Below are 115,343 nucleotides of genomic sequence, written 5' to 3' on the forward strand. Positions count from 1 at the left end.
TTAAAATAGCTCTTAGGAAAGTCTTCTAACACGGTAGGCGGGTTTGAGCCGCCATAGATTACTGTGTAATATCCATTAATGTCAGCGGCTTTTAATAATGAAATCATATAGTTCGACAACGCTTTACAGTCGCCATAACTTAACTTGTCTACCGTTAAGGCCTCAAAGGGTTGCCAACCACCAATGCCAAGTTGAATACTAACATACCTGGTTTTATTCTGAAGATATTTGTAAAGGATTTTAACTTTTTCTCTATCATCATTTACATCTTTTGTCAGGCTCTTAACTTTCTCTATGGTTTCGGGCAAAATTTCATCTCTGCCTTTGTTGAGGGATAGCTGCCATTTACCGAAGTTCTCCCAACTATTCATGGTTCCAGCATATCCATCATATTCAAAATCTACAGGCGCAACAAGAATTCTGGGAATGTACTTTTCAATAGTTGGAGACATTGCCTCAAATTTCTTTGGTACAAAATTGTTAAAAGTCCAGAGCAAGGATTCCTTGCCTGAAAGGATTTGCTTTTCGGGGTCGTCTACAAATGTGCCTCTGTATCTTGGTTTAAGAGAGGTAGGATAAACTAATTGATAAGATTTTTTCTGAATGCTTACTTCATCGTCATCATATAAATAGAAGGAAGGGATGAACAACAAATAATTCAAATCAAGCTCATATTCGAATTCAATTGTATATGGGTAACTGGCTTGTCGCAAATCAATATACTTTTGGCGATTATCTTCATAGATGCTAAAGCCTGAGATGGAGCTTTGATCAATAAAATCTGAAGTCTTAACTTTTTTGACAACATTACCTAGAGCATCGTAAACTGTTGCTTTTACAGATTTAATTTTTGTAAGCTTATCATAACCAACAGAAAGAATAGCATTCGATCTACCCGTAGCTTTTAAAATAGTAATAACATAATGATACTGAATATTAGAATGCGATTTGTCCAGAATTGTAAAAACATTACTTTCTTCACGAATAACGGCATACATTCCATTCTTTAAGCTGTCAGGTATATCACTGACAGGATATTTGTTTTCAGCTGCAAACAACCCAATTGATAAAAAAAGGATACTGATTGTTAATGAAGATTTCATTTCTTACTTCTTTTTTAATACAACCTGTTCAGCTTGCTTGGCAACAACCTGATTGTAGAATTCCCTTAATGAAGCATATTCTACTTGATTAAAGACACTTTTATTAATTTGAAGATTATTTATAAGACTAATAGTGTTGCCCATTTGAGTAAAACTATAAGTAAATCTTCCCGCACCGTCAGGCAATCCTATAACTTTAGGTTGAGGAGCCTCATCGACAACATAACCATCAGGGATGGTAAGTTTTAGTATATACATTTGATCGAAGGAAAGACCAAAATCTACAGGATACTTCCGGTCTTCTGATTTAAAAGGATTTTCCTTAACCTTATTGAAGAAAACAGGATTAAAATAAATGGTGTTAGTGGCAACATTAGCCCTATCCGTAGCAACTACATCATGAACCTCTTTGAAAGACTTGGCTAGTTCATTTGCATTACTAAACTCACTTTTAAGGACCTCTATTTGGTGAACATCTGTGAGATTTTTTACATATTCTGTTTCTTCTTTGGCGAGGTATTGTTTTCTGTCCCGTGCCGCAAAATATCCAGTTCTTTCAAGCGTTAGTTTGCCCTCAAGTGAAGCCTCTTCGGTAAGTTTACCCTCAACACTATAAATTAGTCTTGAACGTTCTGGAGCTGATAAACCAACCCAACTATGACCTGCCTTACTTACAACAAAGCCTTTTCCATTCAAACAACGCTCGGGGAGCATTCCAAAGGGGAGTAATTTTTCAGTGACATCTAACAAGTATTGTTTATCACCAATCTTAGCAAGAATAACGGAGTAATTAAATTGAGAGGACACAGGAGTCATTTCTCGAATGAATCCATTATTTCTTGTACTGATTAGTACAGGATAAACTTCCAAGCCAATTTTCTCCAGCATAGAGCCCATTAATAAATTTAACTCTGCAGAACTCCCCTTTTTATCATCAAAAATTTTCCGAAGAGGATTTTCTGTAAATTTTCGATAAGAGCCACTCCATGTAAAATTGTTACGAACAAAAGCATGAATAGCTAAGGCTTTTTCTTCGGGCGAATTAATAGTTGCAGTTACCTCATCTGCTGTTTTCTTTAAAAAACCATTGCCTTTGATCTCTCCACCAAAATCTGAACTCTCCACATAACTTTTATTGATATCCTCCCAGGAGCCCATGATTTTGTTGATAGGTCTATTAGGGAATTTAGTAAACGAAAGCTCAAAATTTATTTTAGAAATGAAATCTTGATATGAGGTTATATATGCCTCTTCCTTAAAGGCAGGTGCATTCTCAACTACCCAACGATTAGTATTTAACATATAATCAATTTTGTCTGAACTAAAGCCAGTACCCCCATTATCAGTGCGATTGTTTGTTGTAATGACAATACTTTTTAGCGAGGTTGACTGTTCATTTACCGTGACTGGTAAATAACCTTGCATATATTTTTCATAATTGTAGTACTCCGGAACATTTGCGCGATATTCGCTCCAGACTACTGGAATAGTTGATTGAAATTCCCAATCTTGAAAATTAAAAATGAAATCGGAGACAACTCTATAGCTAATCTCAATAACAGAACCTTCCTTTACGTTAGGCATTGTAAATTTAACAAGATTAAGATTTGATGAGTATTTCTCTTTAAACTGAGCGTCATTTTTCAATTTAGACTCAACTACTTTTCCATTCTCCAAATTATAAGTTATGCCTTTAAGATTGATTAGTTTTTCATCACTGTCACCATCGTGGTAAAGTTGAATGGAGAAATCACCCTGATCTAATCCATCTTTAGTTAAAATTTTTACCCGCTTTATTCTTTGAAAGATCAGCTGAAATCCTTCTGATTGGCTGTACGCAATAGTCGATTCACCGAAATCGGTTAAGACCACAGCCGCTGCTGAAGAGTCCTTTTCATAAACCTTCATCTGGATTTCCTCGATTGGCACATCACCAAACTTAATAGGTGGCTTTTGAGCAAAAGTGGCAGCTTTTGCAATAATGATAATTGCTACAACGAGTAGTAGTCGCATGGGGACAATTTAGTTTATTGGGTTTAGATTTGTCAAATATAGTATTCTCAACTAATTACCTTATATACCACTAATGGCAAAAGTCAAAACCCTTTTTTTCTGTCAAAATTGCGGGCATGAATCACCAAAATGGTTGGGGAAATGCCCATCCTGTAATCAATGGAACACTTTTGTTGAGGAGGTGGTTAAAAAAGAGGAAAGTAAGAATGAATGGAGACAAGAGGGATCTCGTGAGCGAATTGCCAAACCTAAAACACTTCATGAAATAACTTCTGCCAGTGAGGTTCGAATAATTAGCCCTGATGCTGAATTGAACCGCGTTTTAGGAGGTGGTATTGTTCCAGGCTCTCTGATGCTTATTGGCGGAGAACCAGGCATTGGTAAATCTACATTAATGCTTCAGGTGGCACTCTCATTAAAAAGAATAAAGGTTTTGTATGTTACAGGCGAAGAGAGTGATCAGCAGGTAAAAATGCGCGCAGAACGAATTCTTCCTAAAGAAAAAGTCAGTGATAACTTTTATATTCTTACCGAGACAAATACAAAAAATATTTTTCTTGCCATTGAGCAGGTAGAACCTCAGTTGGTAATTGTAGACTCAATCCAGACACTCCATTCTACTATGCTTGATTCAGCCGCTGGCAGTATTGCTCAGGTAAGGCAATGCGCAGGAGAGTTGATGAAGTTTGCGAAAGAAACAAACACACCTGTTTTTTTAGTAGGCCATATTACTAAAGACGGTATGCTGGCTGGACCTAAAGTGCTCGAACACATGGTAGATACTGTACTTCAGTTTGAAGGAGACAGACATCTGGCTTATCGTATCCTGCGCACAACTAAAAACCGTTTTGGATCAACTTCAGAAATTGGAATTTATGAAATGTTGGGTTCAGGTTTACGTGAAGTAAGCAATCCATCTGAAATTCTGATCTCTCAAAAGGATGGTCAGCATACAGGAGCTACTATTGGTGCTACTATTGAGGGCAACCGACCATTGCTTATTGAAATACAATCGCTGGTTAGTCCGGCTTCTTACGGTACGCCTCAACGCACGCCTAATGGTTTTGATCATAAACGCTTAAACATGCTGTTGGCGGTGTTGGAGAAAAGGTGTGGATTTCGGGTAGGCACGCAAGATGTATTTGTTAATATGGCAGGAGGTATTACTGTAGAAGATCCAGCCATCGATTTGGCTTTATGCGTTTCCTTAATTTCTTCTATGGAAGAGATATCCGTGTCGGATAAGGTATGCTTTGCTGCAGAAATTGGTTTAGGGGGAGAATTGCGCGCAGTGAATAGAGTAGACCAACGAATATCTGAAGCAGAAAAACTTGGCTTTGAGGAAATTTACATTTCGAAGTATAGCAAGAAATCACTCGACTTGAGCAAGACAAAAATTACAGTTAAATCTTTTGGCAAACTTACAGAGGTGTTTCAGGAATTATTTGGGTAGTAAAAAAACATAGTAAAATGATTGAATTACTGGGCATCTCCGAAGAAATTTTTGCTTACGTTATACTGCCACTATTGATTTTTCTAGCGCGCATCATTGATGTATCCATTAATACTATCCGTATCATTTATGTATTGGGAGGAAGAAGAATGACAGCAACACTCTTAGGTTTTGTAGAATCCTTTGTGTGGTTGATGGCCATTCGCCAGATATTTCAACACCTTGATAACTGGGCATCATATATAGCCTACCCCGCAGGTTTTGCGATGGGTATTTTTGTAGGTATGATGATAGAAGAACGAATAGCTTATGGAAAAGTGATCATTAGGATTATTACAAGAAAAGAAATAGATGAGCTGAAAGAATACCTTACTAAAGAAAACCACAGATTTACAATACTTAAAGCGCTCGGTCCAGATGGCGATGAAAGTGTAATATTTACCGTGTTGGAAAGAGAGCGCCTTGAAGAACTAACAACTAAACTTAAAGAAATTCTTCCTACAGCCTTCTACACTGTTGAAAAAGTTAACAGGGCATCAGAAAGTGGAGCAGTGGTTCAAGAGAGTACACGCTGGAGCATCGCCAGTTGGTTAAAAGGTGTAAGACGTCAATAGATTACACCTCTTCCAGAAGTGTTCTGAACGCCACTTGCTTTCCTTCAAATCTTTTACTGACTTCTTCTCGCAAAGCTGGTGCAAACTTTTCCAGGTACTGCTCTACATGGCTTAAAGTCTCAGCAAAGTATTGAATTGAATAGGACACCGTTTCCTCCTCTCCTTGGTGCAATATTTTGTAGATTTTGGCCTCTATAAACATACCGGTATTCAACACATCTAAGATGTGTTCGGTTTTCATCCAATGCAGCCATTCATGCTCTGCACTCTTATCAACACCGACTGTTACATTGTATAATAGCATGATGGGTTTAGTTAGATTTACAATTGACCTAATCCTTTTCAACAGTTAGTATTCTCTTAGTCTCAATAAGACCAGTGGAATCATAGTTACTCTGTTTTATAATAATGGGTAGGTCAGGGCTAATAAAAATATCGCTAGTTTTCTCTTGCGCATCATTATAGTAGGTTCTTTTAAAATGGTACAATAAGGGCAACGTCAAATCAGGTGTTAGGCTGTAATTAGTAAGAATGCTGTCTACACAAACTTTGTATTTACCTAAGTTATCTTCACCATCCCAGCAAAACCCTTGCTTGCTAAACATATACATCTGATCGCTTACAAAAAAAACGTTATCCCTATAAGAGATGTTTTGAATTTTGTTAGGGGTATTAGCAGCAGAGTCAGCATCACCTGCAAACTCAATCCACTGACCGTTTCGTGTGTTACTGTTAATACGTGCAACCATTTTATTGCTTTGGGGCACACCATTTTTATCCACGACTTCGTAAACTGCTGTCGTGTTTTCAATGCTATTTTTATTAAGGTAAATAAGAGAGAATGGAATAAAGAAAAAAGCAGACAAGAGATACACAAAACCTACCAATCTATATTTTAAGGTCAGCTTTCCTAAGAAAGATGCTAAATCCAGAGGGATTTTCCGAAGTATAGGTATAGGAAGAAAAATGATTACACCAATGAAGTTGAATAAAAAGTGGGCAATAGCTATAGTGACTGCACTTGAATTATTAGCATACAATATGGCAGCGATAAAAGCTGTAATGGTGGTACCTATATTGGCACCAAGAATATAGGGTGCAGCTGCTTTTAATTTAATAACTTGTTTTGCTACTAATGGCACAACAAGAGAAGTTGTGATAGTGCTGGACCGAATAGCTGCAGTTGAGGTTAGTCCCCAGGCAAATGACTTCAACGGACTACCGAAAAAGAAGGAACCAAGCTTTTCGGGCGATTGCACAAGCAGAAGATTGGAAATCAATTTTCTAAAAAGAAGGATTGAACCAAAAAGTAATGCAAAGGCAAGAATTACCAAGGCAAAGCCACTAGGAACAATAGTCACCAACCAATTGATAACTCCACCAAAGCCCCAACCATAATGATGGTCGCTTATTAAATCAACGCCTGATGCAGGATTTACAAGCAGAGTGCTTATGCTTGTCGCTAATGAGGACAAAAAGCCATAGTAATACTCTAAGGGGAATAGAATGATAACTGTAAGAATGTTGAAAAAATCGTGGTAGGTACCCGCAGCCACAGCCCGCTTAAACTCCTTTTTCTTATTGATGAAACCAAGCGAAATGATTGTGCTTGTAATGGTAGTTCCAATATTTGCTCCCATAATAAGCGGTACAGCACTTTCAAGGGTAATAGAGCCAGATGCGACAAAGGCCACAATAAGAGAGGTGGTGGTGGAACTGCTTTGAATCATGGCTGTGATCAGCAGACCGATAAACAAACCGGTAAATGGATTTGATGTGGCCAGAAGAATTGTTTCAGCAACACCTCCTCCAAGTTCCTGTAATGAAGAAACCATTAAATCTATTGCAAAAAAGAAAAGCAATAGGGCACCAATAATGGACAGCGTGGTTCTAATTGTTAACCACACTTGGTTTTGGGTGTCCTTTGTCGAAGCGTCCGTCAATGGCAGATAGAATTAAGAAGTCAAGTAACTAAGGTATACCTGATTATAAAAGGGAAAGGAAAAAGAAATTATGATTTAGGGGCATTCTTTGAATGTGCTGTAGAAACAAACCCCTCCCTGTTTAATAGGAATTATTAACTTTGCCCGCTGAATTAACAATTTAATAACTATGCCATACCTCTTCACCTCTGAATCGGTTTCTGAAGGTCACCCGGATAAAGTAGCTGACCAAATCTCCGATGCGCTTATTGACTCATTTCTAGCATATGACCCTAACTCTAAAGTAGCCTGCGAAACACTGGTAACAACTGGTCAGGTTGTATTAGCCGGAGAGGTTAAATCACAAGCCTATTTGGATGTGCAGGACATTGCACGTGACGTTATCAAGAAAATAGGGTATACAAAAAGCGAATACATGTTTGAGGCAAACTCATGTGGTGTATTTTCTGCAATCCATGAACAATCTCCTGATATTAATCAAGGTGTAGAGCGTAAAAAGAAAGAAGATCAAGGTGCTGGTGATCAGGGTATGATGTTCGGTTATGCAACTACCGAAACGGATAACTTTATGCCACTTCCCTTAGAATTGGCTCATTTACTTTTACGCGAATTGGCTGCCATTCGTAAGGAAGGCAAGACTATGACTTATTTACGTCCAGATGCAAAGTCGCAGGTAACTATTGAGTATAGCGATGATAACAAGCCGCAGCGCATCGACACCATTGTTATTTCAACACAACATGATGATTTCGCAAAAGACAATGTAATGTTGGCCAAGATTAAGGACGATGTAATAAACATACTTGTGCCCCGCATTATGAAGAAGTTGCCAAAGCGCATTCAAAAACTATTCGCTGGCGATATTACATACCACGTTAACCCTACAGGTAAATTCGTAATTGGTGGCCCTCATGGTGATACTGGCTTAACTGGCCGCAAAATCATTGTAGATACATACGGTGGAAAAGGTGCACACGGAGGAGGAGCTTTCTCAGGAAAAGATCCTTCAAAAGTTGACCGCTCAGCGGCTTACGCAACCCGTCATATTGCCAAAAACCTTGTAGCTGCTGGGGTAGCTGAAGAAGTGTTGGTACAGGTTGCTTACGCAATTGGTGTAGCGAAACCTGTTGGACTCTACTTAAATACTTACGGCACAGCTAAGGTTAAGCTTACCGATGGTGAGATTGCTAAAAAAGTTGAAAAGATTTTTGATATGCGCCCTTACTTTATTGAAGAGCGTTTCAAGTTGCGTACTCCTATTTATTCTGAAACTGCAGCTTATGGTCATATGGGCCGAGAGCATAAGGTAGTTGAAAAGATTTTTAACAAGGGTAAGAAAAACGAGAAAAAAATAAAGGTCGAGCTATTCCCTTGGGAAAAACTGGACTACGTAGATGCTGTCAAGAAGGCATTTAAAATCTAAAAAAAGGGGCGTAAGCCCCTTTTTTGTGCCGAAATAAAAAAGTTAATGTGTGAATAGGGGTTTTTCTGCTTTGACCTGTCTCAGTACCAAAAGCAAGAAATGAAAAAGCACATTACAAAATTATTTGCCATGGCCATTATACTTGGTACAGGCTATATGGCACAAGCCCAATCTTCCGATGAGGTTAAAACCATCTTTAAAAACACGAAGGGCTCAGGAGGTTATGTTGTACTCAGCAACAAACTAACAAGCATACATGGAAGCTTCGCAAACATGCCAGAGATTTATGGAGGCTGGTTTATAGGTAAAAAGTTTTTACTTGGTGTAGGGGGAGGATCTACTACTAACTACATCCCTGTAGATATTAATGACAGTGCAAACCCAAGCCAGCGGATGAGTTATTTATATGGACAATTTGGTATGGTAAACGAGTTGGTTATTGCTTCTAATAGTCCGATTCATCCTGTCTTTCACTTATTTAATGGTGCAGGATTTACAATGCAGTATCATAGACCACGTTGGGAAGATTTGGATAATCAACATTATCGTGAAGACGTTGAAGATTTAAAGTGGTATTACATTTGTGAACCTGCACTACAAGTTGAATTAAACTTATTGAAGTGGTTAAGAGTATCGCCAGGCATCTCTTACCGTTTTGCTTTTGACAATGAAAAGAGATCGTTGGATGATAAAGTGAGTGGACCAAGCGTAAGTCTGGGCCTGAAGTTTGGTAAGTTTTGAGGCTACCTTAATAGCCCAGTGGGGAGTTTAATCTGATCAGAATAAAAAGCTAAACGAGTAGAATCCTTATCAAGCAGGGCAATTTTAGCAATGGTGGAGTCTTTGTGTTCAACAAAGACTTCTACATAAAAATTGCCCATCAAATAAAGATTCACTTTGTACTGATAATAGCGGATGGCCATTATAAAACTACCGTCTTCATACAGGCGTCTTACCTTGTCATTAAAGGTTAGCTTTTTATATTCCGGCCACGTAATCATACCTTAAACGTGGCTTAAAAAGCAGAAACAATCAAGCTTGATTTTGTATAATATTTTAATTAATCACCTAAGCGCCAGTCAATAACTATGGATTAATTTTTGCTCTCCTGCCGATTCAATACCTTTGTTACAACTGATTTGATATTATGGTGCTAAGGGCAGAAAACCTGGTAAAAAAATATAAGAACCGTACGGTAGTCAATAACGTATCTGTGCACGTGCAACAGGGTGAAATAGTGGGATTATTGGGCCCAAATGGAGCAGGCAAAACCACCACCTTTTACATGACGGTGGGTCTAATCAAACCAAACGAAGGGCATATTTTTCTCGATACAGAAGACATAACTGCTTTACCCATGTACCAACGTGCCAAGTTAGGCATTGGATATCTGGCACAAGAAGCATCTGTATTCAGAAAGCTTACAGTAGAGGAGAATATTATGGCAGTGCTTGAAATGCGCGATTTTACCAAACAACAACGCAAAGATAGAGTAGAGGAAATGCTGGAGGAGTTTAGCCTTACTCGTGTTCGCAAAAACATGGGTATGTCGCTTTCAGGAGGTGAAAGACGCAGAACAGAAATAGCGCGTGCCCTTGCGGTAGATCCTAAGTTTGTATTACTGGATGAGCCCTTTGCCGGGGTAGACCCCATAGCTGTGGAGGAAATTCAGGGTATTGTGTCTAAACTTAAAACAAAGAATATCGGTATTCTCATTACCGACCATAACGTAGACGAAACACTTTCCATTACTGACCGCGCCTACCTGATGGTTGACGGTAAACTATTTAAATCAGGAACAGCAGAAGAGCTCGCAAGCGATCCACAGGTACGTAAAGTTTACTTGGGACAAAACTTTGAATTACGCAGGGCCAGGGTTGCCCAACCACCGGACAACTGGAAAGAGGAGTCAGGCCCCATTTTATAAGCTTTACCCAAGTTTTGCACTTCTAAGGATTAGCTTATTTTTGAGGCTACCTAAATCTTAACCATGGGTCTGTTTAATACGATTGTAACTTGGGCTATGAAGCACCGCTTTAGTCAGATTGAGCGGTTTATGAATAACCCTCATGAGGTGCAGTCTGAGCTTTTACAAAACATATTGCTTTCAGCAAGGCACACGGAATTCGGACAGCGTTACGATTTTAGATCAATAACAAATCATGATCAATTCAAAAGCAGGGTGCCTGTTCACTCATACGAGGAATTCTATCCCTACATAGAACGCCTGATGCGGGGTGAACAAAATATTTTATGGCCTAGCGAAATCAGGTGGTTCTCAAAATCATCAGGCACTACTAATGCGCGAAGTAAATTTATTCCTGTTTCGCCAGAAGCTCTTGAGAACTGTCATTTTAAGGGTGGTAAAGATTTATTGTCTATCTACATCAACAATTATCCTGACACAAAAATTTTTGACGGCAAGGGTTTGGGTGTTGGGGGCAGTCATCAGGTAAACGAGCTTGATCCGACAGCCGCCTCATTTTATGGTGATGTGTCAGCGGTAATTATGCAGAACTTGCCTGTTTGGGCTGAGTTTATCCGAACCCCCAGTTTGCAAACAGCCTTAATGAATAGCTGGGAGGAGAAAATTGAGCGAATGGCGCAAGAGGTATCGCAGGTAAATGTTACACAAATAGCTGGTGTTCCCACCTGGACTATACTATTGATTCAACGCATAGTCGAATTGCAGGGCAAAAAAAATATCCTGGAAGTTTGGCCCTCTTTAGAAGTTTTCTTTCACGGAGCAGTTGCTTTTGGCCCTTACCGCTCATTATTTAAATCACTTATCCCTTCCGATAGCATGAATTATTGGGAAACCTATAATGCAAGCGAAGGATTTTTTGGCATACAAGACCAAAAAAATTCGGAAGAGCTTTTGTTAATGCTGGATTACGGAATTTACTATGAGTTTATTCCTGTTGAAGAACTCGACAAAGATAATCCAATAGCCCTTTCGTTAGAGCAAGTGCAACTGGGTAAAAACTATGCGATGGTCATTAGCACTAATTCCGGACTGTGGCGTTACAACATTGGTGATACAATAAAATTCACCTCTAAAAATCCATATCGTATTAAAATATCAGGACGCACCAAACACTTTATTAATGCTTTTGGTGAAGAAGTGATTGTTGAAAATGCTGAACAAGCCATTGCGAAAGCTTGCGAAAGTACTGGAGCAGTAATAGATAACTTTACAGCAGCTCCGGTTTATTTGCAAGAAGGAAAAAAGGGTGGGCACGAATGGATCATTGAGTTTAAAAGGAAGCCAGATGACCTGAAGATTTTTACGCAAATTCTGGATGACACTTTACGCACCATCAACTCGGATTACGATGCCAAGCGAGTAAGGGATATTGCTCTAATTGCTCCGATTATACACAGTGCTGCTGAAGGCACATTTTATAATTGGATGAAGAAGCGTGGTAAATTAGGTGGACAGAATAAAGTGCCACGCCTGTCTAACACACGAGAGTATGTTGATGATTTGCTTCTAATGATGGATTGAGTTTTAATTTAATTTTTTCAAAAAATCTTCCGCAACTTTCAAATGTGCGGTTAGTTTACTTTTTTCCATTTTATTAACAAGATTTACCATCATGCTCATGCGATGGTTATTTTTAAAAATATCCTGATGCTTAAAAAGAAATCTCCAGTAGAGTGCATCCCAAACCGCACACCACTCTCCTTTTTTATAATCACTCATCTTTAAAACATAATTTGACCCTGACACGTAAGGCTTGGTGGTAATAAATCCGCCATCCGCATATTGACTCATGCCATATACGTTGGGTACCATTACCCAGTCGTAAGCATCAATTAATAATTCCATAAACCAGCGGTACACTTCATCAGGATCAAATTCACACAGTAACATAAAGTTGCCTAATAACATTAGTCTTTCAATATGATGGCAGTATGCGTTAGTTAAAACTTTTTTAATAGTATCATCAATAGGCTCAATACCAGTTTCACCTTTCCAAAAACTTTCAGGAATCTTTTTATCGAAATTAAAAAAGTTGGTTGTCCTTTCCCTAACACCTTCAAACTCATAGACTCCACGCATAAATTCACGCCAACCAATAATCTGCCGAATGAATCCCTCCAGACTATTTAGTGGAAAATTCTTTTTTGCGTGAAGACGCAACGTTTCATCAACAATCTGTTTAGGTGTAAGCAAGCCAATGTTCAGCGCAGGGGTTAGTATTGAATGAAAAAGGAGTGACTCCTTTTTTGAAATGGCGTCTTCGTATTCTCCAAAATGCTGCATTCTGTTTTCTAGAAAATCACTCAAGGCAGTCTTAGCTTCATCGTGTGTGGTTGGATAATTAAAGCCATCGGATGAGCCGTAGGCATTTGGGAATTTTTGGCTTACATAATTTTGGGCCTCTTTCACAAATTCATTTTTAGGAAAAGATTTGTAAACCGGTAGCTGAATATTTTTGGGAAGCTTCTTTCTGTTATCCTCATCAAATGACCAACGTCCTCCTATTGGCTCTCCATCATCTTCCAATAGCATCTTAAATTTTTTGCGTTGCTGTATGTAGAAGGGCGCCATGAAATATTTTTTTCCTTTCCCTAGCTGCTGTTGGAATTCCTCAGGAGTTAACAAGAAATTTTCACTCTTGTGTTTTAGTAATTCAAACTTATACTTTTTACTAAAGCGCAATATTCTTCTTTCTAATAGGTAATCCGTTGTATCTGTGTAGTAAAGTTTTTCTATTTTATTATCTGATATTTTTTGAAAGACTGTCTCTAGGCTCTTTTTGGTATCAAAGTCTATGTACTGCACCTTGTATCCTTGGTCTTCAAGCTCTGACTGATAATATTTCATAGAGGCCCTATGAAGCACAAGCTTTTGCGCATGAAACCTGTATTGTGAAAAGTATAGCTCATCCTCCATCAGGTAGATAGAAGTACTTTTGTCGAATGGGATTGATTGATAAAGTTGATGCGGAAAAATAAAGGCTGCTTGCATATTGCAGAAACAGCCTTTGTTCGTATTTGTTTACATAATCAACTAGCCAAACAGACTGTTGATCTCTAAATCAATTTTATTAACAATAAATGCGAAATCTTCTGTGTTATCTAGAAAATTCATGTTGTTGACATCTACTATCAACAACTTGCCATCAGAGTAGGATTTGATCCATTCCTCGTAATGCTCATTAAGGGTTTTAAGGTAATCAAGACGTATAGCATACTCATAGTCACGCCCTCTCTTCTGAATTTGCTCAACCAGCTTTGGGATGTCAGCCCTCAAATAAATTAATAAATCCGGTGGCTCAACAAATTTCACCATCGAATGAAAAATGTCGAGGTAACTTTTGTAGTCACGTTCATTAATATGACCGCTTTTGTGGAGGTTAGCCGCGAAGATATAAGCATCCTCATAAATGGTTCTGTCCTGAACGGTTACATTGCCTGTACTTCTGATTTCATTGATTTGTTTAAAACGGCTATTCAGAAAATATATCTGTAGGTGAAAAGCCCATCGCTTCATGTCTTCATAAAAATCGCGGAGATATGGATTGTCCTCTACAGATTCGTATAAAATCTGCCAGCCGTAGTGTTTACCTAACTTTCCGGCCAGAGTGGTTTTACCGCAGCCAATATTTCCAGCAATTGCAATGTGTTTCAGCATAGACCGCGAAGGTAAAAGGCATTCTGCCGTACACAAAATTGAAGTGTTAATTATTAAAAAAAGATCCTGTCAAATCTCATCTGACAGGATCATTATTCCTTTAATCAGGAATAGAGGCTACTTAGCAATGAGCTTTACACTGGCATCATCGGCCCTAACCTTTACCCTGGCTGTACCACTGCCCAAGGTCAGTTTTTTGAAACTCTCCGTCTCTTCTAATACTTTAAAATCGCCATCTGCTCTAATACTGCTGTCGTCATGCCTGATGCTAAATTCACCACCACCACTTAAAATGTCAAAAAACACCATACCATCCTCCGTGTCTATGTCGTACTCACCACCATTTTCAAGCGAAGTGTGAACAATAAAGTCACCATCATCGAGACGGGCATTAATTTGGCTAAAATGTGCGTCTAAAATTTCAACATCTGCGTCATCAGCCACAACTTCTAACGATCCTCTCCCTTTATCCATTCGTATATCACCATCATCAAGTCTGAAACTAAAACGATCTCCACCACAACTAGTTAATTGAGCATTCCCATCATCGAAATTCATAGAGATGGCACCATTTATATTTTTTATGGTATAATCGCCATCATCTCCACGAATAATCAGGCTTACTCCTTCAGGTGCTTCTATTAAAATTTTATAATCCTCATTATAGTAACCAATAATGCCAATATTCACGCTAGATTGCTGTTCGCGAATAATAAGATTACCATTTTCTGCATTAACGCTTACATTAAAACTACCCTCACTTTTGTACCAACCTTTTACCGTTACTACCCTATCGATTTTAACACGGGCTGTGGCTCCTCTTGAGGTGCCCGTTATTAGCACATCTGCATCAGAAGAATTTAGATCAATAGTGCCATTGCTGGAAACTGCATATTCTTTATCAAGATGAAAATCATCTTGCTGTGCAAATGCAAAACTTACTATAAAAACTAAGCTAAGGGTTAATGTGGTATTCATGGGATATTGGTTTATCCCTAAGACGCATCTTTTAAACAAAGGGTTGCATCACCATGAGCCGCTGCTTCCACCGCCTCCAAAACTGCCCCCACCACCTGAGAAACCACCTCCGCCAGACCATCCACCACCACTTCCACCACCAATGAACCATCCACCACCTCCAGACCATCCGCCTCCGTTGCCACGGTTATTGTTCTTCATTTTCTCTGCCATAGTTTTTCCCCAAGCAGTTTTAGGTAAAATCATTTTTAGAATAGGCAGACCTAAAGCATAGGTAGCTAATGCTGCAAGTCCTCCATTAACGCCTAGGACAACTAACGGGAAAGTTCCGTAGAAAGGAATGAGAAATGCGTAAAGTCCCCATCCGGCACAGCCTGGGGTAAACAATGCCAAGAAGGTAAAAACGAAGAGTATACCAAATACAAAAAGGCCAATAAGTACCCTGTCTCTTGTTGACATGCTGTCAAGTGAGTTTTCTCCACCAGCATTATTCTCTGTATTGTACTCACCTTTAATTGCCAACATAATACTGTTTACACCAGCCATTATTCCAGCATCATAATCTTGTCTGCGAAAGGCTGGAGCAATTTCATTACGTATTATCCTGCTACAAAGGGCATCAGGTAATGGGCCCTCTAATCCTTCACCCACTTCAATGCGCATTTTACGATCGTTGATAGAGATGAGTAAAAGAACACCGTTATCATTTTTTTCCGTGCCAAGTTTCCATGCTTCCGCTACTTTAAGCGCATAATCTTCAACAGATTCCCCTTCTAGAGAAGGTATAATTAAAACAGCAATTTGGTTTGTGGTTGAGTCCTCAAAAACTTTAAGCACGTTTTCTAATTGCTGCGCAGTTTGTGCAGATAACACCTTGGCTTCGTCATGTACACGCATGCCCCAAAGTTCGGGTACGGTTAATTGCGCCTTAACTACAAAGCCACAAAGTAATATTAATGTGATTAAGAATATTGATTTTTTCATGAGCATGAACAGTCGGAGAACAATAAAAAATTAACCAATGCGTAAGTCGTCATTCAATTCATTTACATCGTCAGCAGCGACAGTGAAATTATTTTGCAGTAAAATCTGACCACATTGTTTAATACAATGCTCAAGACCACCAATGGTATCTCCATTTTTTATTTTTTCAATCAGTTGTCTTACCATTTGATCCCACTCTCTTTGATCGACAACCTTACTTATGCCTTTATCGGCCATCACAATAACCTCATGTTCAAAAAATGAAATAAAAATCATGATACCAGTTCGCTGCCTTGTGTTAAATACCTCTTGCTCTAAAAAAGCAGACTCAGCTTTCAGCTTGGTGGCTTTGTCCATATGCAGTTGTGTAAGCATAAGGCGTTTGGCAGGATCCCAAAAGTGGGATAACAAGCCACCAAAAAAACCCAGCGTTAGCACCGTAATGAAAATAATCAGGGGATCGTAAATAGCGAGTTCAGGAACGTATCGATCAAAGATTACAATACAAAGAAAAGTAATGGCAGCCAATGCCATGGCAGAGCGATAACCAGCAATGGCATAAACGCCACTTCTTTCTACCATTACGGGCACAATCTCACCCGAGACTTTACTTTCAGCTTCTTTTACAGCTGCGCTGATGCGCTGTAAGTCGCTATCGCTAAATTTCTTTTTTAGGTTCATATGCTTGCGGTGAAAAGTAAAGTTAACTCAAAAAGAGTTAGACTTTTAGTTTCTGCAAGTAAAGCTGAAGGGTATTCTCAAGACCATAATACAGCGCGTCACAAACAACGGCATGGCCAATGCTCACCTCGTCTAAATGAGGCACTGATTTGGCAAAAAAGTTCAGGTTATTCAAGTCAAGGTCGTGGCCCGCATTTACACCCAAACCCAATTCGTGTGCTACCCTTGCACTTTCTATATAAGGTTTCACAGCCACCTCAGGGCTTACTAAAAATTCACGAGCGTAAGACTCTGTGTATAACTCGATGCGATCGGCTCCAACTTTGGCAGCTCCCTCCACCATGTGGGGTTGAGGATCAACAAAAATGGAAACGCGGGCTCCGTTTTTCTTTAATTCTTGAATAATTTCTTTAAGAAATGCCTGGTTTCGAATAGTATCCCAGCCAGCGTTTGATGTCAGCACGTCTGGCCCATCTGGAACAAGCGTTGCCTGTGCTGGCTTGGCTTCAATGATAATTTGCTGATAGCGCTCATCCGGATAGCCCTCGATATTGAATTCAGTTGTCACAACATCCTTAAGTTGCATCACATCTGTATAACGAATATGCCGCTCATCTGGTCTGGGGTGCACCGTTATACCTTGCGCACCAAAGCGCTCACAATCAAGGGCTGCCTTTACTACATCCGGATTGTTTCCACCCCTGGCATTTCTGAGTGTGGCGAATTTGTTAATATTGACGCTGAATCTAATCACCTCTTTAAAACAGATAGAACAAGAAATCGTTTCACAAAAATTATCTTTACACAAGTAAAATCAAAGTATGAGCTTAAAGCAACAAATAGACCAGGATATTAAGCAAGCCATGTTGGCCAAAAATAAAGAAGAACTTGAAGCCTTACGTGGTATCAAGTCACTTATTCTGTTGGCAGAAACCGAAAAAGGTGGTAGTGGGGAGGTTGCGTCCGATGTGGAAAACAAGCTGCTCATGAAAGCAGCCAAGCAACGCAAGGAATCTGCTGATATTTTTACACAGCAAAACAGAGCTGATCTGGCCGAGAAGGAGCTAAAACAACTTGAAGTAATCAGCCGTTATCTGCCAAAGCAATTAAGTGAAGAAGAGCTCACGTCAGAACTAAAAAAAATAATTGAGGCTACCGGTGCAAAGTCGCCAGCTGAAATTGGTAAAGTAATGGGTGTAGCCACCAAACAGTTGTCAGGTAAGGCTGATGGGAAAATGATTTCAGAACTTGTTAAAAAGTTATTGGCTTGAGTTATATAGATATTGCCCTTATTCTTTTTCTATTATTGGGAGCCTACAGTGGTTATAAGGAAGGGTTTCTGATGGAGCTTTTCTCGGTGCTGGCCATTTTATTAGGTATTTTAGGTGGTTTCAAATTGATGGGCAATGCCATGGTATTACTCGATCAACAATTTAATATTGATGAACCCGTACTACCATACCTTGCCTTTATTGTAGTTTTTATTCTGGTGGTAATTGTTGTCAGACTCATTGGTAAATCAATCAGAGCCTCCATTGATGATAGCTTTTTAGGTAAAGTGGATCAATCGGCAGGTGCTTTTTTGGGAATTTTTAAATCAGCATTTATGTTAAGTGTTGGTCTGTGGATTATTCAATCACTTAAAATAGGCTTTCCTGAAAAATGGACAGATGATGCTTGGCTCTACCCAAAACTCGCTGTGCTTGCCCCTACAGTTGCAGAATGGGTAAGTGAATATGTGCCCTTGTTAAGCGATATATTTTGATTCTTTCTTTCATTATGTAAGAAAGCGCCCATTTAGTGCAAGGTATATTTCTATTTTTTTACTTACTTATCATCCGAAATTAATGTTATGGCCTTAGTTGTTAAAGAAGAAGGGGAGTTCAAATTTGTAGATGAAGGCAGTGGCCCTGTGCTGCTTTTGTTGCATGGCCTCTTTGGTGCTTTAAGTAATTGGGAAGGCGTTACAAACCGTTTCTCAAAAAACTTTAGAGTAATTATTCCCATGCTCCCTATTTATGAAATGCCCATTAGAGAAGCTGGCATTGATGGGCTCAGAAAATTCGTTGAAGAGTTTGTTGCACTTAAGAACCTCAATGATATGATCATTATGGGAAATAGTCTTGGGGGACACGTTGCACTTGCCTATACTCTCAAAAATCCTGACAAAGTAAAGAAACTTATACTCACGGGAAGTTCTGGCCTGTTCGAAGATTCTATGGGAGGATCTTACCCTAAACGTGGTAATTACGAGTACATAAAAGAACGTGTTGCGTATACATTTTATGACCCCAAAGTCGCTACTAAAGAATTGGTAGATGAGGTTTTTGAAACCACCAACAGCATTCCTAAATGCATGCGTATTGTAGCCATTGCCAAATCTGCCCAGCGCCATAATATGGCAACTGATATACCCAACATTAAGGCACCAACCTTTTTGGTTTGGGGTCTTAATGATACAATAACACCACCCATTGTCGCCCACGAGTTTAACAGACTTATTCCAAATTCAACATTACAATTCATTGATAAATGCTCGCACGCACCCATGATGGAGCATCCTGAAAAGTTTAATGAACTTGTTGAAGATTTTATGCTTAAATAACGGCAGAAAGGTAATTGCCTTATGCCCTAATAAATGATAGCTGAAGACTTGATAAACCACATGATACCCCCGCTGAAGGGAACAGATGATGCTCACAAAGCTATCGTGTGGATGGAAGAATTCCGTTGTAATTATCTACCAGTAGTTGAAGAAGGTAAACTGCTAGGCTTCATTTCAGAAGAAATAATATTAGAGACTAACGATATAGATCGCGAGGTAAAAAACTTTAACCTTCTGGGTGAAAAAAGTTTTGTTCAGAAAGGAACTCACTTCTACGATATTCTGAAGGTAGCAGCTGAAAATAAAGTACAAATGGTAGCTGTATTGGACGAAGAGAATAATTATTTCGGTGTTATAACGGTGCAAGATACTATGGCATCCTTTGCACAAACAGCTGCAGTTCAAATGCCTGGAAGTGTGTTAGTGCTTTCCATGAACCATATTGATTACTCATTGGCAACCATCAGCCGTTTAATTGAAGAAAATAACGCAAAAATTTTGAGTAGTTTGGTAAAAGAAGATCCATTAGATAATTCTAGATTACGTCTTGTTCTCAAAATCAACCAAACAGATTTATCCAGAACGGTAGCCACGCTGGAGCGTTTCGGCTATAGGGTTATTGGTCGGTATCAAGAGTTACAGCAAGAACCAGCCAACAAAGAGCGAATCGACATGCTTTTACGCTATCTCGACATTTAATCTCTTATCTACAGTCATTTTTCTCCATAAAAGATTTCTATCTTTAACTTTTTCAGCCATTTAACACGAGCTACTTAAAGTCAGATATATGCAAGTTGGATTGCATGGAAAGGAGTTTTCACTAAAATCGCTACCTGTTATTGAAAGGGTATTAGACCTGATTCATGAACATGGTGCGGAGGCTTGTGTCTCATATTCTTTTGCCAGTCAGTTAAAAAAGGTTGGATCAAAGCAAAAATTTAAGATTTACGAAAAAGGCAACTCCTTAAAGCAAATGAAATTTGTTTTAAGCCTTGGTGGCGATGGAACATTGTTGGAAACAGTTTCGCATGTTGGCAGTGCAGAAGTACCAGTTTTGGGTATTAATTTAGGTCGTTTGGGTTTTTTGGCAACTATTAATAAAGACGAAACCACTCTGGCTCTTGAAAAATTATTCGAAGGAGCTTATACAATAGACAGAAGGTCGCTTCTTAGATTAGAACTTAAAGACAATCTTTTCGATGGATTAAACTTTGCCTTAAACGATTTAACTGTTTTAAAAAAGGACACGGCAACGATGCTGATAATCCACACACACATTGATGGTGAGTATCTTAATTCTTACTGGGCAGATGGCCTTATCGTTTCTACACCCACAGGAAGTACAGGTTATAACTTAAGCTGTGGTGGACCCCTTATCCATCCTAAATCATCAAACTTTATAATAACGCCTGTTAGCCCTCACAATTTAACAGCAAGACCAATCATTCTTCCCGATTCTTCAGAGATAACTCTTGAGGTTGAGGGCAGAAGCAAGAACTTTTTAATTACGCTTGATAGTCGCGTGGCTACTGGAGTTTCTGGGTTAAAAATACTTGTGAAGCGCGAAAACTTTACCGCTAACCTAATTCAATTAGAAGGGCAGCATTATTTCAAGACACTTCGTAGTAAGCTTAACTGGGGTTTAGATATTAGAAACTAATTTTTGACTATTTTTGCAAGGCTTTAATCATCAACATCATAGATATGCGTAGGGGTTTTGTTATTTGTTTGGCTATAGCGGCTTTTTTACTCACAATCGATTCGGAAGCTCAGATGAATCGTAAAAGAATTAAAAAGAACAATCGCTCTATTGCACACTTTAAGGGGAAGAAAAGAGGTTTTGATCCTGCAAAAAAGTATAACGCGCTGGGCATTTCTCTAAATGCGCTCAATTACTACGGGGATATTGCCCCGCTTCCTAACAGAATTAGCACGGATATAGGCTTTACAAGGCCTGCCATTGGCGCTTCATTTACTCACCGATTTGGCCCATTTTATCAATTAACCGCAGGATTTTCCTATGGTACATTGGCAGGTTCAGATGCGGAATCAGCAGATCCAAGTGACGATAATTCAGCATATAGATATGTAAGAAACCTAAGCTTTAGGAACAGAATAAAAGAATTGTCGGTGGTAGGGCAATTTGATTTATTTCCTAACCAGGGCACGTACATTAGCCGGGTAAGGTGGAGTCCCTTCGCCTATGTAGGATTAGCTGTTTTTCATCATAACCCTCAGGCGCAAAATGCCGATGGTGAATGGGTAAACCTTCAACCTCTTGGTACTGAAGGGCAATACGCTCAATTAAGTCCAACTGATGTTAACTATGGTATTAAGCCATATAAACTTATTCAACTGGCCATACCTTTTGGTATTGGTGCCCGTTTCCGCGTAAATGAAGTAATTGATATTTCTGCTGAATTCGGATTCCGCTATCTGTTTACCGACTACATTGATGATATAAGTCAGAATTATGTTAACCTGGACTTACTTTCGGATGAAGCCAAAGCATTTTCCTACCGATCAAACCTGGTTAATCCATCGAGTAGTCCCCTAGTTGCAGAAAGATTGGCCAACACACATCCCACACTTACGTACAATGGTAGCCCTCTTATCAATGGTTATGGTCATGAAGATCAGTATAGTTGGCGCGGAAATAAAAATGATCGCGACATTTACACAATTACAACTATACGTTTAACGTATATACTGGGTAAAACCTTTCATAGGGCAAAATTCAGATAATGCGCTTTTGCTTCACTATTATTATTCTTTCGTATTCTTTTTTGGCAAGTGGTCAAAGAGCTGAAGTAGGTTTTGGACTAGGTACGTGGAATTACACTGGTGATTTATCCAGAACGTACAACATTCTTAATGTAAAGCCTGCAGGCACCATCCTTTATCGATCAAACCTGGGGCGCGCTATCAGTTTCAGAACTTCAGTTACCGCAGGTAAAATTGCTGCCAGCGATGATCGCCCAATCGATGCCTTTGCAACAAACAGAGGTGCATCCTTTAATCTATTTTTATACGAATTAGCGCTTGCCACGGAGTATCATTTCTTAGACTGGCGGAGCGAAAAGAGGCCTTTGCGCTTTACTCCCTATGTTGTTGCTGGCCTTGGTTTATTTGGTATGGCAGGGCAAATAGAAAAGTCTGCTGAATACAGCAGTATTCAGCCTTCAGTGCAATTGGGTATTGGGTTCAAGTATGTAATTAATCCTCTGTGGTACCTAAGTTTAGAGTTTAGTAGCCGGAAGACATTTTTTGATTACCTAGACAATGTTTCGGATGGGAATATCTCCAATAAAAACTATAGATATGGAAATCCTAACGATAACGATAGCTATCATTTTTTGGGGATTACCTTAACCAGAACTTTTTATACCATACCCTGCCCCACCAATCCTTATAAGTAAGCTCGAAAATTTGGCTTTACTTGCTTAAATCAACAGAATACACTAACAATTATCTACTAACCAATAACTTATTATCCTTATTTTTGCCGCCTTGTGGCTTCATACCGCGAACATATAGACCCGAATAATTTACCCCGCCATATTGCCGTTATTATGGACGGGAATGGACGATGGGCCAAAAAGAAAGGTGCTTTACGCATTTTTGGGCATCGCAATGCTATACAGTCGGTAAAAGATGTAACGGAGGCCTGTGGTGAATTAGGAATTAAGTACTTAACACTTTACGCCTTTTCAACCGAAAATTGGGGCAGACCGAAAGAGGAAGTAGATGGTTTAATGGAGCTTTTAGTAAATACGCTAAAAAAGGAGATTAAAACCTTAATGGATAATCGCGTAAAACTAAAGACCATTGGAGACACATCGCACTTGCCTCAAGAATGCCAGAATAACTTGCAATGGGCTAAAGACACAACCCAAGGCAACGAGGGGCTAACCCTGATTCTGGCACTTAGTTATTCCGGACGTTGGGAAATAACAGAAGCTGTAAAAAAGCTGGCAAACGAGGTAAAGAAAGGAAATTTAGAGCCTTCTGCTATTACCGATAAAGATATTGAGAACTATTTGGAGACTTCTGGCATCCCAGATCCTGAGTTGTTAATCCGTACCAGTGGTGAACTACGCATAAGTAACTTCTTGCTTTGGCAAATTGCTTATTCGGAGCTTTATATAACACCAACGTTATGGCCTGATTTTAGAAAAGAAAATTTATATGAAGCCATTTGGTCGTATCAGCAACGCGAACGAAGATTTGGTAAAACAAGTGAGCAATTGAATCCTGTGGGATAATGAAAAGATTTGTACTATTTTTTTTACTGCTAACATTTTTTGTAACAGCCGCATCTGCACAATTTAGACGAAGCCGTGATCGTGCTGGCAGTGCAAGCGACAATAACCTTAACTATGCTAACCCAGGTGAATACACACTAGCTGGAATAGAGGTTGCTGGTTTAAATGTGCTGGATAAAAACTCCATGATAGCCCTTACGGGTTTGAAAATCGGAGATAAAATTAAAATTCCAAGTGATGCCATTTCTGGTGCTATTCGTAAACTCTGGAAACTTGGTTTAGTGGGCGATGTCACCATTAAGGTTGATCGCATTGAAGGCAGTGATGTTTACCTTATACTCGAACTTTCTGAAAGACCACGACTAACCGCTTTCTACTTTACAGGGATTAGCAAAGGACAAGAGTCTGCTTTGAAAGAAGACCTCAGTTTGATACGTGGTAAAATCGTTAATGATGCCTTAATCAGGAACACAGAAAATGCAGTTCGCAAACACTTTGTTAAAAAAGGTTTTCTAAACACAGATGTTAAGATAATTCAGGAGCGTGACACACTTAACAGAGAAGGCATTAAACTAAATATTGAAGTAAGGCCTTACTCTAAAGTAAAAATTAATAGAATCAATATTGAAGGTAACCAAGAAGTTTATGCCGGTAAGTTGAAACGCAAATTAAAATCAACCCACGAACATCCACGCCTTACTTTGCACCGGGCCATTGCCAGGTCATTATTTACAAAACAGGTTTGGAAAATGGGTGACTCAGCTACATGGACAGATGTAAAAACATTTCTAAACGATAACGTAAAGTTGAATGTATTTGCCGGCTCTAAATACATTAAAACAGATTATGAAGAGGACAAAAAGAAACTGATCAGTTTCTATAACTCTAAAGGTCACCGCGATGCAGAAATTTTGTTTGATACCGTATTTGCACACAACAAAAAAACAGTTGATGTAAATATTAAGTTGACAGAAGGCCCGAAGTATTATTTCAGAAACATCACATGGAAAGGCAATTATATTCACAACAATAAAACGCTGGAGTCTATTTTAGGTATTAAGAAAGGTGATGTTTATAACAGAGAGTTATTAGATCGTAAAATATCTTTCGATCAAAAAACCGGAATGGATATCAGCGGTCTATACATGGATGACGGCTATTTATTTTTCAGCATACGTCCATTTGAACGCATCATAGAGGGTGATTCAATTGACGTGGAGATGAGGATATTTGAAGGTGAGCAAGCTATAGTAGACGAGGTTACTTTTACAGGTAACCAACGCACGAGTGATCACGTGGTGCGCAGAGAATTAAGCACGTTGCCAGGTCAAAAATTCAGACGGTCTGATATTATCAGAACGCAACAGCGACTTGGACAATTGGGTTATTTTGATCCTGCTCAAATCGGACAAAATATTATGCCTAACCCTGCTAATGGTACTGTTGATATAGAGTGGCAACTCCAGGAACAATCAAACGATCAGATTCAACTCTCTGGCGGCTGGGGTGGTCAGTTTGGTTTTGTTGGAACCTTAGGACTTACATTTAATAATTTTTCGCTTAGAAACGTGCCTAAAATAAAAGAGTGGAGGCCCTTGCCTGTGGGTGATGGACAACGCTTATCTGTTCAGGCACAAGCTAACGGCAGAACCTATCAAAACTATAGCTTCTCATTTACGGAGCCATGGTTAGGCGGTCGTAAGCCTCACTCACTTACGGTCAGCTATTCACGCTCTTTCTCCAGATCTGCGGGTTTGGGTGCAACCAGCTTCTTCGATCTTAACTCACTCATTAAGTTAGATAACATTTCAATTGGTTTAGGACGCTTCCTGGAGTGGCCAGACAACTACTTCACATTAAATAACTCTTTGTCGTTCTCTTCATTTAACCTGGAGAATATTAACTATGGCTTAGGATGTAGTACCTGTAGCTCTTACGCTATATCGTTAATTACTTCTATTTCAAGAAGCAGTATTGATGATCCGCGTTATCCGGCACAAGGTTCTCAGATATCGCTAACCACAACACTTACACCTCCATATTCAGGCTTTAATAAAAAGGACTATACAAACATTTCCGATGAGGAAAGGAACAGGTTTCAGGAATACCATAAGTGGATGTTTGATGCAAAGTGGTACTTACCTTTAGACAGGAAGAAGAAACTAGTAATTGAAGCAAAGGCACACTTCGGATTTCTGGGAGCCTATAACGTAAACAAAACGGGTATAGGACCATTCGAACGTTTTTATCTTGGTGGTGACGGTCTGGCCGGTGGATTTAGCTCATTTGTATTGGGTCAGGAAGTTGTTGGTTTAAGAGGTTATGAAAATAATGCCATTACCCCACCAGACTATGGAACAGGAAATTCAACCTCGAATGTTAGAGGAGGTATTGCATATGATAAATTTGGTTTAGAGTTGCGCTACCCCGTAACTACTGGTAATACAGCTACCATTTACGGGTTCGCCTTTACTGAGGCAGGTAACAACTGGGGCAATTACAAAGACTTTAATCCGTTTAAGATGTATCGTTCGGCAGGTTTTGGTGCTCGTATATTTATGCCAGCATTTGGTCTGATCGGACTTAACTGGGCTTACGGATTTGATACCGTGCCTCTTGGCGGAAGAGGTGTTATCAGCGGATCTCAGTTCCACTTTACTATTGGACAACAAATTCGTTAAACATGCAAAAACTGCTGCTTACAAGCCTATTCTGCATTTTCGGCCTGACTTTTGTAAATGCTCAACGGTTCGGGTACATCGACACGGATTATATCCTGAAGAAAATGCCGGAATACAAGAAAGCAGAGGATGAAATAGGCCAGCTTTCGCAAGCATGGGAAAAGGAAGCGAGCGAGATGGCCAAAGGCATAGAAGGAATGTATGCTGCGCTACAAGCGGAACAAGTTTTGTTAACAGACGAAATGAAAACGGAACGGGAAAAGGCTATTAAACTAAAAGAAAATGAACTGAAGGAATATCAGAAAAAAGCTTTTGGTTTTGAAGGGCTACTTTTTTTGAAGAAGCAGGAGTTAATAAAACCTGTGCTGGATAAAATTTGGGACGCAGCGGATAAAGTGGCCAAGCAAAACAACCTTGCTATTGTGTTTGATAAAGCAGGACAACTCGTGATGATTTATACAGACCCACGCTACGATTATACAGAATTTGTACTTGAAGCTTTGGGCCTGGGCGATCCAAACGATACTATTAAAAATTAAATTATACTTTTACACAACCATAGAAAACAAGAATCATCCAATTGAACTTTGAATTAATGACCATGAGAACACTATTTTTCCTTTTTGCTTTCGGATTAGTAACATCTGTAGCAAGTGCGCAGACACCTTCTAAAGTAGGTTCTGCTGACGTAGATTATATTTTTAGCCAGATGCCAGAATTTAAGCAGATTGATGCTGACTTAAAATCCCTTGAAAACATGCTTAAGAAAAACCTTGAAGCAAAAGGTCAGGAGTTTCAACGCAAAGTGGCCGAGTACCAACAGAACGAAGCAACAATGTTGGACGCTGTAAGACAAAACACTCAAAGAGAATTACAACAACTTCAAGCTAATCTTGAAAAAATGCAACAAGATGCACAGGCTGAAATTCAAAAGAAGTCAGGAGCTTTAATGGAACCGGTTTACACTAAAGTAGGTAAAGCCATTGAAGATGTAGCGAAAGAAAATGGTTACACCTTTATCCTAAACCAACAGATTGGTGGTTTGGATGTGATTCTGTACGGTGACCAAAATGCAGATGTTTCCGACCTAGTATTGAAGAAGTTGGGAGTTACTCCAGTGGCTGCACCAGCACCTAAAAACTAATCTCTAATAATATTAAATGAAAAGCCCTCCTGTTTATTCAGGGGGGCTTTTTAATTTTATGCATGATTCAACCTCCAGCTTTAAAACAAGGTGATAGTGTCGGCATTGTTGCGCCAGCGCGAAAAATCGATTCAATGCTAATTGATACTGCTAAAGCTATGCTTGAGTCGTGGGGGCTTAAGGTTGAAATTGGTCAGCACATTTTCGTTGATGATCACTCCTATTTTTCAGCTAGTGATGAGAAGCGTATTCACGATTTTCAAACATTTTTAAATGCAGAACACATTCGAGCGATTATTTGCGCAAGAGGAGGTTATGGCAGTACAAGAATTATTGACCGTTTAGATTTCAGTAATTTTTTACAGCGACCCAAATGGATTACGGGTTATAGCGATATCACCGCGCTACATCTGATGTTGCAATCAATACAAGTGCAAAGCATGCATAGCACTGTACCTGCATTATTTACTAAACCAGACGCAGATTTATCTGTAGCTTATTTGAAGAATATGCTTTTTGGTGAAAGACCAACCATACAAGTAAAAGCAGATGAAAAAAATCGATTAGGTCTGGCAAATGGTCGCTTAATTGGGGGTAATCTATCATTATTGGTCGATTCACTTGGCACAAGTTCGGAAATTGATACTAGCGGAAAAATTCTCATCATTGAAGATGTAGGAGAACACTATTATCGTCTTGATCGAATGATGGTTCAATTGAGAAGATCAAATAAATTGAAAAATTTATCCGGTTTGGTCGCAGGTTATTTTACGGACATAAAAGAATCTGTTCTGCCTTTTAATGAAACTGTGAAAGACATTATTCTTAATCATACAAAAGAGTATAATTTTCCTGTTGCCTTTAACTTCCCCATAGGACATGAAGAGCCAAATCTTCCTTTTGTTGAAGGTGCCAATGCTATGCTCGTTGTTAACGAACAGGAAGCAAGTCTCTCTTACAAAAAGGAATTAATTAATCCGTAAGCGCCCAGTATAAGAAGTGTTGCTGCAGGCACATATTTGAGAACTGAATTTCCTCGCATGTAAACCGCTGCCTTAGTGGCCAGGTAAGCAATGAGCATAAAAAAACTAAGTGCCCCTAAAACTACACCGATCAGGTATGCGTGTAAATCGTAGCTACTATTAATAGTTAACCAGTGCTGACTTTTTAAATAAGCAGTTATAGCAATCCAATAAGGTATTGCCAGAGGATTTAAAACACCCAGGATTAGACCCTTTCCAAAACCAAAGGCTTTGGCGTCTACTTTTTTTATGTGTTGCCTTCTCAGCGAAACCAAATTGAGTATGCCAAGTACCAGCATCACACTTGCGCCTATGCGTTCAAAGTTTTCTACAATGCCCGGTGTAGACGTAATTAACGTTTCAAAATGAATAGCAATCCAACAGTAAGGATATTCAACCAAGGCTGCGGCAATGGAAAATTGCCATGCTGCTTTTAGTTTATTTTCTAATCCTAACTGAAGCACACTAAGGTTAAGCGTACCAGGGGGAATGGTGCCTATAAAGCTAAACACAAAAGCTATGCTAAAAGCACTAAGTACACTCATGGCTGCACAGCTGTTTTAAATTTTTGATAAAACATTTTTGCTTCAGTGTAAGTAAGGTAAACGGCACCTAGCTTATTATTTTCTTGGGCTATTTTAAAAATATAGTGCCAATGTGTAAACATAACCCCCACAGCTTTCCAGAATGAAAAACCTGGTTGATAAATATGTGCCGGCTCAGCTCCACAGCCATTCAACTCTAAAATTTTAATTCTACCCGCGGTTAATGCGGCTACTGATTCGCATCGAAGATCAAATCTTCCGTAGTAAAAACCTTCAATTTGATTACTGATTTTATCAAAGCTGTTATTCAGTTCTTCGCTGATCAGATGATTGCTATTAAGAAATGTGGTTCCCAGACAATGGTTTCCAATAGCATTAAGTAAGAAAATCTCCCCTGATGGAATTACACGATTGAGTTGAGCGGTATGCTGCAACTTTAACGTATCCCACTGCAATTTTGCACGATCCTTACTGAGGATTAATTCCTGCAATGAGCTCTTACCATTTCCTGTTACAGTAAGTAGTTCTTTCCCTACTATTGAAAAGACCTCTCCTTTTATTTGAGAAGGTAATCGTCTGTAAAAAACACCAAACTCTTCTGGCAGATCAACCAATTCCTGCACAAGAAAATCAAATTTGAAAGTGCTAATGTATTGCTGTGCTTCTGCTTCGTTAGCAATTCGCTTTACCCGATAACCTCGTTCCCCTAAGTCGGGTTTAAAGATTACAGGGAAAATCAAACCTGCTTCATTCATCTGTTGTAGCACATGAATAAAACTGCTGTTATGTTTGATGAAAATGGTTTTTGCTTTATATGCTTGAGGAATCTTATCGAGAATTTTGAATTTTGATTCTCCGAACATACCGCCCATTTCTATTCCAGTATTTGATGCGGTGAAAAACAGAAAAGATCTTGCTCTTAATGAAAGCCACAAATAGTAAAACAACACTGGAAATTGTAGAATGCCAAAGGGCCAATATTCCCAATGACGCAGCTTAATCATGAAATTACTACGCCAAAAACGATTGAAAATGGTCATGCAGAAAACTATAAGAGCGCCTTGTTTTCGGCTTCCTTATGTCTAATGGTGGAGGCGGCAACACCAAAATCAGAGGGTAGCGTAATATAGTGTGCTACTTCTTTAATGCCAATTTTCATGATGGCCATGTGATGTACCGCATGCTCAATGTTGTACACAAGCTCACGCATAAAATTAGTCTCAATTGTTATAAAGTCATCGGCAGATAAGTCATAGCTAACTTCTAAGATCAAGCCTTTGTCGTGATGGGGTTGTTGAATGAATTCCTTTATGCGTTGTATAGCTGCCAAAGCAATATACTTATCACTTTCAATTAGCTTATCATGAGCGCGTTTATCATAATTAATGATGCCATGCTCAAACCCCCTTTCAAAACAAATAAAAAACTCAAGCGTGTGACGCAAGTGTTGACCAATAGTAGAATGGTTTAATGTAGCAACCGGTTGGCTGAAGTCAGTCGGCTTAATATGCTCAACCAGGTCAGTAAGCTGATTCAAAATATTTTTGCAGGCTTGTCGCGGCTCCATAAAGTTTATCCTTAACAAATATAAAATAAAAGCTATCTAAAAAAGTATAACCCTTGTACAGGGATAGCATAGATACGGTAAAATTCTCTAAGTGGTTTTTTAGACTATATAATTTGTCGTTTACCTTACCTTAATGGAAACCTGGTTTTGTCAGGAAACAGGATTTTAAGCTCACGCCAGACTAGTTCAGTTTCATATCCCTTTTGTATGGCATAACGGGATAGACGGTCACGAAGCGAAAAGATATTATCTACTTCTATGCCTGGAGCCTTTTTGCTTAGTAGGTTTTGGAGGGTATCAATATATTCATCTTCCCCAATTTCCTTAAGACCAGCCTGGATACAATGATTGGTAAGTTTGCGTTGTTCTAACGCATTGACGATTTTAAGCTTACCCCAATGCTTGAGTCGGAACTTACCATTGGTAAAGGCCTTGGCAAAACGTTCTTCGTTTAAAAAGCCCTCGGCAATCAGGTGATGAATAATTTCATCTACCTCATCACCGCGCATACCTAACTCATAAAGCTTGGTTTCAACATCTTGATGGCATCGTTCCTGGTATGCACAGAAACGGTAGAGCTTAATTTTAGCCTCTTGTACCGTCATGACTACCGCTGATTTGCTACTTAATAAGGCCTTTAGTTTTTAGTACGCTGTTAACAAACTTTCTTTCGTTATCGGTATTAAAAATTTTATAAGGCAGGTAAATCATCTGAGCCTTATTTACCATTAAGATGAAAGCATCTTTTCCGGCTTTGGCACTTTGTATCATATCCCACTTCATTGGCATGCCCTCGCGCGGGTTAATCTTCATAAGTATTTGCTGGCTGCTGATCTCGTATGAGAACTTCTCGAAAAGCATTTTGCCTTGTTCAAGTTGGGTAACACCAAAAAACTGTACCCACCAGAACACAACGTAAAGTGCTAAACCAATGAAAGCAGCAATAAACCACCAGATACTAAAAATCCAAAGTGCACCCAGGCAAATAACAAGTGCAGCCAAGGCGGCAATCCAACCCTGCTTCAGTAGTATATTAGTAAGTGCCACTTTGATGTAGACCTTTTTATCGAGTTTATAGTTTTTAGTTTTTACGATCATTTCGTTCTTATATTATTTGTTCTTAATTTTTTTCAGCCTTTAAACTTAAATCAAGACTTCTGTAAGAGTGTGTTAATGCACCAACAGAAATATAGTTTACCCCACATTCTGCAACGCTTCTTAAAGTTGTCTCAGTAATTCCGCCACTGGCTTCAGTTTTAGCTTGGTTGGCAATCAAAGTTACGGCAGCCTTCATTGTAGCGATATCCATGTTGTCTAACATAATAATATCTACCCCACCAACGGCTAAAACTTCCTCAACTTCAGCCAGTGTTCTGGTTTCTACTTCTATTTTTAATCTTTTATTTGAGGCGCGAAGATAATCTTTTGTTTGATTGATCGCTTGGGTAATACCACCAGCCATATCGATATGATTGTCTTTAAGCATTATCATATCATAAAGACCTATGCGGTGATTTTCACCACCACCTATTTTCACTGCCCACTTTTCTAAAAGCCTGAAATTGGGGGTAGTTTTGCGGGTATCTAATAGCCTTGTTGAGGTTCCTTCGAGGAGTTTTACAAGCTTGTTGGTTTTGGTAGCAATGCCACTCATCCGTTGCATGCAGTTGAGGACAAGCCGTTCGCAGGTAAGAATTGAGCGAGATGAACCCTGCACAGTAAACGCACTATCGCCTGTTTTTACAACAGCACCATCATTTAAAAAGCTTTTTATTTCAAGATTGGTGTCAAATTGTCGAAAAATTTCGATCGCCATCTCCACCCCGGCCAATATCCCGTTATCCTTTATTTTTAGCACTGCTGTACTCCTTGCTTCTTTAGGAATGGAAGAAAGCGTACTGTGGTCGCCATCGCCTACATCTTCGGCAAAGGCACTTTTAATAAAGTCCTGAAGGAATTGGGTGGTAATATATTCTGGGCGCACGGCACAAAGGTAATGGCAGAAATTGATATGGGAAGAAGGCTTCTTACGGAATACTTATTCTTTTGAAAAGGAAATTTCGTGAATGAGTTGCTGGTCCTCCATGGTTTTAATTTTCATAAACACGCGATAGGATGCGACTCCACTTTTATACTGGCCAATGGCAAAAGGTTGGCCGCTTTTTGATTGCCCTTTATGTAAAATGGTAAAATCTGATGGGACGTTGCTTTTAAAGAAGTCGCGTAAAATCACTTCAGCCTGTGCCTTGCTGTATGTTTCTTTTTTTCCGTTCAGCTCAATGTCTACGTTTTGATTGAGAAAACGCACTAATTCTTTAGCGCTTCCTGCTTTTATGGTTTCTTTTACGTCATTAACTATATCGCCCTTGCCTTGACCAAAACCCTGTATAGCGGCCATCGACAAGAACAGAACAACCAGTATTTTTATCTGTTTCATAGGAGAAATTGCACTAAAACTGTGCCGAAAGATACACTAATTTGTTAATGTGTTTGTTAAGCAAGAAGTGACCTTAAAGGCTTTAGAAAGCCCTATATTTGCACGTTTTTATCGATTTTTATGAATAAGAAAGTTCTTTTGATGATCCTAGACGGCTGGGGGCTGGCTCAAAACAAAAAAGTGTCGGCTATAGACCATGCCAAAACTCCGTTTATAAGCTCCCTTTACGGAAAATACCCTAATAGTAAGTTGGGAGCTTCTGGTTTGGCAGTGGGCCTGCCTTTAGGCCAAATGGGCAATTCTGAAGTAGGGCACATGAATATTGGTGCCGGCCGAGTGGTATATCAGGATTTGGTAAGAATTAATAAAGCAGTTGAGGATAAAGAATTGGATGCTAACCCTACACTTAACGAGGCAATCAACTATGCCAAACAAAACAATAAAAATATACACCTTATAGGCTTGCTTTCTGATGGTGGAGTACATTCACACATCGAGCACCTTAAGGGTTTATTAACCATTGCTTCTAATCATCAAGTCAACAATATTTTTGTTCATGCTTTTACCGATGGTCGCGATACCGATCCAAAGGGCGGAAGTGCCTACTTAAAAGATCTATTGTCGCACATGAAAAAGACAACTGGTAAGCTTGCCAGTGTTGTGGGTCGCTACTATGCCATGGATCGCGATAAAAGATGGGAACGTGTAAAGTTGGCTTACGATCTTATGGTGAAGGGGACTGGGGTTAGCTCAAGTAACGCCATTCAATCAGTAGAGGATTCTTACGCTGCCAATGTAACAGATGAGTTTATAAAACCCATTGTTATGGTGGACGCTAATCAACAACCAGTTGCAACTATTCAGACTGGTGATGTAGTACTATGTTTTAATTTCAGAACCGATCGCGGCAGGCAAATTACACAAGCGCTTACGCAGCAGGATTTCCCTGAACAGGACATGAAGAAGCTTGATTTGTATTACGTAACACTTACTAATTACGATGACAGCTTTAATGGTGTGAAAGTGATGTTTGATAAAGATAATTTGAACAACACACTTGGTGAAGTATTGGCTACTGCCGGCAAGAAACAAATACGCATCGCAGAAACAGAAAAGTATCCTCACGTTACATTCTTTTTCTCTGGTGGACGTGAGCAAGCTTTTGAAGGAGAGTCGAGATTACTTTGCCCTTCACCTAAAGTTGCCACTTATGACCTGAAACCTGAGATGAGTGCCAATGATATTAAAGAAGCTATTATTCCTGAGTTGAAAAAGAAGGAGGCAGATTTTATCTGTCTGAATTTTGCTAACCCAGACATGGTGGGGCACACCGGTGTGTTTGAAGCCGTAGTAAAGGCTTGTGAAACAGTAGATGCTTGTGCTGCCGCCGTAACACAAACTGCTTTGGAAAATAACTATACAACCATCATCATTGCTGATCATGGCAATGCCGATTATATGATTAATGATGATGGCACACCTAATACAGCACATAGCACTAACCTTGTTCCATGTATTTTGGTAGACAATGATTACAAGGGAAAAATGAAAGATGGTAAGTTGGGAGATTTAGCTCCAACAATTTTAAAATTGATTGGCTTGTCAATACCTAAAGAAATGACTGGCAACATATTAATAGACTAAATGAAATTCAACTCATCCATTTTTATTATTATTTTTTGTTTGCTGCTGGCAGCTTGCAGAAATAATCCGGGCGGTCAAAAGGAAGCGGTATTTGCAATAGACAGCATTTTAACAAACCAAACCAAAACCTTGTTGCATTTGCAGGCAAGTGTTAGTAAAGAAGTAAAAATGGATGGGCTGGAGAAAACAGACTTCATACCAAAAGATTCGTTAGCCTGGGCCAATGAGTTACAAATTTTTCAACAGCTTTCTGCAATCAACAAACCTGTAAACCGGGGTGTATACAAAGAAACAATTGTTGAAGACTCGCTAAGTAACCTTACCATTCGCAGTTTAAAAACTGACAAGAAGCTTCCATTAAAAGAAATCAATATTTATTATTTGGATAGTCCTGAGAAAATCAGAAAGGTAGAAGGTTATGTAAGTGAGCGAAACTCTTTGTACAGCAGTGCAAGAATTTTAACATTACATTTTTCAGAAGTATACAATAAAACATTGCTCACATCCTACTCTGTAACTGGCGGCCAACAGATGATTTTGGGCGATACAGTTCAGTTTAGCATTCAAAGTTCAATTCGAGTCAACTAAAATTTATGGCAAAGAAATCGAGGGAGGCACTGCGGGAAGAGGACAAAAGACCGATTACAAAGAACACACTAAAAAAGTTAGTTGGCATTTTTCGTTTCCTGGCTCCCTATAAATTCACCTTCATTATTGGTTTAATCTGTTTAATGCTTTCCAGCATTATGCTAATGGCCTTTCCTTTTTTTGCAGGTAAGTTGCTGGATGTTGCCAGTGGTAAGGAAGTTCCCTACTTCAACAGCATTAACACTATTGCTTTAGTATTGCTTGGTATCTTGGTGGTGCAGAGTATTTTTTCTTTTACAAGAGTCTATACTTTTGCCATAGTGAGCGAAAAATCACTCGCTGATGTACGCAACACGATCTATAAAAAAATAATATGGCTGCCCATTACTTTTTTCGATAACAGAAGAGTAGGTGAACTGACAAGTCGTATTACTTCTGATGTAGCGATTTTACAGGATACCTTTACCACCACTTTTGCAGAACTTATCCGGCAGGTGCTCACACTTACAATTGGCATTGGCGTGATTTTTTACTTTGCTCCAAAGCTTACTGTATTCATGTTGCTTACTTTCCCCGCCATTATACTACTCGCTTTATTTTTTGGTAAGGCTATTCGTAATTTTTCAAGACAAGTTCAGGATAAGCTTGCAGAAGCGAATGTAATTGTAGAAGAATCTTTGCAAGCGATAACCGTTGTGAAAGCTTTTACCAACGAGTGGTTTGAAATTGAGCGATATAAAAAAGCGCTTAACAGTGTTGTTGACGTTGCTTTGCGTTCGGCACGTTACAGAGGCTTGTTTATTTCATTTGTCATTTTCGCATTGTTCGGTGGAATAGTAGCAGTGGTATGGTATGGCGCCACGCTGGTGCAAAGTGGCGAGATTACGATTGGTGATCTATTATCTTTTGTTTTATATACAACTTTTATTGGTGGTTCAATTGCTGGTCTGGGCGATATCTATGCACAGATTCAGCGATCAATCGGAGCATCGGAACGTATACTTGAAATTATTGATCAGACAGACGAACAAGAGCCTGTTGCTTCAACTTTAAAACTGCATGGAGACATAGATTTCAGAAATGTAAATTTTGCCTACCCAAGTAGGCCAGATTATCAGGTGCTGCGAGGATTGGACTTTTCAATTAAAGCAGGCGAGAAGGTTGCGCTGGTTGGTCAAAGCGGATCCGGTAAATCTACCATCATCAATCTTCTAATGCGTTTTTATCCCCTTCAACAGGGTTCTATTAATGTTGATGGGTTAGCACATGTTTCTTATAATTTAACATCGTATAGGAGTAACGTTGGTATTGTGCCACAAGAGGTAATCTTATTTGGTGGCACAATTCAGGAAAACATTGCTTACGGTAAGCCTGGTGCTTCTGAAGCACAAATAATTCAAGCAGCGCGTAAGGCAAATGCCTATGAGTTTATTGAGCGTTTCCCTGACGGCTTGAATACGATGGTAGGAGAACGTGGTGTAAAATTATCAGGAGGACAGCGACAACGTATTGCCATTGCCAGAGCAATCTTAAGAGATCCGAGTATACTTATACTTGATGAAGCAACGAGTTCATTAGATGCTGAAAGCGAAGTGTTGGTTCAGGAAGCGCTAGAGAAATTAATGGAGGGAAGAACAACCCTTATCATTGCTCATAGACTAAGCACTATTAGAAAAGTCGATAGAATATTTGTGATCAGAGACGGCCAATTGGCAGAAACTGGTTCACATACTGAACTAAGCCAGCAACAAAATGGTATTTATAGTAACTTGCTTAAGTTACAATTACAATGAGTAAATCAGATCATTTGTTAAAAGACTTTCAGTTGCGCTCTACTCCGGGTCGCCAGGAAGTTCTTGAAATTTTCCTGAAGAGTAACCACGCCTTATCGCACGGTGATATAGAAAGGAATATGCCTGATGATTTTGACCGTGTAACGCTTTACAGAACTCTTAAAACCTTCTTAGACAAGGGATTGGTACACAAAGTCCTTGATGATGAAGGAGGCTTAAAGTATGCCCTTTGTAACCATAACTGCAATGCTGCAGGTCACGACCATAACCATGTGCATTTTAAATGTACTGTTTGCGGTCAAACAAGTTGTTTAGATATTGAAATTCCGGGCATCAAATTGCCTAAGGGCTATAAGCTTGTTGAATCTAATCTTCTAATACAGGGAACTTGCCTTAATTGTGACTGAAAAGGGTTACTTTTAAAGACGCCACGTATAAATCACCCGTGTAAGTTTTTGGGATAAAAATATATTCGTATTTTGGCGTCTTGGGGACTTTCTCAAGTTTGAGAATTCTCATTTTTTGATTGATTTAACCGCAAAACCTTGCAGTCTATAGCCAGCCTTTTATTCTTTTCCCTCTTTGGGGATAGCAACGGAGCAGAAACCATTTTATTTGGTGTTTTTGGCCTCGTAATCATTGTTTTTCTGGCTTTAGACCTTGGTCTTTTCCATAAGACTTCAAGAAAAATCACTACTAAATCAGCATTATACCAGTCTATCTTCTGGGTGATCATCGCTACCATCTTTGGTGTATTCATATACCTCTATGACGAATCAGGTTCCACAGGTATGATGGAATACTTCTCAGCCTACCTTACTGAGTACGCTTTATCAGTAGATAACATCTTCGTAATTCTACTCATTTTGAAATACTTTCAGGTGAAAGAGGAATATTATCATAAAGTACTTTTCTGGGGTATTTTAGGAGCAGTAGTTTTCCGTGCAATATTCATTTTCGTAGGGGCTTTACTTATTCATGAATTTCATTGGATACTGTACATCTTCGGTGTGTTTTTAATTTACTCAGGTATACGAATTTACTTTGAGGACGAGGATGAAAAAATTGAACCAGATAAAAATCCTGTGCTTCGTCTTTGCAAAAAATATTTGCCAATGGCCAAAAAAGAAGAATATGGAGACAGCTTCATGGTGAAAGAAAACGGCAAATGGGTCTTCACCTCACTTTTTTTAGTAATTATTCTGATTGAAACAACCGATTTAATTTTTGCTGTTGACTCTATTCCGGCAGCTTTCGCTATCTCTCAAAATGAGTTTATCATTTACACATCCAACATTTTTGCTGTGATGGGTCTTCGGGCTATGTTCTTCTTGTTGTCGGGTGTAATTGATAAGTTTTATCTGTTGCAGAAGGGACTTTCTATTATTCTTTTCTTTATTGGTGCCAAAATGCTGTTGGACATTTGGGATGTACACTTGCCACCACTCCTGTCCTTTACAGTGATTATAGCAACGCTTACGTTAGCAATTATATTCTCAGTATTGATACCTAAAGTGAAGGAGGCATCTGCTAAAGAACAATAGAACGCTTCGAATTTTTCTAAACCTCTTCAGAGAAAATATTCTTAGGAAGGATTTTTAACAGGATCGGTAAGGTCAAAAACTTTTGCGGAAGCGAGATAATAACAAAAGTAGGCACTGTTCTGAGCATAGCGATGAGTAGTTCACGCATTTCCTCTTGTTCCTCTTTATTTAGTTCGCTTGATCTTGATTTCTTAAGCAACTCACTAAGTGCTTCGCTGTCTTGAATTTCGCGTTGAAGCCGGCTTTTATTTTTCTCAGCAATTTTGGCTACGCGATTAATGAAATGTTCACTTACCAGCTGATAGTCTCGCTTATTTTGTAAGTATTCTAGTTGTTCCCAATGCTCTAGTACGAAGCCCTCAATAGCGATCATACTATTTTCCAAATCCTCCTCGTTAAAACTAAGGTACTCGCTAAAGCGTTTTAGAAAATCCTCTTCTTGCTTCTCAACTCTGCGGTCGGCCCACATGGTGAGAATTGAAATTTCGAGAAAGAATTTTTTAAGTATCCAGGAATTTTCTGAAGGAAGATTAATCTCAGAGATATCTATACCCTTTTCAAAAATGGCTATAGCCTCTTTACGTTTTTCACCCGAAAGATCTGTGCTTTGTATAAAAAGTTCTAAGAGTTTCTTTTCTTCAAATTCAACACTCTTATTCGCATGAGCAGAGGCAGCAATGACTTTTACAACAGAGAACCTAAGCTCCTCTCTTTCATATCGGAAAAAATCAGATACAATTTTATCTGCATTGGTATGAATCCATTGACCAAAAATGAAAACATCCAAAAAAAGTAAACTGTTATGAAAAAAGCTTGACCAAAAATTACCTTTAAAGTCAACAGTTTTTTCAATGCGCTTTTCTAAGATTCGCTCAGCTAATTCGAGTGGAGATTTCCGCTTGCCAAAAAGTGTTTTAACAGGTGTCGCCAGCTCAGGAAAAATATTGTTGTAGAAGTTACCAATGTTTTCAAGTGTTTTAATAATAACCTGTGAAAACTCATCAGGACTAGTAATGGTTTTATCGTGATAGAGAAGTGCGCTGCTAATCAGACTCTCTGCCAATAAAATTTTCATTCTGTCTTTCTCTGACAAATCTTGGGTAAGCTCTCCTTCAAAACGTAATCCGTGGCCATACATTAGGCCTGATGGTTGTAATATTCTATAAAGTGAATGTTCGGGATGTGCAGCTTTACTTTTTGTTTTAGTAGTAAGATCCTTTAACAGATCTTTCCTAAAATTCAAGTATTCCTCAAGCCATCCTTTTCCAAGCGTTTTCATTGTAATACTGGGGAGATAAGTTATCTAAGGTAGGGATTTCTTTCGACAATTTATTTCTCAATTGCTCTCCAACCCTTAGCCTCTAATGCTGAAGCGGCTTCTTCTACTTTCGTTTTTAGGGATTGTTTATAAGCGGCAAGTCGTTCGGCAAGTTTTTCATCATGCGTTGCGAGGATTTGTGCTGCAAGAATACCAGCGTTTTTTGCACCATCCAGGGCAACAGTGGCTACGGGTACACCGCCAGGCATTTGTAAAATAGAGAGTACTGAATCCCAACCATCAATTGAGTTAGAAGATTTTACGGGCACCCCAATAACGGGCAGTGTTGTAATGGAAGCGATCATGCCCGGAAGATGTGCGGCACCACCTGCCCCAGCTACAATTACTTTCAAACCCTTCGCTCGAGCCTGTTCGGCATATTGAATCATCCTTAAAGGTGTTCTATGTGCAGAAACAATAGTAAGCTCATAAGCAACTTGCAATTCGTCTAAAACTTCTGCTGCTTCTTTCATAATACGCAAGTCAGACTGACTGCCCATAATTATACCCACTGTCGCTTTTGTCATGCTATTACTTTTAAAGTTTGCTTTACAAGTTGTGTTGTTTGCTTAAGTCGCTCAACGTTGATGTCAACAATTGTTACATGCCCCATTTTTCTGAATGGTTTTGTTAAGTGCTTACCATACAAATGCACGTGAACCCCAGGTAGCTTGGCAATTTCTTCAAAACCCTGATAACGCGCTACACCTTCATGGCCTTCTTCACCCAATAAATTAACCATTGCGCTTGGCAATACCGTGTTGCAGGCACCTAATGGTAAATTATAGATAGCCCGAAGGTGTTGCTCATATTGAGATGTGATGTTTGCCTCGATACTTTGATGCCCGCTGTTGTGTGGCCGTGGAGCCACTTCATTAACCAACACTTTTCCATCTTTAGTCACAAACATTTCAACAGCCAATAATCCGGTCATGTTTAAGGACTTGATGACTTTGCGCGCAATCCTGTCAGCTTCCTGTAGCACATTGCCTGGCAGAGAAGCCGGAGCAAAAAGGTATTCAACGAGATTTTTCTCTGGATGAAAAACCATTTCAACAGCAGGATACGAAACAATATCACCGTTTTCATTGCGGGCAACAATAACAGCGATCTCTTTTTCAAAATCAATTAGTTTTTCGAGTAAGCCAGGCGCATCAAAAGCTTTATCAAGATCCTTTTCAGTGCGCAGTAACTGAACACCTCTTCCGTCATAACCTTCTTTACCCAGTTTATTTACCGCAGGCAAAAAGTCTTTCTGTTTAATTACCTCTACTTTTGAATCAACTAAAATAAATTCAGCAGTGGGGATTCTATACTCTTCGTAGAATTTTTTCTGAACACGTTTATCCTGAATAAGTTCAATCACTTCTGGTTGCGGATAAACCTGCTTACCCATTTTTACAAGCTCTTTTAAAGCTTGAGTATTTACATTTTCGATTTCTATGGTAATGATGTCGCAGCGTTTTCCGAAATTCAATACTGTTTCATAATCTGTAAGCTTACCGACTGTGAAGTCGGCCATAAAAGAGCATGGGGCTGCAGCATCTGGATCTAACACTGCAACTGACATATTAAAATCGATTGCAGATTGAATAAGCATACGGCCTAACTGGCCTCCGCCCAAAATGCCAAGTTTTTTATTTGTAAACAGGTTGCTCATTTTTAAGAATACGCTATTTTATATCAACACTTAAAATTACATCGCCCACTTCAATGGCATGTACTACTTCCATTCCGCTCTCCACTTCTGCAAAAATAGTATAACGGCCATCTAAATGTGGTGTGGGGGAATGTGTAATAAACCACTGTGTGCCTTCTGTGTCTTTTCCGGCAGAAGCCATGCCCACCGATCCTTCCTTGTACCTGCGTGTGGTAAATTCAGAACGAATAGAGTAATCCTCGCTACCATAGCCGTCCCCCCTGTTGCATCCACCTTGAATAACAAAATTAGGAACTACCCTGTGAAAAGTTTTATTGTTAAAATATTGCTGCTTAGCCAGTGCTACAAAATTTGCAACTGAACCAGGCGCTTCATCCACCAGCAAGGTTAAAATGATTTCTCCTTTACTTGTTTTTATATAGACTTTTTGATTGCTCTTGATTTCTTTTACTAAAGTCCAATCTATTGGGTGATTAAATTCGTTTTTTACTTCTACTGCTTTTCCACCTTCTAAATAAGCAATTGCAGCTTCAAGAGGTTGCAGCGATTCATTATCTTTTGGCAACGAAAGTTTTGCCTTTGCTTCTTTTAGAAAGCTAATATCCTTTATTAGACTTTTGTATTGTTTGGTGCTGTCACCGAGCACCTGAGCAACAATACCGATAACGGCTGCATCTCCTTTCCCAATAGCTTGTTCGTAAGCAGCTAGGAAAGCAGGTTTTTGATCGACAGAAAAGTCTCCAGCATTATTAGCAGTACTTAAGGCGGATGCTGCAGCGGATAATATAATTGGACTTTCGGTCTTATTTAATTCGGTTAGAATAAATTCGAGATTAGATGAAGAACGACCAAGCACGTTTAGCAAGGCAGCTTTGTGGTATATATTATTACTTCTCTTATAGGTTTGTTTAATTGTTTCGAAAGGAAAATCTTTGGGTGCCAAAGCAACGGCAGTACTGAACAAGGTGGACTGTACACGCCATTGCGGGCTTTTCGTAGCTGCTTCAAGAATTTTGCCGGAAGCTACAGTGGGGGCAAAATTAATAAGTGCCTCTGCGGCTGCCACTGATACTTGTGCGCTGCTATCATTGAGTGCAGTTAGGAGAAGAGATTCAACTTTTTCGTAAAGGAAGCTTCGTAATGCTCTTAAAGCGCTTACGCGAACACGTACATCTTCATCATTAACATTGTTTTGTAAAGTCAGAAGTGACTCATCTGTTTTGAGATTACGAAGAGCCGAAGTTGCCGCTATGCGGATAAGCACATGATTATCGCTGGCTGCTTTTATTAAAGAACCTTTGTCATCGGTGAAGTTAGGTATGTTAGCCCTGCCAAAAAAATGGGCTGCTGCTAAACGTACTGACTCGTAATCAGAAGACAGATTTTCATAGGCAGCATTTACAACATCATCAGTTATTATACCTCGGAGTGCAAGTCTGTACAAACCCCAAACCTTTCCGGTTAAAACAATTGAATCATTGCTTACATAGCCGCTAAGCACGTTTGTATTTTGTTTTGATAATACTTTTCCGGTTCCTTCCAATACTTCGCGTAACACCAAAGGACTTTGTTCCGATGCCAAACTTTCAGGTAAAACATTTTCCGATTGCTTACCAGGGGTTTGGCCAATTGCAAAGGCAGCTGCAGCTCTTACATATTCATCTTCGTCTTGCTTCAATACTTTGCCAAGCGTTGAGATAGCGAGGCTATCTTGAATAGAGCCAAAAGCAAGGCAAGCTTCTTTTCTGTAAAGTGGATTTTTATTTTCAAGAAACAAGATAAGGCTATCAACCTTGCGTCTGTCTTGAAGATTGCTAATGCTGACAAGAATGTTGTCTGAAAATTTATTGTTCTTCTCTTGCTGACTTGTGCAGAAAGCAAAGATTAGAATGGGTAAGACAAGTATGAGCTTCTTCAAGGCTTATGTTTTAAGACTTTAAAGGTAAGGCTTATATTTAATCATAACCTCAAATGAGGAGGCTAAGTAATCAATAAAATTCAAACGGATAAAGTGGTCTTATTTTAAAACCTGATAAACTAGAAGGGCTGAGAAATAAGCCAGGGCTGACATGTAAGCCAATTGGATCAACGGCCATTTCCAGCCTTTTGTTTCGCGGTACACAACTGCAATAGTACTCATGCACTGCATGGCGAAGGTATAAAACACCAGCAGCGATAATCCCACTGCCATTGTAAAGCGTGGCTCACCTGTTTCAGGATTTATCTCTTGCTGCATCCTGCTCTTAATGGTATTTTGATCTTCTTCTCCAGCGCTGCCAATGCTATAAATAGTAGCCATGGTACCGACAAAAACTTCACGCGCAGCAAAAGAAGTTATCAGAGCAATACCGATTTTCCAATCGTAACCCAATGGTTTAATGGCGGGCTCAATGGCCTTGCCGATTACACCAGCATAAGAGTTTTCAAGTTTATAAGCAGCAATGCGATCTTGAAGTCCTTGTTCAGTCAAGCGCATGTTGGCCGTTTCTTGCATCACGTATGCTTCAGCATTTTTTAATTTATCGCCAGGGCCGTAGCTAGCCAATACCCATAGTACAACAGAGATAGCGAGAATAACTTTACCAGCCTCGAGCACGAAAGATTTTGTTTTTTCAACCAGCGTTAGTCCAACGTTTGTTCCTTTTGGTAGACGGTACGTTGGTAACTCCATCATCAGGTAACTACGCTCTTTTACATTAATTAGTTTTTTCATTACCCATGCAGATGCCAGCGCTGCAACAAAGCCTAATAAGTAAAGACTCATTAAAGCCACGCCCTGCAAATTGAAAAAACCGAGCACCTTTGTTTCAGGCACTATCAAAGCAATAAGTATAGTAAAGATGGGAATGCGCGCTGAACAACTCATCAATGGCGTAACCATTATGGTAATGGTTCTCTCTTTCCAATTATCTATTGTGCGGGCAGCCATGATGGCCGGAATAGCACAAGCAACACCAGACATTAAGGGGACCACACTTTTACCATTAAGCCCAAACTTGCGCATGACCTTATCCATTAGAAAAACTACCCTGGCCATGTAGCCGGTTTCTTCCAACACTGCTACAAGCGCAAATAGAATAGCAATCTGTGGAACAAACATAACAATGCCCCCAAGCCCAGGGATAATACCCTCAGCTAGTAAGCGGGTCAAAGCACCATCAGGCAAAGTGTTAGAAAGCCAGCTGCTAAAATCTGCAAAAAGGCCGTCAATAAAATCCATGGGATATGAAGCCCATGCAAAAACAGATTGAAAAACTAAAAATAATACCGCGAAGAAAATGGCATACCCTGCCACTTTGTGTGTGAGTACGCGATCCAGTTTATGCGAAAAATTTTTCCAGGCGTAGTCTGGTTGTTTTAAAATAGCCTCATTCAACAAATCCTGAATAAAACCATAGCGCTGTATTGTTTCGGCACCTTGAAATTTACCAGGAAAATATTGATGTGTTGTGCGCACTGACTCGACAAGATTTTGCTTGTCTTTAGATAAAAAATGAAGTGATTGAGGCTGCTCTAAAAACTGATAAGCCTGATAATCATTAATTAACTGAAACTCGTCTCTTAATTGCTTTACAGCTGCTTTAGCCTCAGGCCAAACAGGAAAAATCGGTTGCATACGACTTACTTCTGCCTGTGCTATTTCTTTTTTCAACGCATCGATCCCCTGTCCTTTTCTGGCATTAATGGGAACAACGGTTACACCAAGTTTTTGCGAGAGCATTAAAAAATCATAACTCACACCGGCCTTAGCTGCCAGATCCATCATGTTAAGCGCTAGCACTGTTGGAAGACCAATGTCTACAATTTGCGTAAGCAAGAGCAAACCTCTTTTGATATTGGTAGCGTCTACAACCACCACCACTTTGGTTGGTGCAGTAGGAGAGTTTCGATCAAGCAACGATTCGGCTACAATACGTTCATCGAGGCTTCGAGGATAAATGCTGTAGATACCGGGCAGATCAATAATCTCGGTTTCACCAATACCTGGCAACTGCGTGCGGCCAACTTTTTTATCGACAGTAACACCTGGAAAATTACCGACCTTCTGATTTAAACCAGTGAGGTAGTTAAAAAGAGACGATTTACCCGAATTAGGGTTACCGATTAATGCAACTTTAGTGGGCTTAGCAGAACTCATTAATTCATGATTGAAATAGTGGCCGCTTCCTCAAGCCTAAGAGAGAGTTCATAGCCCAAAACACTTATACAAATAGGATCGCCAAAAGGCGCTTTGAAGTTAAAACGAACCGGAGCACCGGGTAAACAGCCCATCTCCATTAGCTTGGCGGATATTTCAGCATCAGTAAAACCCGCAATTATGGCTGTTTCGCCTGGTTTCATTGTTGCAACGCTTTTTTCCTTTTCTGCCACAGCTTAATTTAGATTAAATTTAAACAAGGCAAATATAGACTTGGTTTTGTTTTTGCACAATGATTTTAGGCATGGGGAAAAGAAAGAAAAAAACAGTGCCTCAGAAGGCTAAGGCAAAGGATTCCGAAGCGGAATCTCCTGAAAAAGTGAAGCCAGTAATACGGGAGGACGATGAGGAACTTCCTGCATTTGGCATCTTGCCAAACCGTGATTTGAAGAAGAACCTAGGATGCGGTTAAATGCTATTTCATAAATTGCTGCTTCAGTTTTTCATGATTGGCTAACATAGTTTTGTAAGCGTTTTCATTATTATAAAACTGATTCATCATTTCTTTAGCCCCATTCATTGTTTTTAAGAACTCATCTTTAATAGGCTCGCGTTTCATACCCAGCAAAGCAGAGATTTCAGGACCTACTAAATAGCGAATTTGTGCATCGACAAAGAATGCAGGCACAGCAGGGAAATAACTTTTATAATGATTGATGAGTTCTTCGGTTAGCTTTCTACCCTCTTCCGAAGACTTAAAATGACGAAGTCTTATTTTTCGTTCCAGTATTTCAGCAGCTGCTTTACTGTCGGGTAATAGTGCCTCATTGATATGCATATGGTAGCCAATGTAACGCCACGCATATAAGAAATCCTCCTGTTCGTCAATGCTCAACTTGAAACCAGTGCGTATTAAGCCAACAAGTATAATATAGGAAAAGGCAAGGTTGGTACCCGCCATGTCTTCTTGATTAATGGGTACACCCCAGGTTTTATTCCATTCGCCTTTGCTTACATAGTAGCGCGCCACGGCATGAATTAATCTGATTTTATTGATTTGTATATAACCATGACCCTGTGCATCTAAACTACCGGGGCTAAGTACTTTGATAATAAAGTCTGCTGTTTCTACAAGACGCTTGCCGGTTGCCTTGCGCATCTTTTCTGTTTGATACAGTGCCTTGTTACCCGGACTAGCCGCATAGCAATAGGGAAGAGACAAAGCGCCCAATAGGGTCATTACATCTAAAGCATATTTTTTAAAAAATGCCTGGCCATTTTTAGTCCGGCTGTGTTGATACCAGCTTGGTTCGGGTCTTCGCGTATTGAGGAAGGCATATAAATTGTTTACGGAACCCTGCTCCTGAATAAAGGAATCCTCTTGTGCAAAAATCTGATACAGTAGGTTTCTTTGGTCGCCTGAAAAACAATCCGCCACAAGTTTATCGGCCGCTACATCTCCAACGCTTCGCTGTTCATCTAAAAAACTTTCCGATACTGCCATAACCTTTCATCTATCCATTAAAGGCTATAACCAAAGGATTGTTTTGATTTTGACTAATTTAATTTTCTGCCGGAAGCAATCTCAAAAATGCCTCGAACAATATGATCCTGTCATTGCGATGAACGAAGCGTTGATTGTGCGTTGGAGTGAGGAAGCAATCTATTGACTGGTGTACCACAACCAGCCAGAGCACTTTTACCGATAAAATCGAAAAAAGTAATTATGACAGCTCTTATTTTTGAGATGGCTTCTAGATACTTTCTGCCACGAAAACTCTTTTTACGCGCTCGCTGGTATTGGTTAGTATTTCGTAGGGAATGGTATGAATGCTTTCTGCAACTTGTTCAATCGGTAATTGTTCTCCAAAAACGATTACTTCATCCCCTTCCTTAACTGTTAAACCAGTTACATCAATCATGGTCATGTCCATGCAAACATTGCCAATGACTGGTACGACTTTTCCTTTTACCAGCACTTTACCAATGCCTTTACCAAATGCTCTGCTATAACCATCAGCGTAACCGATGGCAATAGTGGCAATGGATTGTTCACCTTTTATTTTTCCATGTCGTCCATAACCCACCGTTTGTCCTTCATGCAAATGATGTACCTGAGAAACAATTGTTTTAAGTGTGGCAACCGGTTTTAGGTTTTTATTTTTTTCTGTTGTCGGGTCGATGCCATATAAACCTATACCCAAACGAACCATGTCGAATTGATATTGATTTAATCGTAAAATGCCTGGGGAATTTAACAAATGGTATAGTGGTTTGAAGCCAAGCGCTAAGCTTAACTGATCCGCAAGGTTTTTAAATAATTCTGCCTGTTGGGAAGAATAGTCGTCATGCTGTGGATCATCGGCTCCGGCCAAATGACTGAAGATAGTGGCCACATTTATGTTTTTATTTTCAAGAAGAAGATTAATCAATGCAGGCAGGTCCTGTTCAGCAAAACCCAGGCGGTGCATGCCTGTGTCGAACTTAATATGAACAGTACACGAACGACCTTGTAAAAAAGTGAGCAACTTTTTTAGTTGATTAAGATTAAAAACTTCAGGCTCTAAATTATACTGAAGCAGCGATTCAAATGTTTCAGAAGAGGGATTCATCACCATAATTGGAAGATGAATATTGTTTTTTCGCAATTCGACACCTTCATCTGCGTAAGCAACACCCAGGTAATTTACTTTATGATACTGCAATAAACTGGCCACCTCTTTGCTGCCACTACCATAAGCAAAAGCTTTTACCATGGCCATTATTCTTGTGGAAGGTTTTAAAGAAGCGCGAAAGTAATTCAGGTTATGAACCATATTACCTAAGTCAATTTCCATTATAGTTCCATGAACTTTTCGTTGCAAACGCGCTACTATTTTTTCAAAAGCAAAAGCTCTAGCACCTTTTATGAGCACAATTTCGTTTGAGAATTCATCTTCGTTTAAATTCTTTAAAAATGCTTCTGTACTATCATAGAAAGAGGAATGTTTATTAAAAATATTTTGATAAGCGAAGAGATCTTTACCAATGCCGATGAATCGATCAATCTTATTTTGTTTAATTAATTTACTTACTGACTTAGTCCAGTCCTTTGCCTCCACACCTGATTGTAAAATATCAGACAGTATTAAGGTCTTTTTTGTTTTTTGATATTGATTATTAAGAAAATCAAGACTTACCTGAAGACCAGCCAAATCATTGTTGTAAGAGTCGTCTATCAGTTGGCATTGATTAATGCCTTCCTTTAATTCGAGCCGCATAGCAACTGATTGTAGGGTTTGCATACCTGTTTGTATATCAGTCTTGCTTATGCCCAAGTGCATCATTACAGCAATGCAATGCAGACAATTTTCAATGGAGGCAGCATCCGTAAAAGGAAGACTTAATGTATAATGGATTTTATCATAACGAATATTGTACGCTTCTCCTTTTTCAATTATAATATCGGCTTCGTTGGTATATCCCCAACTTAGTCTTTTAATTTTTTTTGATTGAAGTACTTCATCAATCAGCAAGTGATCTTTGCAATAAATAACCACATCGCTATTGGCAAACAGTTGAGCTTTTTCTTCAACCTTTTCTTTCAAACTTGAGAAGCCTTCATTATGGGCAGTGCCAATGTTTGTAAACAAGCCCAATGTTGGCTTCAATATTTTTTCCAGTGCTTGCATCTCATTCTTCTTTGAGATACCCGCTTCGAAAACACCCATGGTATGGTGAGGTCTGATGTTCCACACCGACAACGGCACACCTACTTGTGAATTATAAGATCCAGGGTTTTTTACAATAGTAAAATGATGTGAGAGTAATTGGTAAAGCCATTCCTTTATAATGGTTTTGCCATTACTGCCGGTAATACCAATAACGGGAATGTTAAAAAGTGCCCGATGTGATGCAGCAACTTGCTGCAAAGCATCAATGGCGGATGACACAAGTAATACGTTGGCATCAGCTGGTAGGTCAACTTTTTTCTCGATTATAAAATTCCGGATACCCTGGTCGTATAATGATTTTATATATTGGTGTCCGTCATTACGACTACCGCTAATGGCAAAAAACACAGCATTTTTTGACAAAATCACTTTTCGACTGTCAATAAGAAGATGTTCAACCACCACATCTTCTTGTAGTCTGAGAACCTTACCCTGGCAGATGCTTTCTAATTGTGAAAAGTGAATCATGAATTAACTGAATTGATGTAAAGTAAAGCTCTGATTCATCAGCATACAAATTTGAAGCTTTGGTGAGAGTTTAGAATAGACGCATGCCATTGGGCACAGGTTTATCTACAGTACTTAACACCACATGGCCGTTTTGGTCGGGGAAGCCAGTGACTAACACTTCAGAAATAAAATTGCCTATTTGCTTTGGGGGGAAATTGCACACACAAACTACTTGTTTACCCACAAGAGTTTCTGGTTGGTAATGTTGTGTTATTTGGGCGCTGGATTTTTTTATACCTAAATCACCTAAATCTACCCAAACTTTTATGGAGGGTTTCCTCGCTCCTTCAAAGATTTCGGCTTTTACAACGGTACCTATATGCAATGCTACACGTTCAAAATCAGCCCATTCAATCATCATTAATTTAACATTTAGCTTTAAAACTTACATGAAATTCTTAAATCCACACAAAATGTGGAATTTAGATGACTAATTTCTACGAATCAAAGAACAAAAAGCTGATTATAACCGTTTAAAAAGCCTATCTTAACCAGACTATGAGGACATTGCTCGCATCCCTGCTTACGCTTGTGTTGCTCGTTGGAGCACAGGTACTCGTTTATGCACAAGAATCAAACACCCGTCAATACGGCACTCTAGAAGGACAAAGTGAGAACCGCTATTATGAAAGTAATGCCGAAGGGGATCCTAATACATTCAAAACAGTGCTTAAATCAGATTCTGCTTCTATTAAAACTCCCTTAAAGAAAATAGCCGCTGACAGCCAAAAAGCCGGCAAAAAGCCTGAAGACGATGCAGTTCCTTTTAATTTTCTTTACTACATCATTCAACGCTTTAAAACTTCTGATATAATCGAGTAGTAATTTCTATATTTGCAACTTTGTTGCAAATGCCTTGAAAGTCCCCATTCTTCTATTTCTTTTACTATTACCCGCTTTTGGCTCCAGCCAGCAGTTATGTACTTATACACTTACTGGTAGGATAATTGATAACGATAGCACAAGTCTTCCTGGGGCTACTATTCTTATTACAGAGCTTCAAAATGGTATGGCCAGCGATGGTAATGGCAACTTCTCCTTTTTAAATTTATGTGAGGGCACCTATACAATCGAGGTAACCTTTATTGGTTATAAGCGCAAGTCACAAAAAGTCAGATTAAAAAAATCTGAGGTTATCCTCATTAAATTAGAGCCAGACGAGACAGTATTAGGTGAAGTTGTTGTACAAGAACACTATGATCACATCAGTAAATCCCAAACCAGTGTAGCACTTTCGGGAGCACAGTTAGAAAGCCTGCGCGGTAAAAGTTTAGGTGCTGCATTGAAGAATATAACAGGCGTTAATACTATTCAATCAGGGCCAGCCATTTTTAAACCTGTAATACATGGTGTGCATAGTCAACGGATATTAATACTCAATAATGGCATTCGTCACGAAGGTCAGCAATGGGGAGCAGAACACGCACCCGAAATAGATCCTTTTCTTGCTTCCAATATTGTAGTGATTAAAGATGCATCTGCCATCAAATATGGCACTGATGCATTAGGAGGTGTTGTTATTGTAAATCCATCTGCACTGCCTGTAGTACCTGGTGTAGGAGGTGCTTTTCATTCTGTATGGCAAAGCAATGGAAGATCGGGAACGGCTGCAGGTATTATTGAAGGTGCTAGTAAAAAAATAAAAGGGTTAAACTGGCGTACTCATGGCTCTATAAAAAAATCGGGTGACTACAACGCTCCGGAATATCAACTTACTAATACAGGCTTTTCAGAAAATAATTTTTCTGCGGCCTTGGGTTATCATAAAAACGAAGCAGCAGGTTATGAAATTTTTTATAGCCGTTTTTCTTCAGAGTTGGGTATTTTAAGAGGGGCCTCAGTAAGCAGCATAGAGGATTTGCGAAATGCATTTGAATCACCAAGGCCACAATACACAGATAATTTTTCTTATAGCATACAATCACCCCGCCAACAGGTCTTGCATAATTTATTAAAGGCTAATGCACATTTTCATAAAAATCATAACACACTATCAATCCAGTATGCATTTCAGCAGAATGACCGAAAGGAATTTGATTTACGCAGAGACTCGCTAAATAGTTTGCCTTCTCTTGATTTAACCTTGCAAACACATACCCTTGATGCAGAGTGGGAGCAAGAATTAGGAGATGATAACTTTCGTTGCATTGGTATTAATGCCATGTTGCAAAGCAACGGCAATAATTTTGGAACTAAGCGACTACCCTTTGTTCCAAACTTTAGTAATTATTCAGCAGGCTTATATGCTATTCAGAATTTTACTTTGAAGAAGTGGGATGTAGAAGCCGGCCTTCGTTTTGATTATAGATACTATGCAGTTGCTGGACGTGATTTTAGCAATCTTGTTTACTCAAGTAATATGTACTTTGCTAATGCGAGTGCAACGTTTGGGGCTACGCGCAAAATTGGTAATGCGGGTAAATATACTTTTGGATTAAGTAGTACCTGGAGACCGCCACACGTAGCCGAACTTTACAGCATTGGCACACATCAAAGTGCAGCGGCTATTGAATATGGTTTCCTAATTGATGAAGTGACTACGCGTGTTAGGCCAATTGAGGAAGCAGACTTTCAAAATGAGAAAGCAGTGAAATGGGTAAACACTTATCGTTTAACAACGCCCAAAACTCAACTGGAATTAACTGCTTATGCCAACTACATTTTTAATTATATCTATTTGAAACCAGAAGGTATTACACGTGATGTGCGCGGTGCCTATCCATACTTCAGGTACCGACAGACTGATGCTTCCTTTATTGGAGTTGATTTGCTGGTAGATCAGGAAATAACGAAAAGCTGGAGTGCTTTATTTAAAACCTCCTTACTTAAAGCAGATGATTTCAAAAATGATGACTATTTGATTTATGTACCATCTAACAGAGCAGAGGTGCTCTTGCGTTACGATTATAAGCGAACAGGTACGGTGAATAATATCTTCGCTAGTGCGGGCACAAGTTTTGTTGCAAGACAGCATCGCGCGCCAAGAGTTGTAAGCGTTGCTGAAATATTGCAGGCCAATGAAGACGGCATTGATCTTTTTGCAAATGATAAAAGCATGTTCGATTTTATAGATACTCCTGTTGGTTATTTCTTGGTGCAGGCCAGCATGGGTTTTTCTATTAACACAGGTAAGCAGAAGATTGACTTTCAGCTACAGTGCGAAAATCTGTTAAATGAACGCTATCGAGAATACACTAATCGCATGCGTTATTTTTCAGATGAAATTGGGCGCAACATAAGCTTGTCGCTTAAATATAGTTTTTAACAAAAATTTTAAATGAAACATTGTTGCATATAGGATTTATTTCTATACTTGCAACAGTGTTGCAAATTTACAAATTATGAAAAATTTATTCCCCAAAAGCCTATTTAAAGTTACAACCCTTGCTCTATTGGCATTATCATTCAATGCCTGTGATGAAGAAGCGCCCGGCAAAGAGGATGCCCCTGAACTGATTACAGAAGTGAGACTCACCTTTACACCGACAGGTGGTGGCAACCCTGTGGTAGTAAGCGCAGTTGATCCTGATGGACCTGGTGTGCTTGATTTAATTGCAGAGGACATTTCCTTAGATGCAGGTACTGCCTATACACTATCAATAGGGTTCTTCAATGATTTAATAGAGCCAACCGATGACGGATATGATATTTCTGCAGAAGTATTAGAAGAGGCAGACGAACATATGCTCTTTTTTTCGTGGGATGGTGGTTTTAGTGAGCCAACCGGAAACGGAAACATCGATAATAGAAATGACCCAGTAAATTATGCAGATGAAGATTCTGCTGGATTACCACTTGGTTTAAGCACAAACTGGATAACGACTACTGGTGTATCAACTGGATCAACGTTTCGTATACTTCTTAAGCATCAACCAGATTTAAAGACAGCAAGCTCAGGTGCTACAGTTGGTGAAACTGACGTGGATGTTGAGTTTACATTAAATATTGTAGAAGCTAATTAGTAGTAATCACATAGGTTTAGTAATGACAAGGGCTTGCTTTGGGCAGCCCTTCTTTTTTGTATTAAAACTTAATGAAACTGTGGTGAGCATTGTAAAATACTATGTGGTTTTACCCGATATGTTCTATTTTTAACCGATGAAGTTCACCGCTTGCCTCTTTCTTTTCTTTATTTCTTTCTCTTCTATTGCTCAGCTCCGCTACACTAAACTTGTTTTAGAACCTGGTCAGGTTTTTTCTTATGGGGAGTCGGATATTTTAGTAGCAGATACCCTTATCATGTGTGATTCCGCTAGCATTGTTTTGAATAATACGAAGAAGGAGAACTATCTATATGCTAAGGTGGCCATTATTGGCAAAGGGTGTAACATTAAGGGCAATGCTGATCATGGTAAAGCGGGTGCTGGAGGGCGAGTAGGCATCTCCTTAAACGCTCCTTGCAAGGATGCTTCAAATGGTGAAGATGCACAGCCTGGGGCCGATGGTGGGCACGCTACAAGCTTACTGATCTACATTAAGCAGATTCAGATAGGCAGTCCAATTTTAATTTCCCTAAATGGAGGTAATGGCGGCAATGGAGGAAAGGGAGGCGATGGAGGAAGTGCAGGATCCGGAACCATTCATTGCAATGGTGGGGATGGCGGTAATGGCGGTAATGGTGGTAATGGTGCAAATGGCGGCAATGGCGGAAGTCTTGTGCTAAACCTACCAATAGCAGAACAGGCAAAACTAAAACAACAGCTGAGAATTTTTTTAAAAGCCGGAACTTACGGTCGTGGTGGCCGCGGGGGGTATTCAGGATCGGGTGGTTTAGGCCCAAGAGGAAAGCATGGAAGAAATGGTTTGCAAGGAGAAGATGGCTTTGATGGCGCTCCCGGGATGGACGGTGCTGTAAGCTATTTAGATTATTAAATTTTGTTCAAGTAAAATTCAGAGAAACGCTGATTAGAATAATTTTTTAACATGCTAGCTATGGTCAAGCATGAAAGAAAACTATAAGTGTAAATTGATTAATATTGAAGCAGAAATAAAAAAGGAAGCCTAGGCTTCCTTTTTGGTTAAGAATCTTTCAAGATCTTTTAATTTGAGTATGCCTTCGTAGTAAGCCTTTCCAAAGATTACTGCGAAAACACCTATATCATTTAGTCGCTGAATATCATCAACACCACGTACACCGCCACTGGCCAGCACACTTATCTCAGGAAAAGTTTTAATCATATCGGCATAGAAATCAAATGCCGGACCTTCTAATACACCATCACGGGATATATCTGTAGTCTTTACATATTTCAATCCACGGTCGTAGAAAAATTTCACGTGCTCAACTAATCCTTTATGCGCTTTTTTCTGCCATCCTCTAAAAGCAATTTCTTTACTTACAATATCTGTTACGTCAGCACCTAAGGTTATTTTTTCACGACCATAAGTCACTACCCATGACGCGAATAAATCAGGATCTGTTACAGCAATACTAGAGGCGGTGATATAATGGGCACCTGCTTCGTAAGCTTTAGCAATATCACCATCGGTAGAAATACCTCCGGTAAAATCTATTTTTAAATCAGTATAACCAGCAATAGCCTCTACAACGTGAAAATTCTTTGGACTTCCTTTTTCTGCTCCCTCCAAATCAACTAAATGAACCACTTCAATGCCGTGATCTTCAAAACGTTTAGCTAAATCCAGCGGATTTTCATCATAAGCTTTCTCGCTTAAAGGGTCTCCTTTACGCATTTTCACTACTTTTCCTTTCCGGAGTGCTATAGAAGGTATTACTTGGATCATCTTTTGTTAATTCTATTTCTAAGGTACGACAAAAGAAATAAGTAATTTTGATTTACACGCATCCTTTTCTTATGAAATACATAATAATTTTTCTGCTGCTGATTTCGGGGGCAACACAATCGTTTTCGCAACCCAAAAGTGTTCGCAAATTGCCGCATCCGCTCAATCAGCCATCGTTAAACACTTATGCGCCTTATATAAGTTTCGATGGAAATGCTTTGATATTTCTTAATGACTATACCGATGATGGTAACCTGGCACTTAATTATAGCAAACGTGTAGGTGCTGATTGGTCCGCACCGGTTATTTTACCGCCCACTTATAGCAATATGCTGACCTTTGTAAGAGGCTTTACGCTTAGCCCTGACGGCCAAACACTCTACCTGACTTCGCAATTATCTAATGGCATAGGTGCCTTTGACATTTACAGCTGCGCGCTGAAAGGATCTACCTTCTCGGCACCCGTAAATATTGGCTTACCTGTTAATTCAAGGTTGAATGATGCTTCACCCTCTATAACTGCTGATGGACAGACAATGTATTTTATGCGTTGTGAAACCATGAATAGCAAGCAGGCAGACCGTTGTAAAATTATGATAAGTAAAAAACAACCAGGAGGCAGATGGAGTGAAGCAACAGAATTACCTGCAATAATAAATACAGGTAACTCACAAACCCCACGCATTATGGCTGATGGGGAAACAATGATTTTTGCTTCTAATTTATTACAACCAAATAAAGGTGGTATGGATTTGTATCAAACAAGGTTTATAAATAACGAGTGGACAAAACCTGTTCCGCTAACTTTTGTAAATACAGCCGAAGATGATCAGTTTGTAAGTGTTACCGGACAAGGTCAGTATTTGCTTCGCGATACAAAAGGTGAAAGAAGGAATGAACTGACAGAGTATCTTTTCCCTGCTGATTTAAAACCCAGAGGAGTTTTGCGCATAGATGGAAGGGTGAACGATCCAACTATTCCAGTTTACGTATTAGTGAATGATTTAAATAAGGACAAGCTTGTATATAATGCACGCCCGGATAAAGACGGAACCTTTACTACTTTTTTGGTTGAAGGAAGTATTTATGAACTTGCCATTGAACCAGAAAACGGAAGTGTGCTCTATGACAGTAAACTTTTTGATATTACAGAAGGCTTTCCACGCCCTTTCGAACGATATACCGCAACTGTAAAACAGGCTGCAGAAAATGATGAAGTATCACTCAATTCAATCAGTTTTGAGACAAACACTAGCTCAATAGAGAAGACCGCTGCTTTTACCAATGAATTCAGACGCTTTAGTCGCCTGCTAAAAAGTAACCCTGGTATGGTGGCTGAAATACAAATTGAATTACATGGCTATGTAGAAGACAGCATACAATCATCACCAGACTTAACTGAAATGCGCATTGATTCTGTAGAATATTATTTTGATGAGATTGATTCCTTAGGTCAGCTGTCCACTCACGATACAATTATGGCGGAGTATACTTACCATAATGATAGAACAGTAAAGCAGGCAGAAGCAATTGTAGAGCAGTTAGTTGCCTTGGGCTGTAGCCGTGATGGCATTGCATATGTAACCGCTGTTAAACCAGAAGCAATACTTGAAAACAGGAAGTTATTGGTAAAAGCAGTGCTCAGGAGAAGACAATAATGAAAAAGGTAGTGGCGACTAAAAAAGGATTAGACCTTTACTAATTGTTCGAATAAACGTTTAATGGTTGCATCCGGATCATTGCTCAAACCCGGATGGACATGCGAACATTGCACAACGGTACTCCTGCTGGCGGTAAGCCAACGGAAGCGTTCCGCTAAGGGTAAAACACCTATTGGTCCACCTTCTTTACCACCTTTGCAAATGCGGTCAAATGATTGCATGTGCGCTCTCACCTCTTGTATATCTACAGAATTACACAAAGATTTTAGTCGTTCTTCGTTTAGTTCTAATAAACAAGAAAGAAACTTTTGCTTTGCGCAAAGCAGTATAACGCCAACGTTAATAAACTCCTCGCGTTCTACACGGGGAACCACCCTAACTACAGCATATTCAAATAAGTGATGCTCTTGCATGTTTGGCTTCGTTTATAAAAAAATCAGCATTGGCAATTCGGTTTTCCAGAAATTGAGCATAAGCCGAACGATTAGCTTCCGGATTTTCAAAGGCTGCATCGTTAAGCCATTCGGCTGGAATGAGGGAAACAATTTGTTTTATTTTATCTGTGCTTAGGAGTTGGTGGCAAGAATCGTTCACCTCGTCTAACTTATCAGCAATAGGCAATAGTACATGGTCTTTAATTTTTGCGAATGGCCGCTTTGGATTTTCCCAGTCCTGCCAGTTATGATGGAAGTATAATGCAGCGCCATGATCGATAAGCCATAGTTCTTTATTCCACCAAAGCATGTTGGTATTTCTTACGGTACGGTCAACGTTTAGTAAGAGAGCATCAAGCCAGACTATTTGTGATGCCAGCTGACTATCAATGGAAACAGCCAGTGGATCAAAAGTTATTGACCCGGATAAGTAATGTAGGCCAAGGTTTAAACCCGTACTTGCCTTTAGCAAATCCTGAATCTCCTCATCTCCCTCTATGCGACCGAAGGCAACATCGAGATTGGCAAATACAATTTCGGGTACCCTTAAACCTAATGCTCTTGCTATTTCTCCCCCTAAAAGTTCTGCTATTAAAGCTTTGATACCCTGACCGGCCCCTCTGAATTTTAATACATAAAGAAACTGATCATCTGCTTCTACCAAGGCAGGAAGCGACCCGCCTTCACGTAAGGGTGTAACGTAGCGTGTTACATTAATACTTCGTATATCCTGACTAAGTTCCTTCATCTATTGCGATTTACCTAAGGGTAAATCATTCGCCTAAAATACAATTAAAAGCATTTCCCTAGGGGAAATCACATTTTTTAGGAGCAATAAAGTTGGTCTTTTATCTTTTAGTTGGTTTATAGTTAAGAAGAAAGTGACCTGAAAAGAGTACTTTTCCCAAGGGGATAATGGTTCTTAAGTTCATTTTCCCTAGGGGAAAACACTCATTTCCCTAGGAGAAACTTGATGAAAAGTATCAGTTTCCCTTGGAGAATTGTTATCTATTACGATGGAAAATTAGGATTATTTAAAACGCCCATCTATTTTTAAGCCCAGTATGCCATTCTGTGCATCTGTTATCTTGATCGCCTGAGAGAAAACATGATCAAAACAGAAGGAGAAAACGTACCATATTTTTTAAACAAATAAATTTTATCAACACAAACCACTTGAGCTATGGCAAAAAAGGCAAGTAAAAAGGTTGCGAAAAAAGCAGCCAAAAAAGTAGCAAAGAAAGCTGCTAAGAAAGTAGTAAAGAAGGTAGCTAAGAAGGCTGCTAAAAAAGTAGCTAAGAAGGCTGCTAAGAGAAAACCTAATGCAGCTTTCATGGCAGCATTAACTCCTAGCGAAAACCTGGCAGCTGTTGTAGGTAACAAAGGCCTACCAAGAACTCAGATCATCAAAAAAATCTGGGAGTACATTAAGAAGAACAAACTTCAGGATAGCAAGAACAGACGTATGATCAATGCTGATGAGAAGCTTAAGGCTTTATTCGCTGGCAAGAAGCAGATCTCAATGTTTGATCTAGCTAAAATTGTGAATAACAACGTGAAGTAATTCTGCACTATCAGGCATAAAAAGAAAGCGCAAGTTGGAGAGACTTGCGCTTTTGTTTTTATAGGTTTTTAAGAATTTACTTTAATTTTTCTCCAAAGAAGGTGAGTACACGACTCCAGGCTAACTTAGCTGCTTCTTCATTATAACGTGTTGGAGCGCTATCGTTAAAGAAAGCATGTTGTGCTCCCATATACATGTGAACTTCGTAGGTTATATTCGATTTCTTTAAAGCTTCTTCATAAGCAGCAATACCTGCATTTACACGCTCATCTTTTTCAGCATAATGCAATTGCAATGCTGCTTTGATTTTAGGCACATCCGCGGCTTCTGGTTGTCTTCCGTAAAAAGGTGCAGCAGCTAAAAGATCAGGCACATTTACAGCCATTGTATTAGCCATAGCACCACCCCAACAAAAACCAATACAAGCAAACTTTCCGTTACAACCTTTCAAGTCTCTTAGAAATTCGAAAGCACCCACAAAATTTTGCGTGTTTTTGCTGGCGTCTAATTTTTGAAATAATTCACGGGCTTTATCTGCATCAGCAGGGGCACCACCCAATGGCGAAAGCGCATCAGGAGCTAAAGCAATAAAACCCTGCGATGCAAAGCGTCTTGCAACATCTTCGGTATGTGGATTGAGTCCGCGGTTTTCATGTATTACTACAACAGCAGGATATTTCCCTTTCTTTTTAGGTCTGGCCAAATAGCCACGCATAACAACACCATCAACATTATAATTGATGTATTCAGTTGTGATACGATCATCCTCCGGACCTATAGTGGCAGCATGTGCGTAGTTTACCTCCAAGAGGGGTAATACAGTCAGGGCAGCGGCAGTGCTGCCTGTGATCATGGCAAGTTTTTTTAGAAACTCTTCTCGCGTAAGCGGTTTATGGGTGTACTCGTCAAATAAATTGATAATGCGTTGATCCATGGGAGTTGTATTTAGATGTTAGGTTAAACGATTTAACCCTTTTATAACAACAAAACCACGGCTTTGTGACAGGTGGGAAATAAAAAAGCTTCTCAAAAATGAGAAGCTTTTAAAGGGTGAAAGACGGGGCTCGAACCCGCGACCCCCAGAATCACAATCTGGTGCTCTAACCAACTGAGCTACATCCACCATAAAAATTGAGGTTTCTAACCGAAAGTCTCAATTGGGTTGCAAATGTAGCCAGTCGGTTGAAATTTGCCAAACCTACTTTCTGTCAAATAGCAGTCTTTGTCCCATTTGGCCATTATTTATCATGCCATTTTCATATGCCAGGTAGCCTGAAACAAAAGTATGTGTAACTGATGACTTGAAGGTTTGCCCCTGAAAAGGTGACCAGCCACATTTTGCCAGGATATTTTTCTCCTCTACAACCCAAGGATTGTTCATGTCTACAAGAACTAAATCTGCAAAATAGCCTTCACGTATAAAGCCGCGGTCTTTAATTCTGAACAAAATAGAAGGGTTATGCGCCATTTTCTCCACCACACGTTCGATTGAAATTTTACCTTGATGAGACATTTCCAGCATGGCAACCACGCTGTGTTGTACTAAGGGCCCGCCAGAAGGAGCTTTAAAATAGCTTTGTTTCTTTTCCTCCATTAGGTGAGGTGCGTGATCGGTAGCAATCACATCTATTTTATTGGCTAAAACACCTGCTAATATTGCTTGCTGATCACTCGCTTTTTTAACAGCGGGGTTCCACTTAATTAGTGTTCCTAATGTTTTGTAGTCGGCATCATTAAACCATAAATGATGAACGCAGGCTTCTGCGGTAATCTTCTTTTTCTCAAGTGGCGTATTGCTATCAAATAAAGCCAACTCCTTTGCTGTGGATATATGCAGAATGTGCAGGTGTGTGCCGTGCTTTTTAGCAAGTTCAACCGCCATAGAAGAAGAAAGATAGCAGGCCTCTTCGCTGCGGATAATCGGGTGTTGCGCAATGGGCACCTCTTCTCCATACTGTGCTTTTGCATCCTCCATATTCTTGCGAATCGTTGCCTCGTCTTCGCAATGCGTGGCAATTAAACCGGGGAAGCGAGAAAAAATGGCTTCAAGCGTTTGAGGATTGTCAACCAATAAATTGCCGGTAGAAGAACCCATAAAAATCTTTAATCCACATACTTCCTGTAGATTTGTTTTCATGACTTCATCTAAATTGTCATTAGAAGCACCAAGGAAAAATGAATAATTGGCAAGAGAGGAATGGGCGGCAATCTTGTATTTATCCTCTAATAAACTTTGCGTGAAAACAGGTGGACTAGTATTGGGCATCTCCATAAAACTGGTTACACCTCCGGCCACGGCTGCCCTCGACTCAGAAAAAATATTGGCTTTGTGTGTAAGACCCGGCTCCCTAAAATGCACTTGATCATCGATGGCGCCAGGAATCAAATACTTCCCTTTTGCATCAATAATTGAATCTGCTTGTTCGGTAGCAAGATTATTACCTGTTTTTTCGATGCGCTCGCCCTTAATAAGCAGGTCGCCCTGCCATACCTTACCTTCGTTGACTATATTCGCGTTTAGAATCAAAGTTTTTTTCATAACATCACAAAGGTAAAACCAAAACGTGTCAGCCATTACAACCTTTTCAACATTTAATCTGAATAAACAACTGCTTAATGCAGTGGCTGATTTGGGCTTTGAAACCCCCACAGAAATTCAACAAAAAGCGATACCAATAATACAGGGAGGTCAGCATGTGATTGGCATTGCCCAGACGGGTACAGGTAAAACTGCAGCCTATATGCTGCCGCTGATGATGAAGGTAAAGTATGCACAAGGCACAGAGCCCCGTGCGGTCATACTAGCGCCTACAAAGGAACTAGTGGTGCAATTAGCAGAACATGCTCACAACTTTGCCAAGTATACAGATCTGCGCATTGTACCTGTATATGGCGGTGTAGGGATAAAGGCACATATAGATGCTATTGCCAATGGCGTTGACATTCTGGTATCGACACCAGGTCGATTTATGGAAATTTACCTTAAAGGTGATTTACCAGTTAAGCAGATAAAAACTTTGGTGTTGGATGAAGCTGACCGCATGATGGACATGGGCTTCATGCCTCAGTTGAGAAAAATTTTTGAAGTGATTCCCAGTAAACGACAGAATCTATTGTTCTCTGCCACTTTTGGAGAGCGTGTAGAAAAATTGTCGCAAGATTTTCTTGAATTTCCGGTTCGCATTGAAGTTACGCCACCTGCTACTACGTCCATACAAGTAACGCAGGAGCTATACGAAGTGCCTAACATTAAAACAAAGATTAACCTTCTCCTGCATTTGCTGGAAGACAAGGAAGATTTTCATCGTGTAATTATATTCACCAGAACCAAAGATACAGCGAACAATATTTTTAAATTTCTGGAGCGTAAAGCATTAGGCACTGTAAAAGTTATTCATTCCAATAAAGGTCAGAATACACGTATCAACGCAATGTATGAGTTTAAGGATGGGGGCATTCGCATACTTGTCTCTACCGATGTCTCAGCCAGGGGTATTGATGTAACGGACGTATCACACGTTATTAATTTTGATGTTCCTATCGTTTACGATGATTATGTGCATCGCATTGGTCGAACAGGTAGGGCGTTAAGCGAAGGCAAGGCCATCACATTTGTAAATCCTGCTGAACATTACCATATTCAAAAAATAGAAAAATTAATTCGACAAAGAATTCCGGTAAAGAAATTACCAAGTGCTGTGGATGTTGAAGAAGCGGGAATGGAGGAGAAGCAAGACATGGCACGAGAAATTGACTGGCAGAAGAAAAAGGATGATCCTACCTATCAAGGCGCTTTTCACGAAAGAAAGAAAAAAAAGTAGGGTATGCTATACACAATCAGTTACGCTATTGTGTTTTATTTTCTGTTTTATCTTCCAGCACTTTAATCTCTTTGCACAGGTATCAAACAACAGCATACATCAAAGCAGCTTTTTAATACTTGATGCTGATCCTGTTCAATCCACCACTGATCGCTCTACTGTTGAGTGGGCATGTATTAATAAAAAGCTTACGGAGAAATGTCTTATCTATCACAACGATCAATGGTTTACTTTTAGCTCACCCATTGGTGGGCAACTTTTTCTAAATGTTTCTAATCAAGAGTGCAGGAAAAAATTTGGTGTTCAGGTATTAGTGATTGAGGGAAATCCTTGTGAAGCGAGCACGTATAAACTTTTGCACTGCGAATCATTTACAGATCAAAATGACACCTTTATTACAATAGATTCTGTAGAGGCGAATAAACCCTACTTGATTAATATTGATGGTTTTTTAGGTGACATTTGCTCGTTTGATATTCAGCTTGCTACAAAGCCGAAAGGCTATCCGTTAAAACAGAAATCGTTAGGCACTTTACAATTACAAAGTAAAATTGACCAAAACATTGTAACACTGAACTGGCGTGTAGATGGTGAGTTGAGAGAGGAACTTGAGCTTTTTGAAGTACACAGACAATTGAGCACAGCTTTTAAAAGCCAATTACTAAAAGAAGTGTCACTACAATTTAATGCACAAGGAAAAAGTCTGGATAATTATCAATATACAGACACGCTGAAGGATAAGGGAACTTATGTTTATGATATCATAGGCATATCAAAAGGGGGCAAACGCAGATTATTGGATCGCAAACGAATCGGTTATTGGCCGGCAGGTGTTTACAGATCCAGCCCAAGACTATTCGCCAGTGTACCACTTAACTTTAAGAAAAAATCAGATGTCGATCTGCTAATCATGAATGAACTAAGCGGAGAGATTTTGTTTAATCGCACTTGCGTTGAGTGTTCTGATCAAGAGCTGAGTATTGACGTAACCAATGAAGTCTTAAGAGGCATACAACGATTTCGTATTGAAGTCTACCACCTTCGCTCTAAATCGCAGGCAGCATATAACTATCGGGTATCACAAGACGGGATGTTGTTGGAGAGAATAGATTAAGTAGCGGGAATAGTAACTATGAAACTTGAGCCTTTACCCACTTCGCTGGTAAGTTCAATGTTTGCTTTTAATCGACTGACAATAATTTTTACAATAGCCAATCCCAGTCCGTGTGAAGTTTCTCCTGCGGTTGGCCGTGCGCTTAATTTTTGAAATTTTTGGTACATTTTTTCGCGATCTTCCTCGCTAAAGCCCTGACCTTCGTCCACTACTTCGAAAGTGATAAGTTGATTTGCTTTATGGGCAACAATCTGCACCTGTTTACCAGGGGGAGAATACTTGATGGCATTTGATACAAGATTACCAATTAAACGTTTAACCATCTGCTGATCTAAGCCTACCATTTCATCTTCACTCAATGTGTTAATGCTAATTTGCTTTTGATGGGCATAGGGTAAGTATTCCTCTTTGATACCTTCAATTAGTTTTTTGAGACTTATGTTTTCTATATTAAGAGCAGTTGTTTTTTCTTCAAGTTCTCGCAGCTCAAGTAACTCTTTAATTATCTCATGTCCACCTTCAATTACACGATGCCCGTGTTTTATCATTTCATTTGCTGAGGAGTTGTGACTAGTGTCTTGCTCTAACACGTACAGAATTCCCTGCAAACTATTTAAAGGTGCTTTTAGATCGTGAACGATGGTGTTGATTAAACCATTAACTTCCTGGTTCAGCCTGTTTAACTGAATATTGTTGCTGATCAACTGTTCATTATTTCTTTTTCTATCAATACCAGCTTTTCTTATAAGATATAGGAACGTAAGCAGGCTGAGCACCAGTATGCCACCAATAATGAGTAAATAGCGCTGACGTAACACCACCTTATCTTTTTCTTCAAGACCATCAAGTGCTTTTTGTTTTGCCCGCTTTTCATTTTCAAGGTTGATATTGAATGCTTTTGCCAGAATACTACCCCTTATTGACTGATCTAAAATGGTGTCTTTGTAAAGAGATGCTAGTTGCAGGTATTTGATGGCCTCCTTGCCGCGGTTCATTTTTTCAAAAATTTTTGCCAGTACTGTGGAGCTTTCCATAGCCCAAACTTTATTTTTAACAGTAAGACTTGCCTGATACGCTTCAATACCATGTTCAAGTGCTATTTGTTCTTTGTTAAGGTACAGGTAGGCCTCTGACAATAAAATCAGGCTAGGCAGACGTACATCAGAGATATATTTGTCTTTACTTAATTTTAACGCATTGAGAAAATGAAAACGCGCTCCATCGTAGTCTCCCTGCTTTAAACTAATTCGGCCTAAGTGACTTTCACTTCTGCAAATTAAATAATCAACACTCTGCACTTTGGCTAAAGCTGAAGCAGTTGAAACGAGCAGCTTTGCAGAGTCTAACTTTCCCAACTCAATATAAGCAAGTGCTAATGTTTCCGCTGCGTAGGCTAATCCATATTTTTCTCGTGTTGCATTGATTGTGTTAAAAGCTTTTTTACCCCAGAGCTCGGCCAATTGATAATTTTTAGAGAAGTAATATGTCTCAGATAAATTGATATAGTCAAAACTTGACCCGATGGAGTCTTGTAAGGCCTCATCAATTTCTATGGCCAACAAAAGATTATGAACAGCCATACTGTAATCACCTAGCTGATTATAGCCAATGCCCAGATTATTGTATATAATGGATATGTTGGCACTGTCGTTTGCTTGTTTGTATAGGTCTAATGCCTTTTCATTGTAAAGAATACTTTCGGTGTACTTGCCTAAGGCTTCTATGGCCAGTGCATAGTTAAGGTAAATTCCGGCTGCTTCTTTTTTAGATCTGGCTTTATCGACAAACGTTAATGCTTCCTTTGCGAGTGCTATAGTTCGTTCATTATTACTGTCAGTATAGCAACGGATTAGTTGATTTATAATGGAGAGTCTTGCGGTGTCTACAGATGTTTTTAATAAACTGGCTTCCAGGCTGTCAACCTTACCCGATTGTGCAGTAACCCATTGCGCTAAGAGCAATAGGCAAGCCATTAGCATGCTGGTTATCAGTTTAGAGGGCATAAGGTTACTTGTCTCTTAAAGTTATTAAATATTAGGCATCAGTCTATTACAAGAGGCCTCGATGTAATAAGTTTTTCAATTTTAAAGTTTTTTGCCAAATCATCAGCTTGAGAAAAAGTTGCGGTCATGTCTTTTATGGTATCAGGCAACTCTAGCGGTGATTAAACGTTTCTTTTTAAAACCCATTACAGTATGAAAGGTATTATTTTAAGTATTAGCTGCCTGCTTTGGCTTAACATTGCTGGCGCACAAGTAAATGAGGAGGATTTGATAAAAAATGTTGTTAACAACGCCTACGTAGAGGGTATTCAAAACAGCGGAAGCATTGAGGATATTCGTAAAGGCTTTCACCCTAGCTTTAACATGTTACGCTTTATGGAGAATGACGTAAAGCCGTACGCTATTGAAGAGTGGATTGCTGCTATTGAAAAACGCAAAGCAGAGGCTAAACCAGATTCAAAGCCTATACGTACAGAGGCAAAATTTTTATATGTTGATGTTACAGGAACAGCCGCAACTGTTAAGCTAGAATTATACAGAGAGGGTAAGAAAACCTTTACGGATTATATTGTGCTGTATAAATTTACAGAGGGTTGGAGAATTGTAAGCAAAACATACTACAGACATCCCTAAAAATGAGAAGAGGTTTTCTACAGGCCAATGGCTTAGCAGAAAACCTCTTTATTTTTTCTTAAAAAAACCTTATCCATTCATGGAGAGTAGAAACTCTTCATTATTACGCGTTCCTCTCATTTTCTGTTGTAAGAATTCCATGGCCTCAACTGAGTTCATGTCACTCATGAACTTACGCAAAATCCAAACACGCTGAAGTTCATCTTCTTTCATTAACAAATCCTCACGTCTTGTACCTGACGCAGGTACGTCAATAGCAGGATAAATTCTGCGATTCGCCAGCTTACGGTCCAATTGCAATTCCATGTTACCGGTTCCTTTAAATTCTTCAAAGATAACTTCGTCCATTTTAGAACCTGTTTCAATAAGGGCAGTTGCAATAATGGTAAGCGATCCACCATTTTCAATTTTACGGGCTGCACCAAAAAAGCGCTTAGGCTTATGCAAGGCGTTGGCATCCACACCACCAGATAGTATTTTACCGGATGAAGGAACTACAGTGTTGTAAGCACGTGCTAGTCGGGTAATTGAGTCTAACAAGATCACTACATCATGTCCGCACTCCACCATACGCTTGGCTTTTTCCAATACGATGCTGGCAACTTTTACGTGACGATCGGCTTGTTCATCAAAAGTAGAAGCAACTACTTCTGCCTTTACGCTACGTGCCATATCAGTAACTTCTTCCGGACGTTCGTCAATCAGTAAGATCAACAGGTAAACTTCCGGATGGTTTTGGGCAATCGCGTTAGCAATGTTTTTAAGCAATACTGTTTTACCCGTTTTAGGTTGCGCTACAATCATACCGCGCTGTCCTTTACCAATAGGTGAGAACAAATCGAGTATACGTGTCGACATATTGTCGTGTGTAGTGCTCAGTTTAAGTTTTTCTTCGGGGAAGAGTGGTGTTAAATATTCGAAAGCAACACGGTCGCGAATTTCGTCAGTTGTTTTACCATTTACTGATTCTACCTTAAGCAGGGCGAAATATTTTTCACCTTCTTTTGGTGGGCGGATAAGACCTTTAATGGTGTCTCCTGTTTTTAAGCCAAAAAGTTTTATTTGAGAAGGTGATACATAAATGTCGTCAGGGCTGGCTAGGTAGTTGTAATCACTTGAGCGTAAAAACCCGTAACCATCTTGCATTATTTCGAGAACACCTTCGTTGGCAATAGCGCCATCGAATTCACGTATTGAGTTTTTGAGCTGTTGTGTTCTTTCATCACGTGGTTCGCGTTCCGGACGCGGCCCACGCTCGTCACGCGGCTGACGTTCTTCACGCGGCTGACGTTCTTCGCGTGGCGCTCTGTCTTCTCGGGCAGGTCGCTCTTCTCGTGGTTTATCTTCGTTTGTAGTAACCTGTGTTGCGACCTTCTCAGCTTCAAAAACTACAGGTTTGATTTCTTCATCAAAAGCTGTAATTGATGGTGAGTCAAGGTCTATATCAATGGACTGCAGCAATTCGTCAGCTGTCAATTCTTTTTCTTCCGGTTTTGGTGGTGCAACGTTTTCCCTTCTTCGGGGACGTTTAACTGTTTCTGTTGCTTCCTTTTTAGGGGCATCTGCAGGCTTGGCAGCCTGTTCGTCAAGAATTTTGTAGATGAGTTCTTGCTTACCCAGTTTCTTGGCATTTTTTACGCCCATACCTTCGGCAATTTCTTTCAACTCAGAAAGAAGTCTGACATTCAGATCGTCAATAGTGTACATGTGATATTAAAAAAGTTGTGTTTGATAATGTAAAACTTGAAGTTCCCCCACTTTGGTTGAGGCTAACAGGTTAGTTAAGATTTTTGGGTTGAGTAATGCAAAAATGTGCTTTATAAGTAACGGGCTTTGGATAAAACCCTGTTGACTCTGCAAGTATAGGCGATTTTAAAACCAAAACAAATTATGCTGCAAAAAATCAGCTATTTTTGACCTCTTAAATAAGAACCATGCTACAGGTAAATGTTATACGTGAACAAAGAGATAAGATCATAGAGGGTTTACTCAAACGCGGGCTGACCGCTATTGACGAAAAAATAGACCAAGTATTATCGCTGGATGTTCAACGGAAGGAAATGCAGCGCAAACAGGATGACTTACTGGCTGAAAGTAACATTTTAGCAAAGGAGATAGGCAACCTGATGAAAAGCGGTAATAAAGATGAGGCTGAAAAGCTAAAGAACCGCACAGCAGAACTAAAAAAACAAACAGCTGAGCTAGGGCCATCGCTCAATACAATCGAGGAGGAGTTGCAAAAGTTATTGTATGCTATCCCGAACGTGCCGGCCGAAAAAGTTCCTTCAGGCAAAACCGCTGAAGACAACATCACAGTGCATACGTTCGGCACACCGCAGACATTAGCTGAGGATGCTGTGCCACATTGGGATTTAATCAAAAAGTACGATATCATCGATTTTGAATTAGGTATAAAAATAGCAGGTGCCGGATTCCCTGTTTATAAGGGTAAGGGAGCAAAATTGCAGCGTGCATTGATTAACTTTTTCTTAGATGAGGCTGAAAAGCAAGGCTATCGTGAAATACAACCACCTATTGTTGTAAACGAAGCTAGTGGTTATGGAACAGGTCAGTTGCCGGATAAAGAAGGGCAGATGTATCATGCCACAGCCGATAACTTGTATTTGATACCCACAGCTGAAGTACCCATCACAAACCTTTATCGCGATGTGATGGTGAATGAAAATGATTTGCCGATTAAGAATGTAGGTTATACCCCTTGCTTCAGAAGAGAGGCAGGAAGCTGGGGTGCTCATGTACGTGGCCTGAACCGTCTGCATCAATTTGATAAGGTTGAGATTGTACAAATCAGAAAGCCTGAAGAATCATATGAAGCGTTGGATGAGATGTGCTTATATGTACAAAGTTTGTTGGAAAAACTGGAGTTGCCTTACCGCAAACTTTTGTTGTGTGGTGGGGATATGGGTGTGAACAGTGCCATTACTTTTGATATGGAAGTATATGCAGCTGCGCAAAAGCGTTGGTTAGAAGTCAGCTCTGTAAGTAACTTTGAAACCTATCAGGCCAATAGATTGAAATTGCGTTACAAAAATAAAGAAGGCAAAACGCAACTACTGCATACCTTAAATGGAAGTGCTTTGGCCTTACCCAGAATAGTGGCTGCAATATTAGAAAACAACCAGACGAAAGATGGAATCATGGTGCCAAAGGTGCTTGTGCCTTACACCAGATTTGACATTATTAACTAGACTGGCCAGCCAGACTACTTCGATTGCAGGAGATTAAAGTGATAATTATCATGTAGTTGCCTGGCTTTCCCAAGGTTACTTTCGGGTTGTCAGGTGTATCATTTGCAGAATTCAATAAAAATAGCAGACCTTTGCGTAGTAAAACAAAGTATGGAAATACGGACATCTAAATATCTGATACGATCTGTGCTCATACTGTTTTGCTTTCAGCTACTGGGAGTCATTTTTGTTAGCCAAGAGGGCGAAGAACAAGTCACGACTACTCAGGGAGTAGTTTTTCAAAAACACAACACACCCTCTTCCCTTACTTCATTATTCGAGAAAACTGAAAAAGAGACAGAAGAAGAAAAGCACGACAAGCTTTTTGCTTTTGCTTTAATTGATTTCTCAGCTTCATTTTGTGAACGTCTTTTTTCCATACGCTATCCACTTCAGTTTAGCGCAGCCTCTCAACACGCACAAGAACCTTCATTGCGTGTTCTCCATTGCACTTTCTTAATTTGATGAATGCACAAGCTGACTGATTTTCCATCAGTCAAGTAACCGGCCTTGTCGGTATTCGCTATTTCTTTTTTCTGCGATTCGATTGTTGAATAGTTCAACACCGGTGTAGTGTATTTATTCACTTAAAATTATGATAACGTGCAATCAACAACTTTTCATGAACATGAAGTGCTGCATCGTTTAAAACACTTTTTACCGGCACAAGCTCCGCTAAAAGATTTTATTCATCACAACACACTGCATGCTTTTCAAAATATTTCTTTTCAGGAGGCCATTAAACAGGCAACTGAAATATTCGGATACAAAACCTCTTTAACAATAGATGAATATCGCGTATTACTCGCATCTGGAAAAATTAAGGATGAGGTGCTGCGTGAAATCATTATCAGGCGAAAAGGAAGTAAAGACGTAAACTTCTGGATGAAAAAGCTTCTGCATGAAGCTTTTATCAAGACCAAAATTCCGCGTGTTGGGATGGTGCGTGCTTATTGGAAGAACACCTACCGTCTTGACCTTGATGCGATGGTCCACCCGACACTTTTCAGAATTTTGTGCAGTTACCTTGATCAAGGCATTGCCATGTGGAATTTTCCCGTTTGGCATAAAGGATTCCTGTCGTCAATCCGAGAGATGGAAAGATCAAGCTTTACCAGTTTTTTTAAAACGAAGTATGTTAAGCAACTGCTGCTGGATGGTAAGTGCGGTATTGAATTTCTATTAGATAAACTTGTAGGAGACCCGGCTCTATATGAGCATTATTTATTTGATCAGCAATTTGCACATCAGGGTTGGTCAGGGATGGTTTCTGCTATTGAAGATAATCCGGATACCTTACTCGATCATAGAAAAATTTCAATCCATGATTTAATAACTTTTGAATTATTGCTTGAATTAGATGCGCTTACACACCAACTTGGAAAAAGTTGGAAGCCACTCGGCAAAATAATAGCTGATAGACCTGTTAACTTATTCGCTGAAGTTCCAACAAGTGAGTTGAGCGAAGCAATTATGATGTTTCAGGAAGCTTATGAGTGGACTTATTACAATGCTGTGTTGGGTGGTCTTCAAAGACAGGAGCAGGTAACAGAAAAAACAGGCAGGAGTTTTCAGGCTATGTTTTGTATCGATGATCGCGAATGTTCTATCAGACGCTACCTGGAAAAATTTGATCCTACCTGTCAGACTTTTGGCACGCCTGGATTTTTTGGTGTAGAATTTTTTTACAAACCTGAACATGGTAAGTTCCTTACGAAACTTTGCCCTGCACCTGTTACACCTAAATATCTTATTAAGGAAATCGAAGGCAGAAGCAAACAACAGAAGGATTTACATTTTACTAAACAAACACATTCGCTTTTCAGAGGCTGGTTGATTACACAAACACTCGGCTTTTGGTCTGCAATAAAGTTGTTTATTAATATTTTCAGACCATCAGTAAGTCCGGCCACGGCTACTTCATTCCGGCACATGGATAAGTTCTCCAAACTGACAATCGAAAACCATAATCCCAATCACCGAGAGAATGATTTGCAGGTTGGTTTTACAATTGAAGAGATGGCTAATCGTGTTGAAGGCTTACTTGCCAGCATAGGCCTTGTAAAAGATTTTGCTTCAATTATTTACGTTGTGGGGCATGGTTCGAGTAGTGTTAACAATCCGCACTTTGCAGCTTACGATTGTGGTGCATGCTCAGGCAGACCGGGTTCGGTAAATGCAAGGGTAATCTGCCACATGGCAAACCATAAGCAGGTTAGAAATATTCTTGCATTACGGGGTATCGAAATTCCAGACATAACACAATTTGTGGGTGCCTTACACGACACCACTAGAGACGAGGTTGTGTTTTTTGATGAGGGATCCTTATCTGACGAAAATAAATTGCAGCATACACGTCACGAGCAATTATTTTCAATTGCCCTCGATCATAATGCGAAGGAGCGCTCGAGAAGATTTGAAATCATAAACTCTGCTTTAAGTCCCGAGGCAGTGCATGATAAAGTTCGTTTGCGTTCTGTTTCATTGTTTGAACCAAGACCGGAACTTAATCATGCCACCAATGCACTTTGTATTGTGGGTGACAGGTCTTTAACGAGAGGTTTATTTTTGGATAGACGTGCTTTCTTAAACTCTTACGACTATCGCATTGATCCACAAGGCAAATATTTGTTTTCAATTTTGAAAGCTGCAGCACCTGTTTGCGGGGGTATTAACCTTGAGTATTATTTCTCGCGTGTCGATAATCAAAAACTTGGCGCGGGCACTAAGCTTCCTCATAATGTGATGGGCTTGTTTGGTGTGGCGAATGGTATTGATGGTGATTTACGTCCTGGCCTGCCAAACCAGATGATTGAAGTACACGATCCGGTTCGGTTATTAATTGTAGTGCAACATTATCCGGAAGTGGTTTTGGAAACCATTCAACGTAATGTTGAAACTTACGAATGGTTTATTAATAACTGGGTGAACCTTGTTGTAATGCATCCGGAAACCAAAGAAATATTTGTCTTTAGAGAAGGCGAATTACATCCACATGAACAGTTTAGCAATAGCCCTGACATTGTCACCGATCTTGAGCTACTGGTAGAAACACATCAGGAAAATTTACCAGTATACCTAATTGCTTAAGCTATGGAAATCTATCTACAAATTTTTATAGCCATTCCTTTAATAGGATTTTTAGCAAGTTTGCTGGCGCCATCTGCCAAAGAAGCTTTACTGTCAAGGATAGCTTTTATAACGGTTGGCTTGAACGCACTGATGGTTACATTGTTTATTGTAGCCTGGATAATACAGGGTCGTGCAACACTAAATCTTCGTGACTTTGTTGTTTTCCGATCTGCTAATTATGAGTTTCTGATTGACTTCTGTTTCGACAAAGTAGCTGCTGTGTACTTAATGGTAGGCTCTATACTTACCTTTTTAGTAACCATTTACAGTCGTTACTACCTACATAGAGAAGAAGGGTACAAACGTTTTTTTAATACTGTGCTTTTCTTTTATCTCGGCTATACTATTGTAGTGCTCTCAGGGAATCTAGAAACGCTGTTTATTGGCTGGGAAATCTTAGGCATATCTTCCTTCTTGCTGATTGCATTTTACAGAGACAGGTACTTGCCCGTAAAAAATGCGGTAAAAGTATTTTCTATTTATAGAATTGCAGACGTGGGTTTGATTTTAGCCATGTGGTTAAGTCATCACCTGTGGGGGCAGAATATTACGTTCGTTGAATTTAATAATGAAGCATTGGTGAATGCGCAATTGCAAACACATGCAATGGTCGGCATTCTTGTTTCACTAATGATTTTAATTTCAGCAGCAGCCAAATCAGCACAACTTCCTTTTTCATCATGGTTGCCTAGAGCAATGGAAGGGCCAACACCCTCTAGCGCAATTTTCTATGGATCATTGTCTGTACATATTGGTGTGTTCGTATTGTTGCGCACTTTTCACTTTTGGGAACATCAGCTATTTATCAGGATACTCATAGGAGCAGTGGGTTTATCTACGAGTCTGGTGGCTACTGGTATAGCCAGGGTTCAATCATCAGTTAAGAGTCAGATTGCATATGCCTCTATTGCACAAATCGGTTTAATATTTATTGAAGTTGCTGCAGGCTTTGATAATCTGGCACTTTTCCATTTTGCAGGTAATGCATTTCTTAGAACCTATCAACTGTTGGTTTCACCTTCAGTGGTTAGTTATTTGATACGAGAGCAGTTTTATAATTTTATTCCTCGCCAACACACAATTGAAGATTCGTTGCCGAAAAAGATAGAGTATACTATTTATATGCTCTGCCTGAAAGAGTGGAATCTTGATGCCATTCTGCATCGCTACCTGTGGAAATCCATTAAGTGGGCAGGTAACCGTTTGGAGTTTTTACAAGTAAGAGGAGTTTTGATTTTTCTGTTTACAGCTGGTGTAACAGGTGTATTGGCAGTAGTCTACAAGCAATCAATTCCTGATTTCTTAAACAAATCACTTCCCTATGCTTTTGGTTTGATAGGGTTAATTATGGTGTTTAAAGCTTTTACTAAAAGAAAGAATGTACAGCTGACCTTGTTGTTGATTGTAGCAAACCATTTTATGATAGCACTGGCTGTTTCTTTCAATGAGCATTTTAGCTTTGATCATATACTGATTTATCTCAGTGGAATAGTTGTGTCTGGCCTCTTGGGTTATCTCGCTATCCTTCGTTTAAAGATGCTGGAGCCTCTTGTAGACCTGGAACGATTCTATGGTTATTCCTATGAGCACCCTAGAATTGCCTTTACTTTTTTATTGGCTTGCTTAGGTCTTGCCGGGTTTCCCATTACACCAACTTTTATTGGCGAAGATTTAATCTTCAGTCACATCCATGATGATCAGTTTGTACTCGCCTTTATAGTTGCACTTAGCTTTATCGTTGATGGTTTGGCGCTGATCAGAATTTACGCCCGTGTTTTTATGGGGCCTCATGTTAAGTCAATTCATGAAATGGCTTATCGTTCTTCCTAGTATTTAAAAAAAATTAAAAGCATTTATTTATATGAAAAATATAATTGTTCCTAAAGATGGCATCGAAGGCCTTAAAGAAAATTGGAGATCGGATATGGTCTCGGGGTTCTTAATATTCTTAATTGCCATGCCTTTGTGTCTGGCTATTTCTAAAGCATCAGGCTTTCCACCCATTGCTGGTATTTATACAGCCATCATTGGTGGGATGGTGGTTTCCTTTTTTATGGGCTCCAGAATTACAATTAAAGGTCCTGCGGCAGGCCTTATTGCAATTTCTGTTGGTGCGGTTGAAGAGTTAGGTCGTGGTGATAACATGAAGGGTTATCAGCTAACGCTGGCTGTAATTGTGATCGCATCTATTATTCAAATCCTTTTCGGATTATTTAAAGCAGGCAAGCTTGGGGATTTTTTCCCTGCTTCAGCTGTTCATGGTATGTTGGCGGCCATTGGTATTATTATCATCTCTAAACAATTGCCCGTATTATTTGGCGAACAGGCTCGTGGTAAAGAACCTTTAGAATTGTTAGCAGACATTCCTTACATGTTGGCTAATATGAACCCTGAAGTGGCTTTTATCGGAATCATTAGTTTAATTATTCTTTTCACGTTACCTACTTTCAAAAATAGATTCGTTAAATTAATTCCCGCCCCAATGTTGGTTCTACTGATAGCCATTCCGTTGGGACTTTACTATGATTTTCAACATGAACATGATTACTCACTTGCAGCTATCAGCTATCACATTATTCCGGATAACTTATTAGTACAATTACCAGATACTTTTTTAGGAGGAATAAGTTTCCCCGATTTCAGCGAAGTATTTTCACTGACTTCTATTAAGTACATCATCATGTTTGCCTTGGTTGGTAGTCTGGAATCTATTCTGAGTGCTAAAGCAATAGATATACTGGATCCGTACAAACGAAAATCTGACTTGAACAAAGATACGCTGGCTGTTGGTGCAGGTAACCTGGCAGCAGGTCTTATTGGTGGTTTACCCATGATATCGGAGATTGTTCGTTCTTCTGCTAATATTAACAACGGTGCGAAAACACGTTGGTCAAATTTCTTTCATGGTCTATTTCTTTTAGCGTTTGTGGCTTTAGCGGCTCCGCTGATTGAGTTAATACCCAATGCTGCCTTAGCGGCCATGTTAATTTATACGGGCTTTCGATTGGCATCACCACGCGAATTTCAAAAGACCTGGAAAATAGGCTGGGATCAGTTAACCATTTTTGTAACTACAATTGTTGTAACACTGGCTACCGATTTACTTGTTGGTATTTTTGCAGGTGTTTTAATGAAATTCATCCTGCATATTTTAAGAGGGGCTTCTATTAAAGGATTATTTCGTTCGAACGTTACAATAGAGGAAGATAAGGGTAACTACATCATTAAGGTTAGAGGCGCGGCAATCTTTTCTAATTACCTGAGTTTTAAAAAAGTATTAGAAGGCGTTCTACCTGGAAAAAATCTGACGTTTAATTTCTCTGAAGCAAAAATTATCGATCATACTTTCTTAGAACACCTTCATCATTTTGAAGAAGATTATCATGCAACCGGTGGACATATAACCATACAAGGCATCGGTAGACACAAAACACATTCGGAACACCCCCTTTCCACGCGTGTATTTTCTGCAGGTCTGCTCAATAGAATGGAATTTAAACTTAACGACAGACAGATGGTTTTACGTGACTTTGCAGAAGAACACGAGTTCGCTTTTTATCCAACGACTTTGCGCAACATGGCCAAGTACAAGGATTTCCCTATCGAAAAAGGTAAAAGAATATTATACGAAGAAAATCTGCTTTCGAAGTATGACATTAATGGAAAGATGGAAATTTCTGACATTACGCTTACTGAGGGTGCTGGCGCAGCCATGGAAGAATCCAAAATGACAATAATTCATCTGTCGGATCTTGATTTTACCATCCCTGACTTTGCGTTAGAGCCAGAACGCATGTGGACTAGATTCTCTGAACTCACCTTTGGTAAAGACATTGATTTCAAAGAACATGAGCGTTTTTCGAGAATGTATTATTTACGCAGCGATGATGAGCTTAACACGAGAAAATTTTTCCATGCTGAACTGTTATCTTTTTTGGAAGAACATGACGATATGCATATCGAGTCGCACCGCAACAAATTGCTAGTGTATACAAAACATGATGTGCTCGAGCCATTAGAAATCAACGAACTGATTATAAGGATCAATGGCCTTGTAGAATCCATTAAAGCAAAACACGGTTTGTTTCAAGAATCTAACGGTATAGCTAAGCGATAATGGATCTAAGCGGCTATTACCTGGCAGGGTCTTTTAATTAATGCCAGAACAACACTAAACAGGGCGCTTCAATACACTGAGGTGCTCCTGTTTAGTTATTATCATTTTTTTTGTCCGGATAAATAGCCGATAATCAAATAGCTATTCCATATTATTATTATCTAAATATTTTTGACAAAATTTTATCATGAGAAAGATTTTTTTGCTAATAGGGGCATCGTTGATTTCTATAATACATGTTACCGCACAGTCTGCTGAAGTTTTAGAAATGAAATTGAAGCTGAACGAGGATGGTAGTCATTATCTGAAGGCTACTTTTTTAAATCAGGTTTGGATGAGATTTGATCAGAGCAATCCCGGGACGCAGGTATTGGGCGAACCAGTTGATAACACATTTGATATTGGCTTAAGAAGAACCCGGATTCAGTTTTTTGGACAACTGACAGATCACGTTTTTTTCTACACACAGTTTGGTCAGAATAACTTTAATTACTTGGCTGGACAAAATGCCACCAATTCTGGCAACAGAAAATTTCAGGCTTTTTTCCATGATGTCTTAGGCGAATATAAAGTCTGGAAGGACAAAGATTTATTATTTGTAGGCAGTGGTTTAACAATTGCAAACGGCTTGTCTCGTTTTAGCCAACCCAGCATTGGTACCATTGTAACTATGGATGTACCTGTTTTTGCACAGGCAACGGTTGACCAAACCGATGAGTTCTCCCGTAAATTGAGTGTGTACATGCGCGGCCAGCTTGGTAAGGTGGATTACCGTCTTGTGCTCAGTGATCCTTTCCCCATTACATCTAATGGTCAACCTGCTCCTGCACTCTCCAATAATGCTACATTTTCACAACGCGGGCATCACAAACAGTATCAAGGTTTTTTTGCTTATAATTTTTTCGACAAAGAATCGCACACTACACCCTACATGACAGGAACATATCTGGGTAAGAAAAGAGTATTGAATCTTGAAGCAGGTTTTATTACTCAAAAAAAGAGCATGTGGACGAGAGAAACGGTTGTATCAGATACAGTGTATCACAATGTTAACCTCTTGTCTGCTGCAATATATTATGATGCACCTGTTAATAAAGATAAGGGAACAGCCTTGTCTGCCTATGCCGGATATTTTGATTATGATTTTGGTAAGGGATATTTGCGTTACAATGGTATCATGAATCCTGCAACAAGTATTACAGGACCTCACCTATCCGGAAGCCAGGGTAATGCTTTTCCAATGTTTGGGACTGGCTCTGCAATGTATGCACAGGTAGCTTTCTTAATGAAAAAGGATTTATTGGGAGAAGGCAATGGAACGCTGCTTCCTTATGTATCAATTATGTCAGCGGACTGGGAACGTCTGCTTGATAGAATGAATGTGATTGATGCAGGTGTTAATTGGTTAATAAAGGAACATAATGCGAAGCTTACACTTAACTATCAACACAGACCATTTTTTGAAACACAAGGAAATGATTTGGTGAAGAAAGGAAACAGAGGCCAGGTAGTTCTGCAGTATCAGGTATTTTTTTAGGATTTGTAATAATTGACTGTTAAATAAGAGAGCTGTATTTTTTTACGGCACTCTTATTTTTAGTGTAATTTAGAGTACAGCAAAACGCAAACGTCTCCAAGTATTAAAAGCAGATCCTAGAACAATCAGTAAAAGACTCAACGCTGCATAAGCAATAGCATAATTATCTGTGCCTTGCCACTTTACGTAAATACCAAATAGCGCCCAGGCAATTACAATGGCAAATGGAGCAACCCTGTATTTAGTGGTCACAAATATACCTAGTAATGCTGCAACAGTCATCATAATAATGGCCCAGGTAGCTTGTGCTATATTTAGTCCAGGCCATTGTATTGAAACAAGTAATGCAGAGATGTTGGCAATTGTGGCAACACATATCCAAGCGAAATAAAGTGTGAAGGGTAAGCGAACGAAAACTTTCTCAACAACAGTATTCATCGAAATCTTTCGCACTTTTAAAAACAATTGTGCCAACGTAAGCAATAGTAAAAGCATAATTGTCACTGATATTGAAACTTTCAAATAGTGCCATGCAAAAATCCAGCTTATGTTTAGCAAACAAGAAATCCAAAAGAGCTTAGCAGTTTCTGCAAAAACATAAGCATCTGACTTAAGCCATTGTAATACGACATAGCCTAGTAACAATAAGTAAATCACACTCCAAATTGAAAAGGTAATTCCGGCCGGGGTAAAAAGGCTGGGATACAAGGCAGAGACCTCTCCAGTATTAAGTCCGTTAATGGGGAGTATATTCGCCAGTGCATTAGCAGTAATTGTCGCAATAAAAGCGACTGTAGTTAAAAAGGCGTTGTATTTGGTTGATTTCATACTACGGTAAACATAAGCAACTGAATTAAGTTAATAAAATGCCATTTGGCTCCGTTGGTGTAAAACTATTGTAGTTGCCTTGTACCGACTGCTTTAGCTGACTACTTTAGTCCACAATAACCAAACCGATTATTTCATGAAATTCAAATTTACTATTCTGTGCCTTGTTTTACTCCTGTTCGTAACCTCAGGTTACGCCCAGTCAAAGGACAAGGTCGATTCAGCTGCTTATGCTAAATTAAAGAGCGAAGGTTTTGACCGATCACAAGTAATGCATATTCTTAGTATGCTTACGGATGTTAATGGTCCGCGCTTAACCAATTCGCCTGGATATAAAACAGCCGCGAATTATGCCAAGTCTACTATGGAGGGTTGGGGATTAAGCAATGCTCATTTCGATTCTTTTGGTGAGTTTGGCAAAGGATGGCATGTAAAAAAATTTGCACTAAGTGCCACTGCCCCCACTTACTTCAACATCATTAGCAGTCCTAAAGCCTGGTCACCAGGTGTAAAGGGAACTGTTTCAGTAGATGTCGTTTACCTCGATGTTAAAACAGAAGAAGATCTTGAAAAATATAAAGGCAAACTGAAGGGAAAAATCGTACTCTTCAATTTTCCGATTATGCCAAAGCCACACTTTGCACCAGACGCAACACGTCATGCTGATTCCACTTTATTAAAGATGGCCAATGCATCACCACGCGATCGCGCAGCCAGCGGTACCAGAAGATTTTCAACGGGTGCACCAGAAGCTTTAACCTATAAGAAATGGTTGCTTTGTCAGACCGAAGGTGCTATTGCAGTATTAGAATGCAGTCGTGGTGATCATGGAACCTTGTATCCACAAGCCGCTACTATTCCTTATGCACCAGAAACACCTGCGGCACAACGCGTTCGTGCCCATTCAGCCAGTGCACCTAAAATTTTACCTCAAGTATTGGTTGCGGCTGAACACTACAATAGAATGGTAAGACAAATTGAAAAAGGTGTGGCTGTTAAAATTGAGATAACCATGGAAACAGAATTTACACCTGCTGAAGATGGTTTCAATGTAATTGCAGAAATACCAGGCTCAGATAAAAGTGCTGAAGTGGTAATGATTGGTGCTCACCTTGACTCATGGCATGGTGGTACAGGTACAACCGATAATGGTGTGGGTGTAGCAATTTGTATGGAAGCGATGCGTTTGATTAAAGCATCAGGTATTCAACCAAGACGGACTATTCGTATTGGTTTGTGGGGAGGCGAAGAACAAGGCTTGTATGGCTCACGTGGTTATGTGAAAAAGCATTTAGGAGAAACCGTTGATGGCAAAGTTGTATTGAAACCTGCTGCTGAAAAATTCTCAATCTATTTGAATACCGATAATGGCACTGGTAAATGGCGCGGCATTAACATGCAAGGCAATGAAAAGGTACGACCTGTTTTTCGTGAATGGTTAAAACCTTTTGCTACTACAGGAACGGCTACACTTTCATTGAACAGCACAGGCAGTACAGACCATGTTCCTTTTGATGGTGTAGGATTGCCAGGATTCCAATTTATAACTGATCCGATTGAGTATTTCACCAGAAGCTGGCACTCAAACATGGATACTTACGAAAGAGCTATTGAAGATGATTTAAAGTATAATGCTGTGTTGATGGCTACACTTGCTTATCAGGCAGCGGTAAGAGACGAGATGGTGCCGAGACAATAAGTGACACCTCAATAATAAGGTAAAAATCGCGAGGGGTTATCCCCTCGCGATTTTTTTTTGTACTTATAGATGAACTAGCCCGTTCCACCTATTTGACTTGTTGTGCATACCTGAGTTTTGTACATTTCTAAATTAAATAATCAACTATGAAAATACTAACCCTTATTGCAGTATGCTTTATCGCTGCTGCACTTACTTCCTGCGGCTCTAAAGAACAGGCAAGCAAGTTTAACTATCCTACCACGGCCAAGGTAGATACAGTAGATAACTACTTTGGCACTGATGTGCAAGACCCTTATCGTTGGTTGGAAGACGATACTAGTAAACAAACAGCACAATGGGTGTCTGCACAAAACGATGTTACTTTTTCTTATCTAAACAACATTTCCTATCGCGATAAGATTAAAGAGCGCCTTTCTAAAATTTTCAACTACGAGCGTTTGAGTGCGCCTTTTAAGGAAGGTGACTATTATTACTTTTATAAAAATGATGGGCTTCAAAATCAAAGTGTAATTTATCGCAAAAAGGGCGAAGATGGAGAAGCAGAAATCTTCCTAGATCCAAATAAATTTAGAGAAGATGGAACCATTTCATTAGCTGGTCTATCCTTTAGCAAAGATGGTTCACTCGCAACTTACCGCATTTCTAAAGGCGGAGCAGATTGGTCTGATGCAATAGTTATGAAGACCTCGGATAAAAGTATTGTAGAAGATACACTTAAGAACATCAAGTTCAGTGGTATTGCATGGAAAGGTAATGATGGCTTTTACTACAGTACTTATGATAAGCCAAAGGGCAGCCAGCTATCTGAGAAAACACAATTTCATAAATTGTACTACCACAAGTTAGGGACACCACAAAGTAGCGATGTCATGATTTTTGGTGGAGAGAAAACACCTCGCAGGTATATTGGAGCCTATTTAACAGAGGATGAAAGATTTTTAGTGATCACAGCATCCACTAGCACAACTGGTAATGAATTGTACGTGCAGGATTTAAAAGATCCTAAAGGTAAAATTGTTACAGTGGTAGATAATTTTGATAAAGACCACTATGTGGTGGACAATGATGGCACGCGTTTAATCCTTCAAACAAACTTAAATGCCCCAAATAATCGTCTAGTGGAAGTAGATTTTACTAATCCAACACCAGAGAATTGGAAAGACTTGATTCCGGAAACGGAAAGTGTATTGGGCACTTCAACAGGCGGTGGTAAAATATTTGCAGAGTATTTGGTTGATGTAAAAACCGTAGTGAAGCAATACGATATGCGAGGTAAGCTAGAACGTGAAATAGAATTGCCTGGCATTGGTACCGCAGGTGGTTTTGGAGGGAAGGCCGATGAACAATTTGATTATTACACTTTCACCTCATTTACTTTTCCGCCAACTATTTACAAGTATGATATTGCTACTGGCAAGTCGACAGTTTACGAAAGACCGAAAGTTGATTTTAATCCTGAAGATTACGAAACCAAGCAAGTATTTTACAATAGCAAGGATGGCACAAAAGTGCCGATGTTTATCACACACAAAAAGGGCATAGAGTTAAATGGAAAAAATCCAACTATGCTTTATGGTTATGGTGGTTTCAGTGTAAGTCTTCAGCCGAGTTTCAGCACAGCGCGTATTGTTTGGCTAGAGAATGGTGGTATTTATGCCCAGCCTAATTTACGAGGCGGTGGAGAATATGGTGAGCAATGGCATTTAGCAGGCACAAAAATGAATAAGCAAAATGTATTTGACGATTTCATTGCCGCTGCAGAGTATCTCATAAAAGAAAAGTATACATCTAGCGACTACCTCGCTATCTCTGGTGGTTCTAACGGTGGGCTATTGGTAGGTGCTACCATGACTCAGCGCCCTGATTTAATGAAGGTTGCCTTTCCCGCTGTTGGTGTAATGGACATGCTGCGTTACCACAAGTTTACAGCTGGTGCAGGTTGGGCTTACGATTACGGAACAGCCGATGACAGCAAAGAAATGTTTGAGTATTTGCGTACGTACTCTCCTGTGCATGCTTTAAAACCAGGCGTTAAATACCCGGCAACAATGGTAACAACTGCTGATCATGATGATCGTGTGGTACCTGCGCACTCTTTTAAGTTTGCTGCAACATTACAAGAACATCATGCTGGTGACGCACCTGTGCTTATTCGTATTGAAACCAATGCCGGTCATGGTGCTGGTACACCTATATCTAAAACAATAGAACAAGTTGCAGATCAGTATTCATTTGCCTGGTACAACATGGGAGTAGTTCCACCCATTGCTAAGGATGACATGTAAATCATAACCCACTTCACCCCTCTCCAGTTGGAGAGGGGCAGGAGTGAGGCTCACATCAAAGTTAGCATTCACTCTTCTTTGCTAACTTCTGCGATCTCTGCGGTAAAGAACGGTGAGACCTAAAATTCTATCTTATAACTCAAAATCGGAATCAACGGAGTTTGATAAGCTACTTTAACTTCACCAGTCAGTGGTTCAAAATAGCTGCCGAAAACATTTTTTCTATTCACAGCATTCTGAATATCTAATGCCAGTGTATGGGTGGATTTAGCTTTGTTTCTCTTTAAACTGATACGTAAATCTGGACGGAAGTAATCAGAGACTTGTTCAGTAAAGGCACGTTCTTCAAAAAACACCGTTTCACCTTTCGCAATTGACTCTTCTACATTAATCGGTGTAGTTCTGAAACCACCACTGTAAATACTACGGATGTTGATGCCTAAAACTCTGTTTTTATTTAACTTAAACTCCTTGCCACCAGTAAAAGTTATGTTGGCGTTACCATTATAACGTGTGTCGCGCCACACATTATCAGTTGCCTTATATTTTGATTCATACAACGAAGCAGAGAGTAAGAAGTAGACATCGTTGTGCATAAATTGCTCTAGTGTTACCTCTACACCATAGTTTCTGCCAAGCCCATCGTTTACCAATGGTTCAGTTTCATAATCCCATTGACGGTTAATAAGCGAGTAAGAACTATTGTCCTCTGCTTTTACAGGGATATCATATAAATGCTGGTAATATGTTTCAAGTTTCACACGCAAATGATCATTAAGTGAACGATCATAACCAAGAACAAAATGATGTGACTTACTTAACCCGAGGTCTTCATTAGTTCTAACGGAAACCCCATTTTGTATTGACTCGCCAAAGTAAGTTCCTAAGGGTTGGATTTGGCTATGCAAACCATAACCCATATTAATGCGTTGAATATCATCTAACGCGTATGACGCAGATAGACGGGGTTCAATAGAAAAAGAATTATTTAGTAAAAGTTGTAAATAATGGACACCTGCATTTAATGTAAGTTTATCATTAGCCTTAATGTTTACTTGCGAAAATGCCTGAATGCTTTGGGTAGTACCTTCTGAATTCAACTGGGTTTCAAAAATGTTGGTGTCTTCATTGAGCATTCGTTGTTTTACATTGTAAAACAATTGATTAAAGTATACACCACTTCTTAAATTATAACGGGCTGAAAGTTTAGTATTCAACACACTGCTGAATATAATTTTTGAGTTGCCATACTTTTGTGTGTAATCTAAAAATGGAGTATAGTTCTCATCGAGCTTTTCCTGCTCGTAAAAAATTTCATTTCCTGAAAACACAACAGCGTTTTGAAGATGTGAATTAGTGTTTAAAATAGTTGCATACTTAATGCCGACTGCACCTGTGTTTGAGTGGTAGATAGCATTGTAGCTTTCAAATTCACTCTCCCATTTTGTAGAATCTTTTTCAGCTTCACTTTTTTGATCACTCAAACCGCCAAATCCGAAAATAGTAAGGTTACTCTTTTTGCTGGTGGGTAAGTGAATATTGAAAGATAAGTCCTGGAAGTCTGTTGAGTAATCGCCAATAGGCACTCCCATCTTTGACAGTAGGGTAAGCGTTGAATAACGATAGTTGACCAGGTAGGAGCCTTTGTTTTTTCCGAGTGGACCTTCAGCAGCGATATCTGTTCCCAAAAAACCAGCTTGAAAAGTATACTCACTTTTTTCGTTGTTTCCTTTTCTCAGACGAAGATCAAACACACCTGACAATGCGTTTCCATATTCTGCAGCAAAAGCACCAGTAGAAAAATCTGAATTAGCTAATAATTGTGAGCTTAGAATAGAGATACCGCCCCCAGCAGTGCCGGCATTAGCAAAGTGATTCGGGTTAGGAATATCCACTCCCTCCATACGCCATAGTAACCCAAATGGCGAATTACCACGAATAGAAATACTGTTGTTACCATCATCGGCAGAAACAACACCTGCAAAGGAAGTTACCATGCGAGCAGGATCATTAACGGCAGCGGCAAATTTTCTGGTTTCCTCAACAGAAAAAGTGCGAGCACTCACCACCGACATATCATTAAGTGCACGGTCTTTTTCTGTGGCGGTAATCACCAGTTCCTGCATCTGCATAACGTCTTCTTCAATGGCAATAGTAAGCACTACCTCTTTGCCAGAGTTGACAATAACATTCGGTAATGTAATTTCTTTGTAGCCGATAAAAGTGATCTTAATGGCATGCGACCCTACAGGCACTTTGGTGATTTTAAAGTGGCCATCAATATCAGTTGTAACGCCAACAACGGGAAAGCTATTCAAAAGAATAACATTGGCGCCAGGTAAAGGCGTTTGCGACACCTGATCGATAACGGTTCCGCGTATAGTTTGGGTGAGTTCTTGTGCTTGCGCGTTTAAGTAACAAACAAGAAGTAAGAACGGGACAGAGATTTTTTGAAGGGTTGTCATTTTTTGATTGGTTTGTCATGTGACAATCCAACTAATTGTTACCCCTATGCTTAAATAAAATTTTTTAAGGATTTAGAAGAAACGCATCGCAACCTTACCTCCCCACCACAACTGATAGTCTGTATTGCGCGAGAAAGTACCTTCATTAAGAATTTTTGGGGTGTGATATGTAAATAGTTTGGCGTGATTGTCGAAGGCTGCATCATAAATGCGGAGGTTTAATGTAGAACCAACTGCTAAAGCAAAACGCTTTGAAAACTTAAATTCAAAACCCAAGTAAAACTTATTGATCATATTGAGTGCTTCCATATTGCCTTTGTTAACATGGTTAGCGGTAATGTCAGTATTCAGATAGATGCGCTTACTTAATTTGGGTGCAGCACCCAATCCGTATCCAAAAGACCATGTAGTAGTATCAGCTTTTTCAGGCCTTACACTTGCAGTAAAAATGTTATAGAAACCAGTAACACCAGTTCTTAACGCGACAGAAACTGGAAATAATTCGTCAGCCCCTATTTCAAGTTGATGATAACCCTTATTAACAAAACTTAAGAAACCGACAGGTACACCCTTTACACTATCGGCAATATTCAGAAAGCCCACCTGAGTACCTCTTACATTTTTGGCAATATTGAGTAAACCAGAAACCTGTGAACCATTAACTTCTTCTGCAACGTTGAATAATCCTGCTATTTGCGCACCTTCAGTTTTCCCAGGACTAAAATTAAAAAGCCCAGCAACTTGCGCACCTTTTACATCAGCTGTTGCGAGGTTAAATAAGCCTGCAAACTGAGGCCCATCATATAAGCCATTACTAAAGTTAATTAATCCTGCAAACTGTGCACCTTCCGAAGCTTGCATGTTAACATTAGCAAGTCCAGCAAACTGAACAGCTTTTGTGGTACCAAGGTTTGTATTGAATAGTCCCGCAAATTGTGCCCCTTCTGTATGGCCACCATTTAAATTGAACAGTCCAGCAAATTGTGCATAACGTACATCGCCATTATTAATATTGAACAAACCTCCAAACTCAACGATTCTTGTACCCGCTGAATAACCACCTAAAATATTCAATGAATAATCGTTAACCACATTGCCGCTCATTTTATGGTTTGTTCCAACAAACGGTATGAATGAAACTTGCCATGTGCGCTGTAGTGTGTCGCGAATATTTCGCATGTTGGTACGCTGAACAGATTGTTTTGTCCATGACCATAAGCGGTTGAGCTTACTATCTAAACTGTCAGAAAGTGCTTGCCATTTCTTTTCATCTATATTTAAAGAAAGATTTTGAAAGGAGGAGCGTTTGCTGTTGACAACGATAGTTGTATCGGCATAATTATTTCTTTTTATGGCTAACTGCATTTCTTCTTTACTTGGCTTTTTTACTTCCATTTGGAAATACCCAAATTCATCAGTAACAGTAGATTGAAGTGAAATGGGGTCGTAGATACTTACCTCCTTTAGCTTTTGACCGGTAGCCTCATCCACTACATAACCACTTACAACAATGCCATCATCAATATCTGCTTTAGTAAGAATGATGTAGTTGTTCTTTTGCTTGTATTTAACTCTCCCATCAAAAATAGTCTCCAGTACCTCTCGTATCGTTTTGGATTTGAATGTAAAGCTGATGGCTTGCTGAGCATCAAAAGCATTTTTACTATAAGAGAAAGTAAAGCCTGCTTGTTGCGAAATTTCTTTCAATGCTTCGTCAGTTCTTTTATTTTGAAAAGAGATACTGATGCTTCTCTCAAGAGGAGGGTTAGGCGCCTGAGCCCATAAGCCTGAGCCTGAATTTAAGATCGCCAAGCATGAGACAATCACAATAAAATTAGAGTGCCTGTAAATTTTCTGTAAAGTATTATTCACAGCCATCACCCTCCAGGCTTATTTCATTTGCTGTTTCTATAATTTTTAAATTCAAGGTCTCGGCCAGTATTTCTACAATCGTGTCAATATCTTCATTATTGAAGTTTACGGTTACTTTGCAGGTCTTTAATTTTTCGCTGATCTTAATTTTCTTTTCGTAAATGGCATTTAATTGATCCACTACACTTTGCAAGTCACTTTCTTCAAAAACAAACTGACGTGTTTGATAAGCGATTACATTGGTGTCTGCCTGCTGAAGTGTGAAGCTTTTTGAAATTTTATCGTACACACCTTTACTGCCTGCTTTAATAAAGATCCCTTCTTTTTGTTGCGTATAAAAATGAACCTCACCTTCTTGCACACTTACCTCCACAAGATTGCTTTCCGGATAGGCTTCAACATTAAACACCGTTCCGATATCTCGTATAAGTAGTTCTTCCACCTCCACAATGAATTCCTTTTCGGCATCATGTTTTATTTCAAAACTAGCCTCTCCTTTAAGCTTAATTCTTCCTTTCTTCTTTTTAGCATCATAAGCAATTGACATTTCAGTTTGCTTATTCAGCACCACCTTTGTTCCATCAGGAAGAGAATCTTTTACAACCACAGCGCTACTGGCTAAGGTCATGCGACTTGTATTACTAAAAAATTGTTGGTAGGCCCAAAAACCAGAGATGGCAATGAGGGCAACACTGGCGGCTATTCGTAAATAAGGCCAAGGCGTTTGTTTATTTTGATTTGGCTGAATTTTCTGTTTTACTTTTTTCCATGCGAAGTCTGCATCATAGTGTGTGTTGTCTGCTATGAGAGTTGCATTTTTGAAAATCGTTTGCAGTTGTTCGAAATACTTTTGGTTGTCAGCCGATTGGGTACACCATTCCTCTACTTGCTGTTTTTCCTGAGCAGTGGCTTCTCCGGCAATATACTTGCCTATCAAATCGTCAATATCGTAATCGTGCGCGCTCAATCCAGTAGTCCTTGAAATAAGAATAATATAATAGGCAGATAATCGCGCAACTGCTCACGCATTATTTTTAGCGCTTTGCCGATTTGGTTTTCTACTGTTTTCACAGAAATATTTAGTTGATCTGCAATTTCCTGATACTTTAATTCCTCAAAGCGGCTTAGTTTAAAAACAAGTCGACATTGCTCAGGTAAGACTTGCATAGCCACATATATTCTCTTTTCCAATTCGTTTGATAAAACTTCGTCTGAAGTAGACTCTGCATGATTAACACGCATATAAGCTTCGTGTTGTGCATGCTGTTGCTTTACCTTCCCATGTTTAATAACATTCAGGCAACGATTCCGGATGGATTGATATAAATAGGCCTTTAGAGAAGTATTGACGAAAAGCGCCTCGCGTTTTTCCCAAAAACCCAGAAAGGAGGCTTGCACGACCTCTTCTGCCTCCTCACGGTCGTTGAGGAAGCTATTTGCATAGCGGCAAAGTGCCTGGTAATACTCTTTAAAAATCATTTCAAAAGCAGTTTCATCGCCTTCGCGTATGGCTTCCAATAAATTTGATTCGGATGCTAGCACTGCTTTTTGTTTTCAGTGCAAAATACGGATTTATGCGGCTTAGGGTTATGACAACCATACACTGCCTTACCCCTACGCGCTTTTCATAAATATGTGAGCCACACATAAAAAGACTTTCGCAGTAATATCTTCAGGCTATTGGGTAGAATTTCAGTGTAATCTTTGAATTCTGTGGTGAGCTAAACAATTCCAAATAAAAAAACCTGTGAGGCAGAACCCCACAGGCTTTTGAAAACCCTGATTATTAATTACTTAGGATCTAAAATCTGATTGATGCGTTGTACGGCATCTTCAAGGTGATACTTCGACATAGGATCTGCAGTTCTAGCAATGGCACCATTAATCTGTGTGCGCAATGTCTTCAATTCTGCTCTTACCATTGGTCTGATATCTGACTGACTAACATCAATAGGTGTACCACCAATAAATGCTCTGAAGTTAGCCGGCACCGGAGCAGGTTCTTCCTTCATTAAATACTCCAGGCGTTCAATATGTGCTCGCTGTAAATTTCTGCGGTAAGCATCGATAGTTCTGCCAGCGGCAAGTTCTGACCAGATTCCATTACGCAGGTCGCTCATCATTTCCAAAGCAGTGTAAGTGCTGTTACCTAAAGCAGCTTCTGCTTCTAGTAAACGCGCTATGCGACTAGGATCTAACAAGTTATTAAGAGAACCAACCTGAGCACTGCGGATGCGATCTAATGAACCTGCATTCTCAATCTTCTTTAAAATGTTTTGATCTAACATCCAGGTAGGTGTTGCAAATGTTTCTTTTTGCAAATAAGTCATGGCCTTCTTTTGAATGTCCTTTGGTACTGGCACAAATACGTTACCAGCTTGCTCGTATGACTTAGGTGTATCATAAACACCACCAATGTTCGCGCGAACGTGTCCGTTGTAACGGTTCCACTGTCCTAACACCTGGCCATATAATTCCTGAAGGTCATCATAGTTTTTACCTTCTTCCTTTGTCCACTCAATTAAGTTGGGGATAATGCGCTTTAAATTTGCAACACCATAAGTGCTGGCTTTCATGGCATCATTTCCTAAATCTTCTGATTGCGAACGTGGGTCTTGTGGGTTACCAGTTTGGCGACCATAGAAGTAAACAGGGTTGTTCGCTTTTTCAAGAATCCACTTATTGAGGATTGCTTTTTCTTCCTGCGAAGTTTTAGCTTCAGGAATATACTTGTATCCCCACATAACAGCATACTTGTCATACTCACCAACATCAGGCATTAAAGAAACACCTTTGTCTTCAGGTTGTGCTATGTAATTGAAACGGGCGTAGTCCATAATAGATGGAGCCGTTCCGCTTTTCTTTGTAAAAGTTGCTGAACGTAAAGAGTCAACAGGGTAAGCAAAGCTTGAACCGAAGTTGTGCGGTAAGCCAAGTGTGTGGCCTACTTCGTGCGAAGACACAAAGCGGATAAGACGACCCATTACTTCATCTTTAAATTTAACACCACGAGCATCAGGGTTGATGGCGGCAGTCTGAATAAAGAACCAGTTACGTAACAAGTTCATTACGTTGTGGTACCATCCAATGTCACTTTCTAAAATTTCACCAGAGCGTGGGTCAGCAACGTGTGGACCATATGCGTTTTGTATGTCAGAAGCGAAATAACGGATAACAGAGTAACGTGCATCTTCAGGGCTCCAATCCGGATCCTCTTCTTTGGTTGGAGCATCTTTAGCAGTAATGGCATTTTTAAAACCAGCACGTTCGAAAGCTGCATTCCAATCTTCAACACCTTGCTTCAAATATGGTCTCCATTTTTCAGGTGTAGCAGGATCGATATAATAAACAATTTGTTTTTTAGGCTCTACCAATTCACCGCGCTTGTAAGCTTCAACATCTTTAGGTTCAAGCCTCCATCTTCTGATGTAAGAAGTAGTTACAGCCTTTTGTGCATCCTGTCCAAAATCAACTTGTGATTGTGCAAAGAAACCTACTCGGTCGTCTGCTAAACGGGGCATCATTGCTTTTTTAGGAAGCAAAATCATTGAGTTGTTCATCTCTAATGAGATAGAACCCACACTAGAATTAGATGGAGCTTCACCAGCTTTGTAAGTAAGTACATGGCGTGCTTCAATGTTGATTGGGAAACTCTTAACGTGTTCAATAAACGTACGTGAGTCGTCAAGTGATGAAACCTTAAATTGTTTTCTACGATTATCATCAAAACCAAGAGCAGGTACATCTTTTGTAAACAAAGCAGTCACTTCAATAACCAAAGATGAGTCTTTACCAATTGCCTTGATGTCGAAAGTTTGAATAATAGGTTCAAAGTTTGAGTTACGTACAGATAAAGACATTGGAGAATTTTCGTCAGCAATGTTACTATAAGACACAACGCGCAATAAAACTTTTTTATCTTTTTTCTGCCAACGCACTACCTGGTTGCGCAAGTTTTCACCGCCATAGCCAATGTTATCAGCAGTTTTAGCAATACGCGTAACCATTAGCATTTCACGGTCCACTAGGGAGTCAGGTATTTCGTAGAAATACTTGCCATCAATATTGTGTACTTTAAACAGGCCGTCATCACTTACCGCTTTGGCTGTAATAACTTTGTCGTATGGCTGAATACCACCTGCATCTTTCTTTTCACCATTGGCAGCAGCAGCCGGTGGTGGCGTAGCAGGACTACCCTTCTTTTTCTTTTGAGCAAGTGCCGGGGCAACTGCAGTCAGCATAAAAGCCGAGAGCAGAAGCGCAGCTCCTACTGTTTTTGTAGAGACTATTTTCATGTTATTTGGATTTTTGATGCAGCAAAGTATTGGCAAAAGAATTCCCCCCGAAACGGTGCAAATACTGATGGTAAAAGTGCCTGATAAGCGGGCGCAGGAGGTAAGCAGAGGGCTAGATTAATCGGTACATCTGCTTTTCTTTGCAAAGAATTATCAAAACAACCAATATGGCAACTATTCGAAGAGGCACTAAAGCAGATTTACCGCAAACACTAGACTTGATTAGGGAATTGGCACTTTATGAAAAAGCCCCACATGAAGTAACAAATACCATTGCCAGAATGGAAGAAGATGGGTTTGGCTCAAATCCTGTTTTTGGTTTTTTTGTTGCAGAAAACAATAGGGGTATCGTTGGTATTTCGGTGTATTATTACCGCTACTCTACCTGGAAAGGCAAGCGATTGTATCTCGAGGATATTGTAGTAACTGAAAAAGAAAGAGGCAGTGGATTAGGTAAATTGCTTTTCGACAGAACCATGCAACAATGTTTAGATGATAATTGCACAGGCATGATGTGGCAAGTACTGGATTGGAATGAACCTGCCATTAATTTTTACAAAAAGTATAAAGCAAAAATGGATTATGAGTGGGTTAACTGTCAATTGGAAGCCTCTCAAATATTGGAGTTGTTAAAAGCTTAAATTGCGATTACACCTTAATCAGTCAGACCGCTTACTACTTCATTTTAAAACGGTCTGACTGATTTTAAAATCGTTAATTGTATGTTGTATAAGATTAAATTCATTTAAAATATTCTTGTCAACCTATAATAATCACTCATCACTTTTCTGAAATTTTCTTTCTGATCTTCATTCTGAAAAAGTAACTGTTGCTGGTTGTTTAAGTTGATAGTTTTTTCAGCCATTATAGCTTCGTAAATAATGGTAGCAAATTCTAAAATATTTTCACGGTTGCGGTCTTTAAGCAAGTATGATTGTCCATCGATAATTAAGTTAACACTATCGTAGGTTTGTGTGGCTTCCAGAAAAAGTAAAGCATCATCAGTCTGTTGATTCAGTACTATCGTTGGTTGCAAGTGAAATTGCAGGGTGTCTTTCGGCCTGGCTTTAAAACGAAAGGCAATGACCATACCATCACCAATCTGTTCACGGTCATAATAAATCATGCGCACATTTTGGAAAAATGTTCGGGTGTCCGCATAGGCCTTAAAACTAAAGCGGTTTCTATCTACCTCTTTTTTCCGATCCAGCTTACAAGCACCAGCTAGAAGCATCAATAAAAAGATATTTAAGGGTATTTTGTTAACACTAAATGTTGCCATAACTTCGTCTTGTTAAATAAACAACTTTATGAGCAAAGGTTTAATCACCACATTAGTTATTGTTGGCATACTGGTTTTAGGCGGCCTCATCTTTTTTATGTGGGGAACAGGCGTTTACGACAGTGCAATAAAGTCACAAGAAGACGTAAAAGGCGCTTGGGCTGATGTTCAGGCCACTTATCAGCGAAGAGCAGATCTTATTCCTAACCTTGTTGCCACTGTAAAAGAGGCTGCAGAGAACGAAAGAGGCATTTTGACACAGGTTACAGAAGCTCGTGCGGGAATTACCAGTGCACAAACGCCTGAGGACCTTGAAGTGGCTGGTCGTAAAATCAATACCGCTATTAATCTGGCGTTTGAGGCCTACCCGCAAATTCGATCCACAGAGAATTTTCAGGATTTACAGGCACAGCTAGAGGGAACTGAAAATAGGATTAATGTGGCGCGACAACGCTACAATGATGCTGTAAAAGTTTATAATTCTTATGTGCGAGGATATTTTAAGAAGCGAGCACTAAGTTTCTTTGGTGAGGGTGAGGATTTTTCTCCCCGTAATGGATTTGAAGCGAGTGAAGGCGCAGATAAAGCTCCGGATGCTGGAGAGCTTTTTAATAAATAAAAATCTTCAAACTCTCTGCTTGCAAATAGAGAGGCCCCACTCGTGTTGAGTGGGGTTTTTTCGTTTTTAGGGAAAGGTAAAAGACCAAAGCTTTTTATAATCGATAAAGCGCGTTATATTTGGTCAGCGTTGGGCGTACCCACTGGTAGTTTTTTAATTTTGCCCTTCTATTTTTTACGCTGTTAAATATTTAAAATGAAAAAAATTCTCTGGTCTACCCTTTTGGTTTGTTTTTTGATGGTAACAATTTTTGCTGTGCAGATAAACAAACAAGTGAGTGCGGAAGTAGAAACCGTACATATTCCATTGATTGAACAGCATCAGCCAGCATTATTATATGGTTTACCAATCGACAACAAAATTGTAATTGAAGAGAAGATTAAAAAGAACGAGTTATTGGGAGATATACTATTCCAATACAATGTGCCCGCTAAACTGGTACATCAGATGGCTTCATTGCCGCGCAATATTTTTGATGTGCGTAAAATAGCACCCAATAAAAAGTACACACTCATCTGCGATCAGGATTCTGTTATGCGTGCCACTGCGCTTGTGTATGAACCTAACGCTATTGACTATGTAATCATGAAATTTGGGGACACACTTACTGTAGATGTTTGCCAAAGAGAAATTAGTATTGTTGAAAAGGGTGTATCAGGTACTATCAGGTCTTCTTTATCACAGACTATCGAAGAGATGGGTATTACACATGAGCTAACCAATAAATTCGTAGATATTTTTGCTTGGGTGGTAGATTTTCAGCGACTGCATGTGGGTGATGAATTTAAAATACTCTTTGAAGAAATTCAGGTGGAAGGACAGACGGTTGGCATAGAAAAAATCAATGGCATATATTTTAAGCATGTAGGCAGCGAGTATTATGCTTATCCATTTGACCAGGGTGAAGGACTTGATTATTTTGATGAAGAAGGAAAAAGTCTTCGCAAGGCCCTATTGAAATATCCGATCGAGTTTACCAGAATCAGTTCCCGTTATAATTTGAAAAGATTCCATCCTGTTCAAAAAAGATTTAAGGCTCACTTGGGCACAGACTTTGCAGCACCAACAGGAACTCCAATCCGTTCAGTTGGCGATGGTCTCATTGAAGAAGCACAATACAAAAGCAATAATGGTAACTACGTAAAAATTCGTCACAACGGAACTTACACTACTCAATACTTGCACATGTCGCGTATTGCACAAGGAGTAAGAGCAGGAACTCGTGTAAAGCAAGGACAAGTGATAGGGTATGTAGGGAGTACAGGTTTGGCGACAGGGCCACATTTATGCTATCGCTTTTGGAGAAATGGCGTACAGGTAGATGCCTTGCGCGTAGAGCTACCTCCTTCCCAACCAATTAAACAAGACAAGCTGGCTGAGTTTAATATCGTAGTGAATACATTAAAGGCCAAACTTGATCAAATCGAATCACCAGATCAGTTAGTGGTTACAACGGCATCGGTTTTTTAACTTTTTCTTTCAACAGAATACAACAAAATCCCACAACTGCCGTCTAATGATGTAGTCCTCAGTTATTCATGCGCCAAGCATTTCTTATTTGCCTCTTAAGCCTTACACAATTAACCTATGCTCAAAAGGTGGGTTTGGTGTTGAGCGGGGGCGGTGCAAAGGGTATAGCTCATATTGGCGTTCTAAAAGCCCTGGAAGAAAATCACATACCTGTAGATTATATTGTAGGAACTTCAATGGGGGGAATAGTAGGTGGTTGCTACGCTGCTGGTATGAGTCCCCAACAAATTGAAGAACTCATCTTATCTCAGGATTTTTTACGTTGGGTAACAGGTCAAACAGATAAAGATAAATATAGCTATTACTTCCGTGAAGAAGATAATCCTGGGTTTATAACCTTAACGCTAACACTTGATTCAGCATTTAATACACAGGTAAATACTAGTCTTGCAAAAGATGTTCTGTTGAACTTTGCCTTGGCTGAGTATATGGCACAAGCAGAAGCTATTGCCAAACAAAACTTTGATAGCCTTTTTATACCATTCCGGGTAATGGCGGCTGATGTTTTTTCTCAAGCACAAATTGTTTTGAAAAAGGGATCACTCAGTAAAGCACTTCGGGCTACACAAACTGTTCCTTTTTTTTATACACCTATTCGTGTAGATGGAAAATACCTCTTTGATGGAGGCGTTTATAATAACTTTCCTGTTGATGTGCTGCAACGTGAATTTGCACCCGATGTAGTAATTGGCAGTAACGTTTCAAGTAAAGTATTTAATGAGTATCCATTTGGCGAAGATGATGAACTACTGGATAACTCCATGCTGTTTATGTTTTTAGATAAGTCAAATCCTGAAGATGTTCCTGAGTCTGGAGTTTATTTGCAACCCAATTTAGATGGATACACTGCAGTTGATTTTAATAAGGCACGCAGCTTAATAGACAGTGGTTATGTGCATACTATGCGCAATATTGATGAGATTAGAAATAAAGTTGTCAGTAGAATTACTGTTGAAGAAGTAGATCAAAAAAGAAAACAATTCTCGAACAGATCCTACCCTTTTGTTTTTGATACCTTGAAGTTTGAGAGTTTTAACTCTAAGCAACAAATTTACCTGAAGCGAGTGTTTGGATTTCCATCTCGCAAGGAACCTGAATTATCAATTGATGAAGTAAGGTCACGCTATCTCAAACTGGTGTCTGAAAATTATTTCAGTAATACCTTTCCCACGATTTCGTTTAATCAACAGCGAAGAAAATTTGAATTAGAATTAACCCGAAGAAGACGGAAGAATTTTCAAGTAGATTTTGGTGGGGTGCTTGCCACACGCGATATCAGCAATATTTTTACAGGTATTAATTTTTATCATTTTGATAAGCAGCTCCTTCATTCGTACATCGGTTTTCAAACCGGAAATTTTTACACCTCAGGTACATTAAGTACACGGATTGATTTTCCTTTTTTTGGGCAGTTTTTTATAGAGCCTCGCTTTGTTTACAACCGCTGGAATTATTCTGCCAGTAATAATTTGCTTCGCGAAGACCGCACAACGCTTTTAAGAAGAGTTGACCGAAGTTATACGCTAAAAGTAGGTTGGCCGGTAAAGGAGAAAGCCAAGTTGATGCTGGAGTTTGGAGGAATGGCAAATAAGGACAACTACATAAATGAGGCAATCTTTAACAACACCAGCACCCTAGATGAATTGAAGCTGGGGGGTATTACAGGTGGTGTGTCTTTATCCGCTAACACACTTGATAAAAAACAATACGCCTCAACTGGAAGAGCTTATTCTATCGCTATTAATTATTACAACTTGAACGAAAATCATAGTCCAGGTTCAAGTAGTGTACGCCTACTTGATTACGAAGCTTCTCACCAATGGCTGAGCGCCAGAGTAAGGGCAGAGAAGTATTTTACTAAGGGTAGAGTAAGACCTGGACTTGTTGTTGAGGCCGCCTATTCCTCAATGCCCCTTCTGGTCAATTATCAAGCAACACTCATAAACGCACCTGCCTATAACCCTTTACCTGACAGTCGTTCGTTATTTTTGGAACGCTTTAGGGCGCTCAGCTACGTGGGTGGTGGAGCTAGAATAGTAGTAGGGCTAACCTCCAAATTGGAATGGAGAACAGAAGCTCATGCTTTTAAGCCTTTTGAATCTTTGGTACAAGGCCCTAACCAACAGGCGCTTATTGATACTGATCTTTTACAGGTTTCTTTGGCAGCTAGTAGTGCCTTTGTATACCACTCACCGATAGGTCCGATCAGCCTTATGCTTAACTATTACGATGACGATGAGAACGAGTTAGGCGTACTTTTTCATGTAGGTTATTTGCTATTTAATAAACCTTCTGCCGAATAAATTAAGCCCTGGCTTTAGTTTTAAACGCCTACTAACATAAGATTCAATTTATACATGTAGGGTCTATCTCACTTTTTGAAAATTTTACCTAAGTTTAACAATTAATTATAGGTAGATAGCCCCGCATGAAAAAATTCTCATTCCTTGTTCTTCTTTCCTTTGTAGGCTTTGTAGGAGCTCAGGCTCAGGTAGTGAAGTGGGCAGATAAAGTTCTCGATTTTTCAACAGAATTAACATCTGGCCAATATGCTGCCCAACAGGCGCTGGGTAAGCCCAATGTAATTAGCGATGCCAGCGGCAGACTTACAGGTGGCCAAAGTCCTAGTGCCTGGACCCCTGATCGCCCAAACCGAAAAGAATTTTTAAAATTAGGTTTCGCTAACCCCATTCAGATACAACAAGTGGCAATTGCCGAATCGCATAACCCTAGCGCTTTATACAGAGTGTTGGCCTATGATGTGGCCGGCAACGAATACGAATTAATGACACTTAACCCACAGGTGGTGCCTTTAAAAAGCAGGATGCTAAATATATTTGTTGAAAAAACCAGTTTTAAAGTAGCTGCCATTAAGCTTGAGTTTGATGGAGCTGCTGTAGGTGAATACTTTGCCATCGATGCAGTAGCCATTTCTGACTCCAAGTATGCCATCATACCTGAAATTTCTAAACCCGAATTATTAGCAGCAGGCCTTTCAGTAGAAGGACTTGACGAAAATGTAAATAGTGAGTACAGCGAATTAAACCCTTTATTATCACCCGATGGTAAAACCCTTTACTTCAGCCGGAAAAACCACCCTGAAAATGTGGGGGGAGTTACTGATAAAGAAGACATCTGGTATTCCGAGTTAGACTCTACCGGACATTGGAAACTGGCTCAAAATCTAACCCCGCTAAATAATCCAGGCCCAAATTTTATCAACTATATAAGCTCAGTAACACCCGATGGAAAATCGGCAATTGTTTTGCTTGGTAATCAGTATAGCGAGAAGGGTAAGATGTTAGCTGGTGTTTCTGTAAGTACAAATGTTGGCGGAAATTGGACAAAACCTGAAGCTCTTAAAATTACTGATGACTACAACTTCAACGAAAAAGTAAACTACTTTATGGCTAACAATAGACGAACACTATTGATGTCGGTAGAGCGTGAAGACTCTGAAGGTGATCGTGATTTATATGTAAGCTTTCAAAACACTGATAGCAGTTGGACAAAGCCTTTAAACCTTGGAAAAAATATTAACACAGCCAGCGAGGAATCTTCCCCTTTCTTAGCTGCGGATGATAAGACTTTATATTTTTCATCTAAAGGTTTTAGTGGTTATGGTGGAAGCGATATCTATATGTCGAAGCGCTTAGATGACACGTGGACATCATGGTCTGAACCTGAAAACCTTGGTCCTGAAATAAACTCACCACAAGAAGATGTGTTCTTCAATATTCCAGCCAATAGTGATTACGCCTACTACTCCAGAGGCATTACAGAAACCAACACAGACATCTATCGTGTGAAGCTACCTATTATGAACTCACCTGAGTTGTGGGTTACTGTAAAAGGAAAACTTATTGACGGCAAAACAGGTTTGCCCATTGCTGCAAAAATTATTTATGAACGCTTGCCCGATGGTGTTGAAGCAGGCATTACTCAAACTAACCCTGCAACAGGCGAATATGAAATTCGTTTGCCTGCCGGTTATCAATACGGAGTGCGCGCTGAAGCAAAAGACCACATGTCTGAAAACCAAAACCTTGATTTACGCGATGTAAAGGGAGATCAGGTACTCGACCATCAGGACTTCAAATTAAAACCGATGCAAGTAGAAACTATTGCGATAGTACCCATTGAAGAGAATGCAAAAATTACATTGAACAATATCTTCTTTGATTTCGATAGTCATGTGTTACGTGAAAATTCTAAACCAGAATTGAATCGCATCGTAAGTATGATGAAAGAACGCAATAGTATGCAGGTAGAAATAGCTGGTCATACAGATTCAAATGGCCCAGATGCCTACAACCTTAAACTCAGCCAACGTAGAGCAAAGTCAGTTAATGAATATTTGGTAAGCCAAGGCATTCAATCTTCACGTATTGTCGTTACATTCTTTGGTGAGGATAATCCTATTGCAGACAATAAAACAAAAGAAGGACAGCGTAAAAACAGACGTGTAGAATTCAAAATTGTTAAACCATGAGTAAGTCTTTTATATTAACAATACTTGTTTTGTGTTTAGTTACAGGCTCAGCGTTGAGTCAGCAACAAGACACTACTACTATATGGGCAGAAGGGCGAGTTTTAAATGCGGAAACAAAAGAGCCGGTCGTTGCCCGCATTATGTATCAAAGCCTGCCCTATGGCAATCGTATGGGATCAGCTACAGCCGCCAATTTTTCTTTCCCTTTGATCGATGGAGATAAGTACTCCATTACTGTGCAGGCTGAAGGTTTTGAGCCTGCCAAATTTTTATTAGATCCAATTGAAGCGAATGTTGGAAAGAAAATCCTCAAAGACATTGAGTTAAAGAAAGGTTCTGCACCACCTGCCCACCCCGTAGGGCACGTTATGCGTTTGGATAACCTCATCTTCCAGCAAGGCAAAGCACGCATTGAGACAATATCTTACGAGGAGTTAGATATATTGGTTGACATGCTTAAGACCAATGCTAAAATGGTTATTCAGTTGGAGGGGCATACAGATTACCTCGGCCCTGCAAAACAAAACCTTGAGCTTTCTGAAAAAAGAGTTGAGGCTGTAAAAAGTTATCTGACTAGTAAGGGTATTACCAAAACTCGTATTAAAACAAAAGCTTTTGGTGGTACACAACCGCTTTCGCGAGATGATACACCTGAAGCTCACACTGCCAACAGACGAGTAGAAGTAAGGGTGTTGCAGAATTAATAGCGATGATTGATTTGAAAATTTGAAAATGAAGGTCAGTCATTAAATGGTTTGTTGGAAAACCAATTTTAGTCAAACCATTATCGCACTATACCTGCGGCAAGTTGTGTAGCATGTTGACGTTGAACAATGTTAAGTTTGTGTAAGAGATCTTTCTTATTATCATCAGCCAGTTCACTTTCGCGAATCGTAACCATAAGCAACAAGCTAAACTCTTCAATTCTTGGAGATGGCTTATATTGTGCAGCCTTAATTAATGTCAAAGTCGCCTCGATAAAGTCTTGCTGGTTGTAGGCTTTAACTGCATTGTTAAAATAAAGCAGCCCGGTTAATTCTTCAAGGGTAACCGCTTCCCAAAGATTAAAACTGAATTCATAGCGAACACCCCCTCTGGTAGTATTCGGCACAACATTATTTCTGTACTCATCCAGACGAGTTTGTATTTTTTCAGAGTTGTCAACAAATCCTTCAACAGGGTCAGTTGTTTCAATTAATATTTCTTCGCCATCTGCTTTAACGATAATAAAAATGTGATGGTTTGTTTCAATAATGGAGTAGTCAATATCAAAATGCTCAAAAAGTAAAGCATACAATGCAGTGCCTGTTAAACAATTATACTTACCAGTAGTGAGCAACTCTCCAAATGAAGATTCTGTTTGAAAATTTTTCAGAAACTTCTGATGGGTTTTATAAAAGATATAACGCACCAAATCTTTTTCATGCTTAAAGGCATGTTTCTTTTTATCGACTTGCTGAAGAAAGGAAGAGAAATTTTTAGGGTTTGCTTTTACGGCCACATCGGTATACAAAAAGCCTAAAAGCGGGTCTGATTTAACTGGATCTGCCCCGGCATAAGCCAAAACAGTTGTTAAAAAAAGTGTCAATATGGTACCCCAACCCCTCATTGTTATCTCAATATTAACAAATTGTTAATAAAAATGTATATAAAACAGAATTATTTAACATGATCTTAATATTCATTCGGCTTAGACGGATTTTGTAACTTTCCATTATGGAAGTAAAGACAGCCACTACCGCTACCTCATCTATTGATCTGGTTTTTAAAAAACAGCAGAAAAAAGCCCAAATTCTGCGTTTATCGCCAATTATTGAGCGCAAAATGCTCCTACAAAACCTTCGAACGTGGGTACGCCAAAACCGGGTAGCCATACAAAAGGCCATGTATGCAGATTTTATGAAGCCCGCTGGCGAGGTAGATGGCGTTGAAATATTTCACGTATTAGGGGAGATCAAACTGGCTTTGCATAAGCTGGATCAATGGGCAGCTCCGAAAAAAATAGATGCACCCATTACTTTCTTAGGAACCAGATCATATGTAAAAGCTGAGCCTAGAGGTGTTTGTTTAATTATTGCACCCTGGAATTATCCCTTTTCACTTGCTGTTGGTCCTTTGGTTTCGGCCCTTGCTGCAGGCAATGCAGTAATTATTAAACCATCAGAAGTTACGCCCAACACGGCTGCCTTAATCAGTCGCATGGCAACAGAACTTTTTGAAGAAGATATGGTAAAAGTAGTGGAGGGAGACGCGACAGTAGCTTCCTACCTCACTTCTCTCCCTTTCGATCACATCTTTTTTACAGGGAGTCCTGCAGTTGGTAAATTAGTGATGAAAGCCGCAGCTGAAAACCTCACCTCAGTTACGCTGGAACTCGGTGGAAAATCCCCCGCAATAGTAAGTGCGTCTGCACGTTTAGAGGATGCCGCTGAGCGCATTGCTGTGGCGAAATTTTTCAATTGTGGTCAAACCTGTATTGCACCCGATTATGTGTTAGTAGAAGAAAAGGTTGCTGAGGCTTTTGTAACCCGCCTGAAAGAAAAAGTAATGGAGCGGTTTAGTCTGAACAACGAACCTTTGCGAGACAGTAAGCATTATACACGTCTGGTAAATCAAAAACACTGGTTACGGATGAATGCTTTGTTGGAAGATGCATTAAGTAAAGGTGCAGTTACAGTTTTTGGTGGAGAAGTAAGAGAAGCGGATAGGTTTTTTCATCCGACTATATTAACAAACGTGAGCAACGATTGTCGTTTGATGGAAGAGGAAATTTTTGGGCCTATTCTCCCTATTGTTACCTACAAAACACTAACACAGGCGTTGCAAGTCATTAATAACAAGCCTAAACCATTGGCTCTTTACATTTTTTCGCAACGTAATGCTGACATAAATCAGGTAATGCAGGCGACCTCTTCTGGGGCGGCTTGTGTTAATGAGTGTGCGGTGCATTTCTTAAACAATCATCTGCCCTTTGGCGGTGTAAACAATAGTGGGACAGGCAGCACACATGGTCATTATGGTTTTATGGCATTTTCGCATTTAAAGCCAGTAATGAAGCAGCGCAATGGTTTTACCTCCATTAAACCACTTTACCCACCTTACACAAAGATGGCAAAGCGTTTGATGGACCTTGTGTTAAAAATGTTTTGATCGTTCATTTAACGTAACAAAGACTTAATCATCGAAACAAAATTTGTTTCGGCTTTTTGCTTTGTATTTTTGTGTTACAAAGTCGTTTAGGATTAACTAAACGATATTGTTTTTGTATTTCCTAAAAACTCAATATAAATCTTTATGAAAAAAGTACTTAAGTGGTCACTGATTGGTGTTGGTTCACTCATCGCATTGATAGTGGTGGCAGCCATGGTTATTCCTATAATTTTTAAGGATGATATAAAGGCAGCCATAGATAAGCAATTGGCTGGCTCAGTTAATGCCGATGTTGTTTTTGACATCGATGATCTAAACATCACCTTGTTTAAAAACTTCCCTAACCTCACGGTAGAAATGGCCAACCTTGGCGTGATGAACCGTGAACCTTTTGCAGGAGAAATACTATTCGCTACCGAAAGTTTTGGGGTAGAAGTTAACCTGGCCGATATTCTATTTGGTGATCAATTAAAAGTAAAGGGTATTTCTATTGTAAGGCCAACAGTAAATATAAAAGTGTTGAAAGATGGTCGTGCTAATTACGATATCGCCATTCCATCTACCGATACCGCAGTGGTGGAAGAGTCTGGCGAAGGTGCTTTTTCTTTTGGTATCGACCATTGGGAAATTGTTGATGCTACTGTTTCTTATGACGATCAGACCATGCCTTACTTGCTAAAGATCAATGGGCTCAATCACAACGGCAGCGGAGATTTCAATCAAGATACCTTCGACTTAAAAACTTATACAAGTGCTGATACCATTACTACAGCCTATGATGGCGTTGAATACCTAACAAACAAACGTGCCGTAATTGATGCCGTGATTCAAATCAGCGAAGATTTTAGCAAATACACATTTAAAGAAAACAGTGTAAAGCTTAACGACTTTGCCATGAGTTTTGACGGCTGGTTTAAGATGAATGAAAATGATTATGGAATGGACCTTACTTTCAAGAGTCCTGAAAATACATTTAAAAGTTTACTTTCACTTGTGCCGGGTATTTACACAGCAGATTTTAAAGGCATTGAAACAAAAGGCGATCTTTCTTTCTCGGGATTAGTTAAAGGAACTTATAGTGAAACCCAAATGCCAGCATTTAATGTGGCTCTATTAGTAAATGACGCCATGTTTAAATATCCTGATTTACCTACAGCAGTCAACAACATTAACCTTGATTTATTAGTAGATAATAAAGACGGAGTAATTGAAAACACCGTGGTGAATTTGAAGAAATTCCACATGGACTTTGGTTCTAACCCTTTTGACGCCAGCTTACTGATTGAAAACTTACGCGACTACAGAATGGAGGCAGATTTATCTGCCAAACTTAACCTGGCCGAGCTTACAACAATGTTTCCTATAGAAGGTTTGGAAATGAAAGGTGTGTATGTTGCTAATATAAAGGCACAAGGTGTCTATGATAGCATTAATAAAACTATACCTACAGTTAATGCCACAATGTCTTTGGATAATGGCTATGTAAAATCCAGTGAGTTTCCTTTACCTATTGAAGATTTGCATTTTACATCCAGCATAAAAAATACTTCTGGTAAAATGGCTGAGACTTTCATTGCTGTAAATGATTTGGCTTTGATACTCGATGGGGAAAAGTTTACTGCAGACATGACTTTACAAAACCTTGATAACTACACTTGGGATGTAAAAGCAAAAGGTGGAATTGATCTTGAAAAGATTACAAAAATATTTCCACTTGAAGGCATGACCCTGGCAGGAAAAGTTCAGGCCGACTTACGCACCCAAGGCAAGATGAGCGACTTGGAAGCTGAGAAGTACGATAAACTACCTACTAGCGGAACGGCTTCATTGAAGAACTTCTCATACGCAGCAGCTGATCTTCCTTATGCAGTTACCATTTCGCAAGCAGGTATGGTTTTCGATCCTAAGAAAATTGAGCTTACTAACACCACCGGTACAATTGGCAAGAGTGATTTCACAGTAAGCGGTGCCATTGCAAATTATCTGGGTTACATGTTTGGCAATAATGAAACCATCAAGGGTAATGTTACTTTCGCATCCAACCTGCTGGATCTAAATGAATTTATGACAGAGACAGAGGAAACAACAACAGTTGAAGACACTGCTTCATTTGGTGTTATTCCTATCCCAGAAAACATCGACTTCCTGCTTCGCTCTAACATCAAAACAGTGAAGATGATGGACTACACCATGACTGAAGCAAAAGGTGACATTACCTTGAAAAACGGAGTCGCGAATTTGCAAGGCATCATTTTTAAAATGCTTGGTGGTTCTTTTGGGGTTGATGGCAGTTACAATGCTAAAGACATCAATCATCCGCAATACGACATGGCTCTTAAAATTGAGAAGCTTTCAATTAAAGAAGCAGCAAATGCATTCTCTATTGTAAAAACGTATGCACCTATAGCCGGTTTGGTTAACGGTGACTTCTCTACAGATTTTAAAATCAATGGAGAACTCACGCAGGAAATGATGCCTAACATGGCAACAGTAAACGGTGCAGGTTTAATAAAGGTGGCACAAGCAGCGCTTACAGGATCGAAATTAGTATCGGGTGTTACATCGCTTACTAAACTGGATAATACTGATGAAGTAACGATGAAGGATGTATTGATGTCTGCTACGATTAAAGATGGTAAGCTAAGTGTGAAACCATTTGATGTAAACTTCGGCAGCTACAAAACTACAGTTGCAGGCAGCACCGGAATGGACGGCACCATCGATTATACACTTAAAATGAATGTACCGGCTAATAAAGTAAGTTCACAGTTAACAAGTTTAACTAACAAATATACAGGCGCTTCAACCGATCCTAACCAACCTGTTCCTGTAACAATAGGCGTTGGTGGTAACTACAGCGACCCAAAAACACGTCTGATCATGGACGAACAAAAAGAGCAGGCCAAAGAAGCAGCAACTGCGGCAGCTAAAGAAGAAGCCACTAAAAAAGTTACTGAGTTAGCGAAAGGAACAGAGGCTGAAAAAATTGTAGGTTCAATACTAGGTGGTGATAAGAAATCAACAGACAGCACACAGACTGCAACACCAAAAGAAGACGCTACTAAAAAAGTGCAAGAAGAAGCGGCTAAAAAAATACAGAACCTGTTGAAGAAAAAGAAAAACTAATCATTACTTACTAAAATAATGAAACCCTGACATTAAAACGTCAGGGTTTTTATTTGATACGGCTTTGGGTGATTGTGTTATATTTACTTAATCAGTAGAGATTGTGAATTATTTGAAAGACTTATAGCGACAACTAACTCAATTTACATATGAAATCTAAATTCATTAAAATACTAATTGCAATAAGTGTTGTAATCAGCTCATGTAATAATGAAATACAGCCTGTAAATAATGACTTGTTGACTTTATCATCATGGACTGCTGAACCAAGCATATTGTTAAACGGAGAGAAGTCTAAACTTATGGAGAACCACATCTTTCATAAAAACGGAACCTATACTCAGCAATTTACCAATCCAACCGGACAAGTTGTAATGAAGACAGAAGGTAAATGGAACTGGACAGAGGATAATGAAATTTATTATCAGATCAATTCAGTTAACGTAAAAGAGACGGAGCATAAGTTAGAAAAGCCACTAGGTTATTATTTACAAATATTGGAAGTTTCTGAGATTACACTTAAAACATTAAGAAGATCTGAGGGTGACGCATGGGATTCTGGCTTTGCCAAAGAGAAAATCTACACACATAGTTAATTTATCTACCCCGCTTCAGCAACACATATTTTTTTATTCTAAAAGTGTGACTTTCGTGACTCATAGTCATTACGAATTCTGAACCAACCTATTTCATAGCCATGAAAAGAATACTCGTTGTCCTAATTGTACTATTCCCTTTAGTAGCCAAAGCACAAAAAATTGCTACAACATTTAAAGATGCTGTTGAAAACAAGGGATTATCCATTGAAAAATTAGACGGAGACTATCAAAGTGCGCTTCACGATGATTCTACCAAGGCCGCCTTTAAAGGTCAGGAAAAAGAGTTTTATGATGCTTATATTTCTTTGCTACGAGACCTAGGTACACACCTCAAAGAAAATAATTTTAAATGGGGTAAGAAGACAAGATGTTTCAACAGGATTTATATAAATAAGGATGGAGGAATTGACTATTTTCTTTTCAATTTCAAGCCAGAAGAAGTGTCAAGCGAAAAAGAAATGGAATTCAGACAACACCTGGAGAGCTTTATACAGACCTATAAATTTCCATTAAGTAACAAAGTTAACTTTGCTCAATGTAGTCCGGTGACCTATTTGGACGAGTGATATACGAACCATCCTGAAACCAGAGCAAGGGTTAATTTATATGAAGATTCTTTTATTAATAGCACTCACAGCGTTGACCACTGACTTGTTTGGGCAAATTGGTTATGTTAAACTAGATAATGATTCAACAATTACTGGCTACTTGAGATACTATGTTTCAAATAAAGATGGCCATCAGGGAATTGAGTTGTGGCGAACCAAGAAAGATAAAGATCCTCTTAAAATACCTAAGCGGATTATAAATGAATATGCAATCAAAAAGGATACGTTTAAGGTACTTCATCAATTCAAACCATTTCATGACTCTGAGACTTATTTCGAAATGGTAGACGCCAAGCTTAAATCAAGCGGAAAGGTTAATCTTTATTTTATAAAGAATAACCAAAATGCAATGATGGTAGGAATGTATACAGGAGGTGGCCTTGTACCTGCATTAATCACTGTAAGTTTAGGAGGGTACGATTACATGTATATTCTAGAACATAATGAAACGGGTTTTCTAAAAGCATTGCCCTCAAAAAAAGAAAGATTGTCTGAAGCCTTAATGGACTTTTTTCCAGAAAGGTATATTTTGAAATATCAAGAGGTAAAGGGCGAGATTAAGTATAATACCATCTATGATTTAGTCAAGCTATATAACTCAAAATGATAAAATCTTATTTCTGATAGCTAACGCTCAACAAACATATGCTTTAGGATATTCAGCACTTTAAAGGGATTTATAATCTTCCCTAAGTAACTGATTGCAGTTTTTCAGGAATAACGCTACATTCCATGTAGTAAACCAACCTGACCATGACCAACCGCAGATCGTTTTTGCAAAAATCACTTGCAGCCGCTAGTGCTTTTTCTTTGGCCCCACTCGCTGCCAAAGCCATCGCTGAAGATGTTGCTGATGCTTTACAATCCCTCAATAAACTCAGCCCGCTGCAGGCTGCCAACGATGAAGATTTATGGACGAGAATGGCACAAGCCTATACCGTTTCTCCTAATATTTTAAACTTGAATAATGGCGGAGTAAGTCCACAGCCGAAAGTAGTGCAGGATGCTGTAGATCGTTATTATCGCTATAGCAACGAAGCCCCATCTTATTATATGTGGCAGATTTTAGATAAGGGACGGGAGCCTGTACGCAGAAAGCTAGCAGACCTCGCAGGCGTTTCTCCGAAGTCAATAGCCATTAATCGTAACACCACAGAAGCATTGGCAACGGTTACGTGGGGATTAACAATGCAAAAGGGTGATGAAATCATCATGACAAAGCAGGATTATCCGAATATGATTCAGGCCTGGAAGCAGAAAGAAATGCGCGATGGCATTAAAATAGTCTGGCTGAATTTTACGTTGCCCACAGAAAATGAAGATGAAATTGTGACAGGATTTATCAATGCAACAACATCGCGCACAAAGATCTGGCACATCACACACATGATCAATTGGACAGGTCAGATTATGCCGGTAAAGCGTTTGTGTGAAGAAGCCAGGAAAAGAAATATAATTTCTATTGTAGATGGTGCTCATACTTTTGCGCACATGGATTATAAGATCAGCGATTTTAATCCTGATTACTTCGGCACCAGTTTACATAAGTGGTTGTGTGCACCTTTTGGCACGGGTATGCTCTATGTAAAAGAAGAAAACATTGCAGGGTTATGGCCATTATTCCCTAATGATAAACCGCAATTGAACGACATCAAAAAATTTGAATCTTTAGGCACGAGATCTTTTGCACCTGAGCAGGCTATAGGTCAGGCCATAGATTTTCACCATGCCATTGGCAGCAAGCGCAAAGAAGAAAGACTTCGCTATTTAAAAGATTACTGGTGTCAGAAGTTAATGAAGCATCCCAAAATAAAATTGACAATTTCACTTAATCCTGCCTATTCTTGCGCATTAGGCAGTTTCTCAATAGAAGGAATGGAACCGGGAGTAATTTCGAGTAGACTGATGAGTGAGCACCAGATACATACGGTTTCCATAGAATGGGAAAACATTAGCTGTGTTCGCGTTACGCCACATGTTTATACCACTACGCGCGATTTGGATAGGTTTGTGGAGGCGGTGTTAAAAATGTGCTAAGTCGAAATAAAAGAATTTCAAATTTGAAATTTCAAATTAGGTTTTGCTCAAATCTGATTCTTTTGTTTGAGTTATACTACAGATACATCGAACTTCTAACCTCTATCATCTAACTTCGATCGTCAATTTTTCAATACAATATCCTTCAAGCATTCAATCCAAAGAGGGTGACTATTCAGACTCTCCACCAACTGCACCTTCTCACCACCATGCTCTTCAAAAATCTCCTGGTACTCTTCACCAATCTCAATTGTAGTCTCTAAGCAATCAGCCGTAAAGGCCGGGGAGAAAACTAAAATCTTCTTCATACCTTTTCGAGCACAATCTTCAACCACTTTATCTGAGAATGGTTCTAACCATTTTTTATCGAGGCGTGATTGAAAACAAACAGTATATTTTTCTTTTGGAATATTTAACTTTTCAGCCAAGAGTCTTGTGGTTGCGTAACAAGTAGCCTTGTAGCAGTATTTGTTATCCTCATCAACTTCATGTTCGCAATTGTGGTTAGCACAAAGGTCGCTATCATACACTTTATCTACCTGGCGTTCAGGCAAACCATGATAAGAGAATAAAATATGATCGTACTCAGCAAGGTTGTGTTGCTTGCCGCGTTCTTCAAAACCTTTTATGTAAAGCGGGTGGTCGTAGTATTGACTGATAATTTTTAGCTCAGGTATAACCCACCATGTTCTGATTACACGCATCACTTCATCTAAGGCAGAACCTGTTGAAGCAGAGGCATATTGCGGAAACATCGGAACGATAATCAGGCGATCGTAATTTTTCTTACGCATCTCTTCTAACACAGAAGGTATCGAAGGATTCTTGTAGCGCATGGCCAAGTACACATCGTGTGTTCCTTCTAATTCTTTTTGTAGTAAATTCTTTACGTTGACACTGTGATAGAGTAGCGGAGAACCATTTTCTGTCCAGAGCTTTTTATAAACTTTTGCAGATTTAGGCGCACGAAAGGGTACTATAATTCCATTCACAAGAATCTTCCGCAGCAACCACGGGATGTCTATAACGCGCGGGTCGTTTAGGAATTGTGAGAGGTAAGAACGCACATCCGAAACAGAAGGACTGTCGGGTGTGCCCAAATTAATAAGTAATACGCCAGTTTTAGAACTCATGATGAACAAATGCTTTTAAACCAAACCCAAAAGTAGACGAAGAGTTTGTAAAATGAATAATTTTTAAAACCACACAGAACCTTTCCACACCAGCCAGCCATACACGGCAAAACGTGCAATGCGTGAAATACAGATAAGCAGAAAGAATCGGAAATTAAGATTAACAGATCCAGCCAACATACAAGTAGCAGAAAACGGAATAGGTGTAACAGCCCCTACAAAAACAAGGAAGCCTCCATAGCGCTTTAACTGCTTGTCGTATTGCTGTAAGTAACGTTCGCTGATTTTTTTATACAGCGCAGTTCTGGAAAAATTTTTACCTATCCAATAACCAATTACACCTGCTATGTACGAAAGAAGTGTAAGTATTGTAAGGTTAATAGCATATTGCGCCACGCTAACTTTATGCAGTACCCACACCATCATGAAAAGTTCTGGCGGCACCAGGCCAAAGACAACCTCCGACAAAAAGAATAAAGCATATAACGGCAGCGGCCGGCTATGAATGGCTTCAATATCTTTTTGGAAAGTGGTTTGTATATACTCTTCAGAAAAAATGAAAACAGTAATAATAATGGCAAACCAGACTAACCCTCTAAGAATGTTCTTAAAGAGAAAACCAGAGCGGGTTTCTTCTTGTGGGTTCTCCATCGGACTAGACATTCATTATTGGGTAACGCTTAAACTCTTTTTGTGAGTCGAATAATTTGCGATAAGTAGCATGTCGTTTAACAACATTAGGTGTAACCTGTTCAGCTACACGAATCATTTTAGAGTTAAAATCGCCAATCCAGTTCATTTCATACTCCTCATACCTGAGATACTCCTCTTGCATTACTTTTTTGAAAGCCATAATCATGCCTCCGTCTACACCTTTACCCTGATGCTCAGGCACTACGCCAAACAGAATTCCAAATGCTTTTTTATTGGTTTTGCGCCAGCGGTGATAAACGAACTTCAATTTCCCTAATAAATTCAGCTTGCCATTAACATGTTTGAAAATCTGATTTACCTCAGGCAGCGAGAGAAAGAAAGCAACGGGTTCATCTTTATAAAAAGCAAACCACAAAAGCTTTTCATCCATAATGGGTTTCATTTGCTTTACAATGTGTTTAGCCTGTGTTTCCGTTAACTCCGGAATTTCACCGCGCTTGGCCCATGCTTTGTTATATACATATCTTATTTTATCGGCCAGTGTGTTATCCGATTTAGAGATATATCGAAAACTATAGTCAGGATTTTTGGCAGCCACATCAGCTTTTACCTGCAAGCGACTATCAAGGTCGCCCATCATTGGCCTGCCAAAAGTTAACTGATAGAAGTAAACCTGAAATCCGTATGTTTCAAAAAATTCTTTGTAATAAGGGAAGTTGTAATTGCATTGGTAATTGGGTTCGCGTTCGAAACCTTCAACCAGTAATCCCCACCACTTATCGCGGTTGCCAAAATTAATAGGGCCATCCATGGCTTCCATGCCTTTTGCCTGCAACCAGTTTTTGCAGGTATCAAATAATAGAAAGGCCACCTCCTGATTATTGATACAGTCGAAAAAGCCCAAACCACCTGTAGGCTGTTCGTTGCCTTTGTTGGTGGTTTTATCATTGACAAAAGCAGCTACTCTGCCCACCACAGCTCCGGCTTCATCTTCTACTATCCAGCGAATACACTGGCCATGCTGAAAAGTCTTATTTTTCTTTTTATCGAAAACGGCCTCAATATCATTATCCAGAGGGCGGATCCAACCATGGTGGTTTTTATATAAACTGACAGGAAAATCAAGAAAAGCTCTGATGTGTGCCTGCGTTGTAACCTCAATAATTCTCATGCGGGCGCAAATTGCTCAATTTTTTTAAATCACGAAAAAGGGCTCTTTAAAACAAGCAAAGCGATATCAGGATCTATCGCTTATTAATTGGGGTATTTTCGCGACAATGCTGTTTATTTTATTAGGCAAAATTATATGAAAACGAGTGCCAATGCCTGTTTTACTTTGAACAGATATTTTGCCCCCTAATTTATCAACAGCATTTTTAACAATATATAAACCTATACCCGAGCCGTCAGATTGCTCAGAAGCGCGATAAAACATTTCAAAAACACGAGCTAAATTTTCTTCATTAATACCAATACCATTGTCGGTAAAACTTATATCAGCACGTAAGTTATCGACACGGATTTTTATACTGATTTCTGACTGAATACGTAAATCCAGATTTCTGTATTTAATGGCATTGGATATCAGATTGCGCAAAATTTCAGACACTCTCCATGGATCGCTGAAAAACTCTATACCGTCAATATTGATGTTACGCTTAATATCACTGGCACCATCTAAATAACTCAGGTCACTGAAAGTATGCGCAATCACTTCCTCCAGGTTTACTCGGGCAACGGATACATCTAGCTTAAGATTTTTTGAATGGCTCAATACATCGCTGATGAAATGATCTAGGCGATCGACTTTCTCTCCAATAAGGTCAATATAATCCATAGGATCATCAGTATTGCCAGGCAACTTAGCCAGGTTAACTAAACCAAGAATAGAGGAAAGTGGGGCACGTAAATCATGCGAGACTTTATAGACAAAGTTATCTAATTCAGTATTTCTGGTTTTAAGTTCTTCTTCTACACTTTTCCGCTCAGTAATGTCAACATATACACCATAAATACCGATGGTCATATTTTCCATCATAACCGGTACACCGTATAAAATCACGTTAATGATGCGGCCATTCTTATGTTTGCGAATCGTTTCTAAGCTTACCACTTTATGTGAGGTGATAAGGTTGTTAAGGTCAATGCCTTCATTCTTCAGGTCTTCCGGAACAATGAAGTCGTTCAGGTTTTTCCCTAGAAGTATTTCACGCTCATAACCGAACATTTCTGCAAAACCTTTGTTGACTTCCTGCACTCTGCCATTTTCATCAAGCATGACAACAGCCATGGGTGCACTTTCAAAGAGTTTAGTGAAGAGCATTTCGTTCTTCTTCATTTGTCGCTCTGTTTCTTTGCGCTCAGTTATGTCTCTAAAGACTACCTGAACAGCAGGTTCATCGCGATAAATAAATGGGAAGGCAGTAGCCTCTACAAAAATTTCTTTTCCATCAACACGTACAAACTTTTGCTCCAGCATGGGTACAGGTGCACCGCTCATTGCTAGCTGAATACGCTTAGCTACTTCTTCACGATAATCAGGATGTACAAATTGTGTTACGTCAGCACCAATCAATTCTTTAGAGCGTGATGCTCCCAGCGATTGATAAGCAGTTGTGTTTGCATATATTAATTTTCCATGCTTATGTATGACTATGCCTATTGGCAATTTTTCAACCAGCGATTGATAACGTATTTCGCTTTCTCTTAATGTTTCTTTTCGCTGGGTTATGTCCTCAATAATTCCTCTACGAATAATCTTTCCATCTTCTACCAGATCATGGTTCGAACGCATCTCCAGCCAGCGCATATGACTGTTTATGGTGGCGCGACCTTGCCAGTACCATTCACTTTTGGCCTCATGGCTTTCCTGTGCTGTTTCTTTTAGCTTGGGCAGATCGTCTGAGTGAATAATAGCATCCAGCAAGCTATGGTCTTGCATTAATGTGGCTGCCGGTATACCCAAAATCCGCTCACTGGCCTCACTCACAAAAGTGAAGTAACGTTTCCCGGAAGTTTCAATGGTGTATTCGTACAGTACGGCTGGCAAAAACCTGATCAGGTCTTGCATGGATATGCGGTTAAGGTTGGGGACTTGGTTTTAATACTAAAAAGGTATTACTACAAGATTGCAAGATACAGTTATCCATCGATTAAACAACTTTGTACCCTGTTGGCAGAATGTTATTTGGGCTATTCTATTACATCAATAATTTTATTGTGTTTGTTGCACAATGATCTACTCATGGCAAAATGTTTTGGTGTAAATGGGGCTTTTAACCCCTCGTCCATTTTTTGTATCATTGCAGGCTAAATTCAGGACTAGTTTTTGTAATGCGAACCAAAGCTCTTACACGCCTGCTCTTCACCCTTGCTGTGTTTACATGGCTGGCTTTGGTATTTACTGACCTCAGTATTCTATTCAGCACCTCAAATGGTCTTAAACCAGAGGTGGCAACCTGGCTCCCACGTCTGATCCTTAACATTTACATCGTTATCCTTTTCTATTATTATAAGTTTAAAATTGAAAGGGATGAATCACTCAATTTCATTGACCTTTTATGGCGTGTTTTTGCCACCGGCCTTATTTCAACTGTAATTTCTTTGTTGCTGCGCCTTGTTGAAACCTTACTGGGTGGCACAAAACT

101 protein-coding genes and 1 tRNA gene (2 of these 102 only partly in view) are annotated in these 115,343 nt (G+C 39.5%); 55 read left to right on the plus strand and 47 right to left on the minus strand.

The window, feature by feature from the left end; all coding sequences use genetic code 11:
* Positions 1-1,103 carry the 5' portion of a DUF3857 domain-containing protein gene (locus SanaruYs_RS06935; RefSeq protein WP_127121794.1) on the minus strand. Its footprint begins 802 nt before the window's first position, so the window shows 1,103 of its 1,905 coding nt (coding positions 1-1,103); its start codon is at positions 1,101-1,103; its stop codon lies off the left edge, out of view.
* Positions 1,104-1,106: 3 nt separating this feature from the next.
* Entirely contained in the window at positions 1,107-3,116 is a 2,010-nt protein-coding gene (locus tag SanaruYs_RS06940; RefSeq protein ID WP_127121795.1) for a DUF3858 domain-containing protein, read from the minus strand.
* A 73-nt stretch (positions 3,117-3,189) separates the two neighbouring features.
* Between SanaruYs_RS06940 and radA the strand changes: the two genes are divergently transcribed.
* Both radA and SanaruYs_RS06950 read left to right on the plus strand, forming a co-directional pair.
* Positions 3,190-4,569 (plus strand): DNA repair protein RadA, encoded by a 1,380-nt coding sequence (gene radA, locus SanaruYs_RS06945; protein WP_127121796.1) that lies wholly within the window; start codon positions 3,190-3,192, stop codon positions 4,567-4,569.
* A gap of 17 nt (positions 4,570-4,586) precedes the next feature.
* Positions 4,587-5,183, plus strand: coding sequence for a DUF2179 domain-containing protein (locus SanaruYs_RS06950; protein ID WP_127121797.1), 597 nt, complete (start codon positions 4,587-4,589; stop codon positions 5,181-5,183).
* Between the two features lies 1 nt (position 5,184).
* Here SanaruYs_RS06950 and SanaruYs_RS06955 read toward each other — a convergent pair whose 3' ends face one another.
* Positions 5,185-5,487, minus strand: a complete 303-nt coding sequence (locus SanaruYs_RS06955; RefSeq protein WP_127121798.1) for a DUF4286 family protein — start codon at positions 5,485-5,487, stop codon at positions 5,185-5,187.
* A gap of 28 nt (positions 5,488-5,515) precedes the next feature.
* Complete coding sequence (locus SanaruYs_RS06960; RefSeq protein ID WP_127121799.1) at positions 5,516-7,090, minus strand: Na/Pi symporter; 1,575 nt, start codon at positions 7,088-7,090, stop codon at positions 5,516-5,518.
* A 205-nt stretch (positions 7,091-7,295) separates the two neighbouring features.
* Here SanaruYs_RS06960 and metK point away from each other — a divergent pair, with 205 nt between their 5' ends.
* Positions 7,296-8,549, plus strand: a complete 1,254-nt coding sequence (gene metK / locus SanaruYs_RS06965; protein ID WP_127121800.1) for a methionine adenosyltransferase — start codon at positions 7,296-7,298, stop codon at positions 8,547-8,549.
* A 99-nt stretch (positions 8,550-8,648) separates the two neighbouring features.
* Positions 8,649-9,290 (plus strand): hypothetical protein, encoded by a 642-nt coding sequence (locus SanaruYs_RS06970; RefSeq protein ID WP_127121801.1) that lies wholly within the window; start codon positions 8,649-8,651, stop codon positions 9,288-9,290.
* 2 nt (positions 9,291-9,292) lie between these two features.
* Here the strand turns inward: SanaruYs_RS06970 and SanaruYs_RS06975 are convergent, their stop codons facing one another.
* Positions 9,293-9,550, minus strand: coding sequence for a hypothetical protein (locus SanaruYs_RS06975; RefSeq protein WP_127121802.1), 258 nt, complete (start codon positions 9,548-9,550; stop codon positions 9,293-9,295).
* 146 nt (positions 9,551-9,696) lie between these two features.
* Here SanaruYs_RS06975 and lptB point away from each other — a divergent pair, with 146 nt between their 5' ends.
* Together lptB and SanaruYs_RS06985 are read left to right on the plus strand one after the other, a co-directional pair.
* On the plus strand, positions 9,697-10,476 hold the full coding sequence (gene lptB / locus SanaruYs_RS06980) for an LPS export ABC transporter ATP-binding protein (protein ID WP_127121803.1): 780 nt from the start codon (positions 9,697-9,699) through the stop codon (positions 10,474-10,476).
* 63 nt (positions 10,477-10,539) lie between these two features.
* Entirely contained in the window at positions 10,540-12,057 is a 1,518-nt protein-coding gene (locus SanaruYs_RS06985) for a GH3 auxin-responsive promoter family protein (RefSeq protein WP_127121804.1), read from the plus strand.
* A gap of 3 nt (positions 12,058-12,060) precedes the next feature.
* Here SanaruYs_RS06985 and SanaruYs_RS06990 read toward each other — a convergent pair whose 3' ends face one another.
* The 6 genes from SanaruYs_RS06990 to SanaruYs_RS07015 all read right to left on the minus strand — a co-directional run bounded on the left by SanaruYs_RS06990 (position 12,061) and on the right by SanaruYs_RS07015 (position 17,590).
* Positions 12,061-13,527 (minus strand): cryptochrome/photolyase family protein, encoded by a 1,467-nt coding sequence (locus SanaruYs_RS06990; protein ID WP_127121805.1) that lies wholly within the window; start codon positions 13,525-13,527, stop codon positions 12,061-12,063.
* A gap of 42 nt (positions 13,528-13,569) precedes the next feature.
* Positions 13,570-14,193 (minus strand): deoxynucleoside kinase, encoded by a 624-nt coding sequence (locus SanaruYs_RS06995; protein WP_127121806.1) that lies wholly within the window; start codon positions 14,191-14,193, stop codon positions 13,570-13,572.
* 117 nt (positions 14,194-14,310) lie between these two features.
* Positions 14,311-15,171 carry a DUF4097 family beta strand repeat-containing protein gene (locus SanaruYs_RS07000; RefSeq protein WP_127121807.1) on the minus strand — a complete coding sequence of 287 codons (861 nt, stop codon included), beginning with the start codon at positions 15,169-15,171 and terminating at the stop codon, positions 14,311-14,313.
* A gap of 48 nt (positions 15,172-15,219) precedes the next feature.
* Entirely contained in the window at positions 15,220-16,155 is a 936-nt protein-coding gene (locus tag SanaruYs_RS07005; protein WP_127121808.1) for a TPM domain-containing protein, read from the minus strand.
* Between the two features lie 30 nt (positions 16,156-16,185).
* The gene (locus SanaruYs_RS07010; RefSeq protein ID WP_127121809.1) at positions 16,186-16,836 is read right to left on the minus strand and encodes a TPM domain-containing protein; all 651 of its coding nucleotides are present in this window, start codon (positions 16,834-16,836) and stop codon (positions 16,186-16,188) included.
* A gap of 37 nt (positions 16,837-16,873) precedes the next feature.
* Positions 16,874-17,590, minus strand: a complete 717-nt coding sequence (locus tag SanaruYs_RS07015; protein WP_127121810.1) for a pyridoxine 5'-phosphate synthase — start codon at positions 17,588-17,590, stop codon at positions 16,874-16,876.
* Between the two features lie 67 nt (positions 17,591-17,657).
* Between SanaruYs_RS07015 and SanaruYs_RS07020 the strand changes: the two genes are divergently transcribed.
* From SanaruYs_RS07020 to SanaruYs_RS07075, 12 genes are all read left to right on the plus strand, one after another.
* The gene (locus SanaruYs_RS07020; protein WP_127121811.1) at positions 17,658-18,107 is read left to right on the plus strand and encodes a GatB/YqeY domain-containing protein; all 450 of its coding nucleotides are present in this window, start codon (positions 17,658-17,660) and stop codon (positions 18,105-18,107) included.
* Positions 18,104-18,601, plus strand: coding sequence for a CvpA family protein (locus SanaruYs_RS07025; protein WP_160118602.1), 498 nt, complete (start codon positions 18,104-18,106; stop codon positions 18,599-18,601). The genes SanaruYs_RS07020 and SanaruYs_RS07025 overlap by 4 nt, the downstream gene beginning before the upstream one ends.
* 87 nt (positions 18,602-18,688) lie before the next feature.
* Positions 18,689-19,441, plus strand: coding sequence for an alpha/beta fold hydrolase (locus tag SanaruYs_RS07030; protein ID WP_127121813.1), 753 nt, complete (start codon positions 18,689-18,691; stop codon positions 19,439-19,441).
* A gap of 60 nt (positions 19,442-19,501) precedes the next feature.
* A complete protein-coding gene (locus SanaruYs_RS07035; protein ID WP_246011866.1) occupies positions 19,502-20,140 on the plus strand; it encodes a CBS domain-containing protein in 639 nt (212 codons plus the stop codon).
* Between the two features lie 88 nt (positions 20,141-20,228).
* On the plus strand, positions 20,229-21,101 hold the full coding sequence (locus SanaruYs_RS07040) for an NAD kinase (protein ID WP_127121815.1): 873 nt from the start codon (positions 20,229-20,231) through the stop codon (positions 21,099-21,101).
* A 44-nt stretch (positions 21,102-21,145) separates the two neighbouring features.
* Positions 21,146-22,186 (plus strand): DUF6089 family protein, encoded by a 1,041-nt coding sequence (locus SanaruYs_RS07045; protein ID WP_148115037.1) that lies wholly within the window; start codon positions 21,146-21,148, stop codon positions 22,184-22,186.
* Positions 22,186-22,860 carry a type IX secretion system protein PorG gene (porG, locus tag SanaruYs_RS07050; protein WP_127121817.1) on the plus strand — a complete coding sequence of 225 codons (675 nt, stop codon included), beginning with the start codon at positions 22,186-22,188 and terminating at the stop codon, positions 22,858-22,860. The genes SanaruYs_RS07045 and porG overlap by 1 nt, the downstream gene beginning before the upstream one ends.
* A gap of 153 nt (positions 22,861-23,013) precedes the next feature.
* Entirely contained in the window at positions 23,014-23,706 is a 693-nt protein-coding gene (gene uppS / locus SanaruYs_RS07055) for an undecaprenyl pyrophosphate synthase (RefSeq protein WP_246011871.1), read from the plus strand.
* Positions 23,706-26,387, plus strand: a complete 2,682-nt coding sequence (locus SanaruYs_RS07060) for a BamA/OMP85 family outer membrane protein (RefSeq protein WP_127121819.1) — start codon at positions 23,706-23,708, stop codon at positions 26,385-26,387. The genes uppS and SanaruYs_RS07060 overlap by 1 nt, the downstream gene beginning before the upstream one ends.
* Before the next feature lie 2 nt (positions 26,388-26,389).
* Positions 26,390-26,926 (plus strand): OmpH/Skp family outer membrane protein, encoded by a 537-nt coding sequence (locus SanaruYs_RS07065; protein ID WP_127121820.1) that lies wholly within the window; start codon positions 26,390-26,392, stop codon positions 26,924-26,926.
* Between the two features lie 62 nt (positions 26,927-26,988).
* Positions 26,989-27,531: an OmpH/Skp family outer membrane protein gene (locus SanaruYs_RS07070; RefSeq protein WP_160118603.1), complete on the plus strand. Its 543-nt coding sequence runs from the start codon at positions 26,989-26,991 to the stop codon at positions 27,529-27,531.
* A gap of 62 nt (positions 27,532-27,593) precedes the next feature.
* Positions 27,594-28,514: a S66 peptidase family protein gene (locus SanaruYs_RS07075; protein WP_127121822.1), complete on the plus strand. Its 921-nt coding sequence runs from the start codon at positions 27,594-27,596 to the stop codon at positions 28,512-28,514.
* Here the strand turns inward: SanaruYs_RS07075 and SanaruYs_RS07080 are convergent.
* The 7 genes from SanaruYs_RS07080 to SanaruYs_RS07110 all read right to left on the minus strand — a co-directional run bounded on the left by SanaruYs_RS07080 (position 28,487) and on the right by SanaruYs_RS07110 (position 33,102).
* Positions 28,487-29,098 carry a LysE family transporter gene (locus SanaruYs_RS07080; RefSeq protein ID WP_127121823.1) on the minus strand — a complete coding sequence of 204 codons (612 nt, stop codon included), beginning with the start codon at positions 29,096-29,098 and terminating at the stop codon, positions 28,487-28,489. The genes SanaruYs_RS07075 and SanaruYs_RS07080 overlap by 28 nt on opposite strands.
* On the minus strand, positions 29,095-30,138 hold the full coding sequence (locus SanaruYs_RS07085; protein ID WP_127121824.1) for an ATP-grasp domain-containing protein: 1,044 nt from the start codon (positions 30,136-30,138) through the stop codon (positions 29,095-29,097). The genes SanaruYs_RS07080 and SanaruYs_RS07085 overlap by 4 nt, the downstream gene beginning before the upstream one ends.
* Positions 30,139-30,146: 8 nt before the next feature.
* Complete coding sequence (locus SanaruYs_RS07090) at positions 30,147-30,665, minus strand: DinB family protein (protein WP_127121825.1); 519 nt, start codon at positions 30,663-30,665, stop codon at positions 30,147-30,149.
* A 125-nt stretch (positions 30,666-30,790) separates the two neighbouring features.
* Entirely contained in the window at positions 30,791-31,270 is a 480-nt protein-coding gene (locus SanaruYs_RS07095; protein ID WP_127121826.1) for a regulatory protein RecX, read from the minus strand.
* Positions 31,271-31,286: 16 nt separating this feature from the next.
* The gene (locus SanaruYs_RS07100; protein WP_127121827.1) at positions 31,287-31,763 is read right to left on the minus strand and encodes a YcxB family protein; all 477 of its coding nucleotides are present in this window, start codon (positions 31,761-31,763) and stop codon (positions 31,287-31,289) included.
* Between the two features lie 22 nt (positions 31,764-31,785).
* Entirely contained in the window at positions 31,786-32,649 is an 864-nt protein-coding gene (nadC, locus tag SanaruYs_RS07105; protein ID WP_127121828.1) for a carboxylating nicotinate-nucleotide diphosphorylase, read from the minus strand.
* A gap of 54 nt (positions 32,650-32,703) precedes the next feature.
* Positions 32,704-33,102 (minus strand): DUF4783 domain-containing protein, encoded by a 399-nt coding sequence (locus tag SanaruYs_RS07110; RefSeq protein WP_127121829.1) that lies wholly within the window; start codon positions 33,100-33,102, stop codon positions 32,704-32,706.
* Positions 33,103-33,222: 120 nt separating this feature from the next.
* Between SanaruYs_RS07110 and gpmI the strand changes: the two genes are divergently transcribed.
* The 5 genes from gpmI to SanaruYs_RS07135 all read left to right on the plus strand — a co-directional run bounded on the left by gpmI (position 33,223) and on the right by SanaruYs_RS07135 (position 38,671).
* The gene (gene gpmI / locus SanaruYs_RS07115) at positions 33,223-34,746 is read left to right on the plus strand and encodes a 2,3-bisphosphoglycerate-independent phosphoglycerate mutase (RefSeq protein WP_127121830.1); all 1,524 of its coding nucleotides are present in this window, start codon (positions 33,223-33,225) and stop codon (positions 34,744-34,746) included.
* The gene (locus SanaruYs_RS07120; protein ID WP_127121831.1) at positions 34,747-35,334 is read left to right on the plus strand and encodes a hypothetical protein; all 588 of its coding nucleotides are present in this window, start codon (positions 34,747-34,749) and stop codon (positions 35,332-35,334) included.
* Positions 35,335-35,339: 5 nt separating this feature from the next.
* Complete coding sequence (locus SanaruYs_RS07125) at positions 35,340-37,127, plus strand: ABC transporter ATP-binding protein (protein WP_127121832.1); 1,788 nt, start codon at positions 35,340-35,342, stop codon at positions 37,125-37,127.
* Entirely contained in the window at positions 37,124-37,534 is a 411-nt protein-coding gene (locus tag SanaruYs_RS07130; RefSeq protein ID WP_127121833.1) for a Fur family transcriptional regulator, read from the plus strand. Before SanaruYs_RS07125 ends, SanaruYs_RS07130 begins: the two co-directional genes overlap by 4 nt.
* A gap of 138 nt (positions 37,535-37,672) precedes the next feature.
* Positions 37,673-38,671: a TerC family protein gene (locus SanaruYs_RS07135; protein ID WP_246011867.1), complete on the plus strand. Its 999-nt coding sequence runs from the start codon at positions 37,673-37,675 to the stop codon at positions 38,669-38,671.
* Positions 38,672-38,687: 16 nt separating this feature from the next.
* Here the strand turns inward: SanaruYs_RS07135 and SanaruYs_RS07140 are convergent, their stop codons facing one another.
* The 6 genes from SanaruYs_RS07140 to SanaruYs_RS07165 all read right to left on the minus strand — a co-directional run bounded on the left by SanaruYs_RS07140 (position 38,688) and on the right by SanaruYs_RS07165 (position 45,990).
* A complete protein-coding gene (locus tag SanaruYs_RS07140) occupies positions 38,688-39,950 on the minus strand; it encodes a tellurite resistance TerB family protein (protein ID WP_127121834.1) in 1,263 nt (420 codons plus the stop codon).
* 50 nt (positions 39,951-40,000) lie between these two features.
* Positions 40,001-40,516, minus strand: coding sequence for a 5-(carboxyamino)imidazole ribonucleotide mutase (gene purE, locus SanaruYs_RS07145; RefSeq protein WP_127121835.1), 516 nt, complete (start codon positions 40,514-40,516; stop codon positions 40,001-40,003).
* A complete protein-coding gene (locus SanaruYs_RS07150; RefSeq protein WP_127121836.1) occupies positions 40,513-41,649 on the minus strand; it encodes a 5-(carboxyamino)imidazole ribonucleotide synthase in 1,137 nt (378 codons plus the stop codon). The genes purE and SanaruYs_RS07150 overlap by 4 nt, the downstream gene beginning before the upstream one ends.
* A gap of 13 nt (positions 41,650-41,662) precedes the next feature.
* Positions 41,663-43,567: a peptidylprolyl isomerase gene (locus SanaruYs_RS07155; RefSeq protein ID WP_127121837.1), complete on the minus strand. Its 1,905-nt coding sequence runs from the start codon at positions 43,565-43,567 to the stop codon at positions 41,663-41,665.
* A gap of 99 nt (positions 43,568-43,666) precedes the next feature.
* Complete coding sequence (gene feoB, locus SanaruYs_RS07160) at positions 43,667-45,787, minus strand: ferrous iron transport protein B (RefSeq protein ID WP_127121838.1); 2,121 nt, start codon at positions 45,785-45,787, stop codon at positions 43,667-43,669.
* The gene (locus SanaruYs_RS07165; protein WP_127121839.1) at positions 45,787-45,990 is read right to left on the minus strand and encodes a FeoA family protein; all 204 of its coding nucleotides are present in this window, start codon (positions 45,988-45,990) and stop codon (positions 45,787-45,789) included. Before SanaruYs_RS07165 ends, feoB begins: the two co-directional genes overlap by 1 nt.
* Positions 45,991-46,091: 101 nt before the next feature.
* On the opposite strand from SanaruYs_RS07165, the gene SanaruYs_RS20080 reads away from it, so the two are divergent.
* Positions 46,092-46,259 (plus strand): hypothetical protein, encoded by a 168-nt coding sequence (locus SanaruYs_RS20080; protein ID WP_160118604.1) that lies wholly within the window; start codon positions 46,092-46,094, stop codon positions 46,257-46,259.
* A 3-nt stretch (positions 46,260-46,262) separates the two neighbouring features.
* On the opposite strand, the gene SanaruYs_RS07170 is transcribed toward SanaruYs_RS20080, so the two are convergent.
* The 3 genes from SanaruYs_RS07170 to SanaruYs_RS07180 all read right to left on the minus strand — a co-directional run bounded on the left by SanaruYs_RS07170 (position 46,263) and on the right by SanaruYs_RS07180 (position 50,368).
* Positions 46,263-47,291, minus strand: a complete 1,029-nt coding sequence (locus SanaruYs_RS07170; protein ID WP_127121840.1) for an oxygenase MpaB family protein — start codon at positions 47,289-47,291, stop codon at positions 46,263-46,265.
* Between the two features lie 250 nt (positions 47,292-47,541).
* Entirely contained in the window at positions 47,542-49,968 is a 2,427-nt protein-coding gene (locus tag SanaruYs_RS07175; protein WP_127121841.1) for a bifunctional UDP-N-acetylmuramoyl-tripeptide:D-alanyl-D-alanine ligase/alanine racemase, read from the minus strand.
* Positions 49,969-50,038: 70 nt separating this feature from the next.
* Positions 50,039-50,368: a tRNA-binding protein gene (locus SanaruYs_RS07180; protein WP_127121999.1), complete on the minus strand. Its 330-nt coding sequence runs from the start codon at positions 50,366-50,368 to the stop codon at positions 50,039-50,041.
* A 140-nt stretch (positions 50,369-50,508) separates the two neighbouring features.
* On the opposite strand from SanaruYs_RS07180, the gene SanaruYs_RS07185 reads away from it, so the two are divergent.
* The 4 genes from SanaruYs_RS07185 (at position 50,509) to SanaruYs_RS07200 (ending at position 54,882) form a co-directional block, all read left to right on the plus strand.
* Complete coding sequence (locus SanaruYs_RS07185) at positions 50,509-50,832, plus strand: hypothetical protein (RefSeq protein ID WP_127121842.1); 324 nt, start codon at positions 50,509-50,511, stop codon at positions 50,830-50,832.
* 34 nt (positions 50,833-50,866) lie between these two features.
* Positions 50,867-53,275, plus strand: coding sequence for a TonB-dependent receptor (locus tag SanaruYs_RS07190; protein WP_127121843.1), 2,409 nt, complete (start codon positions 50,867-50,869; stop codon positions 53,273-53,275).
* 76 nt (positions 53,276-53,351) lie between these two features.
* The gene (locus SanaruYs_RS07195; protein ID WP_246011868.1) at positions 53,352-53,972 is read left to right on the plus strand and encodes a hypothetical protein; all 621 of its coding nucleotides are present in this window, start codon (positions 53,352-53,354) and stop codon (positions 53,970-53,972) included.
* 136 nt (positions 53,973-54,108) lie between these two features.
* Positions 54,109-54,882, plus strand: a complete 774-nt coding sequence (locus SanaruYs_RS07200; protein WP_127121844.1) for a hypothetical protein — start codon at positions 54,109-54,111, stop codon at positions 54,880-54,882.
* Positions 54,883-55,011: 129 nt separating this feature from the next.
* Here the strand turns inward: SanaruYs_RS07200 and SanaruYs_RS07205 are convergent, their stop codons facing one another.
* Positions 55,012-55,755 (minus strand): 1-(5-phosphoribosyl)-5-[(5-phosphoribosylamino)methylideneamino]imidazole-4-carboxamide isomerase, encoded by a 744-nt coding sequence (locus SanaruYs_RS07205; RefSeq protein ID WP_127121845.1) that lies wholly within the window; start codon positions 55,753-55,755, stop codon positions 55,012-55,014.
* 71 nt (positions 55,756-55,826) lie between these two features.
* Here SanaruYs_RS07205 and SanaruYs_RS07210 point away from each other — a divergent pair, with 71 nt between their 5' ends.
* Positions 55,827-57,413 (plus strand): TolB family protein, encoded by a 1,587-nt coding sequence (locus SanaruYs_RS07210; RefSeq protein WP_127121846.1) that lies wholly within the window; start codon positions 55,827-55,829, stop codon positions 57,411-57,413.
* A 29-nt stretch (positions 57,414-57,442) separates the two neighbouring features.
* Here the strand turns inward: SanaruYs_RS07210 and SanaruYs_RS07215 are convergent, their stop codons facing one another.
* Both SanaruYs_RS07215 and SanaruYs_RS07220 read right to left on the minus strand, forming a co-directional pair.
* Positions 57,443-57,829 carry a DUF3037 domain-containing protein gene (locus SanaruYs_RS07215; RefSeq protein ID WP_127121847.1) on the minus strand — a complete coding sequence of 129 codons (387 nt, stop codon included), beginning with the start codon at positions 57,827-57,829 and terminating at the stop codon, positions 57,443-57,445.
* Complete coding sequence (locus SanaruYs_RS07220; RefSeq protein WP_127121848.1) at positions 57,807-58,598, minus strand: HipA family kinase; 792 nt, start codon at positions 58,596-58,598, stop codon at positions 57,807-57,809. Before SanaruYs_RS07220 ends, SanaruYs_RS07215 begins: the two co-directional genes overlap by 23 nt.
* A 435-nt stretch (positions 58,599-59,033) precedes the next feature.
* Here SanaruYs_RS07220 and SanaruYs_RS07225 point away from each other — a divergent pair, with 435 nt between their 5' ends.
* On the plus strand, positions 59,034-59,414 hold the full coding sequence (locus SanaruYs_RS07225) for an SWIB/MDM2 domain-containing protein (RefSeq protein WP_127121849.1): 381 nt from the start codon (positions 59,034-59,036) through the stop codon (positions 59,412-59,414).
* Positions 59,415-59,490: 76 nt separating this feature from the next.
* Here the strand turns inward: SanaruYs_RS07225 and SanaruYs_RS07230 are convergent, their stop codons facing one another.
* The 3 genes from SanaruYs_RS07230 to SanaruYs_RS07240 all read right to left on the minus strand — a co-directional run bounded on the left by SanaruYs_RS07230 (position 59,491) and on the right by SanaruYs_RS07240 (position 61,953).
* Positions 59,491-60,348 (minus strand): dienelactone hydrolase family protein, encoded by an 858-nt coding sequence (locus SanaruYs_RS07230; protein WP_127121850.1) that lies wholly within the window; start codon positions 60,346-60,348, stop codon positions 59,491-59,493.
* A 114-nt stretch (positions 60,349-60,462) separates the two neighbouring features.
* Positions 60,463-60,538: transfer RNA gene (locus SanaruYs_RS07235), tRNA-His, on the minus strand.
* Positions 60,539-60,612: 74 nt separating this feature from the next.
* Complete coding sequence (locus tag SanaruYs_RS07240) at positions 60,613-61,953, minus strand: dihydroorotase (protein WP_127121851.1); 1,341 nt, start codon at positions 61,951-61,953, stop codon at positions 60,613-60,615.
* A gap of 25 nt (positions 61,954-61,978) precedes the next feature.
* Here SanaruYs_RS07240 and SanaruYs_RS07245 point away from each other — a divergent pair, with 25 nt between their 5' ends.
* Both SanaruYs_RS07245 and SanaruYs_RS07250 read left to right on the plus strand, forming a co-directional pair.
* Positions 61,979-63,235: a DEAD/DEAH box helicase gene (locus SanaruYs_RS07245; RefSeq protein WP_127121852.1), complete on the plus strand. Its 1,257-nt coding sequence runs from the start codon at positions 61,979-61,981 to the stop codon at positions 63,233-63,235.
* A gap of 28 nt (positions 63,236-63,263) precedes the next feature.
* Entirely contained in the window at positions 63,264-64,349 is a 1,086-nt protein-coding gene (locus tag SanaruYs_RS07250) for a hypothetical protein (protein ID WP_148115038.1), read from the plus strand.
* On the opposite strand, the gene SanaruYs_RS07255 is transcribed toward SanaruYs_RS07250, so the two are convergent.
* Entirely contained in the window at positions 64,346-66,352 is a 2,007-nt protein-coding gene (locus tag SanaruYs_RS07255; protein WP_127121854.1) for a tetratricopeptide repeat-containing sensor histidine kinase, read from the minus strand. The genes SanaruYs_RS07250 and SanaruYs_RS07255 overlap by 4 nt on opposite strands.
* Before the next feature lie 192 nt (positions 66,353-66,544).
* Between SanaruYs_RS07255 and SanaruYs_RS07260 the strand changes: the two genes are divergently transcribed.
* On the plus strand, positions 66,545-66,985 hold the full coding sequence (locus tag SanaruYs_RS07260; protein ID WP_127121855.1) for a nuclear transport factor 2 family protein: 441 nt from the start codon (positions 66,545-66,547) through the stop codon (positions 66,983-66,985).
* 69 nt (positions 66,986-67,054) lie between these two features.
* Here the strand turns inward: SanaruYs_RS07260 and rho are convergent, their stop codons facing one another.
* A complete protein-coding gene (rho, locus tag SanaruYs_RS07265) occupies positions 67,055-68,692 on the minus strand; it encodes a transcription termination factor Rho (protein WP_127121856.1) in 1,638 nt (545 codons plus the stop codon).
* 227 nt (positions 68,693-68,919) lie between these two features.
* Between rho and serS the strand changes: the two genes are divergently transcribed.
* The 6 genes from serS to SanaruYs_RS07295 all read left to right on the plus strand — a co-directional run bounded on the left by serS (position 68,920) and on the right by SanaruYs_RS07295 (position 79,019).
* Positions 68,920-70,194 (plus strand): serine--tRNA ligase, encoded by a 1,275-nt coding sequence (gene serS, locus SanaruYs_RS07270; protein WP_127121857.1) that lies wholly within the window; start codon positions 68,920-68,922, stop codon positions 70,192-70,194.
* Between the two features lie 150 nt (positions 70,195-70,344).
* Positions 70,345-70,698 (plus strand): hypothetical protein, encoded by a 354-nt coding sequence (locus SanaruYs_RS07275; RefSeq protein WP_127121858.1) that lies wholly within the window; start codon positions 70,345-70,347, stop codon positions 70,696-70,698.
* 138 nt (positions 70,699-70,836) lie between these two features.
* Positions 70,837-73,323, plus strand: coding sequence for a YbcC family protein (locus SanaruYs_RS07280; protein ID WP_127121859.1), 2,487 nt, complete (start codon positions 70,837-70,839; stop codon positions 73,321-73,323).
* 3 nt (positions 73,324-73,326) lie between these two features.
* Positions 73,327-75,195, plus strand: coding sequence for a proton-conducting transporter transmembrane domain-containing protein (locus SanaruYs_RS07285; RefSeq protein WP_127121860.1), 1,869 nt, complete (start codon positions 73,327-73,329; stop codon positions 75,193-75,195).
* A 31-nt stretch (positions 75,196-75,226) separates the two neighbouring features.
* Positions 75,227-77,482: a SulP family inorganic anion transporter gene (locus tag SanaruYs_RS07290; protein ID WP_127121861.1), complete on the plus strand. Its 2,256-nt coding sequence runs from the start codon at positions 75,227-75,229 to the stop codon at positions 77,480-77,482.
* 187 nt (positions 77,483-77,669) lie between these two features.
* Entirely contained in the window at positions 77,670-79,019 is a 1,350-nt protein-coding gene (locus SanaruYs_RS07295) for a hypothetical protein (RefSeq protein ID WP_127121862.1), read from the plus strand.
* A 69-nt stretch (positions 79,020-79,088) separates the two neighbouring features.
* Here SanaruYs_RS07295 and SanaruYs_RS07300 read toward each other — a convergent pair whose 3' ends face one another.
* On the minus strand, positions 79,089-79,847 hold the full coding sequence (locus tag SanaruYs_RS07300; protein WP_127121863.1) for a TspO-related membrane protein: 759 nt from the start codon (positions 79,845-79,847) through the stop codon (positions 79,089-79,091).
* Between the two features lie 136 nt (positions 79,848-79,983).
* Here SanaruYs_RS07300 and SanaruYs_RS07305 point away from each other — a divergent pair, with 136 nt between their 5' ends.
* Both SanaruYs_RS07305 and SanaruYs_RS07310 read left to right on the plus strand, forming a co-directional pair.
* Positions 79,984-81,546 (plus strand): M20/M25/M40 family metallo-hydrolase, encoded by a 1,563-nt coding sequence (locus SanaruYs_RS07305; RefSeq protein WP_127121864.1) that lies wholly within the window; start codon positions 79,984-79,986, stop codon positions 81,544-81,546.
* A 146-nt stretch (positions 81,547-81,692) separates the two neighbouring features.
* Positions 81,693-83,834 (plus strand): prolyl oligopeptidase family serine peptidase, encoded by a 2,142-nt coding sequence (locus SanaruYs_RS07310; protein WP_127121865.1) that lies wholly within the window; start codon positions 81,693-81,695, stop codon positions 83,832-83,834.
* Positions 83,835-83,953: 119 nt separating this feature from the next.
* Here the strand turns inward: SanaruYs_RS07310 and SanaruYs_RS07315 are convergent, their stop codons facing one another.
* From SanaruYs_RS07315 to SanaruYs_RS07335, 5 genes are all read right to left on the minus strand, one after another.
* Positions 83,954-86,299 (minus strand): TonB-dependent receptor, encoded by a 2,346-nt coding sequence (locus SanaruYs_RS07315; RefSeq protein WP_127121866.1) that lies wholly within the window; start codon positions 86,297-86,299, stop codon positions 83,954-83,956.
* A 72-nt stretch (positions 86,300-86,371) separates the two neighbouring features.
* Positions 86,372-88,177 carry a carboxypeptidase-like regulatory domain-containing protein gene (locus SanaruYs_RS07320; protein ID WP_148115039.1) on the minus strand — a complete coding sequence of 602 codons (1,806 nt, stop codon included), beginning with the start codon at positions 88,175-88,177 and terminating at the stop codon, positions 86,372-86,374.
* Positions 88,164-89,138, minus strand: a complete 975-nt coding sequence (locus SanaruYs_RS07325; protein ID WP_127121868.1) for a FecR domain-containing protein — start codon at positions 89,136-89,138, stop codon at positions 88,164-88,166. The genes SanaruYs_RS07320 and SanaruYs_RS07325 overlap by 14 nt, the downstream gene beginning before the upstream one ends.
* The gene (locus SanaruYs_RS07330) at positions 89,135-89,713 is read right to left on the minus strand and encodes an RNA polymerase sigma-70 factor (RefSeq protein ID WP_127121869.1); all 579 of its coding nucleotides are present in this window, start codon (positions 89,711-89,713) and stop codon (positions 89,135-89,137) included. Before SanaruYs_RS07330 ends, SanaruYs_RS07325 begins: the two co-directional genes overlap by 4 nt.
* Positions 89,714-89,961: 248 nt before the next feature.
* Positions 89,962-92,466 carry a zinc-dependent metalloprotease gene (locus tag SanaruYs_RS07335; protein ID WP_127121870.1) on the minus strand — a complete coding sequence of 835 codons (2,505 nt, stop codon included), beginning with the start codon at positions 92,464-92,466 and terminating at the stop codon, positions 89,962-89,964.
* Here SanaruYs_RS07335 and SanaruYs_RS20400 point away from each other — a divergent pair.
* Together SanaruYs_RS20400 and SanaruYs_RS07340 are read left to right on the plus strand one after the other, a co-directional pair.
* Positions 92,465-92,587, plus strand: a complete 123-nt coding sequence (locus SanaruYs_RS20400; RefSeq protein ID WP_262708666.1) for a hypothetical protein — start codon at positions 92,465-92,467, stop codon at positions 92,585-92,587. The two genes, SanaruYs_RS07335 and SanaruYs_RS20400, sit on opposite strands and share 2 nt — an antisense overlap.
* 46 nt (positions 92,588-92,633) lie before the next feature.
* Positions 92,634-93,107 carry a GNAT family N-acetyltransferase gene (locus tag SanaruYs_RS07340; protein WP_127121871.1) on the plus strand — a complete coding sequence of 158 codons (474 nt, stop codon included), beginning with the start codon at positions 92,634-92,636 and terminating at the stop codon, positions 93,105-93,107.
* 104 nt (positions 93,108-93,211) lie between these two features.
* Here SanaruYs_RS07340 and SanaruYs_RS07345 read toward each other — a convergent pair whose 3' ends face one another.
* On the minus strand, positions 93,212-93,748 hold the full coding sequence (locus tag SanaruYs_RS07345) for a hypothetical protein (RefSeq protein ID WP_127121872.1): 537 nt from the start codon (positions 93,746-93,748) through the stop codon (positions 93,212-93,214).
* Positions 93,749-93,776: 28 nt separating this feature from the next.
* On the opposite strand from SanaruYs_RS07345, the gene SanaruYs_RS07350 reads away from it, so the two are divergent.
* The 5 genes from SanaruYs_RS07350 (at position 93,777) to SanaruYs_RS07370 (ending at position 101,093) form a co-directional block, all read left to right on the plus strand.
* Positions 93,777-94,367 carry a LemA family protein gene (locus SanaruYs_RS07350; protein ID WP_127121873.1) on the plus strand — a complete coding sequence of 197 codons (591 nt, stop codon included), beginning with the start codon at positions 93,777-93,779 and terminating at the stop codon, positions 94,365-94,367.
* 195 nt (positions 94,368-94,562) lie between these two features.
* A complete protein-coding gene (locus tag SanaruYs_RS07355; protein WP_127121874.1) occupies positions 94,563-95,837 on the plus strand; it encodes a M23 family metallopeptidase in 1,275 nt (424 codons plus the stop codon).
* Between the two features lie 68 nt (positions 95,838-95,905).
* Positions 95,906-98,200 (plus strand): patatin-like phospholipase family protein, encoded by a 2,295-nt coding sequence (locus tag SanaruYs_RS07360; RefSeq protein ID WP_127121875.1) that lies wholly within the window; start codon positions 95,906-95,908, stop codon positions 98,198-98,200.
* A 125-nt stretch (positions 98,201-98,325) separates the two neighbouring features.
* A complete protein-coding gene (locus SanaruYs_RS07365) occupies positions 98,326-100,389 on the plus strand; it encodes an OmpA family protein (protein ID WP_127121876.1) in 2,064 nt (687 codons plus the stop codon).
* Positions 100,386-101,093: an OmpA family protein gene (locus SanaruYs_RS07370; RefSeq protein ID WP_127121877.1), complete on the plus strand. Its 708-nt coding sequence runs from the start codon at positions 100,386-100,388 to the stop codon at positions 101,091-101,093. Before SanaruYs_RS07365 ends, SanaruYs_RS07370 begins: the two co-directional genes overlap by 4 nt.
* An 80-nt stretch (positions 101,094-101,173) precedes the next feature.
* Here the strand turns inward: SanaruYs_RS07370 and SanaruYs_RS07375 are convergent, their stop codons facing one another.
* Complete coding sequence (locus tag SanaruYs_RS07375) at positions 101,174-101,998, minus strand: hypothetical protein (protein WP_127121878.1); 825 nt, start codon at positions 101,996-101,998, stop codon at positions 101,174-101,176.
* 107 nt (positions 101,999-102,105) lie between these two features.
* Between SanaruYs_RS07375 and SanaruYs_RS07380 the strand changes: the two genes are divergently transcribed.
* From SanaruYs_RS07380 to SanaruYs_RS07405, 6 genes are all read left to right on the plus strand, one after another.
* Positions 102,106-103,539, plus strand: coding sequence for an aldehyde dehydrogenase family protein (locus SanaruYs_RS07380; RefSeq protein ID WP_127121879.1), 1,434 nt, complete (start codon positions 102,106-102,108; stop codon positions 103,537-103,539).
* A gap of 144 nt (positions 103,540-103,683) precedes the next feature.
* Entirely contained in the window at positions 103,684-106,665 is a 2,982-nt protein-coding gene (locus SanaruYs_RS07385; RefSeq protein WP_127121880.1) for an AsmA family protein, read from the plus strand.
* A gap of 149 nt (positions 106,666-106,814) precedes the next feature.
* Complete coding sequence (locus SanaruYs_RS07390) at positions 106,815-107,261, plus strand: hypothetical protein (protein ID WP_127121881.1); 447 nt, start codon at positions 106,815-106,817, stop codon at positions 107,259-107,261.
* 101 nt (positions 107,262-107,362) lie between these two features.
* The gene (locus SanaruYs_RS07395; protein ID WP_127121882.1) at positions 107,363-107,830 is read left to right on the plus strand and encodes a hypothetical protein; all 468 of its coding nucleotides are present in this window, start codon (positions 107,363-107,365) and stop codon (positions 107,828-107,830) included.
* A 40-nt stretch (positions 107,831-107,870) separates the two neighbouring features.
* Positions 107,871-108,479, plus strand: coding sequence for a hypothetical protein (locus SanaruYs_RS07400; protein ID WP_127121883.1), 609 nt, complete (start codon positions 107,871-107,873; stop codon positions 108,477-108,479).
* A gap of 146 nt (positions 108,480-108,625) precedes the next feature.
* Positions 108,626-109,909 (plus strand): aminotransferase class V-fold PLP-dependent enzyme, encoded by a 1,284-nt coding sequence (locus SanaruYs_RS07405; RefSeq protein ID WP_127121884.1) that lies wholly within the window; start codon positions 108,626-108,628, stop codon positions 109,907-109,909.
* Between the two features lie 122 nt (positions 109,910-110,031).
* Here the strand turns inward: SanaruYs_RS07405 and hemH are convergent, their stop codons facing one another.
* From hemH to SanaruYs_RS07425, 4 genes are all read right to left on the minus strand, one after another.
* Positions 110,032-111,042 (minus strand): ferrochelatase, encoded by a 1,011-nt coding sequence (gene hemH, locus SanaruYs_RS07410; RefSeq protein ID WP_127121885.1) that lies wholly within the window; start codon positions 111,040-111,042, stop codon positions 110,032-110,034.
* A gap of 63 nt (positions 111,043-111,105) precedes the next feature.
* On the minus strand, positions 111,106-111,693 hold the full coding sequence (locus SanaruYs_RS07415; RefSeq protein WP_160118605.1) for a YqaA family protein: 588 nt from the start codon (positions 111,691-111,693) through the stop codon (positions 111,106-111,108).
* Positions 111,694-111,697: 4 nt separating this feature from the next.
* Entirely contained in the window at positions 111,698-112,867 is a 1,170-nt protein-coding gene (locus SanaruYs_RS07420; RefSeq protein ID WP_127121887.1) for a hypothetical protein, read from the minus strand.
* Between the two features lie 66 nt (positions 112,868-112,933).
* Positions 112,934-114,766, minus strand: coding sequence for a PAS domain-containing sensor histidine kinase (locus SanaruYs_RS07425; RefSeq protein WP_127121888.1), 1,833 nt, complete (start codon positions 114,764-114,766; stop codon positions 112,934-112,936).
* Positions 114,767-115,029: 263 nt separating this feature from the next.
* On the opposite strand from SanaruYs_RS07425, the gene SanaruYs_RS07430 reads away from it, so the two are divergent.
* Positions 115,030-115,343, plus strand: partial view of a GAF domain-containing SpoIIE family protein phosphatase gene (locus tag SanaruYs_RS07430; protein WP_127121889.1) — the beginning only. Its footprint extends 1,756 nt past the window's final position; the window shows 314 of its 2,070 coding nt (coding positions 1-314); the start codon lies at positions 115,030-115,032; its stop codon lies off the right edge, out of view.

This window comes from Chryseotalea sanaruensis (assembly GCF_003990915.1).
GTDB lineage: Bacteria > Bacteroidota > Bacteroidia > Cytophagales > Cyclobacteriaceae > Chryseotalea > Chryseotalea sanaruensis.

Bases quoted from the DNA above. Each gene is read 5' to 3' on its own strand.
- SanaruYs_RS07285 (WP_127121860.1), top strand. From the start codon at position 73,327: ATGGAAATCTATCTACAAATTTTTATAGCCATTCCTTTAATAGGATTT.
- SanaruYs_RS07350 (WP_127121873.1), top strand. From the start codon at position 93,777: ATGAGCAAAGGTTTAATCACCACATTAGTTATTGTTGGCATACTGGTT.
- SanaruYs_RS07040 (WP_127121815.1), top strand. From the start codon at position 20,229: ATGCAAGTTGGATTGCATGGAAAGGAGTTTTCACTAAAATCGCTACCT.
- SanaruYs_RS07045 (WP_148115037.1), top strand. From the start codon at position 21,146: ATGCGTAGGGGTTTTGTTATTTGTTTGGCTATAGCGGCTTTTTTACTC.
- SanaruYs_RS07380 (WP_127121879.1), top strand. From the start codon at position 102,106: ATGGAAGTAAAGACAGCCACTACCGCTACCTCATCTATTGATCTGGTT.
- SanaruYs_RS07175 (WP_127121841.1), bottom strand. From the start codon at position 49,968: ATGATTCACTTTTCACAATTAGAAAGCATCTGCCAGGGTAAGGTTCTC.
- SanaruYs_RS07205 (WP_127121845.1), bottom strand. From the start codon at position 55,755: ATGATCCAAGTAATACCTTCTATAGCACTCCGGAAAGGAAAAGTAGTG.
- SanaruYs_RS07375 (WP_127121878.1), bottom strand. From the start codon at position 101,998: ATGAGGGGTTGGGGTACCATATTGACACTTTTTTTAACAACTGTTTTG.
- SanaruYs_RS07345 (WP_127121872.1), bottom strand. From the start codon at position 93,748: ATGGCAACATTTAGTGTTAACAAAATACCCTTAAATATCTTTTTATTG.
- SanaruYs_RS07320 (WP_148115039.1), bottom strand. From the start codon at position 88,177: ATGGCTGTGAATAATACTTTACAGAAAATTTACAGGCACTCTAATTTT.
- SanaruYs_RS07085 (WP_127121824.1), bottom strand. From the start codon at position 30,138: ATGACCATTTTCAATCGTTTTTGGCGTAGTAATTTCATGATTAAGCTG.
- SanaruYs_RS07020 (WP_127121811.1), top strand. From the start codon at position 17,658: ATGAGCTTAAAGCAACAAATAGACCAGGATATTAAGCAAGCCATGTTG.
- SanaruYs_RS06950 (WP_127121797.1), top strand. From the start codon at position 4,587: ATGATTGAATTACTGGGCATCTCCGAAGAAATTTTTGCTTACGTTATA.
- SanaruYs_RS07185 (WP_127121842.1), top strand. From the start codon at position 50,509: ATGAGGACATTGCTCGCATCCCTGCTTACGCTTGTGTTGCTCGTTGGA.
- gpmI (WP_127121830.1), top strand. From the start codon at position 33,223: ATGAATAAGAAAGTTCTTTTGATGATCCTAGACGGCTGGGGGCTGGCT.
- SanaruYs_RS07405 (WP_127121884.1), top strand. From the start codon at position 108,626: ATGACCAACCGCAGATCGTTTTTGCAAAAATCACTTGCAGCCGCTAGT.
- SanaruYs_RS07130 (WP_127121833.1), top strand. From the start codon at position 37,124: ATGAGTAAATCAGATCATTTGTTAAAAGACTTTCAGTTGCGCTCTACT.
- SanaruYs_RS07060 (WP_127121819.1), top strand. From the start codon at position 23,706: ATGAAAAGATTTGTACTATTTTTTTTACTGCTAACATTTTTTGTAACA.
- SanaruYs_RS07355 (WP_127121874.1), top strand. From the start codon at position 94,563: ATGAAAAAAATTCTCTGGTCTACCCTTTTGGTTTGTTTTTTGATGGTA.
- SanaruYs_RS07420 (WP_127121887.1), bottom strand. From the start codon at position 112,867: ATGAGAATTATTGAGGTTACAACGCAGGCACACATCAGAGCTTTTCTT.
- serS (WP_127121857.1), top strand. From the start codon at position 68,920: ATGCTACAGGTAAATGTTATACGTGAACAAAGAGATAAGATCATAGAG.
- SanaruYs_RS07075 (WP_127121822.1), top strand. From the start codon at position 27,594: ATGATTCAACCTCCAGCTTTAAAACAAGGTGATAGTGTCGGCATTGTT.
- SanaruYs_RS07415 (WP_160118605.1), bottom strand. From the start codon at position 111,693: ATGGAGAACCCACAAGAAGAAACCCGCTCTGGTTTTCTCTTTAAGAAC.
- SanaruYs_RS07070 (WP_160118603.1), top strand. From the start codon at position 26,989: ATGAGAACACTATTTTTCCTTTTTGCTTTCGGATTAGTAACATCTGTA.
- SanaruYs_RS07065 (WP_127121820.1), top strand. From the start codon at position 26,390: ATGCAAAAACTGCTGCTTACAAGCCTATTCTGCATTTTCGGCCTGACT.
- radA (WP_127121796.1), top strand. From the start codon at position 3,190: ATGGCAAAAGTCAAAACCCTTTTTTTCTGTCAAAATTGCGGGCATGAA.
- SanaruYs_RS07200 (WP_127121844.1), top strand. From the start codon at position 54,109: ATGAAGTTCACCGCTTGCCTCTTTCTTTTCTTTATTTCTTTCTCTTCT.
- SanaruYs_RS07255 (WP_127121854.1), bottom strand. From the start codon at position 66,352: ATGCCCTCTAAACTGATAACCAGCATGCTAATGGCTTGCCTATTGCTC.
- SanaruYs_RS06985 (WP_127121804.1), top strand. From the start codon at position 10,540: ATGGGTCTGTTTAATACGATTGTAACTTGGGCTATGAAGCACCGCTTT.
- purE (WP_127121835.1), bottom strand. From the start codon at position 40,516: ATGACAAAAGCGACAGTGGGTATAATTATGGGCAGTCAGTCTGACTTG.
- SanaruYs_RS07365 (WP_127121876.1), top strand. From the start codon at position 98,326: ATGAAAAAATTCTCATTCCTTGTTCTTCTTTCCTTTGTAGGCTTTGTA.
- SanaruYs_RS07165 (WP_127121839.1), bottom strand. From the start codon at position 45,990: ATGAAACCAGGCGAAACAGCCATAATTGCGGGTTTTACTGATGCTGAA.
- SanaruYs_RS07035 (WP_246011866.1), top strand. From the start codon at position 19,502: ATGATACCCCCGCTGAAGGGAACAGATGATGCTCACAAAGCTATCGTG.
- SanaruYs_RS07000 (WP_127121807.1), bottom strand. From the start codon at position 15,171: ATGAATACCACATTAACCCTTAGCTTAGTTTTTATAGTAAGTTTTGCA.
- SanaruYs_RS07100 (WP_127121827.1), bottom strand. From the start codon at position 31,763: ATGATCGTAAAAACTAAAAACTATAAACTCGATAAAAAGGTCTACATC.
- SanaruYs_RS07095 (WP_127121826.1), bottom strand. From the start codon at position 31,270: ATGACGGTACAAGAGGCTAAAATTAAGCTCTACCGTTTCTGTGCATAC.
- SanaruYs_RS07125 (WP_127121832.1), top strand. From the start codon at position 35,340: ATGGCAAAGAAATCGAGGGAGGCACTGCGGGAAGAGGACAAAAGACCG.
- SanaruYs_RS07005 (WP_127121808.1), bottom strand. From the start codon at position 16,155: ATGAAAAAATCAATATTCTTAATCACATTAATATTACTTTGTGGCTTT.
- SanaruYs_RS07395 (WP_127121882.1), top strand. From the start codon at position 107,363: ATGAAAAGAATACTCGTTGTCCTAATTGTACTATTCCCTTTAGTAGCC.
- SanaruYs_RS07150 (WP_127121836.1), bottom strand. From the start codon at position 41,649: ATGAGCAACCTGTTTACAAATAAAAAACTTGGCATTTTGGGCGGAGGC.
- SanaruYs_RS07340 (WP_127121871.1), top strand. From the start codon at position 92,634: ATGGCAACTATTCGAAGAGGCACTAAAGCAGATTTACCGCAAACACTA.
- SanaruYs_RS07140 (WP_127121834.1), bottom strand. From the start codon at position 39,950: ATGAAAACGCTTGGAAAAGGATGGCTTGAGGAATACTTGAATTTTAGG.
- SanaruYs_RS20080 (WP_160118604.1), top strand. From the start codon at position 46,092: ATGGGGAAAAGAAAGAAAAAAACAGTGCCTCAGAAGGCTAAGGCAAAG.
- SanaruYs_RS06955 (WP_127121798.1), bottom strand. From the start codon at position 5,487: ATGCTATTATACAATGTAACAGTCGGTGTTGATAAGAGTGCAGAGCAT.
- SanaruYs_RS07370 (WP_127121877.1), top strand. From the start codon at position 100,386: ATGAGTAAGTCTTTTATATTAACAATACTTGTTTTGTGTTTAGTTACA.
- SanaruYs_RS06990 (WP_127121805.1), bottom strand. From the start codon at position 13,527: ATGCAAGCAGCCTTTATTTTTCCGCATCAACTTTATCAATCAATCCCA.
- SanaruYs_RS07110 (WP_127121829.1), bottom strand. From the start codon at position 33,102: ATGAAACAGATAAAAATACTGGTTGTTCTGTTCTTGTCGATGGCCGCT.
- SanaruYs_RS07225 (WP_127121849.1), top strand. From the start codon at position 59,034: ATGGCAAAAAAGGCAAGTAAAAAGGTTGCGAAAAAAGCAGCCAAAAAA.
- feoB (WP_127121838.1), bottom strand. From the start codon at position 45,787: ATGAGTTCTGCTAAGCCCACTAAAGTTGCATTAATCGGTAACCCTAAT.
- SanaruYs_RS07170 (WP_127121840.1), bottom strand. From the start codon at position 47,291: ATGGCAGTATCGGAAAGTTTTTTAGATGAACAGCGAAGCGTTGGAGAT.
- SanaruYs_RS07295 (WP_127121862.1), top strand. From the start codon at position 77,670: ATGAGAAAGATTTTTTTGCTAATAGGGGCATCGTTGATTTCTATAATA.
- SanaruYs_RS07390 (WP_127121881.1), top strand. From the start codon at position 106,815: ATGAAATCTAAATTCATTAAAATACTAATTGCAATAAGTGTTGTAATC.
- SanaruYs_RS07240 (WP_127121851.1), bottom strand. From the start codon at position 61,953: ATGAAAAAAACTTTGATTCTAAACGCGAATATAGTCAACGAAGGTAAG.
- SanaruYs_RS06995 (WP_127121806.1), bottom strand. From the start codon at position 14,193: ATGCTGAAACACATTGCAATTGCTGGAAATATTGGCTGCGGTAAAACC.
- lptB (WP_127121803.1), top strand. From the start codon at position 9,697: ATGGTGCTAAGGGCAGAAAACCTGGTAAAAAAATATAAGAACCGTACG.
- SanaruYs_RS07425 (WP_127121888.1), bottom strand. From the start codon at position 114,766: ATGCAAGACCTGATCAGGTTTTTGCCAGCCGTACTGTACGAATACACC.
- uppS (WP_246011871.1), top strand. From the start codon at position 23,014: ATGGACGGGAATGGACGATGGGCCAAAAAGAAAGGTGCTTTACGCATT.
- SanaruYs_RS07120 (WP_127121831.1), top strand. From the start codon at position 34,747: ATGAAATTCAACTCATCCATTTTTATTATTATTTTTTGTTTGCTGCTG.
- SanaruYs_RS07090 (WP_127121825.1), bottom strand. From the start codon at position 30,665: ATGGAGCCGCGACAAGCCTGCAAAAATATTTTGAATCAGCTTACTGAC.
- SanaruYs_RS07360 (WP_127121875.1), top strand. From the start codon at position 95,906: ATGCGCCAAGCATTTCTTATTTGCCTCTTAAGCCTTACACAATTAACC.
- SanaruYs_RS20400 (WP_262708666.1), top strand. From the start codon at position 92,465: ATGTTATTTGGATTTTTGATGCAGCAAAGTATTGGCAAAAGAATTCCC.
- SanaruYs_RS07385 (WP_127121880.1), top strand. From the start codon at position 103,684: ATGAAAAAAGTACTTAAGTGGTCACTGATTGGTGTTGGTTCACTCATC.
- SanaruYs_RS07335 (WP_127121870.1), bottom strand. From the start codon at position 92,466: ATGAAAATAGTCTCTACAAAAACAGTAGGAGCTGCGCTTCTGCTCTCG.
- porG (WP_127121817.1), top strand. From the start codon at position 22,186: ATGCGCTTTTGCTTCACTATTATTATTCTTTCGTATTCTTTTTTGGCA.
- SanaruYs_RS07195 (WP_246011868.1), top strand. From the start codon at position 53,352: ATGAAAAATTTATTCCCCAAAAGCCTATTTAAAGTTACAACCCTTGCT.
- SanaruYs_RS07230 (WP_127121850.1), bottom strand. From the start codon at position 60,348: ATGGATCAACGCATTATCAATTTATTTGACGAGTACACCCATAAACCG.
- SanaruYs_RS06940 (WP_127121795.1), bottom strand. From the start codon at position 3,116: ATGCGACTACTACTCGTTGTAGCAATTATCATTATTGCAAAAGCTGCC.
- SanaruYs_RS06975 (WP_127121802.1), bottom strand. From the start codon at position 9,550: ATGATTACGTGGCCGGAATATAAAAAGCTAACCTTTAATGACAAGGTA.
- SanaruYs_RS07030 (WP_127121813.1), top strand. From the start codon at position 18,689: ATGGCCTTAGTTGTTAAAGAAGAAGGGGAGTTCAAATTTGTAGATGAA.
- SanaruYs_RS07260 (WP_127121855.1), top strand. From the start codon at position 66,545: ATGAAAGGTATTATTTTAAGTATTAGCTGCCTGCTTTGGCTTAACATT.
- SanaruYs_RS07080 (WP_127121823.1), bottom strand. From the start codon at position 29,098: ATGAGTGTACTTAGTGCTTTTAGCATAGCTTTTGTGTTTAGCTTTATA.
- SanaruYs_RS07010 (WP_127121809.1), bottom strand. From the start codon at position 16,836: ATGAACCTAAAAAAGAAATTTAGCGATAGCGACTTACAGCGCATCAGC.
- rho (WP_127121856.1), bottom strand. From the start codon at position 68,692: ATGTACACTATTGACGATCTGAATGTCAGACTTCTTTCTGAGTTGAAA.
- SanaruYs_RS07300 (WP_127121863.1), bottom strand. From the start codon at position 79,847: ATGAAATCAACCAAATACAACGCCTTTTTAACTACAGTCGCTTTTATT.
- SanaruYs_RS07290 (WP_127121861.1), top strand. From the start codon at position 75,227: ATGAAAAATATAATTGTTCCTAAAGATGGCATCGAAGGCCTTAAAGAA.
- hemH (WP_127121885.1), bottom strand. From the start codon at position 111,042: ATGAGTTCTAAAACTGGCGTATTACTTATTAATTTGGGCACACCCGAC.
- SanaruYs_RS07180 (WP_127121999.1), bottom strand. From the start codon at position 50,368: ATGATTGAATGGGCTGATTTTGAACGTGTAGCATTGCATATAGGTACC.
- SanaruYs_RS07315 (WP_127121866.1), bottom strand. From the start codon at position 86,299: ATGACAACCCTTCAAAAAATCTCTGTCCCGTTCTTACTTCTTGTTTGT.
- SanaruYs_RS07275 (WP_127121858.1), top strand. From the start codon at position 70,345: ATGGAAATACGGACATCTAAATATCTGATACGATCTGTGCTCATACTG.
- SanaruYs_RS07310 (WP_127121865.1), top strand. From the start codon at position 81,693: ATGAAAATACTAACCCTTATTGCAGTATGCTTTATCGCTGCTGCACTT.
- SanaruYs_RS06970 (WP_127121801.1), top strand. From the start codon at position 8,649: ATGAAAAAGCACATTACAAAATTATTTGCCATGGCCATTATACTTGGT.
- SanaruYs_RS07400 (WP_127121883.1), top strand. From the start codon at position 107,871: ATGAAGATTCTTTTATTAATAGCACTCACAGCGTTGACCACTGACTTG.
- SanaruYs_RS07305 (WP_127121864.1), top strand. From the start codon at position 79,984: ATGAAATTCAAATTTACTATTCTGTGCCTTGTTTTACTCCTGTTCGTA.
- SanaruYs_RS07215 (WP_127121847.1), bottom strand. From the start codon at position 57,829: ATGCAAGAGCATCACTTATTTGAATATGCTGTAGTTAGGGTGGTTCCC.
- SanaruYs_RS07210 (WP_127121846.1), top strand. From the start codon at position 55,827: ATGAAATACATAATAATTTTTCTGCTGCTGATTTCGGGGGCAACACAA.
- metK (WP_127121800.1), top strand. From the start codon at position 7,296: ATGCCATACCTCTTCACCTCTGAATCGGTTTCTGAAGGTCACCCGGAT.
- SanaruYs_RS07220 (WP_127121848.1), bottom strand. From the start codon at position 58,598: ATGAAGGAACTTAGTCAGGATATACGAAGTATTAATGTAACACGCTAC.